We start from the raw sequence: 115,343 nt of genomic DNA on the forward strand, positions 1-115,343 counted from the left end.
ACGTCAAATTATATGGGTATTAACCACACAACCTTCCTCACAACTGAAAGTGCTTTACAACCCGAAGGCCTTCTTCACACACGCGGCATGGCTGCATCAGGCTTGCGCCCATTGTGCAATATTCCCCACTGCTGCCTCCCGTAGGAGTCTGGGCCGTGTCTCAGTCCCAGTGTGGCTGATCATCCTCTCAAACCAGCTAGGGATCGTCGCCATGGTAGGCCATTACCCCACCATCTAGCTAATCCCACTTGGGCACATCTGAAAGCGAAAGGTCCGAAGAGCCCCTCCTTTGGTCCGAAGACATTATGCGGTATTAGCAGTCGTTTCCAACTGTTGTCCCCCACTCTCAGGCAGTTTCCCAAGCATTACTCACCCGTCCGCCGCTCGTCATCTTCTAGCAAGCTAGAAATGTTACCGCTCGACTTGCATGTGTTAAGCCTGCCGCCAGCGTTCAATCTGAGCCATGATCAAACTCTTCAATCAAAAGTTCTTTCGCTCAAGTTAAAAACTGAAATAGTACTGTGTTTTACAGTGCAAGCATCCAGTTCACTTAAGCTTAATTTTTTCGCTTAATGCCCTGTGAGTGCTCACACAGATTGCTTGATAAATTGTTAAAGAGCGTTGCTTCTCATCCGAAGCGAGGTGCGCATTCTACGCCATCCTCTGTGACTGTCAACCGCTTTTTTAAAACATTTTAAAAACCGCTTTGAAAGTCGCTAACTCAGCCCTAGGCCTTGTCAGCCCTGACTTGCATCCTCATCGCCGCGAAGCGCTGTGTGCCGTGTCAGTGGAGGTGCATTATAGGGATGAGAATTTGGAAAGCAACAGTTATTTTGGATTTTTAATAACTTTCTGGAAGATTAATCCAAAATGGATTATAAAATAAGCAAAAAGGCGCAAAAAACAGCGCCTTTTTAAGTTTTAACCGAGTAAAACTACTTTTGCTCAGGCTCTTATTTGGTCTTTTCTGCTTCTGCGCTACTCGCCTGTTCCTTAGTTGCGCTGGTCTCCGCTTGTTTCGCTTCGGCTTCGTCTAATTCGCATTCCAAGTCGTCATCACCCACTACGTGCTCAATTTTCAACTTTTTAACCGTACGAATGGTATATACCGGTCCAGATATGGCATATACAGCAAACAAGGTAAATAGAATCACTGCTGGCTTAACCGCAATCACAATAAATACCAGCACCATCAACAGTACAACAAAAAATGGCACTCGCCCTTTCAAGTCAATACCTTTAAAGCTGTGGTACTTAAAGTTACTCACCATTAGCAGACCACTGATAATAGTAATGAAGCAGGCGACAAACTCGAGATTATTACCCGAAAACTCTAAATCTTGAGCAAACCATACCATACCCGCTATCACCGCTGCGGCGGCGGGACTGGCCAAACCTTGGAAAAAGCGCTTATCGGCAATCCCTACTTGGGTATTGAAGCGAGCCAAACGTAAAGCCGCCGCTACGGTATAAACGAAGGCAGCTAACCAACCTATCTTGCCAAGGTCATTCAAAGCCCAGTTATACACCACTAAGGCTGGCGCAATACCGAAGGACACCATATCGGCCATGGAGTCGTACTCGGCGCCAAAGGCACTTTCAGTATTGGTGAGCCGAGCCACCCGCCCATCAACACCATCGAAGATCATCGCAACAAAAATGGCAATGGCTGCAGCTTCAAACTGGCCGTTCATTGAAGCGACGATGGCGTAGAAACCGGAAAACAACCCAGCCGTAGTAAACAAATTAGGCAATAAAAAAATACCTTTTTGTCTCGCGCCCTCGCTAACTTTTTGTTCTGTCATTTAAATACTCTAAGAAACTACTTAAAAATGTGTTCTAAAAATAGCATAAGCCCCTTGCCCTGAATAGCGATTCGCAGACAAAAGCTCGGTGATGAACTATATCTTAAACAGGTCTTGGTTAACTTTGGGAGGGAACGCAGCTTGACCTTAATATGCAGCACAAATTAGGTACTAGCGATATGGATATAGAAAAACTAAGCGCAATTTTAGATTTAACAGCCCAACAATTGGACCAATTTAGTGAAATAGAACGGCAATATAATCATTTACTGGATGAGATGTTCGGCTTTGAAGGCGACCGTAAACAAATGTGGAAAGCAGTACGCAATCTGATGAAAGATAAAGAAGCTCAAATAAGCAAACTACTCAACACTAACCAGCAACAGCTATATTGCGAATTAAAACAGCACCAGCAACAGCAGCGTAAGCAAGCACATTAGCTTGCTTACGCTGGCCATTCGTTTATAGGAAAACCAACTGCTCTCCTTCTAAAGCGATGGTAATGGTTTTACCCGGCTCGATATCTCCGGCCAAAATAGCTTGGGCAAGAGGGTTTTCTAACTGCTGTTGAATAGCCCGCTTCAAGGGACGAGCCCCATAAACCGGATCGAAACCAGCCTGCCCCAATTTATCCAGTACCGCATCACTGAACTCAAGGTGATAACCTTTTTCTTCAAGCCGAGGCACAAGGCGCTGTACTTGAATCGCCGCAATTTGGCGAATCTGCTCGTGAGCCAAGGGATGGAATACCACCGTTTCATCGATACGGTTAATAAACTCGGGTCTAAATTGCTGGGTCAATACTCCCATTAAGGTCGCTTTAATTTGCTCATGAGTCATTTCACCGTGGTGCTCTTGGATTAAATCGGAACCCAAGTTCGATGTCATGATAATCACTGCATTACGAAAATCGACAGTGCGACCTTGGCCATCGGTCAAGCGCCCATCATCGAGCACTTGCAACAAAATGTTAAATACATCGGGGTGCGCTTTTTCTACCTCATCTAATAGGATCACCGAATAAGGTCTACGTCTCACCGCTTCAGTAAGGTAGCCCCCTTCTTCGTAACCCACGTAGCCGGGAGGCGCTCCCACTAAACGAGCCACCGAGTGTTTTTCCATGAATTCTGACATGTCGATCCGTACCATCGAATCTTCAGTATCAAACATAAATTCAGCCAACGCTTTACATAGCTCGGTTTTACCCACGCCAGTAGGGCCCAAGAATAAGAATGAGCCAATCGGTCTATTGGGATCAGATAAACCTGCACGGCTACGACGAATCGCATTAGACACCGCCAGCACCGCTTCGCTTTGACCTATTACTCGGTCATGTAATTGCTGCTCCATACGCAGCAGTTTATCACGCTCCCCCTCAAGCATGCGATTAACCGGAATACCGGTCCAACGCGATAGCACGTCGGCAATTTCCACTTCGCTCACTCGGTTACGCAATAAACTCATATCTTGCATTTCCGCCTGCGAAGCTAAGTCGAGCTGGCGTTCCAACTCGGGGATCCGCCCGTATTGCAGCTCAGACATACGATTCAAATCGCCGGCGCGGCGTGCTACATCCATATCTAGACGAGCTTGTTCTAAGTCTGCCTTAATATGCTGTGTACCGGATAAGGCGGCTTTTTCTGTTTTCCAGACTTCATCTAGCTCTTTAAACTTACTTTCTTTTTCTTGTAGCTCTTCGTCTAACAGCTCAAGCCGTTTTAGGCTGGCGCTGTCTTCCTCTTTTTGAAGTGCTTGGCGCTCTAACTTGAGCTGAATGATTTTTCGCTCAAGCTTATCTAGCGCCTCGGGTTTAGAGTCGATTTGCAAACGAATGCTAGAGGCTGCTTCATCAATCAAGTCAATGGCTTTATCGGGAAGCTGCCTATCGGAGATATAACGATGGGAAAGACTAGCTGCTGCTACAATGGCAGGGTCAGTGATCTCCACCGAATGGTGTAACTCATAGCGTTCTTTCAAGCCACGCAAAATCGCGATGGTATCTTCCACGCTGGGCTCTTCCACCAATACTTTTTGGAAACGACGTTCTAGGGCGGCATCTTTCTCAATAAACTGACGATATTCGTTTAAGGTAGTGGCGCCCACACAATGTAGCTCACCCCGAGCCAAGGCGGGTTTTAGCATATTGCCCGCATCCATGGCGCCATCGCCTTTACCCGCGCCCACCATGGTATGTAGCTCGTCGATAAACAGAATGACTTGGCCTTCTTCTTTAGCCAGTTCATTAAGTACCGCTTTTAAACGCTCTTCGAACTCACCGCGGTACTTCGCACCAGCTACCAAGGCCCCCATATCGAGAGATAGCACCCGTTTATTTTTTAAGCCTTCAGGCACCTCATGGTTAATGATTCGCTGGGCCAAACCTTCGGCAATAGCGGTTTTACCCACCCCAGGTTCACCAATCAGTACTGGGTTGTTTTTAGTACGGCGTTGTAATACCTGTACGGTACGGCGAATTTCATCATCACGGCCAATAACTGGGTCTAATTTACCTTGCTCGGCACGCTCGGTAAGGTCGATAGTGTATTTTTCTAAGGCTTGACGTTGGTCTTCAGCATTAGGGTCATCCACCTTTTGCCCACCACGCAACTTCTCAATGGACTGCTCTATGCTTTGTTTGTTAGCCCCTAGGCCACGCATAATATCGCCCAGCTTGCCTTTATCTTCGGTAGCTGCGAGGAAGAAAATTTCTGAAGAGATAAACTTATCTTTGCGTTTTTGTGCCAACTTGTCACAGAGGTTAAGCAATACTACCAGTTGATTGGAAAGCTGAACTTCACCACCTGTGCCTTCTACCCTAGGCAGTTGTTCTAAGGCTTGAGATAACTGAGAGCGCAGGGCGCTGCCTTCAATGCCGGCTTGCACTAATAAGGGACGTAAAGATACCGCATCTTGATTTAGCATGGCCGTCATTAAGTGCACCGGTTCAATAAACTGGTGATCACGACCCAAGGCTAAAGATTGGGCATCGGAAATAGCGAGTTGAAATTTGCTGGTAAATCTATCTAGGCGCATATCACACCTCCACATACTAATAAGCTACTAATGATTATGTGGGTTTAAGATTAGAAAATTTCAAGATAGCTAGCTTGAAAAAAATTACTTTTTGCTGGTGCTAGCAGCTATTTTTTATTGACTCAACCAAATAGCGGCGGCCATTCGGCCGGTTTGACCATCACGCCGATAAGAGAAGAAACGCTCCGGCTCACTGTAGGTACAAGAACCTTGCTGATAAATATTATTAATGCTCAAAGCATTCAGGCGTTGTTTAGCCAAACTGAAAATATCTGCGTAATATTTTCCCGGCGCGGCGCTGGGGCGAAAAGCCGACTCAGCTTCGCCACTTTTGGCAATAAACTGCTGACGAACTTCGGCACCCACTTCAAAGGCTTGTGGGCCAATCGCTGGCCCCATCCACACCATAATTTGCTGCGGTTCCACTGCCATTTGAGCCACCGTGTTTTCAATAACGCCGTTGAGCAAACCTCGCCAGCCGGCGTGAGCGGCCGCCACAACGCGTGCTTGTTTATCACAAAAAAGTAATGGCAGGCAATCGGCTGTCATAACGACACAAGCGGCGCCCGCACGTTTCGCTACACAGGCATCGGCTTCGAGTAAGTAACCACTAGCAGCATGTGCATCAACAACCTTAGTGCTATGGATCTGCTGTAACCAGCAGACTTGCGCAGGCATGCTTTGCTGGAAATCAGCTCGATTGGCGGCTACCGCTTGAGTTAAATCGCCCACATGATCACCTAGATTGTAGGAATCATAAGGGCTCTGGCTCGCACCAGCGAGACGATCGCTATAAATTGCGTTCACCCCAACCGGGCTTGGCCACTCAAGTTTTAGGATTGCCATGAGGCTTAACCCAAGTCAGGGTTGAGTTTATGATCGACTCGCAAGGCTTCAGCAATATCTAGCATATCTTGCGGTACAGCTGCATGCCATTCCATCTCTTCACCTGTAATCGGGTGAGCTAAGCGCAACATTACCGCATGTAGCGCCTGGCGTTGAAAACCACGCATAGCGGCAATCAATTCCTCACTCGCCCCCTTAGGTAAACGTAAACGCCCATAAGTTTGGTCGCCCAGCAAAGCATGGCCAATATGTGCCATATGCACCCGAATTTGGTGAGTTCGACCGGATTCTAAACGCAAGCGAATTCGCGTATGTTGGCGAAACTTTTCTGCGACTCGATAGTGAGTCACTGCGGGTTTACCAGTAGCCACTACCGCCATGTGGGTGCGCTTGGTAGGGTGTCTGCCAATCGGCTCATCCACCAAACCACCAGCGGTCATGGTGCCAGTCACAATCGCCTCATATTCACGGGTTATTTCGCGTTTCTGCAAGGCTTCTACCAAATGAGTTTGCGCTGGTAGGGTTTTTGCCACCACCATCAAACCGGAGGTGTCTTTATCTAGGCGATGCACGATACCCGCTCTTGGCACTTCAGAAATACTGGGGTAGCGATATAACAAAGCATTAAGCACAGTACCACTTGGGTTGCCCGCGCCAGGGTGAACCACCATGTTAATCGGCTTGTTGATCACTAAAATATCGTCATCTTCATACACGATGTCTAAATCAATATTTTCGGCTTGAGCTTCCACCACATCTTCTAACACGGTGTTTAGCACGATCTCTTCACCGCCAATGACCTTTTCCCTAGGCTTTACTTTTAACTCGCCATCTAAGCGAACACATTCTCCGAGGATCCATTCCTTAATACGAGAACGTGAATAATCCGGAAATAATGCCGCTAATGCCTGATCAAGGCGAGCTCCGGCTAACTCTTCATCGACGATTGCTCGCAGCTCTAATTGTTGACTCATCTTAGCTTTACCTCTAACAGGAAGGTCAAAACGGGCTATTGTAATCATTCTCAGCTTAAAGCATAGAAGAAATTGGTTTGTTAGAAGCGGCTCTCACTATATATATCACTCTACGATTGACGCTTTAGGTAGCATAGAGGATACTGTTTGCCCATTATTTAGGGTGTGTAGCGTAATCCTTTTGTTAAGCAAAAGATTGTTATCTTGCAAGCACCACCACGGACAAGACGATTTTTAGCCTATTATGCGCGTTTATAAGCAAACAATTACTGTAATACTACTCGCTCTGATGCTCGGAGCTTGCTCTTCCAATACTAAAGAAAAACCTGCCATTCCAGATAAACCAGCTTCAGAGTTATATGCAGAAGCGCAAACAGCAATTAACAACGGTGCTTTTGGTGAGGCGGCCGAGAATTTAGAGGCCTTAGACACCCGTTACCCTTTTGGCCCATACTCAAGCCAAGTACAACTAGATTTAATTTACGTTTATTACAAACGCAGTGATACAGCAATGGCCTTAGCCAGCGCTGACCGCTTCATTCGCAACAATCCAACCCATAGCGAGTTAGACTACGTTTATTACATGCGTGGGCTAATTAACATGGCGGCAGACTACAACATGTTCCAAAACCTAGTAGGTGTTGACCGTTATGACCGCGACCCAAGTTTTTCAAGCCAAGCCTTTAGTGACTTTAGAACCTTGATCAACCGCTACCCTCACAGCGAGTATGCTGCTGATGCACAAAAACGGATGATGTATCTAAAAGATAATCTAGCCCGCCACGAGTTAGCCGTTGCCCGCTACTACATCAAGCGTGAAGCTTATATTGGCGCAGTAAATCGTGCCCGCTACATTATTGAAAACTTCTCAGACACCCCTTCTGCTAGGGATGCGCTAGAAGTAATGGAACAAGGCTATAGCGCTTTAGGCCTAGAAGATAGAGCCGAACAAGCCGCAGCCATTCGCCGCTACAATTAAACCCTTCTCGGCATAGCCTCTCACTTCGAGGCTATGCTACTAAACAGCCTCGCACTACATACAACCTTTAAGCCTTAGTGACTTTAACTTGCTCAAAAAAAAAGAGCCTTTCGGCTCTTTAATCACAAGCAAATGGCCTATACACGACGGTACGGTAAGTAAATAGGCTCCCACATGTGTTCCGCAATCTCTTGCTCTATATCTTTACCGCTGAGACAACCCTGTGGGTCAGTTTCTTGAATTTGCTTCAAGATGGCCTTAGCCACAAAGCTAGAAACTTCTTTAAGCTCACGCATCCTTGGGAACACACAACCGCTATCTAAGTCCTCTTGCGATACATACTCTGCCAAAGCAAAAGAGGCAGTGGTAAACATATCCATAGTGATTTTACTCACACCGGCAACAATGGTCGCTAAACCCACCGCGGGGAAGATAAACACGTTGTTTCCTTGGCCGATCCTATATAACTGACCATTGTATTCCACGTCGTCAAAGGGACTACCAGTTGCCACAATCGCTTTACCATCACTCCACTTATACACATCGGCAGGCAAGGCTTCACAGTTATCTGTAGGATTCGATAATGGAAATACCATTGGCCGCTCGGTGTATTCAAGCATTTTCTGCACGTGGCTTTCTTTAAATGCGCCACCCACACCACTACAACCCAGTAGTACGGTAATGGGGGTATTGTCGATCAGTTCGCTTAAGCTTGCCTTGCCCGGTTCCGCCAAACTCCAACTTGCGGCCATCTCGACAGGTTTAGCATAACGTTTTTTGTACTCATCTAAATCAGGGCGGTTATCAAACACTACGCCGCGAGAATCAAGGATATAAATTTTATCCCGCGCTTCTTGGTGGTTTAAACCTTCTTTAAGCAAGCCTGCAAAAATTTGATCGGCAACCCCTACCCCACCCGCGCCTGCGCCATATACTGCATAAACTTGGTCTGCTAGCGTCTCGCCCTTGATTTTAGTGGCGCCAATAACCCCCGCCAATACCACCGAGCCTGTACCTTGAATATCATCATTAAATGATGGCAATTCATCTTCATATTTAGACAAATTGTCAAAGGCGTTAGACTTACTAAAATCTTCCCATTGCAATACCGCTTTAGGGAAGTGCAGCTTGGTTTGCTCAACAAATTTTTCAATAAAGTCTTGGTACTCTTGGCCACGCATCCGTTTCTTGGGCAGACCTAGGTACATTGGGTCATCAAGTAAGTCTTGATTGTCAGTACCCACATCTAAGGCTATTGGTAAACAGTGAGCAGGATGAATGCCCGCACCCAAGGTGTACAACGATAACTTACCAATGGGGATCCCCATACCACCAATACCTAAATCACCTAGACCCAAAATACCTTGGCTATCCGTCACCACGATAATCTTGATATCTTTACCGGCAAAGTGACGGGCCATCTCGCCCATTTGGTCAACATTTTCGGCGGTAATGTACAGACCACGGTCTTTCTGGTAGCGGTGACTAAATTCTTGACAGGCTTTACCTACAGTAGGGGTGTAGATGATCGGTGCCATCTCTTCAATATGCCGCGACACTAAGGCATAGAACAGGGTTTCGTTACGGTCCTGTAGTGCACGTAAGTACTGGTACTGCTCAATATCACTGCAAGCACTTAAAAAGCCTTTATAGACGCGCTTTAACTGGTCTTCGAAGGTTTGCGGTTTTGGGGGTAACAGGCCGGTTAAGTTAAAGGCTTCTCGCTCTTCGTAGCTAAAGGCGGTGCTCTTGTTAAGGGTTCTGTCGTTCAATAATGCCGTACCAGAAATAGAAACCGGGCGAAAATCATTACCCTCTTCATCTTTCCAGCGTAAATACTTACCAATGGCCATGGTGTCCTCCGAGACAAGGCGTAATACAATTTGCGAAAGTTAAATAATAAATGATCACGTGGACTCTGTACCCTATTTAGTGAAAAAACTGTGGAATTTAGAGACCTTAAAGTAGAACGTCCCAACAAAATGAAAAATTTTGATGGGACGCAATTACATTGATAATCCAGACCAAGACGGCAGCTATTCTGCCGCTAGGTTCTTAGCTAGTTTATCTAGCGATAAAACTATTCATGAGCAGTAGGTTCTACTTTAACCGCATCACTCCCGCCATTACGTTCGCGCTTACTGAATAGGCGTTCGACGATGACGAAGAAGATAGGAATAAAGAAAATACCCAAGAAAGTCGAGCTCATCATCCCACCGAGTACCCCGGTACCAATGGCATTCTGACTCCCCGAGCCAACACCATTACTGATAGCTAGCGGAACCACGCCTAAGCCAAAGGCCAGTGAAGTCATCAAAATCGGACGTAAACGAACCCGAACCGCATGCAGTGTTGCTTCCGCTAAGCCAGCACCTTGCTCGTAGAACTCTTTAGCAAACTCCACAATCAAAATCGCGTTCTTAGTGGCTAGTCCCACTGTGGTTAATAGACCTACTTGGAAGAATACGTCGTTGGGCAAGCCGCGACCATTCATCGCCAACAAGGCACCAATCACCCCAAGCGGAACCACCAATATCACCGAAAATGGCACCGACCAGCTCTCGTATAGCGCAGCAAGCACTAGGAATACCACCAAGATAGACAAGGCATATAAAGCAGGTGCTTGGTTACCCGATAGGCGCTCTTCATAAGAAAGACCGTTCCACTCTACGCCAAAGCCAGGGGGAGTTTGTCTACCAACGCCTCGATGTCATCCATCGCCTCACCAGTGCTGTAACCGGGAGCGGTACTACCTTGAATATTCACCGCCGAAAGACCATTAAAACGCTCTAAGCGAGGTGAGCCAAAAGCCCAAGTTCCGGTAGAGAACGCCGAGAAAGGTACCATTTCACCTTTATCGTTGCGCACGTACCAAGAATCTAAATCCTCTGGCTGCATGCGATATTCGGTATCACCTTGAACATAAACTTTTTTGACTCGACCTCGATCAATAAAGTCGTTCACGTAAGAGCCACCCCAAGCGGTACCTAACACACTATTTACCGCATCAATGCTAACCCCTAAAGCGCGCAACTTGGCATGATCAACATGGATTTGGTACATCGGTGCATCTTCTTGCCCGTTAGGCCGTACACCAACCAAATTCGGGTTTTGCGCGGCCAAACCTAACAGTTTATTCCGTGCTTCAATCAGCTTATCATGGCCTTGACCGTTTCTATCTTGCAGATAAAGGTCAAAACCGTTAGCAGTACCTAATTCAATTACCGCAGGTGGCACGAAGGCAAATACCAGGGCTTCTTTGAGTTGAGAGAACATGCCCATGGCTCGCCCCGCCACCGATTGCACATCTTGGCCTGCGCCTTGACGAACCGACCAATCCTTCATGCTAACGAAGGCTATCCCCATATTTTGGCCACTACCGGCAAAACTGAAGCCCGCGACTGAGAACACAGAGTTAACATTGTCCGCCTCTTCCTCAAGGAAAAAGTCGGTCACTTTGTCTAACACTTTAATGGTGCTCTCTTGGGTGGAGTTGGTAGGCAAAATAGCCTGAGTAAACAAAATACCTTGGTCTTCATCGGGTAAGAAGGCGGTAGGCATGCGCATGAAAATCCAAGCCACAGCAACTGCTAGCGCAATATAAAGCAGCATCACACGGCCAGCCCGCTTAATCATCGATGCCACCCCAGCTTCGTAACGCGAGGTCATTTTATCGAAGCTACGGTTAAACCAGCCAAAAAAGCCGGTATCAACGGCATGATGACCTTTGGCAATCGGTTTAAGCATGGTGGCACACAAGGCAGGAGTAAGAATAATCGCCACTAATACCGACAGGGCCATAGCCGACACGATGGTAATCGAGAATTGACGATAAATAACCCCAGTTGAACCCGACATAAAGGCCATCGGCACAAATACCGCGGACAGAGTCAGACCAATCCCCACCAAGGCACTGGTGATTTGGTCCATCGACTTCTTGGTCGCTTCAATTGGGCTTAAGCCCTCCTCTGACATCACCCGTTCAACGTTTTCCACCACCACAATGGCGTCATCAACCAACAAACCAATGGCCAGTACCATAGCGAACATGGTCAAGGTATTAATTGAAAATCCGGTAGCCGACAGAATGGCAAAAGTACCCAGTAATACCACCGGAACCGCAATCGTTGGAATCAAGGTGGCGCGGAAGTTTTGCAAGAACAGGTACATGATAACAAATACCAACACCACCGCTTCTAACAAGGTATGCACCACGCCTTCAATCGATTTTTCCACAAAGGGAGTAGTATCGTAGGGATAAACCACATCCAAACCTTGAGGAAAGAAAGGCTTTAACTCTTCAATTCTAGCTCGTACCAGCTCAGCTGTTTCAAGAGCATTAGCCCCTGTAGCTAGTTTAATCGCCAAACCTGAAGCAGGTTTGCCATTATAAAACGACTCAACCGCGTAGCTTTCAGAGCCCAACTCCACCCGTGCAACATCCCCAAGGAACACTTTAGCGCCAGAGGTATCGGCTTTAACAATAATTTGCCGAAACTCTTCCGCCGTTTGCAAGCGACTCTGCGCGGTCACCGTAGCGTTTAACTGCTGACCGGCCACCGACGGCGCGCCACCTAATTGCCCCGCAGATACTTGAGCATTCTGCTCTCGAATCGAAGCAATAATATCTTGGCTAGTTAGGTTATATTGAGTCAATTTAAGAGGGTCGAGCCAAATACGCATCGCATATTGGGCACCAAATAACTGAATTTCCCCTACCCCTGCTACCCGGCTAATCGGGTCTTGAACGTTTGAACCCACATAGTCAGAGATGTCGCTCTTCGCTAAAGAGCCATCTTGGGAGACGAAGCCTAATACCATCAAAAAGCCGGAGCTAGATTTAGCCACTTTTACGCCTTGGGCCTGTACCTCTTGCGGTAACAGAGGCATGGCTAATTGCAACTTATTTTGCACCTGAACCTGAGCAATGTCGGGGTCGGCCTCGGCGTTAAAGGTCAAGGTTAGCTGAGCATTACCAAAACTGTCACTGGTGGCGGAAATATAACGAAGATGGTCAATCCCGGTCATACGTTGCTCAATCACCTGAGTCACCGTATCTTCCATGGTTTTTGCCGAAGCACCAGGATACGAAGCACTAATCACAACAGTTGGCGGAGCAATACTAGGATATTGCGAGACCGGAAGTTTCAAAATAGAAAGCACCCCGGCCAACATAACGATAATCGCGATCACCCAAGCAAAAATAGGGCGATCGATAAAGAAACGAGCCATAACTTTACCCTACTTTACTGTTCATCTGATTTCATTTCACTGAGCGGCTTGGCCTCCACCGCAGCACCAGGACGGATCTTTTGTAAACCTTCTACGATTAGCTGGTCGCCCACAGCTAAGCCACTGGTGATACGCCACTGATGGTCAATCACTTCAGCAGTAGTCACCACTTTAGATTCCACTTTATTATCTTGCCCCACCACCATGGCAACAGCCTCGCCTTTGGTATTACGAGTAATGGCTTTCTGAGGAACCAAAATGGCTTTTGGATCGGTGCCAGCATTGAGTACTGCTCGCACATACATGCCGGGCAATAGAATGCCGTCAGGATTGGGGAACTCCGCGCGTAAGGTTACCGAACCGGTATTTTCGTCAACACTCACTTCAGAAAAACGCAACGAACCAGAATGAGGATAAACAGTACCATCTTCTAAGATCAAGTTTACGTCGGCATTGTCGGCCGCTTGCAAATCACCTTGCTTAAGTTTGGCTTTGAGACGCAATAGCTGGGCGCTGGATTGCGCAATATCCACGTTAATTGGGTCAAGTTGTTGGATGGTAGCTAAAGTCTGGCTTTGATTAGCAGTCACTAAGGCACCTGCGGTAACACTCGACTTACCTATACGTCCGGAAATCGGCGCCTGTACCTGAGTATATTCAAGATTGATTTTAGCCGTATTAATGGCGGCTTTAGCCACCGTAACATTGGCTAAAGCCACTTTATAAGCAGCGTCAGCTTCATCGAATTCCTGTTCACTAATAGCATTAGTTTTTAATAGTGCTTGATAACGGTCGGCCGTTGCTTTTGCCGAAACTAAACTGGCATTGGCGCGGGCAAGCTCGGCTTCAGCGCTGGCTAAAGCGGCTTTATAGGTAGACGAATCAATTTTATATAGAGATTGCCCTTGTTCCACCTCGGCACCTTCAACAAAGCTACGCTCGGTAATAATGCCCGATACTTGTGGGCGAACTTCTGCCTCAAGAAAGGCTTTGCTACGCCCAGGCAGTTCGACTTGAATCGCCTGTGCTTGCGCTTTAACTTCCATCACCCCACTTCGGTGCTGGTTGCAGCGGGTTGACCACTCGCTTGCTCTTCTCCGCAAGCCGTTATCCATAATGCTACACTTAACACTGAGGCAATCTTAACTATCTGCCGCATAAAAACTCCTAATCAGGCTATCATCCCAAATGCCCGCCAACATCAAACAATAATGATGAGGCTATCTGCTGGAAGCGAAATTTACATAAAAAGAATCAGCACTTATCTCATAACTCAGCCTCAGCAGCAAGGCCGAGTTAAAGCTCAGTTAAAAACCAAAAATAAATGCAAACAAGAAGTGTTCAATAAATTATGAAGAATAACAACCGCAGTAGCGATAACTTACGCTTCTTTACATTCAGCAATGTGTGCCATTTGCCAATGGCTATTTGCTTGTTAACCCCTCGCTACGCCGAGACGCTAATATCAATAATAATACTAGCGCTTAGCCACTACTTTCTATTATCTTCTACTCCCCAAACAACAAGCTGTACACCTAACCGAGAGAGAGAAGGCTCTTGCTACCCGCTATCGACAACATAACACTAAGCTCAAGCCATTTTGAAATAAAACGTAAGTTTCTAATAAAGCTGGGCAAGGCGCTGCATAAATACGGTACGCCAGCCTTTCGTTTAGAATCGCACTTACAAAAAGTGGCAGAGACATTAGATATTGAAGGGTATTTTCTAATTACTCCTACCACTATGACCTTTGTATTGCGCTCCCCCGATGATACCCAAGAATACAATTATGTGATGCGAATGAAGCCGGGTGAAATAGACTTAGGCATGTTGGCTCGCACCAACCAACTGGTTAAGCAACTTACCCAACAAGAGCTCAGTCTGCAACAAGCTACCGAACAACTAAACGTATTAATTGAAGAAAAGTCTCCCTATTCAACTTGGCTCACCCTATTAGCCTTTGCCATCACTGGTGGTGCCTTTGCCATGTTAATGTCAGCCAATTGGAGCAGCATTATCTGTGCTACCTTGCTGAGCGGCATCTCCTTTTATTTAGCCTATCGCGCAGAATATTCAAAAGGAATTAGCGAAGCCTTAGAACCAGTAGCCGCTTTACTGTGTTCTTTTTGCACCGTAGCGCTGGCTCAGTTCATTCCCAATATAAATATTCCCTTGGTGATCCTATCCGCCATTATTGTCTTTATTCCTGGCTTATCACTCACCCTGGGGCTAAGCGAATTGGCCGCGCGCGAGTTAATATCCGGTACTGCAAGAATCATGGATGGCATTATGGTGCTGTTCAAACTGTACTTTGGCGCAGTGTTAGGTATGGCTTTTGGTGCGCTAATCTGGGGTCATTTGAGTATTCAAAGCGGCTTGGTGAGTGACTGGTGGGTAAAATGGCTGGGAGTGATTTTACTCACCCTTGGGCTCAGCGTGATTTTCAAAGTAAGAGCCAAAGATATCCCTTGGGGTGTACTGTCTGGCGTGATTGCCTATGCCGCCGCCTACGTTGGCAGCTTTCACTTAGGCGAAGCTCTTGGCCCCTTTATTGGTGCATTTGTGGTGGGTGTCTATGCCAACTTATTTGCAAAATTCACTCAATCTCCGGCCTCGGTAGTACTGTTGCAAGGGATTGTATTGTTAGTACCTGGCAGTAAAGCTTATATCAGTTTGAATTTCTTGGTACTTGGCGAGTCAATGGTAAGCATTCCGAATATCGGCTCGCAAACCTTCTTGATTTTCATGTCGATTGTCGCGGGAATACTGTTTGCTAACGTGGCTGTGCCACAACGCAGCTCTTTATAGAAAAAAGCGCTTAAGCTCGCACAAACTTAAGCGCTAGGAAAATTATCGAGGATAAAACTGCTACAAACTAGACCAAATGGCAGAAAAACGGTTCCCCGATAGCACCCTAAAATTGGAACGGTTTATAAAAACACAAAGGAACAACAAACTTACTCGGCAACCTCGCTATTTTCGCTATCTTCAGGCATACCCGAAATTTCAAGGTTCATGAATTCTGTTTGGCTGAGTAATCCGTCTTTATCGGTATCTAACTCAGCCCACACTTCAGTAAGAATGGGCAGTTGCGCTGCTTCTTCTTGACTGACAAATGCATCTTGGTTGCTATCTAATTGCTCAAACACTTCACTATTAGCAGAAGCGAGACTGGCAACAAATAGTGCTAACATTGGAAAGCTATACTTCAACTTCATAACAAACTCCTTGATTTACTTCAGCATCATCGACCGTGTTATCACGGGCTTAACCACATATAGCAAGCACTGTTCCAACTTATAAATCACCTTAAATAACATACAGTTAAGTTAAAACAAAGTAATCAGAAAGCCATTTGCGTCGCTTATCGGCGACAGTCAAGGTAGCTTAAATACCCAAACGCCATAATCACCTGCTTTCACGCTGTCGCCATTTAACGTCACCCTCTAGACTCAAAAAATAAAGCTTTATATTTCAGCTCATTAGAACAAAAATGCTAGCTAGGCTTGGGAGTGCTAAACTGGCTAAACAGCGTTAAAGAAAGGACTTCTTATGTTTAAGCAAAATCTACTTAGCTTAGCTTTGCTAGTTAGCCACTCGGTATTCGCCACTAGCCAAGTTGCTGACCAATTTGCTCCTGAGCAAGCTTCCGGTCACCGAAACAAAGCTGAAGTTATTGCCCATAAATTCATGGTCTCCGCCGCCAACCCCTTGGCGGTAGAAGCTGGTTATGAAGTATTAAAAGCCGGCGGCAGCGCGGTTGATGCAATGATAACCGTCCAAACCGTACTCGGCTTGGTTGAACCGCAGTCTTCGGGAATTGGCGGCGGCGCTTTTGTGGTTTACTTCGATGCCCAAAGCCAACAAATTACCAGTTTCGATGGCCGTGAAATGGCCCCAGCCAAAGTCAAACCAGAACTCTTTCTCGACAACCAAGGGCAGCCTCTGCGCTTTTATGATGCGGTCGTCGGTGGCCGCTCCGTTGGCAGCCCCGGCGTGGTAGCCTTATTTGAACACTTACATCAACGATACGGCAAACAGGCTTGGCCAAGCTTATTTGAACCAGCAATAGAATTAGCCCAGCAAGGCTTTCATGTCAGCCCTCGGCTGGCTCAGTTAATTGCAGGAGACGAGCAACGCTTGGGCCGATTCCCGGCCACCCGTAATTACTTCTTTGATGAGCAAGGGCGAGCTCTACAAGCGGGTGATTTACTTAAAAATCCAGACTATGCCGATAGCTTAAAAATAATCGCCGAGCAAGGCGCCAAAGGCTTTTATCAAGGCCCCATTGCTAGCGCTATTGTCGATGCCGTGCAGTGGCAAAACGATAATCCAGGCCTGTTGACACTGGAAGATCTGGCGAATTACCAGGTAAAACAGCGTCCCGTTGTGTGTAGCCCCTATCTGCAATATTCGATATGCGGAATGGGGCCGCCAAGTTCCGGGGCGAGTACGCTAGGGCAAATTATGGGTATCGCAGCCCACTTTCCTCTGTCCAAATGGGGACCAAACAGTCCACATAGTTGGCGCGTTATTGGTGATGCGTCTAGGCTCGCTTTTGCCGACCGAGGTAGGTATTTAGCCGACAGCGATTATGTAGAGGTACCACTAAAGCAGCTGCTAGCACCGGATTACCTTAAAGCAAGAGCGAAACTATTAGACACTCAACGCGCCTTGGAAACAGTCAGTGCGGGAGAACTGACTCTGAGTGCTTATCGCAGCGATGATCAAAGCATTGAACTTCCCTCTACCAGCCACATTAGTATTGTAGACGCCCAAGGCAATGTATTATCGATGACCAGTAGCGTGGAAAATGCTTTTGGCTCACGGGTCTTTGTTAAAGGTTTTCTACTCAATAACCAGCTGACTGATTTTTCCTTTGTTCCTGAAAAAGACGGTCTAGCCGTGGCCAACCGAGTAGCAGCCGGAAAACGGCCTCGCTCGTCGATGTCTCCCACCATTGTGCTAGAAAACCAGCAACCGATTATTGCCATTGGCTCGCCCGGTGGTAGCAACATTATTGGTTACGTTGCGCAAGCGCTAATTAGCCACCTCAGCTGGAATATGAGCTTGCAGCAAGCCGTAGAACAGCCTCATTTAAATAATCGCTTCGGTACCTATGAACTGGAAGCCAATAGCAGCGCCATAGAAATGCAAGCGGCTTTAAAGGCCATGGGCTATCAGACCAAAGTAAAACAGATGACCTCGGGACTACAGGGCATTCGAATTTATCCAGATAAACTAGTAGGAGCTGCAGATCCACGCCGCGAGGGAATAGCGAAAGGTGATTAAGGGATATATCACCCAGCAGTAATAAATAAGGCCACTACTGTGGCCTTATTTAAACTCACTTGCTTAGATGATTCGATGCTCATCTAACATTGCCTGACGGGCTTTTTTCTTTTCTTCGAGCAGGGCCATTTTAGCTTTGCGCTTATCGCAAGGCTCAGGGCAATCACAGACCTTTTCAATGCCCAGTGAAGCAATCCCACCACAGCTACCGCTAATGGTTTTCTTTTGAAAAATGTAACCTACCGCCATCGCTGCAATAACTACGAGGAAAAACACAAAGCTGACAACAAAATAAGCCATTACAGACTCCTTAACTGTTTGTTATTGGGCAACGAAGGGTTCAAAAGCAGCACTAATATGCTCAACAAACTGCTCACCCTGCTTTTCAATAATATACACCGCTAGCTGCTGTTTTTCAGCAAAAGCCATAGCCGCTTCTACTCCCATCACGGTAAATGCGGTCGCGTAAGCATCGGCCATCATGCTGGTATCGGTAATCACCGTAACCGAGACAATGTGGTTGGCGATAGGCATGCCAGTGCTAGCATCAATAGTATGCGAATAACGAATACCATCTTGTTCAAAATAATTACGATAATCTCCGGAGGTAGCTATGCCTCTGTCCCCTGGAGTAATAATCTTTTGCACCGCGCGCTGTTGTGCTAAGGGTTTTTCCACCGCAATCCGCCAAGCGCTTGCGTTGTCATTATGCCCTTTTAAGCGCAGCTCTCCGCCAATGTCCACCATGTAGTTAGCAAAGCCCTGTTGTTCCAACAAAGCGGCTACTCGGTCCACTCCATGGCCCTTGGCTATCGCCGACAAATCAATATACAGCTCGGGAATATCCTTGCTTAGTTCATCACCTTGCAAATGCAAATTGTGATAACCCACCTTAGCCCGAGTTGCCTCTAACAGCTGCTGGTCTGGGCGCTTCTCAACCCGTCCATCAGGACCAAAGCCCCATAAGTTAACCAGTGGCCCTACGGTTATATCAAAAGCACCTTGGCTATCTTCAGAAAGCTGCAAGGCGGCTTCGATAACTTGCTTAAGGTGAGGTGATAGTTTAAACGCTTGAGCTTCTCGATATTGATTAAAACGCGACAGTTCAGAGTCGGGAATGTAAGTCGACATTTCCTGATTAACTTGCCGTAATAAGTGATCAATATCGGATTGAAGCGCTTCACCATCGGGTAACTTAGCCTGCGGCTCAACTAACTTAATTTGATAATAAGTGCCCATGGTTCGCCCTTCAATTTGCAGGGTATACAAATCGTTTTGCTCACTACAGCCACTAACAAAAAAGGCTAGCCCAAGCAGGGCTAGCCAATAATACTTCACTAAACTCACTGCTTAGCCACCAAAGTCATCGAGAAGAATGTTTTCGTCTTCCACACCTAAATCTTTAAGCATGTTAATTACAGCGGCATTCATCACCGGTGGACCACACATGTAGTACTCACAGTCTTCTGGAGCATCGTGATCTTTGAGATAGTTTTCATACAGTACGTTATGAATAAAGCCAGTTTTACCTTCCCAATCATCACCAGGCTGGGGATCAGAAAGCGCAACGTGCCATTCAAAGTTATCATTTTCGCGCGCTAGCATGTCAAAATCTTCTTCATAGAAGATCTCACGACGAGAGCGAGCACCGTACCAGAAGCTAATCTTACGCTTAGACTTCAAACGCTTAAGCTGATCAAAGATATGCGAGCGCATAGGTGCCATGCCCGCACCACCACCAATAAAGACCATCTCAGCATCAGTATCTTTAGCAAAGAATTCACCGAAGGGGCCAGAAATAGTAACCTTATCACCTGCTTTCAGGTTAAAGATGAACGAAGACATTTTACCGCAAGGTAGGCTCATGTTATTGGGTGGCGGCGTAGCGATACGCACGTTCAACATGATAATGCCTTCTTCTTCTGGGTAGTTCGCCATCGAATAAGCACGTACCGTTTCTTCGTCCACTTTAGACTCTAAATTAAAGAAGCCAAAATGTTCCCAGTCGCCACGGTATTGCTCTTCGATATCAAAATCAGCGTACTTAACATGATGGGCAGGCGCTTCAATTTGAATGTAACCACCAGCACGGAACGGAACCGATTCACCATCAGGGATTTGTAACTTAAGCTCTTTAATAAAGGTCGCTTTGTTATCGTTAGAGATAACCGTACATTCCCATTTTTTCACGCCAAAGATTTCTTCGGGTAAAGTAATCTTCATATCCTGCTTAACGTTAACTTGGCAGGCTAAGCGCAGACCTTCAGCGGCATCACGCTTACTAATATGGTCCAACTCAGTGGGAAGAATATCGCCGCCGCCTTCAAGTACGTGTACGTGGCACTGTCCACATGAACCGCCACCACCACAGGCAGAAGAAACAAAGATCCCAGAATTACCTAACACCCCAAGTAGCTTGCTACCGGCTTGAGTAGTAATCGCTTTATCGGGATCATCATTAATTAAAATTTGAATATCACCAGAACTGACCAGCTTAGACTTAGCAAACAAAATAACTGTTACTAAAGCCAAGACGATCAAGGTAAACATAGTTACGCCGAGAATAATTTCCATCGACTAATTTTCCTTGTAGTTATTGGCCGTCTTAAAGCTGAACGCCAGAGAACGACATAAACGCCATCGCCATTAGACCCACCGTGATAAAGGTAATCCCTAAACCACGCAAACCATCAGGCACATCAGAGTACTTCATCTTTTCACGAATACCAGCTAGAGCAACAATGGCCAACATCCAGCCAATACCACTACCTAAACCGTAAACTAAAGATTCGCCTAAGTTATATTCACGTTGCACCATAAACGATACACCACCAAAAATGGCACAGTTCACGGTAATCAACGGTAAGAAAATACCCAAGGCCTGATAAAGGGCTGGAAAGTATTTATCCAACACCATTTCAAGTATCTGAACTAGAGCGGCAATCACACCAATAAAGGTAATAAAGCCTAGAAAGCTTAAGTCAGCATCTGGTAGACCAGCCCACTCTAAGGCACCAGGCGCAAGCAGGTTAAAATAAATAATTTGGTTAACCGGAACCGAAATACCTAATACCACGGTAACGGCAACGCCCAAACCAAATGCGGTTTTCACTTTCTTAGAAACGGCCAGGAAAGTACACATCCCTAGCAAGAAAGCCAAAGCCATATTTTCAATGAAAATAGAGCGAACTAAGAGACTAATATAATGTTCCACTCGATTACTCCTTCGGCTCTACTTGTTCAGGGTAAATAGTACGTAATCCCCAAATCAATAAGCCAATGATGAAGAATGCAGACGCGGGTAATAACAACAGACCATTGGGTTGATACCAACCACCGTTGTTAATCAAAGGCATAATCTCGATACCAAACAAAGAACCCGAACCAAACAGCTCACGCACTGTGCCAACCGACATTAAAATTGCACCGTAACCCAAACCATTACCGATGCCGTCTAAGAAAGACTTCATCGGAGGCTCTTTCATGGCAAAGGCTTCTGCACGCCCCATTACGATACAGTTGGTAATAATCAAACCAACAAATACCGAGAGTTGTTTAGAGATATCGTAAACCACCGCCTTGAGGATTTGGTCCACCACAATTACCAACGAAGCAATAATCGCCATCTGCACGATAATCCGCACACTACTTGGAATGTGGTTACGAATCATCGAAATAAACAAGTTAGAGAATGCCGTTACCATCATCACGGCCAGCGTCATTACAAAGGCGTTTTCCAGTTTACTGGTCACTGCCAAAGCAGAACACACACCCAATACCTGCAGAGCAATTGGGTTATTACCTAATATCGGCCCGAACAGTACCTTTTTCGTTTCTTTAGCATCAGCCATTGTTTAAGCCTCCCTGTTGCAACTTGGCCAGGAACTTACCAAAGCCTTTATCGCTTAACCAAAATTTAAAAGTGTGATCGACACCGTTACTGGTTAAGGTTGCCCCCGATAAACCATCTACTTTATGTGGGGAACCTTCAGGCGCAGAACCTTTAATGATGTTAATAGCCACATCGCCATTTTCATCGTAGAGTTTTTTGCCTTCAAACTTCGCTTGCCAAAGTGGGTTTGCCACTTCGCCACCCAATCCGGGAGTTTCCCCTTGATCGTAGTAAACGATGGCATCAATAGTATTGCCATCAGGTTGTACCGCTAAAAACGCATACATAGTTGACCACAGACCGCGGCCATGCACGGGTAAAATCACTCGTTCTACTTCACCTTGGTCATTTTTTACCAAATACACACTAGCTAGGTTAGAACGGCGAACAATACCTGCAATATCTTCTTCACCCGATAAACGAATACTGGTATCAGGATCCTTTGCGGCTTTACGCTGTTCAAAGGTAGCCGGATTAACTTTGTCATCACTAACAAACTCACCGGTTTCAATGTCTACTACTTTTGGCTCTATCACCTCTGCGTAAACTTTCGCTACATCACGGCCGGCTAAATCCACACCCGACACCGCTAAAATATTCTTTTGTTTATCTTCAGCGGCGTTCTGTTGCTGCATGCCTCGCAAACCAACGGCAGCCAGCGATACAACAATCGAACACACTAAACTTACGCCAACAACAACCTTTATGGTTTTGGCTAAGGAATCATTACTGGCCATCGCGAGCAAGCCTCCGTTTGATATTGGCTTGAACTACAAAGTAGTCAAAAATCGGGGCAAATAAGTTAGCGAAAAGAATGGCTAACATCATGCCCTCTGGGAATGCAGGGTTTACCACGCGGATTAACACTACCATCACGCCAATAAGAGCGCCGTACCACCATTTACCTTTATCGGTAAACGAAGCTGATACAGGGTCAGTTGCCATGAAGAACATGCCTAAGGCAAAGCCCCCTAATACAAAGTGCCAATGTGGTGGTAATTGGAACATCATGTTGCTGTCAGAACCGATTAGGTTTAACAACAAACTGGTAGCTATCATGCCTAACATCACGCCTGCGACAATCCGCCAAGAAGCCACATTAGTAATAATCAAGAACAAACCACCTAGCGCCAATAGGAAGGCTGAGGTTTCACCGCTTGAACCTTGAATAAAGCCAAAGAAGGCATTCATCCAAGTGATACCTTGTGCAGCTAAGCCTTCAACACCTTGAGCCGCCACTACACTTAGTGGGGTTGCCCCAGAGAAGCCATCTACCGCAGTCCATACTGCATCACCAGAAATAGCGGTTGGGTACGCGAAGAACAAAAACGCACGTCCCGCTAAAGCCGGATTTAAGAAGTTTTTACCGGTTCCACCAAACACTTCTTTCGCCACCACCACACCAAAGGTGATACCTAGAGCCACTTGCCATAAAGGCATAGTAGCGGGCAGCGTTAGCGCGAATAGGATGGAAGTAGCAAAGAAGCCTTCGTTGACTTCATGGCCGCGAACCGAAGCAAATAACACTTCCCAAAAACCACCCACAACAAACGCGGTGAGGTAGATAGGCAGAAAGAACACTGCACCATAAAGCAAGGATGCGAACCATCCAGCGTCTGCCCCGAGAGGAACGCCCAATAGACTCAATAAGGCACCATGCCAGTCATCAGGTAAACTACCAGTGCCAGCCATAATCGCTTCATTAGCCTGAATACCGGTGTTGTACATGCCAAAAAACATCGCTGGCATTAGGGCTAGCCAAACGAAAATAATGATACGTTTTAAATCAATCGCATCACGAACATGGGTGTTCTTTTTAGTGACAAGGCCTGGGGTATAAAGAAATGTCGCTGTCGCCTCATATAAAGCAAACCACTTTTCGTGTTTACCACCAGGTAGAAATTGCGGTTCAATTTTTTCAATAAAATGCTTAAGACTCATGCTTAACCTTCCTTCTCAATCTTGGTCAAGCAATCACGCAGCACGCTACCGTACTCGTATTTGCCGGGACACACAAAGGTACATAGCGCCAAATCTTCTTCATCTAACTCTAAGCAACCCAATTGTTGGGCACTGTCAGTGTCATTGGCCAATAAATCACGAAGTAACAGAGTGGGTAAAATATCTAAAGGCATCACTCGCTCATATTGACCAATTGGTACCATGGCACGAGCACTACCACCAGTGGTCGTTGTGAATGAGAACAATTTGCTCTTGTTCAAGCCAGAGATGAATACCTTAGCTAGAGAGAATTTTTTACTGCCGGGAACAGCCCAGCCCATAAATTCTTTTTCGTAGCCTTCTTCCACCGCTGACACTTGCATGTGATAACGACCTAAATAGGCATGAGGACCAGTTGCATGAGTACCCATCAATACCGTACCCGAAATCACTCGGTGCTCTCCGTCAATCAATTCCCCTTCAATCAATTGATTGATGTCGGCACCCAATTCGGTACGTAATAGGCGCGGTTCTTTAACCACTGGGCCAGCCAGAGAAATAATCCGCTGATTGTAAAGTTTACCGGTGGCAAACAGATGACCGAAGGCAATCACGTCCTGATAAGAAATAGACCACAGCGTACGTTGAGCACTGGCCGGCTTAAGGGTATGAATATGAGTACCGGCTAGGCCTGCCGGATGAGGTCCAGCAAAAACATGCTCTTCAACACGGGCTGCATCCGACTTGGGCAAATCATTATTTGCTTTACAAACAAATACTTCACCACTGGTTAAACGCGACAAAACTCGCAAACCGGTCAGGTAAGCAGCTTGGTTTTGGTCGATAACCACTTTAGGATCGGCTGCTAATGGATTGGTGTCGATGGCAGTAACAAAGATAGCGGAGGGTTCTGAATCTATCGCAGGTACTTTGCTATAAGGACGCGTTCTAAACGCAACCCACTGACCAGAATTAACTAACCGGTCTACGATTTGGGCGCGCTCTGCTTTATCAATCTCAGCGTCGCTTAACTTACCAAAATCAATGCTTTCGCCATCTTGCTTTTCAATCACTACCGATTGCAAGACACGCTGGGCACCACGGTTAATTTCCTGAATAACACCGGCACAAGGTGCGGTAAACACAACGCCGAGATTCTTTTTGTCTTCGAACAACGCCTGACCTTGACTTACCACATCACCAACTCGAACTTTCATTGTAGGGCGCATGCCTACATAATCTTCGCCGAGTACTGCAACTTTGGTAACAATAGACGCGTCTACTATTTGTTGTTTGGGACTGCCCTTAATCGGCAAGTCCAATCCTTTATTTATTGTAATCATACTCTCTTACACATGTGTTGGGTCGGAAGACGAGCGATGATCTCTGTGTAACTTTTGCACTCAAAAATAATTAGTTCGACTAACAAGTCATAGACAATTAGCTAACAAGACACAGAAATCGCGATTATTCTAGCACCAAATAACCCCATTTCACCAAAGAAAAAGGCCAAAAATGTAGCCTACGCAGCCAAAGTGTTAGCAAAATGTTAATACTTAGACAAAACTACTTTTTAGCCCACCAAACCTTAACCAAGCCCGCTGGAAAACTTTTCTAAACAAAAAATCAACATAATCAGATTATTCTAATGCTGTTGGATGCAACTCCACCTGATTATACTTATTAACGCCAAATTGAAACCGTTGGTAACTACTGAGAACCCTTTCAAAGAAGGGATCCTGCTGAGCCAAATCTGAGATAACTTCCGCACTAAGTTGTTTAAGTTTGTCTAGCACAGGGGGAGGGAAAGCCAATACTTCCACTCCATGCTCATTGGCCAGTATATTCAATGCTTCTACATTGTAGACGACATACTCATTAAGCGTTTCTTGATTCACCACTTCAGTAGCATTTTCTACAATTCTTTGTAAATCAGCAGGTAACGCTCTAAATGCTTGCTCATTAACAATAAATTCTAAATTAGTACTGGGCTCATGCCAGCCTGGATAATAATAGTAGGAAGCCACTCGGTGAAAACCAAACACCAAATCATTATAGGGACCGACCCACTCCACCGCATCCAACTCTCCTGATTGTAAGGCGGTAAAAAGTTGTCCTGCGGACTGGGTACTGGTTTGTGCTCCTAATTTGGTCAATACATCGCCCCCCAAACCGGGAAAACGGATCTTTAGCTGCTTAAAACTATCGATAGAGGTGATTTTCTTATTAAACCAGCCGCCCATTTGAGCGTCGGTATTACCGCCCGGAAAAGGGATAACATGGTAGGGCGCATAAAGTTCTCTCCATAGCTCTAAACCCCCACCAAGATATAACCAGGCATTCAGCTCTTTAGCTCGCATACCAAAAGGGATGGCAGTAAAAAATACCGCCGCAGGCAACTGTTTTTGCCAGTAGTAGGAAGCACTGTGGCCCATTTCTACTTTGCCCTCAGACACCACCTTAAACACATCCATGGCCGAGTGTAACTCATCGGCGCCATACACCTTAATGGTTAAGCGTCCGCCACTCATGGCTTGCACTTCTTCTGCAAAACGCTCAGGGGTTGAACCTAAACCAGGTAAGTCTTTGGGCCATGAGGTTACCAAAGTCCAAGTAAACTCTGGCTTACTCGCGGCCGACTCGTTAAATATCGAGCCATAACAGGATGTTAGCAAACAAGCTAACAAGCTAACTTTTATATATAAGCGCATTAAACAATCCTTATTTGATGCGTATCTATGATTAAGTTTGCTTAGTGGCCTCCACGGCATTGTGGAGAGCTAGGAACAGCTTGCAACTGTGCCCACTGGCTGGGGGTGTAGGTGTGCATCGCCAAAGCATGAACATCGGTTTTCAGCTCATCGGCTAAGGCCTGATTGACCGCCCGGTGGCATTGCAACAAACGTTTCCCTTCAAACTCCTCACTCACTATAGTCACTTTAAAATGACTTTCTGAGCCCTCTGGCACATTATGCATATGGCTTTCATTTTCTACCGCTAAGTATTGTGGCGCAAAGGCCTGTTGTAACTTCTCTTTGATGATGGTTTCTACACGCATGCTAGAGTCCTGCATTGCTTTATTAACTTAAACTCATTGTATAACGAAACGTTAAATTAATCCTTGGACGTTTTACTTTCAGCATCTTAGGTAAACTGTGCTGCCATTGCTGCTGCGAAAGTTGATTCATTAGCAGCATATCGCCGTGTTCCAAAAGGTATTCCCTGCGCTCATTATTCAGCTTATGGCGGAATAAAAAACGTCGCGCTTCGCCCAAACTCAGCGATGCAATTACCGGGGCCGAGCCCAATTGCTTCTCATTGTCGCTGTGCCAGCCCATATAATCTGCGCCATCTCGATAGTAGTTGAGCAGAACGCTGTTAAACGGCTGTTGAACTCGCTGCTCTAAGGCTTGCTTTAACGCTAACAAATAGTCTGGCCAAGGGCTTGGCTCACGCCAGCGACCAGAGTAACGGTAAGCGCAGTCTTCATCACCTACCCACAATGACAAGCGAGGCTCTAAACAACGTTTACCAAATACTTGAATATGGTGTTGCTGCCATGGCAACTCGTTTTGTAAGCGCTGAAACAACCGTGTCGCCTCTCCGGCATTTAACCAAGCTCGATAAACTAACAATTGCTGGTTAATATCACTGTGTGTTGCCGGTTCCACTGCAGTCGATTCCTCGTCACTGTTGCTTTAGTTTAGGCCTCAACTTAGATACACTGCTGCCACTATTCAAGGCCTGCGTCAACAAACCCATAATGAGTCAACATTTGCAGCTAAACTCGCACTCACTAAACTTATCACGTTATCCTCAAGAGCATAGCCAAGATTTACGCGCTTGGAGCGCCGCCGATGAGTTATTGCTTGATTATGCCAATCAGCAAAACGCCATCGCGCATCACATTCTCATTATTAATGATGAGTTTGGTGCTTTGGCCTGTGGTGTGTTAGCCATGCCGCAATTTGCCCACAGCCAAATTACTTGGCTAAGTGACTCCTTTGTGGCACAGCAAGCGCTAAAACAAAACCTAGCAGCCAATCAACTCGACCCACAGCGGCTTAATATTGTATCAAGTACTTCTGAACTACCCGCGGCTGAGCTGATTTTGATGCGCTTAGCCAAAAGCCTAAATTACTTGGAATATCAGCTAATAAGCCTACAAAGTATATTAAACGAAAGTAGTAAATTTGCCTGTGGAGCGATGTTAAAAAGCTTACCCAAGTCGGTGTTTAGCTTATTTGAACAACATCTCGGTAATGTCACCACTTCGCTAGCAAAGAAAAAAGCCCGTTTATTGTTTGGCCATTACCAGCAAAAGCACAGCGCAATGCCCTACCCTAAGTGCTGGCAGATTGCCGAATACCAATGGCAACTCAAGGACCACGCCAACGTATTTTGCTTTGGCAAATTCGATATTGGTACGCGCTTCATGTTACAGCACCTTCCTGCCAAAGATGTCGAAACGGTGATCGACCTTGGCTGCGGCAACGGCCTGTTAGGCTTACGCGCTTTAGAGCTTTATCCCAATGCCCATGTTCAGTTTTGTGATGAGTCGGCCATGGCTCTAGCATCGGCGCAAAATAACGTCAGTTTAAATCATCCAGAACAGCTAGCTCGCTGCCGTTTTAGCCAAGACAACGGGCTGCAACATCAAGAGAGTGATAGCGCCGATCTGATCCTATGCAATCCACCTTTTCATCAGCAAAACACCATTTCCAGCCATATCGCCCAGCAAATGTTTCGTGACGCTAAGCGCTGCTTACGCTCGGGCGGCCAGCTATTGGTCGTGGCCAACCGCCACCTTGGCTACCACCCCTTATTAAAAAGCTTATTTGGGGGTTATAAGTTGCTGGCCAGCAATAGTAAATTTGTTATTCTGAGCAGTACTAAGCGTTAATCCGACAATATAGGTGATCCCATTGCAAAAGCCGTCTTTATTAACCGCCCTCACATTGGGGATGACTCTCCTACTTGGCGCCTGTAGTAGCCAACCTCAACAGGTTGAACTTACTCCTCAGGTAGAACTCAACACTGCGCAGCAGGTAAATAGTATCATCGCCATACGCTCGCAAGATCTACGCAGCAACCGTTTTTTAATCAGCATTCATCAACAAGACCAAGAACAGGCTGAGCTTATCGCCAGTGCCAATAACTTACGCCAAAGCATTGAACAACAGTTAAGCCAAGCTTGGCAGCAACAAGGTTTAGGCGTGGTTGCCGATGCTCCACAACGCATTACCATTGATATTCTTGAGCTAGCCAGCCGGGTAGACGAAAGCAGCGTTAAATACCAAGCCAGCAGTACCATACGCATTAGCGTTACTGTAGATACCCCAGTCAAACCTTAACTAAGCAATTTCGCTCAAAGCATAGCCATGAAGGGGCATTCTCAGTCAATGTGAATAAACAGGCGGAGGCCATGAGTCAACAACTGTCACAACTACTGAGTGAAATTGCCAGCGACCCTCAATTATTAGCAGTATTGGAGAATCAACAATGAATTTGAGTATCTTACGCAAAGGACTTATCACCGCCGCAGTGGCCTTGTTAAGCCTAAATGTGAGTGCAGAAACCGTCCGCTTTATTACCAACCAAGGTAATTTTGAAATGCAGCTCAAACCTGAAGCAGCGCCTAAAACGGTGGCTAACTTCCTACGTTACGTTGAGGATGGTAGCTACAAAGGAACCCTGTTTCATCGCACCATTCCCGGTTTTATGGCTCAAGGTGGTGGTTACTCCATCAATTACGAACAAGTCGCTACCTATAAACCAGTAGAAAACGAATCTAAAAATGGCCTAAGCAATACCCGCGGTAGCGTAGCCATGGCCAGAACCAACGATCCGCATAGCGCCACTCGCCAGTTTTTCATTAACGTTATCGACAACGGCTATCTCGATGGCAGCCCCAATAAATTTGGTTATACCGTATTTGCCGAAATCAGTGCCGGTATGGATGTGGTAGACAAAATCGTTAATAAACCCACTAAAAGCGGTCCGATTCCCGGCATGCGTAACGTGCCCATGGAAAAAGTCATTATCGAAGACGTAGTACTTGTAGACCAAGCACAACCTTAGCCTTTCACCCCGCCACCGAGCATAATATGAAAACAGCGCTAAATCCTTGGCTTGCACAACGCTCCCATGGAAAACGTCATCATCGAAGACGGGCTACTGCTGGAGCCGGCACAGCCTTAAGCCTTGGCCGATCATCGCCCCCATCATCGGGATCACTATGAAAACTGCGCTAAACTGGTCCCAAACACTACGCTCTTATCTTGATAAACGCTTACTTTGGGTATTTATGCTGGGTTGCGCCAGTGGTTTTCCGTGGGTGCTGATAGGCTCAAACATGTCGGGCTGGCTCACCGATGCAGGCTTATCTCGCTCGGCCATTGGCTTTTTTGGCTCGGTATTCACGGTTTACGCGATTAACTTTATGTGGGCGCCATTGGTGGATAGGGTTAAGCTGCCACTACTGCATACCTGGTTGGGGCAACGCCGCAGCTGGATATTTTTCTGCCAAAGCATCGTATTAATCTGCACCTTTGGCATCGCCCAGTTCGACCCGGCTAAAAGCCTGATGTTTACCTCACTGTTAGCCCTGTGCATTGCCACCGCCTCCTCTACTCAAGATATAGCTATCGATGCTTACCGTATCGACAGTTTCTCTACTAGTGATCCGCACCGCCTGCCGCAAGCGTCGGCTATGGCCGTCATTGGTTGGTGGACCGGCTACTCGCTCCCCGGCTATTTAGCCTTCATCAATGCCGATGAAATTGGCTGGAACGGGGTGTATTTAGGCATGTGTATCATCGTAGCGCTCTTAATGCTATTTACCGTATTAGTAAAAGAACCGCTGACTAACCGCGATGCCCTACAACAACAGGCTGAAGCGCGTCACGCCGCCTACCTCGGCACCAAATCCCCCATGGTGGCTTGGCTAACCGTGACCGTGGCAGAACCCTTTCTCGACTTCTTCCGGCGTAATGGCGTAAGAGTCGCCGTAACGCTGCTGTTATTCGTCTTTTTATTCAAAATTGGCGAAGCCTTTTTGGGCAGAATGTCGATCACCTTCTATCGCGAAGTCGGCTTTAGCAACGATCAAATTGGCTATTACTCTAAGCTGATTGGCTGGGGAGCCACCGTTGCCTTTACCTTAATCGGCAGTGCCTTCAATGTGCGCTTTGGTCTGGTTAAGGGCTTGATTTTGGGAGGCATCGCCATGTCTGCCAGTAACCTGATGTTTGCCTGGATAGCCTCAACCGGTCCTGATGAGCAGCTATTCTTAGCCACCATTATTGTGGATAATTTTACCAGCGCCTTCGCCACCGTGGCCTTTGTATCATTTTTAACCGTGCTCACCGGCCAAGCCTTTTCGGCCACCCAATATGCCTTATTAGCCAGTTTAGGTAACTTAGGCAGAACCACACTGGCATCATTCAGTGGCAGCCTGGCCGACTACCTAAACTCGTGGCCGCTGTTTTTCATACTCACTGCGGTCATGGTAACGCCTAGCTTACTAATGTTAGTCAGCTTGCGCGCTTACTTTGCTAAGATTCTAAAACACAATCAAGACAGCAAAGATAACACGCCGTAAGCGGGCTAAATAACAAAAGCCGAGGAACAAGGAACTCAACTAACAATGGCCTTTACTACAAAACTGGTTAATTATCCTACGGCGATTGCCGGTCTTGGCTTAGCAATTGCTAGCCTTGGCTTAGTTTGGTCTCAGCATGTCACTCACTCTACCGGGCTACAATACCTCGGGGCCCTGGTTGCGGCGGCACTGGTGTTACCGCTACTGTTAAAGTTTAGTTACCGCCCAAGCCTGTTAGTTAAAGAACTGCGACACCCTGTAGCGGGCGCCATGCTTCCGGTGGTTACCATGAGCATCATGGTAATGGCCAAATCGCTGGCAGTGGTGCAACTGGAGTGGGCGGTGGCTTTAGGCTTCGGTGCATTTATTCTGCAACTATTGTTACTGCTTAGTTTTGCTTACTACCGCAGTCAATACTTAGTGTTAGAGCACTTTATCCCTTGCTGGTTTATACCTCCCATAGGCTTGGCTTTATGGCTGGTGGTAAGTCCAATCGCACTGTCTACCCCGCTGATTAAAATTATCTTATATGGCAGTTTACTGGCCTATGCACTGCTGCTGCCCTTGGTCATTTATCGCCTTAAAGCGGCGCCTTTGGCCTTAGAGCAGCGCCCCTTTTTAGCCATTTTGGCCACCCCAGCCAGCTTGATTTTATTGGCCTACTTGGTGACTACACCAAAACTAAACCCGGCCTTCGTTTACAGTCTTGCCGCCCTAGCAATACTCATGACCCTAAGTGTTTATTTACTGTTGGCACTGTTATTACTCAAGCTACCTTTTAGCCCAACTTACGCAGCCTTTACCTTTCCATTGGTCGTCAGCAGTAGCGCCTTATTTCAATTAGGGCTATTTATGCAAAATCGCATCGAGGCTGGCAGTCTAGGGCAAAGCTTGGTAGAGAGCCTAGCCTATCTAGAATTGGCTGTAGCCAGTCTCATGGTGGTTTACGTAGCGGCTCGCTATCTGCGCCATTACTGGCCACAACGGCATTAAAAAAGGCCGAGAACTCGGCCTTTAAAAATAAATCATTTAATCTGCCCGCTGGGAGCCAATATTAATCGCGGAAGTTATTAAACTGGAAGGCTTGGTCATAGTCTCCACCACGCACCAAAGCCATTGCCGCCTGTAAGTCATCGCGTTTCTTACCGGTTACCCGTACTTGCTCGCCTTGGATAGAGGCCTGAACTTTCAATTTGGCATCTTTGATTTGCTTAATGATTTTCTTAGCGGTGGGCTGGTCAATACCATTTTTAAAGTTCACCACTTGCGAGTGGGTTTTACCGCTACGTGTTACCTCGGCTAAATCTATCGCTTTAGCGTCTACTGAACGTTTAACCAAGGTGCCACGAAGAATGTGCAACATTTGATTGAGTTGAAATTCGGCTTCCGCAGTCATCTTGATCGAGCCATCTTTATATTCAAAACTCGCTTCCACGCCACGAAAATCAAAGCGAGTTTCGAGTTCGCGCACCGCATTCTCACAAGCATGGCGAACTTCGTTAGTATCAATCTCAGAAACAATATCAAATGATGGCATCAGCCTTCTCCTAAAAACAGTAAATCAAATAATCTCGACATTATATGCGCTAAAGCGCAACAGCACTATCTTCAGCCTCAAACACAGCAACATGAGTAAGCCATAGTTTGATGACACAACCTCACCGGACGCGCTTGCCTACTATTGAACAAGCCAGCGATAGCGACTATGGTTGGGCACATGCCAAGCACTCGCTTGTGTCAATTATCACTAATCAATAAACGAAGGTTGTATGTATCACTGCGCAATTATTGGTGCCGGAGCCGTAGGGGGTTAATAGCGGCCAAGCTCAGCCAAAACCACAACAAGGTCTGTTTTGTGGACCGGCGCTTAAGCGAGTCTTCTCAGCTAGAACTTGAACTGGAGCAATGGCAAGGGGTAAAGCTACAGTTTAAGCTGCCCTATTTAAACCAGTTAGCACCTTGTCGTTGGCTGATCATTTGCGTCAAAGCCCACCAAGTCGCTCAAGCTATAGAGGGCTTAAGCATTGCTGCAGACTGCCAAGTATTGTTAATGGTTAATGGCATCGGCGCCGAACAAAGTCTGCTAAGCACCCTTAAACCCGAGCAACTGTTTTTGGCCAGTAATACTCATGGCGCACTGCTCATCGACAAGCAAGCTCATCAGCTGCGAGTAAAACATACTGGCTTAGGTAAAATTGACCTTGGCGGCTACCTCAACCAAGTGCTAAAACCCCAGTATTTAGCTTATCTAAACCAAGCCTTTGAACCAGTTTATTGGCACAATAATATCTATCCGGTGTTATGGCAAAAACTGGCGATTAATTGTTGTATTAACCCACTCACAGCGATTCACCGCTGTCGCAATGGCGAGTTATTAAAACCGCAGTATCAATCCGAAATTACCCACTTATGCGCAGAAATCAGTCACACGGCTGCGCTCGAGAGCATAGCACTCAGCGAGCAACAACTACAACAAAGCGTGCTGCAGGTTGCCAAACTCACCGCCAATAACTTTTCCTCGATGCAACAAGATCTCGCACAGCAACGCCGCAGCGAAATAGACTACATTAATGGGTACTTGGTGGAATGCGCCAAACGACATGGATTGGATACTCCATGCAACCTCGCGCTGCTACAACGCATCAAACAGATGGAGCAAGATTATGCATAAAATCATGGTGGCAATAGCCCCAGGAAGCGAAGAGATAGAAGCGGTAACAATTATTGATGTGCTGCGCCGAGCTGAGCTAGAGGTGGATGTGGTCAGCGTCTGCCCACAAGGCAAATTGCAAATCACCGCCTCTAGAGGAGTAAAATTGGTGGCAGATTGCCATTTAAACGATGTTGTAGCCAGTGACTACCAAATGTTGGTATTGCCCGGTGGTCTCCCCGGCAGCGAAGTTTTTCGCGATAACCAACAACTGGTTGAGTTACTGAAACAACGACTAGCAGGACAGTGGCTGGCTGCTATTTGCGCAGCGCCTGCCGTAGTATTGGCTACCCATCACATTTGTAGTGAAGCGCAAATGACTTGTCACCCCGCCTTCCAGCAACAGATTTCAGCCAAGCAACTAAGCCAACAGCGAGTGGTAGTGGATCTCAGCCAGCGCCTCATTACCAGCCAAGGGCCGGGAACCGCCTTAGAGTTTAGCTTGAGCTTAGTCGAACACTTACTCGACCAAGATACCGCCACCAGCGTCGCCGCGCCGATGGTATTAGCCGCTCAAAACCAACAGCGTTTACTACGGCACAAAAAAGCCCTACCGAAGTAGGGCTAGTTGGTTAGGCTAAAATTTAGACTTATTCCGACAGCGTAATTATCGGTAACTCATCCCATATTTTGGCTTCATCCGCTGCACCACCCGAGAAATTCCAAGGACCAGCATCGATAGCCAATGGACGGTAAGTGGCAGACAGACCATCAAGATCCCAAGTCGTTACGTAGAAACGAATGCCATCTAAACTCTCTGGGCGACCTAGAGTATCGCTAGCAAAGTCCATGTATATGGCGCGTTGCTGTTTATCAACACTCACCTGAGGAGCTGGAGTAACGGCTTCTCCCCACGTGGTGGCATTGGCTCCCTCACTATTATAGATAGAGTTTTGCCAGCCAAATATCACCGCATTAAGATTCCAAGTGCCACTAGGCATGCTGGCACTCAATTTCGGTAATACAGTTTCACCACTATCCGCATGCTCAGGGAGATCAATGAAAATAGTGAACCCAACATGATCGAAGCCGTTAGGTGGCAACCAAGTGTCAGTCAAATTGTTCATAGTCAGTTTTAGGCGAACGTTGCTGCCTACGGTGTAAACCTCAGCTTGTTCAATCGCCAATTGACTATTCACTTGGTCAAAACTGGGGTCCGAAGGAAGAGAATACACGCCATTTGGACCACCCGCGCCCTGCTGGGCATCGCCACTGTCGTCGATAACTAAGTCGGCAGTCTGCGACCAAGCCAAATTCGAGGTAAAGTGCACATCTGCCAAGCCAGCGGCTTGCTCAGGTGAATAGATGGCAAAACGATGTTGCTGCTCTCCAATGGCAAAATGACGAGTCGACAAGGTGACAGACCACTGACCACTGTCGTCGGCCTGAAACGCGGTAGCCTTGGCCAAATTACCATCTACCACTAATTGCAAGTGCTGATTTGGCTCCGCGCTGCCACTAATCAAGGTATCTTGAGTAATGGTTCGCTGATTCCAGTCATCGCTTAAAGTAATGCTTAATTCAGGAGTGTCTACTGGCGCCATGTTATTGGTTTTGAAATACACCACAGCAGCTTTAGCGGGTAAACTTAAACTCAACTCGCCGTTAGCATCACTCACCAATGCGCCTGGCGCTTGTGGCCAGTTAGCTTGAATTTGCTGCTCAAATACCGTGCCTTCTGGCTGTTGCAGATTTAAGTGGTTAAGCAACATCGGCACTGTGGCGGTATTCATCAGCACTAATACTTCTTGATCAGCATATTTGCGAACAAAACTAAATACACCAGCGCCGGCTTTATCACTGGCGATAACCTCTATATCACCACGGGTTAATACTGGATTATTACGTCGCAACTGCGCTAACTGCTGAATAAACTTATACATTTCACTATTTTGGTCAAATGCATCGGTTTGCTCACCATCTTCACGGTAACCTCCTTCAAACATCGCATCACGGCTCGCAACCATGGCTTGCTCAGTACCTTGGTAAATCACAGGGATCCCCGGAACGGTAAGCAGCGTCATCAACGCCTGTTTCAAATCGGCTGTGCTGGCTTGGGACAGAAAACGCGGCATGTCGTGATTGTCGATGAAGTTGGGTAACAGATAAGGGTTAGGAAATAACTCCATCATCTTTTCTAAGCGAAAGCGTAAATAATCGGTAGCTTGCCCGCCAGCAAATACCCGAGTCATGGTGGTTTGTAGTGGGAAGTTAAGCACCGACGCTAATTGCTGATTATCACCCTCTCCTAGATACGTCAGCATTTTCTGCTCACCTTCGGTATTGTAGGCAGTAGAACTTTCAAACACTTCACCAAAAGTTAAAAACTGCTCACGCCCGGTTTGCTCGGCCTGCGCCATAATACCGTCATCAGCATGTAAGAAGTCGTGCCAGAACGGATGGTCAACAAACTTCACTGTGTCAATACGAAAAGCATCTACCCCAACCTCACGGATCCACTTACGATAGCTCTGTTTCAAGTAAGCAATGACTTCTGGGTCAGTAGTATTTAAATCATCTAGATCGGATAATTGCCAGGTTTTTTCTTGTAGCGGGTCGTTGTGATCACTGATACTAGGTGTCCAGTGGTAACTGCCACTGCCATCTTCACGACAAGCATTTTGGTTTAAGGGGTAAGGCAGACTCTGACCAGGCGCTAGGGCGTTACTAATTAAACGAAAACCGGCACAAGGTAGGCTAGAATCGTATTCCCATGGCTGATCATAGGTAAAATAGTTACCCACATGGTTGGCAACAATATCTTGAATTAGATACATATTGCGGTCATGTATATCTCGCGCCAAGTTTCGATAACTTGTCATATCACCGAAGTGCTCATCCACTTGCTGTAGGTCTCTAGCCCAATAGCCATGGTAGCCGCCATAGTCCTGCTCATTATCCCACCACTGATTCGCCACTGGTGGCGTTATCCATACAGAACTAGCCCCAAGCTCTTGAATATAATCCAATTTATCACTAACACCGAGAAGGTCTCCACCACTGAATTTCTTCTCCGAAGTGGGGTCAAACTCTCCCTGCCCCTGGTCACTATTACTAACATCGCCGTCATTAAAACGGTCTATCATTAAGAAATAGATGATTTGATCCTGCCATTCCGGTGAGCTTACATGGCTACCGTTAACAACCGTAGTTTCATCATCCGAGTTACAGCCGCCCAAGGCTAACGCAACGGCAACAGCCAGCGCGCCCATAGGCTTTGCATAAAAGTGTTTGGTACTTTTCATATCGCCTTCCATAGTGTGCAATTAGGCTTGCAACAGTATGTGAAAGCCGAGGCCTTTTAAGTGTCATAATGCGCCAATTATCCTGCAAAGATGCGCCAGCCAACCTAAGCTGTGAGCAAGGCAACGTTTTTAATCCGGTTCGGCATGACAACAACGCCCTATTAAGCCAGTGGCGGCACAAATTGATAATATTGAGGGTAGTGCTGAGTCGCCAACTCTTGGCTCTGCGCATCATATAAGCGAAAGCTGCAACGTTTTGCTAATGTAGGAAAGGGGCTCGACAAACTCCACATAGAGTAATGAGAGTTGCTACTCACCTGTTGCAGGGCCAAGGGCTGTTGCAGCTCATCAACATAACAAAGGATTTGCGCAACCCCCTCTAAGCGACAGGCCAACTCAATAAACAGTTGGTAGGCAAAACCGATCTTAATCATATGCAGGGTAGGCACAATATAGCTAGGCGCCCCGAGCAATAGGCGCTGCGTCACTAAATAGTCTTGCTGCTGATTGTCATTTACGTAGATCTCGCCGTCTACTTCGTAGCGCAAGCGAAAGCGCAGAGGCTGTGCCACGGGTAAGTTCGCCGTGGACCAAAGCTCAGTGCCTTCGGCCAAAAAATCGTTAAAAAAGGCGGGGTAATGGCGCCAAATGCCATCATGATCTTTGCACTCAACACTCACTACTTTTTCAAAGGCGATATTATCTACTTCCAACCAAACTTGGCCTTCTTGAGTATGTAGCTCGCCCGGTTGGCCAATTGGCCCGCGGGCATAATGCAGGCGCACCGGCATTTGTTTTGATTGAACACGGTTCTGTTGGCACTGACGACGATAAGCACTGGGCTTAAAATTAAACCAACGACGAAACGAGCGATGAAAGTTAGCCGGGTCATCATAGCCCAAACGCAGCGCAATCTGTGCAACCGGCAAATTGGTGTCTGCCAATAGATTTAAGGCCAGCGTTTTCTTCTCATCTTCTACCAATTGGCTGAAATTCAGTTGTTTAGCATTCAGCCGCCGCTGGAGAGTACGCGTAGACAAGCCCAGTTGTTTAGCCACACCGGCAATATTTAAGGGCTGTTCAATACCCGCTTGAATGCTCCGCCTCAATTGGGTTTGCAGATCGGGACGCTCAATCGACTGATGCATGAGTAACACCAGGACCTTCTTGGCGAGATGATGTAATTCGCTCTGCTGCGCTAAGCTTAAACTGCGGGCCGCTTCAGCAAGCCACAAACTTTGCGCATTCAACAACTTAAGCTGACTGGCTTCACAGCGCTGCTGTAGCTGTTGGTATAATTGACCGAGTAAGTTCTCTGCCCACGATGGAGCACTATGTTGTTCACGGCAGCGTAAACTTAAACTCACGCCTTCCGCTTGCTCTTGCAGCTCTACATAAACACTTCGGTCGAGTAAAGACACACATTTTGCCCACCACACCAAACCTTCGTTAAGAACCGGCGCATGCTCAAACAACAAGGCTTGCAACTGCAATATTTCGCTAAGATGCCAATACTCTCCGGCAATGCGTAAATGCGAGTGGCCTAAACTTTTGGCTAAATGTTTACTCAGTATTAATGGCTCTACCATTGGCCTATCCATGACCGTGAATCAGCTTTCACCTTACACATAAATAATATTAATTCAAAAACTTACAAGAAAAATCGCTAACTAATATCGATTTTTTTCGAGAGCGCCACCAAACGCACAGAAGCAGCAGCCGCTCTGCGAGCATAGGTGTTGATGCGAGTGAACCGTTACCTGAAACTAGCGAAAGGACAGACTCAACTAACTAAAAACTTAACCTCTCGCCAACAGAGTTGAAATAAACATCCGCCTCTAGGAATTGCTGGCAGCCTTTAGTTTGAGCGATTACGGACAAACATAACAAAATCAAGCAGCGCGTTGCGCGTCTTCACGACGCGGCAAGCTCACTGACAAAGCGGTTGTTTGCCTGCCACACACACCTCCAGTGGCGTATAAATGATTGGCTGAACCGACTTACCCTGATTCAGGGCATGCAAGGTATAAATCGCCTGATAGCCCATGTCGTAAGGTCGCTGACCTACGTTGCCATGCGCTAATCCCGCTTCCAATAATTTTTTTTGCGAAGGTAAAGTATCGCCAAACAGCAGCACTAACTGCTGCTTATCGATGACATTCTGATAGTGCCCCACCTCATCGCTATATTTTAAAACTTCGCTTTGCGCTCCTGTACCTAAGTTAATCAAAACATCCAGTAACTCTGGCGCATACACATGTAAGCGCATCATTTTTTCCAGGTTAGATAAAGCCCGCTCGGCATCATCATCGGAATAAATCGGGCAGCGAGAATGTTCCTCCCAGCTACTGTTTTCCGAGTTTTGAGGGCCTAAAGCCGCATACAAACCAGCCAAGCGCTGCTGCATATTGCTGGCCGCGCGATGGCCCGACAATACACAAAAATCCCACCTTCAGGTTTAAAACGCTTCGCTAATAATCCCAGCTGAAAGCCGAATTGAAAATTATCACTACCGATGTAACTGGCCCGTAAGGCCGGATTTTGAGCCAATACCTTTGCCGAAAAATCCGAATCAAAGGTCACCACCGGAACAGATTGCTTGGCCGCTAATAACATGCTGCGGTTAACTAGCACACGAGAATTAATCACTGACACCGCAATACCATCTATGTGTTCATTAAGATGCTCGGCGATAATACGGTCTTGAAAGCGCGCATCAGCCTCATAGGAGCCCACATATAAACACTCTACGGCTAACTCCTTGGCAGCCGCGATGCAACCGCGCTCAACCTCGTCAAAATAAGGGGAATTCACACTCTTAGGCACCACTAAATAACGTGGTTTTGCCGATTCAGCAGAACCGCTAAGGCTAAATAGCCCAAGTAAACAGACAACAAGCAGTGACTTCATCAAACTCAACTTTTAGCTTAGATAATCTCAACTTAGGTCAAACAAGGAGATTAGCAAACACTAATAAATGCTTTTGAATAATGGGTCACGCTTTGGTTTACAGCAAAACTTGAAGCTGCAAGCACAGACACAAAATCTAAGGTGCTTCTGCATACAATTCAGCAAAACGCTGATAGCGCTGCCGATTTACGCCCATATCCGAATAACCTACTCGCGATTGCGAGCGGTAATGCAATACTTGATTTTGTTGGTCAAAATACAATTCCACGTCATCTCTAAAGCCCATTCTCGGGCTAAAAAACACCGCGTGAACATAGCGTTCATTACGCTCTATTATTTGGTTATTAGGCATGTGAGCGAAGGCGCGTAAGGCGGCTAACTGAGTCGCCTTTAAGTCGGCTTTAAAGTTTAAAGGCGCTACGCTTTTATCGCTATCTTGGGCCATAGTTGATACCCCATTGGGAGTGCTAGCTAAAGCCGCTAACCGCCCTTGATGAAGCCCCAGCTGACTCGGTGGAGTCAGATTTTGATAAACCATTACCGCCACCACTGCCAGTATGATTATTGCTACTACCGCTGCCAACATTTTCACTATCCTTCTCCCTATAAGCCAAAGCAAGTGATGCCAAGCCATAATGCTACTATACGCAAAACAGATAAAAAAAAGCCACTCGCCATAAGGGAATGGCCTTTAAATCTTTAGCTAAAAACGCTTAAGCTTGTGGGCGCATCGCTGGGAACAAGATCACGTCACGAATAGTATGGCTATCAGTAAATAACATCACTAGGCGATCAATACCAATGCCCTGACCAGCAGTAGGCGCTAAACCGTGCTCTAAGGCGGTGATGTAGTCAGCGTCGTAGAACATGGCTTCATCATCGCCAGCATCTTTTTGCGATACCTGATCTTTAAAACGTTGGTCTTGGTCATGCGCATCATTCAACTCAGAGAAACCATTAGCAATTTCTCGCCCACCCACAAAGAATTCAAAACGGTCAGTGATGAAGGGGTCTTTGTCATTACGACGAGCCAGTGGCGACACCTCTGCTGGGTACTCGGTAATAAAGGTCGGTTGAATCAAACGGTGCTCGACCGTTGCTTCGAAGATCTCGGTAATCACCTTACCTAAGCCCCAGCTAGCTTGCACTTCAATGCCTAGGTCTTTAGCTACTTCGCTCGCCTTCTCAAGGGTGGCTAGTTGGTCCTCGGTCACTTCAGGGTTGTAATCCAATACCGACTGCTTCATAGAAATACGTTTATAAGCGCTACCAAAGTCAAATTGCTCTTCACCGTAGGTAACGATTGAGCTACCCAACACTTGCTCAGTCACGCTGCGCAGCATTTCCTCAGTCAAATCCATAAGATCTTCAAAGGTCGCGTAAGCCATGTAGAATTCCATCATAGTGAATTCTGGATTGTGGCGAGGAGATAAACCCTCGTTACGGAAGTTACGGTTAATTTCAAATACACGCTCAAAACCACCCACAACCAAACGTTTCAAGTAAAGCTCTGGGGCAATCCGCAAAAACATTTCTTGGTCTAGAGCATTATGGTGAGTAATGAACGGACGCGCCGACGCGCCACCGGGAATCACCTGCATCATTGGCGTTTCCACTTCCATAAAGTCACGTTGAGTCATGAACTGACGAATAGCGTTAATGATCTTCGAACGAATAATAAAGGTGTTACGAGATTCTTCGTTCATGATCAAATCAACGTAACGCTGACGGTAACGTTGTTCTTGGTCGGTTAAACCATGGAATTTTTCAGGCAAAGGGCGTAGCGCTTTAGTTAGTAAGCTGTACTCGTCCATATTCACGTAAAGGTCGCCTTTACCTGATTTATGTAAAGCGCCTTTCACACCAATAATATCGCCAATATCCAAGCCACCAATTTCTTTTAGCTCTTTTTGAACGGTCTTCGATGCATAAGCCTGAATGCGACCAGAGACATCTTGAATCACCAAGAAGGGGCCACGTTTAGCCATGATACGGCCAGCAATGCTCACTACATTTGCCGCAGCTTCCAGCTCTTCTTTGCTCTCTTCACCAAACTTTTGTTGTAAATCGTTTGCTAGGTGCTCACGTTTAAAATCGTTGGGGTGGCCGTTGGCCGAGCAAGTTTCGCGGATCTTATCTAACTTAGCGCGACGCTCTGCAATCAGTTTATTTTCTTCTTGTGCTGCTTGTTCCAGACTTTGTTCTGTTTGTTCCGACATGTGAAAACCTTGCTCGTTACAGCCCTGACTTAAGGCTAGCTTCAATAAATTTATCTAAATCACCATCTAGTACTGCTTGAGTATTACGATTCTCAACGCCAGTACGTAGGTCTTTAATACGTGAATCATCAAGTACGTAAGAACGGATTTGACTACCCCAGCCAATATCCGATTTGTTGTCTTCCGCAGCTTGTTTTTCCGCATTTTGCTTTTGCAATTCTAGCTCAAACAATTTGGCTTTAAGCTGCTTCATTGCTTGATCTTTATTCTTGTGTTGCGAACGATCGTTTTGGCACTGCACCACCGTATTGGTGGGTAAGTGGGTGATCCGTACCGCCGACTCGGTGCGGTTTACGTGTTGCCCACCCGCTCCAGAGGCACGGTAAACATCGATACGTAAATCACTCGGGTCAATATCAACTTCGATACTGTCATCAATTTCAGGGTAGATAAACGCCGAAGCAAATGAAGTATGGCGACGCCCACCGGAGTCAAAAGGCGACTTACGTACCAAACGATGCACCCCGGTTTCGGTGCGCAACCAACCATAGGCGTATTCACCCGTCACCTTAATGGTTGCCCCTTTAATGCCTGCCACCTCACCTTCGGAGAGCTCCACAATTTCAGCTTTAAACTGATGGGCTTCACACCAACGCAAGTACATGCGTAGCATCATATTGGCCCAATCTTGCGCTTCGGTGCCACCAGAGCCAGATTGAATATCAATATAACAATCGCTGTCATCCATCTCGCCAGAAAACATCCGGCGAAACTCGAGTTTCTCTAATTGTTTTACCAATTCTTCGGCTTCGGCTTGGGCCTCATCAAAGGTTTCTTGGTCATTCTCTTCTACCGCTAACTCAATTAAACCGGCAACATCGTCGGTTCCCTGAGTTAACTGATCGATGGTATTCACCACCTGTTCTAAGGCTGAGCGCTCTTTACCTAAGGCTTGCGCTCGCGCCGGATCATTCCAAATTTCAGGTTGTTCTAATTCGCGACTCACTTCTTCTAACTGCTCTGCTTTAGCAGCGTAGTCAAAGATACCCCCGGAGCACTTCTGTGCGCTCTTTTATATCTGCTAAAGTGTTATTCACCGAATTAATTTCAAACATCTTGCAATGACCTGCCTCGAAGTACCAAAAACGCGCAATTTTAACCAATAAAGACAGGAATAAACATAGTTAGGCGTAATGAAAATGCCAAATAAGTGGTTTTTCTTCATTCAAGCAGCCTCCACCCCGTCACTCAGCCAAGCAGTAAGCCCAAGTTTACAAAATCCCAACTTGGCGAAAGACTGTTTTGAGGGCTAAAACTTGCGTAACTATTCGACTCAGGATAATTTGCAATTCTGCGCCTCTTAAGCATCTAGCAGTTAATTAGGAGAAAGTATTGCGCGAAGCACATGGTACTGTCACATTTTCGGTTAACGGTAAAATCATGGAACTAGAGGGCACCGGCCCTTGGAACCTAGAACAAATGCAACAAAGCGGCGCCGCTGCCGCGCCCATTCTTAATCAACTTCTTGATTCCCCTTGGGCGGTATTGGCCACTTTTCATGGCGAAGCCTTTTATACCGAGGATGCTGCCGAGCAACTGGTAGGATGGATAAAAAAAGAAAAACTGCGTGGCCGTGTGGCTACCGCTTTAATTCTTACCCATGCCAGTGTCCCAGACATGGCCAAATGGCATCTCAGCCAAATCTATCTACAAGCAGGCGAAAGCCTAAAAATATTTGACAATAGGTGTGAAGCTTTAGCCTGGCTAAAACAGCAGCTAGAAGCAGCCCAAAGCGGCTAAGCTGAAGTCTGAGACACAAAAAAGCCAGTCTGCGACTGGCTAATTAATTTATGGCTTAATGCTGTTAGCCTCGACGGCTATCATTGGCCTGCTGTAACAAACCTCGGCTCTCTTTTAAAAACTCTTCGGAGTAATCACCAAACCACTCACTCACCCGTTCAAAAGCCTTAATAAAACCGGCTTTGTCTTCGTTTTCTAGCAATTTAAGCAGCTCACCAAAATTATGGTGGTAGCGTTTAATCATCGCCTTACTCTGTTCCGACGCCATAATAATATCGGCATACAGATGAGGAGACTGAGCGAACAAACGTCCTACCATGGCTAGCTCAAGGCGATAAATCGGCGAGCTTAAGTCCAGCAGCAATTCCAGATCGGCCTCTTCTTGAGCCAAGTGAACCCCATAAGCGAAAGAGGTAAAGTGGCGCAAAGATTGAATGAGCGTCATGGCTTTGTCGTGGCTTTCGGCCTCAACCTGATGTAAACGCGCTCCCCAAATAGCCATTTGTTGCAATAACCATTGGTATTGTTCGCTACCACGGCCATCGGCATACACAATGACTTGCTTAGCAAGGCTTGGTACATCCGGACCAAACATCGGGTGTAGCCCCACAACAGGGCCTTTATGCACCGCCAACATCTTAGCTAAAGGCGCAGCCTTAATACTGGTAATATCGGCAAGAATGCAATTCTCTGGCAAACAATCTAAACGCGCGATAATTTGTTCGGTGAGGTTAATCGGCACCGACACCAAGACCAAGCCAGCAGAGGCAAATAGCTCTGGAGCTTGTTGCCAATCCTCTTTGCCAATAACATCTACCTGATACCCCGATAAACGAAACATTTGCACAAACAAACGACCCAGTTGACCGCGGCCACCGATCACCACAATGTTGCCCAGTTCAGGCTTAATGGTTTTAAAGCCGCTGTCTTTTTCGCTGGTATACGACTCGCGCATAACCCGACGTAACACGTCTTCAATTAAGGCTGGAGGCACACCTTTGCTTTCAGCTTCCGCCCGGCGTTTAGCCAGCATTGCCGCTTCACGCTCTGGGGCATAAATTGGTAGACCATGTTGATTCTTAACTTCACCAACCTTATGTACCAACTGAATTCGTTGCTGCAATAAATCGAGAAGCTGTTGATCAACTTCATCGATTTGGTCGCGCAAATGATTAAGGGCTTGAACCATGTTTCTTCCGTATAAATTAAGCTAAACGCGCAGCTAAGCAATCACCAAGATCATTGTACATTTTGTCTAGCAATGTCGCGGTAGTATCCCAATCGATACAAGCATCGGTAACCGATACACCGTATTTCAAATCAGACTTAGGCGCTTCGCTAGGTTGATTACCGGCTGCCAAATTACTTTCTAACATTAAACCAATAATCGACTTGTTGCCTTCTTCAATTTGGTTGATCACGTTGTCGGCAACTAGCGGCTGTAGCTCATGGTTCTTACTAGAGTTAGCGTGGCTACAATCCACCACCAACTTAGGCTCTAAACCGGCTTTTTTCATGGCTTGCTCAGCCAAGGCCACGTTCACAGAATCGTAGTTAGGTTGTTTACCACCACGTAGGATCACATGGCCATCGGCATTACCTTGAGTTTGTAATAGTGCCACTTGACCTAGTTGGTTAATCCCCATGAAACGGTGCGAGGAGGCCGCCGACTGCATCGCATTAATTGCGGTGCCAAGGTTACCGTCTGTACCATTTTTAAAGCCCACAGGCATAGACAAGCCACTGGCCATTTCACGGTGAGTTTGTGATTCGGTAGTACGCGCGCCAATGGCAGCCCAAGAAAATAGCTCAGACAAGTATTGTGGGCTAATTGGGTCTAGCGCTTCGGTAGCAACAGGTAGACCTAACTCGGCAATCCAAGTCAGTAGTTCACGGGCGTTATGCAAACCGGTCTCAACATCAAAAGAGTTATCCATGTGAGGGTCGTTGATAAAACCTTTCCAGCCCACGGTAGTACGCGGCTTTTCAAAGTAAACTCGCATCACGATAAATAAGCGATCGCTATATTGATCATGTAGTTTTTTAAGTCGCGTTGCATATTCTTTAGCTTGGTCTAAATCATGAATAGAACAAGGACCGGTGATCACCAACAAACGTGGGTCACGATGATGACAAATATCAGCAATGGTTTTGCGAGATTGCAGAACAAAGTCTAAGGCTTCTTTAGAAACGGGTAGCTTTTGACGTAATTGCTCGGGGGTGATTAATACTTGTTCTGAAGTGATATGAATATCATTAATGGGATCGTTTTGCATTTGCTCTTTATACTCCGGCGGTGACACTCACCACACTTTTCCTTTCCCTGAGTGGGATTAATTATTATAGAAACCGACCACAATACCAGTGATAGCGGCTTTTGCAAGCAGTCAAGCGTTACCAGCATGTTAACAGCCTTGAGGCCACTTTTGTTTAGTCCTATTAGTTGCCAGAAACAGTATGCTAATATGCTGCCATCTAGCGTGAATACCAGATATCCTTTCGCCAACTTGCGAGGCTTTAATAGCTGATGATTTTGAGTGATTTTTCCCTGTTATTGTCTTTAGCTCAACAAATGAGTGTTTTTCTGGTGATTGCCTACCTATTAAGCAAAACTCCAGCCTTTCTACCTCTCAGTAATTTGTCGCCGCGCTTACCCAATACCTTCATCTTATATTGTTTATTTTCGGGCTTTTGTATTTTAGGTACTTACTTTGGTTTAGCCATTGATGATGCGATTGCCAATACCCGAGCGGTAGGTGCGGTATTAGGCGGTTTATTGGGTGGGCCAGTGGTAGGCATTCTGGTCGGCTTTACCGGCGGTATTCATCGCTATTTCATGGGCGGCTTTACCGATTTAGCCTGCGCCATTTCAACCACCCTTGAAGGCTTGGTTGGGGGGCTATTTCACCTGTGGATCCGCCGTCGCAGCAGCCATAATGAGCATCTATTTTCTCCTTCTATTGCGTTTGTGGCCACCCTGCTGGCCGAAGCCTTGCAAATGCTGCTAATTTTGCTCATCGCGAAACCCTTCGAGCAGGCCCTGCACCTAGTGGAAGTGATCGCCCTGCCGATGCTGACAGCTAACTCGGTTGGCGCGGCGCTGTTTATGATGATGATCCGCGATAGACGCCACCTCTACGACAAATTTACCAGCCATTCATCGGCAAAGGCCTTAAATTTGGCCCAGCGCATGGTAGGCACCTTTCATGACGGCTTTAAGCAGGCCGATGCCATCCGTATTGCTAACATCATTCGCGAAGAAACTGGCGTATCGGCGGTAGCCATCACCGATACTCAGCAAGTATTGGCCTTTACCGGCTTGGGCGAAGATCACCACAAAGCCAACCGCCCCATCGCATCTAAACAAACCCATCAAGCCATTAACGAAAACAAAATCGTCTTCGCCGATGGTGTAGAAGAACCCTACCGCTGCAGTTCCAGTGACAAATGCCCCTTAGGTTCATCCTTGGTAGTGCCGATTCGAGGTGGCGAGAATGAGGTAATCGGTACAGTTAAACTGTACGAATCTAAACGTCGCTTATTTCTTCATATAAACCGCGCCCTAGGCGAAGGCATCGCTAAAGTCATCGCCGAACAGGTGAGAGAAAGCCAGGTTCAGCATCAGCAGCAGCTGCTTACCGAGGCAGAGCTGAAGCTAGCCAGAGCCCAAATTAACCCCCACTTTTTATTTAATGCACTAAATACCATTAGTGCCGTGGTCAAGCGCGACGCCAACGCAGCGCGGCAGCTAATCGCCGATTTAGCGCTGTTTTTACGGGTCAACCTCAAGCGTAATCAACAAACCACCCGCCTTAGTGCTGAGTTGGAGCATGTAAATGCTTACTTACATATTGAGCAGGTGCGCTTTGCCGACCGCTTAGTGATTAAACAAGATATTGCCGAAGATTTTTTACAACTAGAATTACCCACCTTCACTCTGCAGCCGCTGGTTGAAAACGCCATTAAACACGGCACCGCACACTTACTAGAGACCGGGGAAATCACCATATATAGCCGAGTACATAATGGTATTAAACAGTTAGTGGTGGAAGACAACGCCGGTCTATATGAGCACCCCGACCAAGCCACCCACGAAGGCTTGGGCATGCACATTGTCGATACCCGCCTGCGTAATGCCTTTGGTAGCCACTACGGCCTAAGTGTAGAATGCCAATTAAACCAATATACACGGGTAATTATTTCACTGCCGAGGGAGCCTAAGCCATGAGAGCCGTCATCGTCGACGATGAACCGCTAGCCCGCGAAGAACTGTTTGAAATGCTTCAGGCCTACCCCGAACTTGAAGTGGTGGCCCAGTTTGGCAATGCCATAGAGTGTTTAAAAAACCTCAAGCAGCTACAGCCAGACATTCTCTTTTTAGACATAGAAATGCCGCAAGTGAGCGGCTTAGAACTGGCCAACATGCTAGATAGCGAGAATGCGCCAGCGATTGTCTTTGTTACCGCTTACGACCAGTTCGCCTTAGATGCCTTTGAGCAAAACGCCGTAGACTACCTGCTAAAGCCGATTAACCAACAACGCCTGAACAAGTCTATTCAACGCCTACAAGAACGCCTTGCTCGTAACGACGGCGGCCAAGAACAAGCACAGCATAGCTACCAAAATATGCTAAAGGGCCAGGAACTTAAACTGATCCCTTGTTACTTTCAACAGCGGGTTAAACTGGTTCGCCTCGAAGACATCGAGTATGCCTCCAGTGATGTCAGCGGCGTGCATGTCACCACCAAAAACGGTACCTACCATACTCAGCTCACGCTAAAGGTATTGGAAGAAAAATCCTCCCTGCTGCGCTGCCATCGGCAACACCTAGTGAATGTAGAAGCCATTTCCGAAATAGCCATGGAAGACAACGGTGGAGCTCAATTATTTACCCGCAGTGGTCAGCAACTGCCGGTAAGCCGCCGTTATTTTAAAAGTATTAAACAGCACTTTGGCTTATAACTCATCACCACTTAGCTTTTTAGCCCGCCGCTAAAAAGCTATTTCGACCACTCAGCAACACATAGCGCCGCTTAGTGAAACAGCGGCGGCGCTAAGAAACCCTTTTCACTACACTGTGCTCGATTACAACTAAGTATTGAGAGGACAACATGCTTTGGTTTCTAGTTTCAGTTGCTGCACTACTCGGCGGCTACTTCATCTACGGGGCTTTCGTAGAAAAGGTCTTTGGCATTAAAGAAAAACGACAAACGCCTGCTTACACCAAGCAAGATGGTGTTGACTACGTGCCGATGTCGAAGAAAAAAGTGTACTTAATCCAACTACTCAACATTGCTGGTGTGGGCCCAATCTTTGGCCCAATCATGGGCGCTTTATACGGCCCAGCCGCGATGTTATGGATTGTTGTAGGCTGTATATTTGCTGGCGCTACTCACGACTACTTCTCAGGTATGTTGTCGGTACGCAATGGCGGCGCTTCGGTTCCTGCATTATCAGGCCGCTACCTCGGTAAAAGTGCTCGCCACTTTATGAACCTCTTCGCCATTGTATTGCTGCTACTAGTGGGCGTGGTATTTGTGTCGGCTCCTGCGGGAATGTTAACCAACCTTATCAACGACCAAGCCGGTGTAAGCCTTGGCCTAGGTACCATGGTCAGCGTTATTTTCATTTACTACATCATTGCTACCATTGTGCCCATCGACAAAATCATTGGTCGCTTCTACCCCTTGTTTGGCGCGCTGTTAATCTTTATGTCGGTAGGTCTAATTACCGCTGTAGCATTTTCTAGCGAGCACCAAGTGATGGGCAGCTTTGAAGTCAGCCAAATGTTCAGCAACATGAACCCTAATAACTTACCGTTATGGCCTGCGCTATTTATTACCATTGCCTGTGGTGCTATCTCTGGTTTCCATGCTACTCAGTCACCGCTGATGGCGCGCTGCGTAGAAAACGAGAAAAACGGTCGCTTCGTATTCTATGGCGCAATGATCGGTGAAGGGGTTATCGCCCTTATCTGGTGTGCTATCGCTCTGTCATTCTTCGATTCTGTTGAAGGTTTACAAGCCGCTGTATCAAGTGGTGGGCCAGGTAAAGTGGTTTATGATGCTTCATTCGGTTTATTAGGTGTATTTGGTGGAATCTTAGCTTTCCTTGGCGTAGTGATTCTGCCTATTACCTCTGGCGATACGGCCTTCCGTTCAAGCCGCTTAATCTTGGCTGAATACTTCAACCTATCGCAAAAACCGATTAAGAACCGCTTACTCATCGCCCTTCCTATCTTCGTGATTGGCGGTATTCTTACTCAGGTAGACTTCGGTATTATTTGGCGCTACTTCGGTTTCGCCAACCAAACTACCGCAGTAATGATGTTATGGACAGCCACTGCCTACTTGTTGCGTCACAATAAATTCCACTGGATCACTACGGTACCAGCGATGTTTATGACCACGGTTGTGACTACCTTCATCCTTAACTCAAGCACTTTAGGTTTTGGCCTACCGATGACCATCTCAACCGTTGCGGGTGTGGTATTCACTCTAGTGATTACCGGCCTACTAATTGCCAAACTCAAAGGCATTGGTGAAGACGACTTAGATGAAGTGGACGCTCCTAGCCTAAAATCGGCTAACGAAGCCTAAACACTTCAGAGCAAAACTAAAAAAGCCGCTACTGCGGCTTTTTTTATGGCTAAGATTTCGCTCCCAAAGAAGGAAAAGGCTGTAACCAAGGCTGCAACAAACTGGCGATTTTTTCCTGTATTTGATACTCAGTAAACTCGCCGTCTAAGTTATCTAAACCTACATAGCTCAACAGCTGCTGCTGCCAAGTAAATTGCAAGGCAAAGGCGTGTAAATAACCGCGCTGGGCCGCATCACCACCATAACGGCTATCACCAAGAATGGGGGCGCCCAGGCTTTTCAGTGCTACACGTAGCTGGTGGGTTCGCCCGGTATGCGGTTTTAACAAGAACAAGCGTCGCCTAGGCATTAAGGAATAGCTAAAAAACTGCGTCACCGCCGGATTACTTAAGGTATGTCCCAACTTCCAACTGCCATTGCGGGCTTTTAGCATGTCGCCTTTGATTAAGCCCTGTTTTTTCTTAGGTTTATGGCTGGCAATCGCTAAATAATACTTATTAATTAAGCCTTGGCTAAATAAATCCTGAAAGCTGGCTGCCGCGGCTTTGTTTTTCGCCAATATCAACAGGCCGGAGGTTAACTTATCCAATCGATGTACTGGCCATAAGTCCTGTTCAAACTGCTGACGCGCCAATTCAACCACGCCAAGCTGCCCAGACTCAGTATGAAAATTAAGCCCTGAAGGCTTGTTCACAATAATAAAATCGTCGTGTTCTGCCACTAAACGAAGCGCTTGCATGGGCTAATTCCTAATAAAATACCCGAGCATTATCACTAAGCCGCTTGGGAAAACAAGCTGTGCTGGCTTATTGGGTAAGAATACTCAGGCTCACCTCAGCTTTACCGCTTTGCTGTGGCAAGGCCTTACGCTCAACAAAAGCGCGTTCTAAGGCCAAGCCGTGTTGTTCGGTTAAGGCATCTTTCACCGCAATCGCGCGCTGCTCGGCCAGCGCTTCGAGCTCGCCGTCAGTGATCTCTATTTGCTCCACCAGCAATTGATACCACAGACTATATAGTTCCAGATTGACATTTTCTGGACTCAACTGTTGTTGCTCCCGCAGTTTGGCAGAGATCTGCTTGCGCTGCTCTTGGCGAAGACTTTCTTCCAAGCGTTGCTGAGATAATAACTCTAGGGCTCGGCGCAGCGCCGGTTCTTCAAGCACCTTACTTAAGTTAATCTGCTCGATGGGCAGCTCTAGTTTGGCTTGCTGATTTAACTCTTCGGCTAGGTGTTGACGTTTTAATACCGGCACATCCAGCACTGGGTCGACCGAGCCAATAATTGCCATTTTTAATTGTGGCCGCTTAGCTAAACCCTCAACTAAACTTGCTAGCTTACTATTTTGTTGCTCTTGTAACTGACTGCTACCGGCATCAAATACCAGCTGATTTAGCATTTCATCGCTACCAATTAAAGAACCCAATAAGGAAAAAGGCGAAGTGATGATCTTTTTAATCGCATTACCTAGGGCCTTAAATACTAGCCCCGCCACATTGAAGTCGGGGTCATTCACATCGCCGCTAACTTCCAAACCTAAATCGATGACTCCTTTATCATCCTCTAGCAAGGCTATCGCCAATTCCACCGGCAAAGAGGTCGCTTTGTCGCTATTGGTGCGTTGCCCTAACTGTAACTGCTCTATATACACTTGGTTAGAACCCTGCAATTGGCCTTGCTGTAATTTATAAGCCAAGGCCAAAGACATCTGTCCACGCTCAATGACGTAGCCGGCATAGGTCCCCGAATAGGCACTTAAGCGAGTCAGCTCCAAATGGCTAAAGTCCAAGGCGGCATCAAATTTTGGCTGACTTGCCAACGGAGCCACCTGTCCAGCAAAGCTCACTGGTGCATAGCCGTCTACCTCACCACTAAGGCTCACATCCGCCAGTTGTTCGGGATTTTCAGTGAGCGCCCCTAAATGGCCTTCCACCTGTTCGATTCGAGCGGAAAAGTTAGGGCTTAATGAACGGTCGGCAAAATCTACCAAACCTTGGCTAACTTGGGTATTAGCGAGGGTGATTTGCCAAGGCGTAGCGCTTGAAGCGGCTTCAGATGAGCCTTGGCTAGGTTCTGCTGAGCCAGAGGATTTAACGATGCCGGAGAGATTAGTTGAGAAATCATCGGCAATCTCAATCAAAAAATAGGGTTGATTGAAGTTCATCTCCCCCAAGGCCAGCGTTTGCTTGGCGCTATCCAAATCAATGTCACTCAGAGTGAAGCTAGACCATTTTAATAAATCTGACTGGCTACGTTGATCTTTTAGATCTAGGTTATCTATGCGCAGCGGCCCCTGTAATTTCAGCGCAGGCTGCTCTAACCAACTTAATTGTAATTTAAGCTCGCTAGTTAAAGCCGCCGAGTCTAAGGCCAGCTCAGTAAATTGGGCTAGATAGGGCTGATAGAAAGCCAATTGCCATTGTTTTACTTGCAAGGCTAAATCGGCCTGTTGCTGGGCAATATCAAGCTGTCCTTGTAGATCTAGTACCCCGCCTTGCTCGGCTTCAAGTTGCAGCTCAAGTGCAATTGGCGTGGCTAAGTTTGAACTGAGCTCACGAAGGCTAAGTTGTGGCGCCAACACTTGGTGCTCAAGAGCTTGGCCGGAAAAAGACTCGGTAAAATTCACTCGTGTATCACGAGCATCTAACTCGGCAATATTAACCAGCCAAGTCGGCTCTTTGGGCGACTCTGAAGCCTCTGCGACTGCCGCCTCGGTCTCTGCCGAAGGGGCGAGCCCCAAGTCTTGCAAAAAGTCTAACTCACCCTGCTGATTAATGGCTGCATTAAATTGCAAATCTTGGCTATCTAGCTTGGCAATGGAAAGCACCTGCTGGTTGAGGTTAAAACTAATACCACTGGCGATAAGCGACTGATTACTCAGCCATGATGATTGTGGCGTTGCGCTTTGAACCAAGTTCAGCTGTTCCACTTGCAGCTCGCCATCATGGCTCGCTATGTTAAAAGGCTCGGCTAAAGAGACTTCCAGTTGGCTATTAAAAGACAAGCGCCCTTGCTGCAAATTTAATTTAACAAAGGGCCGGTACCACTTTTCAAGCTGACTTAACGGCAACTGGCTTAAACCCACCTCACCGCTTAACCGCTGCGTAGGCCCATCAAACAACAGCTCTGCTTGCAGCGGACTTTCTTCATAGACACGCGCTTGCAGGGAAAGTGGAGTCTGCTGCTGCATGTCACTATTAAAGGGCCCTACTTTGACTTGCTCTAAAACGAGCTGATGGGTTTTCTGGCTACCCAGCCAGGATTCTCCTAGCTCCAAGGCCAGCTGATTTAGCTCAATACTATGACTAGACACTCGCCAAGCACTTTGGATGCTTTGCTCCTCGGCGGTGGTTTGAGCCTCTAATGGCATGGCCGAAGTAGCAGTAGTTGGCGCGGCTGTGGGCTCTGGCTCTGGCTCTGGCTCTGGCTCTGGCTCTGGCTCTGGCTCTGGCTCTGGCTCTGCAGCGAAAGACGCCAGATCAAGCCACGACAACCAATCTAGCTGAGAGTCTGCCGAAAAGTTTGCTACCAAGTGTGCATCATTCAGTGCGATGTCTCCCAGCTCAACTTGGCCTTGGCGCAAATCAAATGCCATGTTTTGCAAACTCAAAACCTCAAAACTGGCCCTGGGTTGAGCAAAGGCTTCAAGCTCAAAACTATCGATAGCCAAGCGCCCGTTTTGGGTGCTCAGGTTAAAAGCATTCTGATAGTCAATTAGGTAATCCGTGCTAATCGATACGGTCCCTTGAGTGATTCTCATATCGGTATAAGGGCGCAGAAAATCAAACAGATTAAGCAAGTGCAAATCGCTGAGGCTAAGCTGGCCAGAGATCTGCGAGGCAGGCAGATCCAGCAAACCGCGCCAAGCAAGTTGCCCACCATCTCCTACTTGCGCATTAATTTGGTAGGCATTGGCATCATTACCGGTTTTTTGGGTATAGAAATCGCTAAAAGCTAAGTCAAAACGCGAAATAGAAAGGTCAATCGGCTGCTCGGGTTGGTAGTCGCTAAGGCTGAGCTCTGCTTGACGAAGGACAAAATTATCGACCCGCAATCTAGGCACGCTAGCCGCGCTTTCTTCATCGCGAGCTTCTGGCTCTGCTTCTGATGGGGGGAATAAACTAGCAATGTTTAAGGAGCCATCTTTTAGTCGGCTTAGATGAAAGAACAAGCCATCTAATTCGAAGCTTTCAAAGTTCCAGCTCCAGTAAAATAACGAGCTAAGGCTGAAGTCGACGTATAAACGCTCAAAACTGAGTAGTGCTTGAGGGGCTTCTGGCTCCAATTCCGCGATGGCAAACTGCCTTAGAGTTAGCGATAACTTAAGTGGATGGAAACTCACTTGTTGCACACTTACCGGGTGACCACTCAGTTCGCTTAATTGTTTTTCCAGTTGCTGCTTTAGCAGCCAAGGTAGCAAGGTCAGTGAAACCACGAGGTACAAAACAAATACGCAGGCCAAATAGGTCGTTACTCGTTGCCAGCGTTTGCTAGCTTGCCAAGCGCTAAGCCTTTTTCTCATCCAACTGGCAGCCTTCATGGTGCTCCCGTTTTACCTAAACTGTTATTAACTTCGACTACTCAAAAGCAAACGAATTCCCAAACTCACCAATACCACGCCCATGGTTCGGTCAAACCAATGGCCTACTTGCATAAATTTACTCCGCACGCGTGCAGTACTAAACAGCCAAGACACCATGCAAAACCACAGCATCGTTGCTAGCACCATGTACAAACCATAAGCCAATTGCACCGGCCATGGCGTACTGGTTTGTATCACTACGGTAAATAGCGATAAGAAGAACAAGGTGGCCTTGGGATTTAAACCATTGGTCATGAATCCACTGATGAAAGCGCGGCGATCGCTTAATTTAAGCTCTGGCGAAACAGCGAGCTCTGGCATTTGTCTCTGCTTAGCTCGCAAGCCCTGAATACCAATCCAAATAAGATACGCAGCGCCCATCCATTTGATTATATTAAACAACCAGATGGATTGAGAAATAATAAGACCAATGCCTAATACTGAATAACAAACATGAACCAAAATACCGCAGCCAACGCCAATTGAAGTGAAAATGGCTGAACGACGCCCTAGGGAAATACTATTTTTAAGCACTACCGCCAAATCGGGACCAGGCGATGCCACCGCCAACAAATGCACCACCACCACGGTTAAAAATTCACTCCAGAACACAAGCCATCCTTATCTATGTTGAAACTCTAAGCCTAGCATTAATAACAAACTGAATAGGCAAACTCAACGGCCACTATTCATCATCACTTAAATATAGCAAAAAACACCTGAGACCCAGAGAGTTTTCAAAGCACTAAGCCAATAAAAACAACACGTTAAAAACTCCAACTGTAGATATAAAACTCAATTAAAAGAGCTTATTTGGGTGATAAACATCAGAAAATGAACAGGACAAAGGCGAACGAGCATTGGCTGGCTCTACACTATATTCCCAATAGCGTGCTCTGGTAAATCGAGCCGCAAACAACACTCGAGATAAACTGGATGCAAAAAGATTTAACCCGAAGCTCCGCGAATAGGCTTGCCCCATAAACAGCATCAACTTCGGCTAACTCAGTGCGAGGACAGCTAGACTATTTGCGCTCAATAGCGCCAAAGCGCGAGGTTGTAACGTAGAGCCTTGACTATGCGTTCTGCGGCAAATAATCGTTAATGTCTACCTCATCTATCTGCTCTGGTTTGAGATAGGCCTTGGCGTAATCCAAGTAAATGCCCGAGTTTAAAAACAAGGCGAAGATATCCGCATCAATATGCTGGTCATCACACATAAAACGCATAATTTTTAGTGATTGGCTCAAACTCTTACCCTCTTTATAGGGGCGGTCTACCGCGGTGAGCGCTTCAAAAATATCGGCAATCGCCATCATTCTTGCGGTGATTGGCATCTGTTCTTTAGTGAGCTGCTTCGGATAACCACTGCCATCCATTTTCTCATGGTGACCACCAGCAATTTGCGGCACGCCTTTTAAGTGATCAGGGAAAGGCAACTTATCGAGCATAATTATAGTTTGTACAATGTGGTCGTTAATTTTGTAACGCTCTTCTTCGGTTAAGGTGCCGCGAGCAATACTCAAGTTATACAGCTCACCGCGATTATACTTAAACTCAGGCACATTCAGCTTAAAGCCCCAAGGGTTATCATCGCTGATCTTCTCATCTTCGCGCCGATGAATAATGTGCTCAGGTTTATCGGCCAGTAGGAACTCGGTGACCGGTAAACTACGCGGTGGCTCATTGCGGCGATCCAACTCCATATGTGACAGCCCTAAACGATCATCTAGAGTACGCTGCCAAGTGCGCTGCCCAATTTGTTGCAAGCGTTGAATGTCTTGTGGCTCCATAAACTCGCCGCCTATATTCGCTTTGGCGACAAAGGCAAACTCCTCGTCTAACTGCTGCAGGGTTTGCTCTAGCTGTTGCTGCAACTGTTGCTGCTGTTCGGCACTCACCCCCTTGGCAATTTGCTGCCAATAATCTAACTGGGCATCACGCTTAAGCACTTCAAAGCGAGTTCTAATTTCATGAATACGGTCATAAATCGTCTCAAGCTTAGTGGCCTTATCAACCACGTATTCAGGGGTGGTTACCTTGCCGCAATCATGTAACCAACTAGCAATATATAATTCTTCCCACTGCGCCTCACTCATTGAGAAGTCGGCAAATACCCCCTGTTGTTGCTCAACTGCCGCCGAGGCTAACATCTTAGTCAGCTCGGGCACCCGTTGGCAGTGGCCACCGGTATAGGGTGACTTAGCATCAATCGCTCCCGCCGTTAAACGAATAAAGGCTTCCAGTAAGTTCTTCTGCGTTTCGATTAAATGTCGGTTCTCAATGGCCACAGTCACAAGGCTACTCAAGGCGTCAATAAATGACAGAACCCGAGGCATAACCTTACGCTGCTGAAAACTAAACGCCGCGCTCATGCCTACTAACTTTTGTTCTTGGTTAATCAGTGGCGCAACGACCATCGCCAGAGTTTGTTCTTGATATTCAAACTGTACAAATTTGGTGGTGGGGCTGGTTGTGCCGTCCAGCAAGTGCTGCACTAGCGGCTGTGACAAAGTATCACTATAAGAAAAAGCCGTAGGCAACAGGAAGTCTTTAGCTGGTTTCGTTTGCAGTACAAACTGTTGGTCTTGCTTCAACCAAATCGCGCCATACTCCATACCCACAATGGTTTGCATCTCCTGAACACTTTTCTTCAATAAGCGTTCAAAGTTATCTTCTTCACCCAACATAGTTGAAACATCAGCAAACTGTTTAATGGTCTTTTTGAGCTGTTCGGTGATACGGCTTAATTGGTGAACTTCTAAAACGACTGAATGCACCTGCTTAGTGGCGTCGAAATCAAAAGCCATTATCGCTTCGTTCTGCTTCATTAACTCTTGCAAAGGCGTTGCCACTAAACGTGCCACATACCAAGCGACAGGAATCGACAACAGGATAATTAACAAGCTATACAAGATGGATTGATCGCGGGCAAAGCGCGCGTCGGTTAATACTTCATCCTCGGGTGAAACCAAACCCAAGTGCAGCCCTTCGATGGGTGCGGCTTCCCCGAGTCGGTATTTAGCTTAATTTCTACCAGCTGGCCAATCCAATCTTCATGTTCGCCTTCGATGGTAAAGTTGACTTGGTGATTTTGCGAATATTCGGCCAAACGAGAGATCACCCCAAAGTCCTGACTATCTAACCGCGGTAAAATGACCTGCTCATTATCAAATTTAATGTGCTCAGCTATCCAATCTGGGCGTTGATGAGCCAGCACTGAAAAGTCCTTATTAAACAATACCAGCAAAGAAGATGGGCTAATCAAGTTCTTGTGCAAACTACTGGAAACACTGGCCAGCGTAATATCGGCACCAACCACCATGTTAGCCTGAGTATTTGCTCGCGCAAACGTCACGCCGACTTGCTTAGTGGTATAAAACACGTAAGGAGCCGTAGCCACCACCATGGTGGGTTGCTGCATCGCCAATTTAAACCAGGGTCGTTGGCGAGGGTCAAGGCGATAATCGCGTTGAGTATCATCGATAATCGGCTGCAACTGCTGATCAAAAAAGAGCTGCTGAGATAGCCCATTAATTACTTGGCTGACCAACAGAACCGCCCCCTCGGGCGCTTGCACTAGCGCTTTTTTTTCTGCTGAATCGAGGGCTCTAACTAAGTAAAAATCACCATTCTGATAACCCATGTAAATGGCCGACAAGCCGCGCTGCTGACGCAAAGTGGCATATAGCATCGGCAGCCAACTTTGTTGATCTTGCTGCAACTGCTTAATCGTTAAGTTCATCGCAGCTAAACTACTCACAAAGTGCTGAGCGGGGAAAATCACACTCTCTAGTTCTGCTACCGTGGCTCGCCCCACTTGGTCCAGCGCTCGCGCTTGGTTTTGTGCCACCATATCGCTGATATGTAAGTAATTGATGGTGCCAATCACCAAACCGCTAGAAAATAGCATGATGATCATTACCACTACCAAGTGGAGTTGAAATGAAAATCGTCGCGAATTCCGCTTTGTATCTGAGGATTTGGAGGTCATTAGCTATCCTAGCCCTATTAACGTCACCTATTGAGCAATAATTCAACTATTGCAAGCTAAACCGATATACGCAAGATAAAATGCCTATTTTTTATGTTGTTATGTATCTAGGGCGGTACATTTACTTGACCTCAAACAACGCCTTATTGCTTAAAAAAAACCTAAACTGGTATTTCTGTGCAATAAAAAACCATCAGCAAACAGCACAATCAGTGGATCCTTAATGTTAGTGCGGCCATTTAGCGTTATAATCTCAATCAATTTACTAGTTAAGAGAGTTACAACTTGCAGTTTTCTGAATTTGGCCTAGATCCCCGCTTAAATAAAACCATTCAACACTTGGGCTTTAGCGAAGCCACCGAGATCCAAGCGAGAGCCATTCCCGCCGCCATGGCAGGAAAAGATCTATTGGCCTCTTCAAAAACCGGCTCAGGCAAAACCCTTGCCTACTTATTACCCGCCATGCAACGCATGCTCAAAACTCGCGCCTTATCAAAACGAGACGCTCGCTGCTTAATTCTGACGCCAACCCGAGAGCTAGCGAAACAAGTTTTTGCCCAGCTACGTTTATTGATAGCCAATACTCAAACTCGCGCCTGTTTAATCACCGGCGGGGAAAACTTTAATGACCAGAGTAAATTGCTGCGCAAAGAGCCACAGATAATCGTGGCCACACCAGGGCGCTTAGCCGACCACTTAAGTAAGCGTCATCTATTCCTCGATGGTTTAGAACTGCTAATTCTCGACGAAGCAGACCGCATGCTAGATCTCGGTTTCGCCGAACAATTAAATTCAGTTGATCAAGCCGCCAGCCACCGCAAGCGCCAAACCTTGATGTTTTCGGCCACGCTGGATGATGCAGCAATTAATAGCTTCGCACTAAAACTATTAAATGAACCCGAGCGTATTGCGGTTGGTTTTAGCTTTACTCAGCACCAAGATATTCAGCAACAGTTTTTACTTAGTGATCATTTAGACCATAAACAACAACAGCTTAGCGAAATTCTTAAGCAAGACTCGCTTAAACAGGCGATTGTGTTTACCGCGACTCGAGCCGATACCGAGCGCCTAGCCCAACTGTTTAGTGAGCAAGGGCTACGCTGCTCTGCATTAAGCGCCGATTTAAGCCAAGGCGCGCGTAATAAAATCATGGACGAGTTTAGCCGAGGCCAACAAAAGGTATTATTTACCACCGATTTAGCCTCTCGTGGTTTAGACATCGTGCAGGTGTCGCACGTAATTAACTTTGATATGCCGAAACATGTGGAAGAATATGTCCACCGTATTGGCCGCACCGGCCGCGCAGGTAACCAAGGCCAAGCCTATTCTTTAGTGGGCCCCAAAGACTGGTTCAGTTTTAAAAACCTCGAAGCCCTATTAGAACAGAAAATTCAGTTTATTAGCCTCGATGGCCTAGAAGCTAAATTTAAAGGTCTGGCAAATAAGAAACACAAACCTAGCCTTGGTAAGCAAGCACCAAAACGTAAAGCCAAAACCGCCAGCAAGCACCAACAGAAGCCAGCGGTGAAAACCAATAAGACCTTCGTGGTGGGTAAAGATATGGGTGATGCTCCCATTAAACGCCAGAAGAAAGTTGATAATCTTAGTGACTTAGACAATAGCGAAGACTAGCAATCGGCAATTAGCAGCCAATCACTGGCTGCTAATACTGGCTTTTTCATGAGTGTCTTCGTAGACTGGCGCCACTACAAATGAAAAAGATTCTTATTTAGATTATGCAGGCAGCTTCTCACTCTTCCAGTTTTACTTGGGCAACCATTCGCCAACAAGTATTTCAATACAAAAAACCCTTGGTCTACGCTCACCTGATTGCAATATTGGCGACACTAGTTAGCGTCCCCATTCCCTTACTTATGCCGCTATTGGTTGATGAAGTCTTACTCAAGCAACCAGGCCAAGCAGTTGCGCTAATGCAATCGCTACTTCCCCAACAGTGGCACAGCGCTAGCGCTTATATTATTTGCATTTTGCTGGTAGTGATTAGCCTACGCCTCATGTCTCTGGTGATTAGTGTGCTGCAGGCACGACAATTCACCTTCATTGGCAAACAAATTAGTTTTTTGATCCGCGAGCGCCTAGTCAATCACCTGCCCAAGGTGGAACTGCGCGAATATGAAACTCAGGGCTCTGGTGGGATCAGCGCTCGCTGTGTGACCGATGTAGAAACGCTCGATAAATTTATTAGCGAAAGTCTGTCTAAATTTCTAGTGGCCGTGCTTACCATTATTGGTACTGCGGCGATTTTATTATGGATAGACTGGCAACTGGGTTTAATCATTTTGCTACTCAACCCTGCGGTAATTTACTTCTCCCGCTCTTTTGGGCGTCATGTAAAAGACTTAAAAAAACGAGAAAACGCCGCCTTTGAGGCCTTTCAATTAGCACTGATTGAAACCCTAGATAGCATTCAGCAATTGCGCGCCAGCCAGCGTGAAGGCCACTATTTTTCACGGGTGGTGAATGCCGCCACTGAATTAAAAGATCATGCGATTGCCTCGCATTGGAAAACCGACGCAGTTAATCGCCTTAGTTTCACGATTTTTCTCGTTGGCTTTGAGATTTTCCGCGCCATAGCCATGTTAATGGTGGTATTTTCCGATCTCACTGTAGGCCAAATATTTGCGGTGTTTGGTTACCTCTGGTTCATGATGGGACCAGTGCAAGAAATTCTCAATATTCAATATAGCTACTTTAGTGCCAATGCCGCCTTGGCTAGACTTAATCAACTATTTGAACTGAAACAAGAGCCCAACTACCCTTGTGAAATCAACCCCTTTGCCGAACAGCGCCAATTTGATATCGACTTCAAAAATGTAGATTTTAGCTATACGGCCGAGTCTCCAGTACTCCAAGACATTAGCCTTAAGTTACCCGCAGGTAAGAAGGTCGCGCTGGTGTCGGTGAGCGGTGGCGGTAAGTCCACCTTGGTTAACTTATTATTAGGACTCTACCAACAAGACCGTGGCGATATTCTCTTCGATGGCGTGCCCATAGAGAAAGTCGGCTATGCCTGCATTCGCAGTAATATTGCCACTGTTCTACAGCAACCTATTTTATTTAATACCAGCGTTCGAGAAAACTTAAGCATGGGTAAACAACACAGTGAAGCCGCACTGTGGCAGGCCCTCGCCATTGCTGAATTAGCCGATACGGTAAAACGATTACCCGAGCAACTCGACACCCTAGTCGGGCGCAGTGGAGTCAAACTCTCTGGCGGCCAAAAACAACGTTTAGCGATTGCCCGAATGGTCTTAAGCGACCCGCAGGTGGTGATCCTAGATGAAGCGACCTCGGCCTTAGACACCGAAACCGAAGCAAAACTACATCGTAACCTTAAGGCCTTCTTGCAACAGCGCACTACCTTAATCATTGCTCATAGACTTAGTGCGATTAAGCAAGCCGATCTAATCTATGTATTAGACGACGGGAAAATTAGCCAAGCTGGCGAACACCAGCAACTGCTTGCGCAAACCGGCTTATATCAAACGCTTTATCAACATCAAGATTAAGCCCTTAACGCAGCATTCACCCTACTCAGGTAACTTTCTGCCGCTTCAGCTTGTTGCAAGTAAGCTTTTAAGGCTTGCTCCGCAGCTTGCTCCCCTGGGTGACGTTGCTGGCAAAGCACTAACAATTGCTGCTGACGGCGTTCCAGTTTTAGTTCGTGTTTCAATAACAATTGATATTGGGTATCACTAAGTAAAGGTTTAATGGTTTTTCGGTGGCGGCGAAACTGCGTCATTTTTTGTTCACTATGGTGAATTTGCCCCAACAACTGATCTAGGTTTACCGTCCAACGTTGTAGCTGGCAAAAGCTCAACCAAAGCAAGAGGTTTATATTACGCTGTTGCTTGTCTTGTAAACTCAAACACAAGCTTTGCAATTCGGGGTTAGCGTAAACATGCTGGGAAAACCGCCAGAAACGTTCAACAGTGTTTTGAAAGTTGGGGACTAAACAAGACTTCGAAATAACGGCATACTCCATCTCACCAGCAAAACAGGACTATTACGCGGGCTAAGCAAGCCACTGTCAATATATCTGAACACCCAGCCTAACAAAGTCCTTGTGTAACGGATATTTCAGTCAGATTTTTTATTTTACTTAGCTGTAAACAAAAAAAAACGCTATCAATATAGATAGCGTTTTAGCTGAAATGTTAGGCGTATAATTAAACCGCGGTAACATTCTCAGCTTGTGGGCCTTTTTGACCTTGAACTACTTCAAACGTTACTGCTTGACCTTCAAGCAAAGTACGGCGTCCATTGCCATTAATGGCACGAAAGTGAACAAATACGTCCGGACCTTTCTCTTGTGCAATAAAACCAAAACCTTTTTCGTCGTTGAACCATTTAACGGTTCCAGATAATACCTGACCTGACATTATCGTCCTCTCATATTCCATGTGCATATTTAACGTAGTATTAGCTAGGCAAGCCAGCGACAAAAAGTTAAACCCACCTAAAATATTAGAACAGCGAAAAACTTTGGACTATCAACAAGCATTGCTACAGCAACTTACATTCTCTACTAAATACTCAATAAATCCAGAGCAAAGTCATTAAATAATGTTAAATTTTAATTAAAGCTTTGAATAAAGGTATTTAGAATTAACAAGCTAGCAAAGTGATGAACAAAAAACAACCAGTCTGCGACTAAAGTTATGGCTGCTTTGTATCGATAAGTGGCCAAAGCAGTTTTTCTAAACCCGCCACCTGTATCTCTAAAGCCAAGGCCATTAACTGGCCCAATTCGCCTTTAGGAAAACCCTGCTTATTGGCAAACCAAAGCAAATATTCTTCCGGCAAACGGATAATCTCTCTGCCTGCATACTTACCAAAAGGCATTTTATGACGAGCCACTTTTAGTAACATTGCTTTATCAAAAAGCGCTTCGCTAGGGGAAGGCTGCTCACTCATTGTTCAAATAGCTCCTTGGGCGATCCAAATTCGCTCACATTATGCTAGCCTGCCATTTTGTACAATAAAAACAACCAAGGAAATGAAATGTTAAAGAGCAACGAGTACTTTGACGGCAAGGTAAAATCCATCGGCTTTGCAGGGAAAGAAAAGCCTTCTTCTGTTGGCGTAATGGCAGAAGGTGAATATGAATTTGGCACAGCCGAGCCTGAGTTAATGGTGGTTATCGCCGGCGAACTGATTGTAAAATTACCCGGCGAAACTGAATGGGTCAGCTACCAAGATGGGCAGCAGTTTAATGTTCCGGGCAACGCCAAGTTCCAACTTAAAGTGCCCACCGAAACCGCTTATTTATGTGTTTACGGCTAATCTGAAATGTTGAATAACGATCCAGACAAATTGTTAAAAAAACGCCCTCAGTTAATTCATTCAGAAAATATGAAGGTGCGTTCGCATGTACAGCGAGAACAAGATGACTGGGTCGTACATACGCTAATGCTGAGCGACTATGATGTACCCTTTGTTTACAAGCGTAAGCAACGCTATCAAAACCTTAGCGGTGCCCGAGTCAATTTAAGTTACTACCCAAGCCGACAAATTACTGCTGGCTTAGCGTTCGAAATCATGAAAGTGGTACGCCTGCGCCGCAGCTAGTTAAACTCCACTCTTCTTAATCGGCAAGGTCTTCCATATTCGCTTTCGCCTGCTCAAATAAACTCAGGGCCAATTTACGCTGCTTGGCATGGTCTACGATGGGCTTGGGGTAAGCCAAATACTGGCCACTTTTTTCAGCCCAGCTATGCGGCTGATGCACCTTTTTCCCAGCAATCTCACTTAACTGGGGTAACCAGTAACGAACAAACTCTCCCTTAGGATCGAAGCGCTCCCCCTGCGTAGTCGGGTTAAAAATTCGAAAATAGGGTTGAGCATCGGTACCCGTTGAGGCCGCCCACTGCCAACCACCGTTATTCGATGCAAAATCACCATCAATTAGGTGTTGCATAAACCAACGCTCTCCGTGGCGCCAATCAATCAACAAGTCTTTACTGAGAAAGCTGGCAACTATCATGCGTAAGCGATTATGCATCCAGCCTGTTGCTGCCAGTTGGCGCATTGCCGCATCCACTATCGGATAACCAGTTTGTCCCTGTTGCCATGCCTTTAAGAGCTGCTCATCATGCTGCCAATTAACTCGCTCAGTCCAGTCTAGAAATGCTCGGCCTTTACAAAGCTGCGGATACGCCGCGATGAGGTGGCGATAAAACTCCCGCCAAACAATCTCACTTAACCAAACAAAAGCGCCCCCTTGCTGGCTTTCCAGCGCTTGTGGGTGGTCATGATAGAGCCTGGCCAAGCATTGGCGGGGCGATATTATGCCTAAAGCCAGATAAGGCGAAAGCTTACTGGTGCCGGGCTCTGCCGGAAAATCACGTAACTGCTGGTAGGACTCGGCCTTAACCGCACTAAAATCACGTAAACACTGAATAATCTCACTTTCATCGCACAGCCAAGCACTGCTGTTACTGGTGGCATAATCGAGTTTGATTGGCTCAGGCTTAGCCAAGAGCTTGCTAAAACTGTCCGGCAGTAATGAAGATAATACCGCTGCTGGCGCGGCCAATGGGCTAAAACAGGCTTCATCTAATTGGCTTAACCAAGCCTTGCGAAAGGGAGTGAACACCTTAAATACTTGTTGGCTCTTAGTGAGCACCGAGCCCGGTGGCAATATGCAATCGCCATGGTAACTAACTACCTCAACGCCCTGCTGGCTCAAGCTCTGCTGCACGGCTTGGTCACGGCCTTGTTCATTTAACTCATATTGCTGCTGAAAATGCACAGCGCCAATTTGATACTGCTGAACTAACTGTAATAAGCACTGTGGAACGCTAGTGAAGTCGGAACAATGCACGGCCAACAAAGGAATATTCAACTCTGCCAACTGTTGCTGTAACGCCACTAAGCGCCGCTCGATTAAATCTGCCTGAATCGGCGCAAGCTCATGGGCTTGCCACTGCTGCGGACAGGCCAGATATACCGCAAGTACCGCTTGGTTGCTGGCCACCGCATGACTTAAAGCTTGATTGTCTCTGACCCTAAGGTCATTTCTAAACCAGACTAATTGATGTTGCATCACCACCCCTAAAATAATTGCTTGCTAGCATTACGTGTAGCCCATAGGCTTCGATCAGCCGCCATTAAAGATAAACCGACTAAAGCTGATAGAGTTCTAGAGGCAAACCATCGGGATCGTTGAAAAAAGTGAAGCGCTTCTCGGTATAGGGATCAACTCGTAAGGCCTCCACCGCAATATTGTGGCTACGTAACTCAGCCACCGCCTGTTCGATGTCATCCACCGCAAAAGCTAAATGCCGCAAGCCTTGAGCTTCCGGGTAACTGGGACGAGGCGGAGCCTCGGCAAAGGCAAACAGTTCGATTTGCCCTCCTCCTGGAAGCGCTAAATCCAGTTTATAGCTATTTCGCTGCGGCTGATAATTCTCGGCAATGGGCTTTAATCCTAAGATCTGGGTATAGAAATGTTTCGAGCGAGCATAATCAGAACAAATAATCGCGACATGATGAAAACCTTTAAGCATGATTTTTCCTTGTTATTGACTGTCGGTGTCGATTGTCGATTTCCAGAAAAAAGCGCTAAAACCGGTAATCACCATGCCCGCCATTAATAATGCCAGCACCACATTACTCGGCGATAGATGAAAACTCCCGCCAGTCATCGCCGCTAACATCAATAACATCAAGCCTAATAGAGCTAGCAACGCCGAAATTTTACTAAGTATTCGTGCCATAGGCTTTAGCCCAGTAAAGCGTAATGACAGCAGCACCCACAAACCAATACCAATAAACAACAATGGCCAAGCGCTCCAGCCAAAAAAAATAGATGCTGCAAGCACTCGCAGCAATACTGTTACTGGCAAACAAACACTTGCTAATTAACTCTATCATTACCATTCACCTCCTGCCCAACACCGTTGCGACGAGTTTAATCTTCTAATAAAAAATACCAAGCCTCGTCCTTACGCCACAGCAGTTAAAAATAAAATTTTTATTTAGTAATTTTATTTTTAACAGATAACAAAACTACAAAAATGATAACCAACCATAGAATATACACTCTGGTCGGAGTTGTAGCGGAGCTATCTCTTGCCTAATATGCGCCCGATATTAGAACAATTAATCCATTTTTATAACTCGCTCCATAACAAATCAGCTTAGAGACCAACATTACATGAAAAAACGCATATTCAGTCTAACTGCCCTTAGCGCCACCTTGCTCAGCGGCCACAGCCTAGCCGCTGGCTTTCAGGTAAATAGCCAGTCTGCCACTGGTATTGGTCGCGCCTTTTCAGGGGATGCGGTGATAGCCGACAATGCTTCGGTATTGGCGCGTAACCCAGCAGCTATGGCGATGTTTGAGCAAAAAGCGTTGTCACTAGGTCTCGTTTATACCGATGTTGATGTCACCATTAAAGATGTCAATTATGGCCCCGTTGAGTATGGCAGCGTCGGCGATGCTGCTGGCGATAAAGTCATTCCTAATATTTATTACATTCACCCGATCAATAATGACTTTGCCGTTGGTGTAGGCGCCTTCAGTAACTTTGGTACTGGTACAGACATTAGCGAGCTTAACAACAGCGGCGCGCCAGTCACGCCGGTGGACTTGTTTGGTAATACCGAAGTCATCACCTCAACCTTTAATATGAGTATGTCTTACCGCATCAACCAGCAGTTCAGCATTGGTGCCGGGGTCGACCTTATATATGGTCAAGGCACACTCAGGCGCCAAGGCGAAATTGTTGGCGGCTCTGGCGTTCAAAGTAAATTGGTTGACGTTGATGCCGATGGCTGGGCACTGGGCGGCATTATTGGCGCCACTTACGAGATTAACGATAACAACCGTTTAGGTATGAGTTACCGAGTCAGCCCTAGTTTTAAAGCGGCTGGCAAAGTGGAGTATCAAGGCCAGTCTTATGATGACATCCATATTCCACTACCAAATATTTTCCAAATTGCTGGTTATCACGAGCTCAACCACAAATGGGCGGTACATTACACCGCTCAGCACACCAGCTGGAGCGACTTCGACCATATTACCGTGACAGGTTCGTTACCGGAACAAACGGTAAAAAGCTACCAATGGAAAAACTCATGGTTATTTAGCGTGGGAGCGACCTACCAGCTAAACCCAAACTGGGCACTACGCGCCGGTTACATGCACGATAAAGGTGTGGTGGACGAAGTCAGTTCCTTATCAATACCTGATTCTGACCGTAACTGGTATACCGTTGGTGCGAGTTACTACATCAACAAACACTCGAGCATAGATTTTGGTCTTGGCTTTGTCCGCGGCGAAGATGTGGAAGTACGTGAAAGCAGTGCCATTCCTGTGATTGGTGAAGTGGTTGGCCATACTCGCTCCGACGCTATCTACTACTCGATGCAGTACAGCTACTTGTTCTAAAGGCTAGGCTCGTGGCTACACGCCACGAGCCTTACTTTCCCAGCGTTAACTCCTTCAGCCCCTACGCTTAAGTAAAACAGGCTCGATATTGCCTTGGCGTAAGCGCAATACGCTTCTTGAAATTTCGTTGAAAATGACTCTGGTCAGCAAAGCCGAGTTGATTAGCGGTATCGACAATGCTACGGCCCTCTCGCAATAAGCCTTTTGCTCGATTAATGCGCTGGTTAAGCTGAAAAGCGTGGGGCGATAAACCATAAACTTGCTTAAAGCTTCTCACCAAGTGATAACGACTCAGCCCAGCTATTGCTGCCAACTCACTTAAGCTAAGATTGTGCTGCAATTGATCTTGTATACACTCTCTGACTCGCTGCAATTGGGGTTTGGCCACACTGCTGACATCGCTGCGAAAACGCTGTTGGCTGGCAAACTGTTGCTCAAAAAACGCCAACAACAGGCTCTCTTGTTCCAGCGGATTTTGCTCAAGTTGAATCTTTAAAAACAGCTGATTTAGCAGGGCATAAGTTTGTTTGTCGCTAACTAGCTGACGCTCAAAAGCCAAGTAATCGCTGGCTGGACAAGCCAACATTTCTTGCTGCACTTGGCCCACCCAGGCGCTTTCTACAAACAGCATTCGGTAAGACCACTGCCCTTGTTTAGGGTTGCAGGAGTGAACATCACCAGGGTTAATGGTGACGCTTAGTCCTTGACCAATAGAGTGTTGCTGAGTCTGGTTTTTATACACGGCTTGGCCAGCATCGATCACCCCAAAAGAAAATTCGTCATGGGCATGGCTATGATAACAAGCCGCCGAATGCTGAACCTGCCGTAGCTCCATAAAAGGAAGTTGTTCAAAGCGTTTAAACAGGTGTTTTGCATTGTTGCTCATAGTTAACCCCATGCTTTAAGCCAAAGCCAAATCCAACTAAATAAACAGCGATAGTACCGAACCGGCTAACAGGGCCGCCATAGAGCAATTAAACACCCGCAGCCGCCAAGCCGAACCCAAGTAACGGGAAATCAGCGAGCCAATAGCGGCCCATGTGCCGACTCCCACTAAACAAACCATAAGAGAGATCAGAGAAAATACCAACAAATAAAATTCCGCTTGCTGCTGCGGCGCAACAAACAAACTCACTCCAGACATAGCCACTAACCACGCTTTGGGGTTTAAACCCTGAGCCAATACCCCCTGCCAAAAACTAGGAGGCTTAGCCAAATTTTGTTGCCCCGGCAAACTCACGGGAGCCGAAGCAATTTTTAGCGCCATGTATAAAAGAAATGCCGCTCCCAAATATTGCAATAGATGGGTCAAGGCGGGTAATACATCTAAGGTCAGATTAAGCGCTAAGCCTGCTGTAAATACCACCAAGCAATAACAAAGACTGGCTCCCACCACATGGGGCAGCGCTTGACGAAAACCAAAGTTGGCGGCAGCACTGCTAGCAATAATATTCACCGGGCCCGGTGAAATAGCGCTAATTAAAGCAAAGATCAACATCGATAGAATTACACTCAAAAGCCATTCCCCAATACATTTAAAGTCATCACTATAGGTGGCTTTACGCTGAGTTTATTGAACAAAATTGCGCTGCGTCATGGTAAGTCTGCGGCAAGATGCCCTGCGCGCACAAAACAGTGCGTAAGCTAGCAGTTCTCAACCCTAAGGCTTGCGCAAATGCAGCCGAATTTCTAATGTGGAGACAACAAAAACAAAAAAGGATGGTCCGATGAAATTTACTCCTGCCACTATCGCCGAACTTAACTTACTACTGCAATTTGACCTGAGCAGTTTACAAACTGGGATTAAAGTTCACCACGATGCCGCTCCCGAGTTAGTTACGGCGGCACAAAGTTTATTTGATAAAGGATTAAGTACCCAAACCGATGGCGGTTACCTCACCGACTTAGGCATAGAAGTGGCCGAACATGCACAAAAATTATTAGCCGTATTATCCACCAAGCCAGAACACGTTTCAGCTTAAAGTGACTTAATTGCAAACCAAGAGCCAAGCTCTTGGTTTTTTATCTCACATCGGCCAGCACAGTTTAATTAGCCCCCTCTCATCATCGCGATAATGCTAAGTCGCTCATCTTTTACTGATAATCCCCTAAGCCACACATAGTAATCTGTCATTAAATCCGTATTATGCAACTATTAACTCTTTGGTAAGTAAAGGATAACTACCATGCCCATTTCACTGATCATTATCTTGCTATTAGTGGTTGCACTTATTTTTTATATCGTTGGCATATTTAACCGCCTAGTTAACCTGCGTAATCGCTATCAAAATGGCTTCGCCCAAATAGAAGTGCAATTGAAACGCCGCTATGACTTGATCCCTAATTTAGTTGAAACCGCCAAAGCCTACATGAGCCATGAGCGGGAAACCCTAGAAGCGGTAATTAGCGCCCGTAATGATGCCAGCGCCCTACTCAAAGCAGCCGCCAGTGACCCCAGTGGCAATGCCCTAACGCAATTAGCTAGTGCCGAAGGGATACTGCAAGGTGCCATGAGCAAGCTCAATATCGTGATGGAAAATTACCCTGACTTAAAAGCCAACCAAAATATGGCACAACTGAGCGAAGAGCTCACCAGCACCGAGAACCGAGTAGCTTTTGCGCGACAAGCGTTCAACGATGCGGTGACCGACTACAATAGCTACCGACAGTCCTTTCCACCGGTGTTTTTTGCCGCACAATTTGGTCATAAGAGAAACGCCGAATTATTAGAATTCGCCGATAGTGAACAGATCCAAAGTGCGCCTAAAGTCTCTTTCTAAACCGCCTAAACGATGAACTTTTTTCAACAACAGGAATTGGCACGGCGCAACAGCAAGTACTTACTGTTGCTGTTTATTGTGGCGGTACTCCTCATCATAGGGCTGAGTAACCTACTGATTGCCGCCACCCTGTGGTTTTTTAATCAACAAGCCCCCTTAAGCTTGCAGCAGCTTTTTTCTACCTCGCAAGTTCTAGTGGTAAGCCTACTGATGAGTGGGGTGATCGGCTGCGCCATCGCTTATAAATGGTATCAATTACGCGACGGCGGGCGACGCTTGGCCGAGTCCTTGGGCGGACAAGTACTCATGCCCAATACCGAGCAAGCCGAACAACGGCAAATTTTAAACGTGGTGGAAGAAATGGCCATCGCCTCGGGTATGCCGGTACCGCCGGTCTACCTACTCAAAGATGAACTTGGCATTAACGCCTTTGCCGCTGGCCATACTCCGGCCGATGCTGTGATAGGCATTACTCAAGGCGCACTAGAACAGCTCAACCGTGACCAACTACAAGGCGTGGTGGCTCATGAGTTCAGCCACATATTAAACGGCGATATGCGCCTCAACATGCAGCTAATTGCATTGCTCAGCGGCATTGTATTTATTTCCAACATCGGCGAGTTCGTATTGTATAGCCAGCGCCATCGTGCTTATTCGCGCTCTAGTCGGCGCAATAACGATGGCCGAGTCGCCGCACTTGGCTTAGGCCTGTTAGTACTAGGTTGGTTGGGGGTGTTTTTTGCCAACATGATTAAAGCGGCAATTAGCCGCCAGCGCGAATACCTGGCCGACGCCTCTGCAGTGCAATTTACTCGTAACCCCAAAGGCATTGCCGATGCACTAAAAATTATCGCCGGCTATGAGGCTGGTTCGGGTTTACGCTCGCCGCTCAGCCAAGAAGCCAGCCATATGTTTATCGGTAATGCTCGGCGCTTAGGCAGCTTCTTTGCCAGTCATCCGCCGCTTGATGAACGCATCAAACGTTTGCTACCTAGCTGGAATGGCCAAGTGACCAAGCGGCAAATCAAGCATCGCGCCCAGCCCATCTATGCGCGAGCCTACCGAGCTAGCGAACCTAGCCCCGAACGACAACAATCGACCTTTTTGGCCGCTGCCGCCGCAGGAGCGGCGCTTGCCACTGACAGCTCATCAAACACCGCGTCATTTTCACTGTCAAATAATGCCAGCACAGTGGCCCAAGAACTGGCCCAATTACCGCAGGGCCTATTAAATCTGGCCCACGAACCCAGCGGAGCAATGAACCTGGTCTATGCACTGTTGTTAAGTGAGCAGGCCGAATTACGCCAGCAACAATTAGCTGTTATCGAAGCCCCAGCCCAGCAAACAGTGGAGTTGAGTGAGATTAAGCAAGCATGGCAGTGGCTAGCTACGCTGGATCGGTCTTACCGCCTGCCCTTATTGGAGATGGCGTTTCCCGCCTTAAAACAGCTATCCAAACCGCAATACCAAAACCTGATGGCGAATTTGCGCAAGCTGATTAAAGCCGATCAACAGGTAGACCGTTACGAATGGTGTCTTTATCACTTAGTCAAACATTACTTGGCTGCGCAGTTTGAAAGCCTCGCCCGCAGTAAAGCGCTATACAGCAGCATTCCCGCGATTGCTCAGCACTTCAACATTGTGCTGTCGAGCCTCGCCTATGCTGGGCATGATGATGATACTAAGATCCAACGCGCCTATGGCATTGGCATTAACAGTATCGGCTTGTATACCCTGCGCCAATTACCTAAAGAGCAGTGCCAAGTTGAACATTTTGGCCCGGCAGTGAAACAGCTGGCCAATGCCCATCCGCCAATTAAACAGCGAGTATTACGAGCGCTGGCCGCCTGCGTCAGTCTAGATAAACAGCTCACGGTCGCAGAATATGAGATGATCCGTTGTATCGCCGCGGTGATGGATTGCCCCAGCCCACAGCTAAAAATGGAAATAGCACCAGACCATTAAAGCTTAATCGGCTAGTGCTATGAATGGCGGGTTGTTAAAGCGCCCGCTTAGCCGCTTTTTCTCGCAGGCTCTGGCGCGCTTTTTCACTGATGAAGGCCATTTTTAATCCATTACTTTGCAATTGAGCAATCTGCTCGTCGGCAAAACCTAATACTTCGCGAGCGAGGCGGTACTCATCAGGCAAGTCGATGGCCGATACACCTGGGTCGTCGGTATTTAAGCTGGCACGAATACCATGGGCTAAAAATTGCTTCAGCGGATGCTGACTAAGATCGGGCGTGGTATTGGTTTGAAAGTTAGAAGACAAACACGACTCTACACCAATCTTATGTTTAGCCACATAGTCCATCAATTTAGGGTCGTCGGCAATCTTCACCCCATGACCAATTCGAGTAGCACCCAACTCACGAATCGCCTGCCAAACACTCTCTGCCCCCGCAGCCTCACCGGCATGCACCGTAATGGCAAACCCCGCGTCACGAGCCCGGGCAAAATGTTCTACAAATAAGTCGCCGGGTTTGCCCAGCTCATCGCCAGCTAAGTCCATCGCCACAATTTGGTCGCGAAAAGCAATACAGGCGGCCAACTCTTCACTACAACGCTGTTGACCAAAAGAGCGGCTCATAATGCCGATCAGATTTACCTGCACATCATACTTTGCCATGCCACGACGCACTCCTTCAATCACCGCCTCAACCACCCCTTCGGGTTTCAACTGATGACTCATCGCCATATAACCGGGGCTAAAACGTAGCTCTGCGTAATCGATGCTGGCACGCTGCAAATCAGCCACGTTTTCCTCGGCCACGCGAACGCAGGCGTCGTAGTCACCTAAGACTTTTACTCCCCAATCCAACTTAGAAAGAAAAGCCACCAAATTAGGCTCTTGCTTGGTGATTTGCACATGCGGGATCAAACCTGCTAAGTCTGTTGCAGGCAAAGCTACATTAAACTTCCTGCCCAGTTCCAAAATGGTTTCGGCGCGAATATTACCATCGAGATGACGATGTAAATCGGTTACTGGGAATTGTCTTAACATAGCGACTCCTGCTTATTCTTGTCTTTATTTTGAGCGCTCAAGTGTAGTGAGCAAGCGCCCATGTTCCAAATCAGAAAACCCCAAATAAAGCCGACTTTTCCAATAACTTAAGGGCCAAAATATAATCTTAGCCAAATATGTTGGTATTTTTAAAATACTGCTCCTCAGCAGCCCATTAAAGTTGGCCTAGGCATACAGCAATATAGTGACTTAACTAGACTTTTCTTGGCTTGCTCCAAGGCTTGACAGCGTACGGAGCGAAGGCAGCACTATTTCGAAGGGTGATATTGAGCTTGTTGATAGCCATCTACCGCCTGCTTAAGCGCGGCAGCCCGTTGGGGGCTTGGCGCTCCACCCGCTGCACAAAAGCAGCTAAGGTTTCACCGGCTTCGCGCCTTAAGCGATAACGAGCTAATAGCCAGAGTTGCCAACGCAGCGCCAATACCGGTTTAGCAGGCAAACGCCAACGCCACGGTTTGGCAAATATGGTGGCGGTAACGACTATGCCCAAAAACAACATGCTGGCCGTTAACATTAACATGGAACTGCCCGGCAACCATGCCATTAAGCTGGCAAATAACCGCAACTGGCGTTGTTGGTCAAAGTTAAGCACCCATTTGGCCCACCAATAATCCGCTTGAGCGAACCAATAGCGTAAGCGACTCATGCCTTCGGTATACCAAAAACGTTTTCCCCAACCATTTAAGTTTCGCCATTGTTCGGCGGTAGATTGGCTTTGTTGCAGGCTATTTTCCACTCGGTCTGGCGCTATCCATGCGGTGGGGTCAAGGCGCTGCCATGTTTGGCCGTTCCAAAACTCTAACCAAGCATGGGCATCGTAGTTACGCACCGCCAGTAGTTGCTCGCTTTGCTCCCATTCTCCACCTAGGTAACCGGCCACCATGCGCGCGGGAATCCCCTGCAAACGCGCCATGACCACTACGCTTTGCGCGTAGTGCACACAAAAGCCGCGCTGCTGCTCAAACAAAAAACTTGCTATGCCGCGAAGCCCCGGATAAGCCGGTGGATTGAGGGTGTAACTGAAAGGCCGCGCCATAAACCATTGCTCTAGCTGGGCTAAATAACGCTGAGCATAATCACTAGCAGAGCGATCTAAACCCTGCTGTAAACCCTCGGCTAACTCCACAATGGCCGCGGGCAGCTGCGCCGGTAATTGCTTGGCCAGAGTTAATTGCGCAGCATTGCTCGTCTCACTTGATGGCGCAGGCAAATAGTCGAACTGAAACAGCTGACGGGTAAAGTTGTCTTGGCGGCGTTGCCAGCTTTTATCAGCAAAATACTGGCCACTCCCAGCAGTTAAGCTACTCGGGTTTAAGCTGGCCAGCCATGACCCATCGGCGGGTTCTAGGAGTAATTGATATTGGTTGAGTGGCTCAGCTGATGCAGGGCTAAAGCGTTGAGGCTGCTGCGCCAACTCACTGCGCCGCCAGCGCTCTCCATCAAACTGATCTAATACCATCGCTCGCCAATACAACTGCTGGTTGGCCATGGGCTTAGCAAACTCGGCTCGAAATACCAGCTTATCGGAGCGGATCAACTGACTAATGTCACCGGGTCTAATTTCTTCAGATAAGCCGGTTTGGGCACTGCTGGGGTTGGGCATTTGCCACAGTGGCGGCAAGCGCGGAGCCAATACAAATAAGGCCAGTGCTAGCGGTGCTAATCCCAACAGCCACAGCGCCAGTTGCTTAACCCAAGCGCGGCTCAATTGAATATCTAAACTGAGTAACAATAACAAGTGGATAAAGGCAACGAGCAAGGCTAATAAGGCCGCCAGCGGCTGGCTAGAAAACACCAAAGACAGCGCCACCAAAAACAAACCGGTGAGCACAAACACTTCAATGTCTCGGCGCACATGTAACTCGATGTATTTAAGGCTATAACCCAACATGACTAAGGCCACCAGCTTATCAAATAGACCAAGGCCTCGACTTAACCACAGCGTCACTAAAAATAGCGCCAGCAGTAATAGTTTGACCCAGCGCGGCTTAGGCAAGCTGGCTAAGCCCTTCACCACCCTAATTCGCCAGCTCCCAGCCAATAGCCCAACCAGCACTAAGAGCCAAGGCACGTGGCCCAATAGCAAGAGCGCGGTGGCCAAATAGCACAGCAACGACAGCCGAATATGGGAAAGCTTGAGCACGGTCATAGGCGTTTCGGCGCTCCTGCTAGCATACGTAAAGCCTGTTGCTGATGCCGCTCGCCTTGCCCCATGGCCAGTTGCTCGCCATTCACTCTAAGGCTGAAGCTATGCTGTTGTTTGGCCAGTTGGCGAACCCAAAATGCCAATACCGCTAGACGCTGCTCGTAATCCAAACCCGCCGATAAGCTGTCGCTTAAATGCAGCCCTTGGGCGGGATTACCAGTAAAGGTTTTAATTTGCAGGCCGCGCCCCGCCGCGTACTGCTTCCAAGCCAACAGACTTTTGCGTTCACCGCTACGATAAGCTTTTAAACCGGAAAACTCATGCTGTTGCAAACTGTCGCTATGGCTATGCTCAATGTCATGCTGCTCAGTTTGCGCCTTAGCCGGACAAGCATGACCGGCTAGCGGCTGAGGATAAGCAATTAAATCACAGCAAAAATCGGCCACCGTCCAGCAGCGAAACAAACCAAAGGGAAATACGCTATACAGCGTGACCCGAGGTAGGCGCTGATAGCCACGCTGTTTTACCTCTAAATCTAAGGCGAGCTGGCCATCGAGAACTTGGCTGGCCTGCTGCAGTGGCCACTGTTTGATTTTTGCTTGTAAGGCCTGAACCGGCTTGCCGCGAGATTTTTTCATCGATAATAACAAGCGTAGCGGTTGGCCAAGCTGGCCCTCGGGACCATGCACCAAATTAACCACTAAGCCAGAGAGATTTTGATGGCAAAGCAACAGGCACATCAACCACAGCACTAACATCCACAAGGCTAAGGCCAGCACTAAGTTATTTTGGTAGTTACTGCCCATCACTAGCATCACCAGCAGCGTCAGCAAGAACCACCAACCAAAACCTGTGGGCAAAATAAATAGCTGCTTGCGGCTAAGCTGCAAGCTTTTCGCCGCTGGAATGCGCCGCACCAACCAAGCTTGAGAGCGCAAGCCCTGCCATTGTTTTAAACGGGATAAGCCAGCTTTAATCATGCTTAAGCTAAATCTTGGTAAGGGTCTACATCAGCCAAAATTTGCTTGGCGTAGGCCTCACCACTATCGCCACGACCTAAGCGGTGGGCACTGACCGCTACAAACACTGCTTGCAAATCTTCCGGTGATACATGCCCTTTATGATGTAAAAAGGCCCAAGCCTTGGCACAAGACAACAAACTTAAACTACAGCGTGGCGATAAGGGGTTTAGCCCTTCCAACTCGCGACTACGATGAATCAAGCGCAGTAAATAAGCCAATAAGGCGTCACTGCAATGTAAGAGCTGCACCTGCTGCTGCAAGGCTAGTACATCTTGCATATCAAGGCTGGACTGCGGCGCGCTCTCGGTACTGCCACGCTTCAACATTGCCATTTCAGAATCTAAGTCAGGAAAACCAATGCTAAGGCGCATCGCAAAGCGGTCTAGCTGTGACTCGGGCAAATCAAAAGTGCCCAGCTGCTCACGCGGATTTTGCGTGGCAATCACAAAGAAGGGCGCGGCTAAGGGATAACGCTGGCCGTCGGTGCTCACCTGTTGTTCTTCCATGGCTTCTAACAAGGCACTTTGAGTGCGCGGGCTAGCACGATTAAGTTCATCGGCCAGCACCAAATGATTAAAAATAGGCCCAGGGTGAAAACGAAATTGTTGGCTGTCTTGTTCAAATACCGATACGCCAATGATGTCGGCGGGCAACAAATCGCTAGTAAACTGGATCCGCTGAAAACTCATGCCAAACCCCGCCGCTAGCCATTTAGCCAAACTGGTTTTGCCTGCACCGGGCAAGTCTTCAATCAACAAATGACCACCGGCCAACAAGCAACTCAAGGCTAAACGTACCGCTTGAGTTTTTCCAAGTAGCTGTTGTTCAAGCTGTTGGCATACCGCCTGTAAGCGAGGATCTATTTGATTCATATAAATAAAAAAGCCCAAGGAAAAGAAACTAGCTTACAAAGCTTTCAGGCAAATTTATAGCGTTGTAAGCGTGCGTTAGATTGCAGTTATGACTTAAGCTTAGCAGCTTGGAGGGCTAGCGTGCTGGCTGGCACAAGACAGGAAGAAGCGGAAATTTAACTCAAAGCGAGGCGCTATGCCTCGCTTCAAGCGACTCATTTGCAAGGCTTAGCTTGGGCTCATCTCGGGTTCACGTTTGAAATAACGCACAATGCCCACCACTGAAGCCCCGATCCAAAATAGCTCAATAATGAAACTGGCTAAATTAAAATTGATGCACAGGCTAATCAATAACAGGATGGCCCCGCTAAGGTTCATTAGGTTATAGGTGAGTTTTTTGGGATTTAAGCGCTCCAACTGTAATAGGAAGAACGCTCCTACGACTAGAGCGGTACCACTAAGACCAACAAGATCTACCAGAATACTTTGCATAGCTTTCTCATTAACAAGCAAAAAAGGTCGTCCAAAGTGCTGGCCCAATCCATGGGGTGGACGCTCTCAGCTGTAAAACAGGATTCCATGAGACAGCTTGTTAGCGGCATTTATAAATGCGGGCGTAATTTACCAGAAACAAGACGCTGATGCATGTAGATTGTTTATTCAAATAAAGCCAGCAACTAACCTAGGCACTAGCAGAGACTCAAATACCGGGAAGCTCTAAGTCAGGATGCTCTTCAATGCACTGGCATAAGCCTTGGCTGAGTATCTTTAGGCGCTCAAGTAAGCAAGCTTGGCCCTGCCCCACCTCGCTCAGCAAAGCTTCTATATTGCGACGAAGCTGTTGCGGACGACGCTGGCAATGGCTCTCGGCGTAATTCAACATGCGTTTTTCTCCGGGATGAGGCAGCTGATTAAGCGCAAACAATACATCGAAATAACTGGCCAAATACTCACTGCAGCGATGATTTAAACTAACTCGATCTTGGCGTTGTAAGGCCTTAGCTAACTGATGGCTATAGGCGGGAATTTGTTCTAATAACAAGGGCAGATTTTTGTCGATAATGGCCTGCTGCAGGGCTTGAGGATAAGCCAGCTTATAGCGCTGCTGCAGTTGCCCGGCTAAGCCATTAGCATCATAAAGAATTTTTGAATCCAGCAAGTTCGCCCAAATACAGGTGCTATAACCCACCGAGGCCTGATGGTGCAGCAACAACTGCTGTAAGTGTTGGTTGAGAAACTCAAAGTCCCGATAGATCAGTTCAACTTCTATGCCGTCATGTAATATCGCATCGTCTTCGGTTTCCCAAAACTGATTATTGAGTTCTATATATCGGCAATATTTATCGAGGATCTGTTGTCGACTTGCTAAGCTCAGCGGCGCATTTAAGTAAACATACAGGTCATAATCGGAATCATCATCAGCCAGACCAGTGGCTCGCGACCCGGCTAACAATAAAGCGTCAACTTGTGACAGGCTGGATAATTCATCTACTAAAGCTAAAAAATGGGCCGACTCATTCATCATAGGGCTTCCTTAAATTACAGCCCTCAGTTTATGTGAAACGCCTTAACAAACCAGCAGCAAAGCGAAAAAATGCTCACTAAAACATGAATTTATTGTTTATCCTGCTTTTCTTCGTCCTTCAAAAAACGGATCTCACTAAAGCCAAGCCGTAAAAACTCATTTTGCCGATACTCTTTTAAAGTAGCCTTGTCTCGCGTAGACATCGCTAATTGCTTTTCCATGGCCAAAAACGAACTAATATCAACACCTTCAGCAGCAGCCACCGCCTCGTGAATGTCATGAAATTTATCAAAGGAGAAGTTAATCACCTTCGTTTGCTTCTTAAATTTATAGCTAACCTGACGAGCCATGAAACACCTCTATATTCAATATCAGCCGCGAATAATATAGTAAAGTTGCTTAACTTACCGTTATTTATTGAAAACAAGCGCGCTTATCTCAGCCTATACAGACAGGCCCATTCTGCGTTCTAAGTTTTGAACTCATTTTGCCGATAATTACCCTCGGTATTTCTGAGGGTAATCGGCTTAATAACCGTGTATATTCCCTGCTTCATATTTTTAGCATTTGCTAAATTTTAATCGGCGTCAAAGGGCGTCCGCAAGGATCGCGTGCTAGTTAGCATCCGCCAACTATACATTCAGCAAGGAGCTCAGATTGCTCTTTAAGCTGTTTATTTAGCTTGTTTGTATAGTTTGAGGATAAATATCCATGTTTTTTAGTCGCCCTAAGATATTGGCAATCGCTCTCTCCTTGCCCTTCTGCTCGCCTGTGAGCCTGCAGCCACGGTGTCTAACGCAGCCCCTGCCAGTCTAGTTAACACCACCAGCGTACAAACAATTCACTATGCACCCTCTCAACAATTTGTCGGTCGCATTGAAGCTTATAACGACGTGGATATTCGCGCTCAAGTGAGCGGTTACTTAATCGCTCGCCACTTTGAAGATGGGCAAATGGTAGAACAAGGGCAGCTGCTCTACGAAATCGATGCTACCCGTTACCAAGCAGCGGTTGCTCAAGCCAAAGCTGAGCTTGCCAAAGCTAAATCGGCCCTCGCCAACGCCAACCTAAATTGGCAACGTGGCAAGAGTTTGCTGCCGCAAAAAAATATCAGCCAAGCGGAATTTGATCGCCTCACCGCCGAAAAACTCTCTAGCGAAGCGCAACTAGAAGCCGCCGAAGCGCTGCTCAGCGCCAGCTTAGTTGACCTAAAACACACCCAAGTACTAGCGCCTTTTACCGGCCGCATCGGCCAAAGTGAAGTAAGTCAAGGTGATTTAATCTCTAGCAATAGTGGCCGACTCACTAACTTAGTGAGCCTAGATCCGATCCGCGCCAGCTTTAGCATTTCTGAGCGCGAGCGCCTTAGCATGGGGCTAGACCAAGTCACTCAGCATTCTAGCCAGCAAGCCGCCCAGGTAGAGCTACAAATTAGTGACCAGCGTAGCTATAACCAAGCGGGTCAATTGGACTTTATTGATAACCGGATTGACCGCCAAACCGGCACCATTGCACTGAGCGCTCGCTTCGCTAATCCGCAGCAACAACTGCTACCTGGCCAATACGTAGAAATTAAACTTAGTAGCCACCAGCAAGTGGCCGCTCAGGTGATTCCAAGACGCGCCGTACAAAGTGACCTTGAGGGTGAATACGTAATGATTGTGAACGCGCAAGGCAAGGCAGAGCGTAGAAATGTAAGCTTGGGTCCGGTAATCGAACAAGGCGTGGTGATTAATCAAGGTTTAAGCGGCGATGAACAGGTGATAAGTGCCGGTTTACAGCGGGTACGTCACGGCTCAGCGGTGCAAATCGTTGAACCTCAAGCTTAAGTAGGAATAGTCGAATGCTAAGTCGCTTTTTTATTCAACGCCCCAAGTTTGCCTTGGTGATATCTATTCTGTTATCGCTTGCCGGTGCAATTGCCCTAAGCGTATTACCAGTAGCTGAATACCCCCAGATTAGCCCGCCATCGGTGAGTGTATCGGCCAACTACACCGGTGCCAGCGCCGAAACCGTTGAAGAAGCGGTAGCCGAGGTGATTGAAAGTTCGGTGAATGGCGTGGAAGACATGCTGTACATGAACTCCAAAAGTGCCAACGATGGCTCGTATAGCCTCACCGTTACCTTCGACATTGGTACCGACCCAGACATGGCACAAATCAACGTGCAAAACCGGGTCACCCAAATCGAATCCAAGCTACCGCCAGAGGTTCGCCAAGTGGGTGTAACGGTGCGCAAACGCTCGCCCGACCTACTGATGGTATTGAACTTCTACTCTCCAGACGGGCACTATGACGATACTTTCTTAAATAACTACGTCACCCTTAACATCGAAGACCAATTGGCGCGGGTGCAAGGGATCAGCGATGTGCGGGTGATTAGTTCTTCGGAATACTCGATGCGCGTCTGGCTAGATCCACTAAAACTGGCCAACCTCGGCCTTACCGCTAGCGATGTTCGTAACAGCTTGGCCGAGCAAAACGTGCAAGTGGCGGTGGGCTCCATTGGCGCGCCACCTTACGAAAATAACAACGAAGTACAGTTTAGCCTGCTCACCAAAGGGCGTTTAGAAAGCGTCGCCGACTTTGAAAACATTCTGTTGGTGGCCAACGCCGATGGTTCTAGCACCTACTTGAAAGACGTAGCGCGGGTAGAATTAGGTAAACGTGGTTATGCCGCCTTTGGTGAATACCGCGAGCAACCTTCGGTATCGGTGATCTTGTCCTTACAAACCGGCGCAAACGCCCTAGAAAGTGGCGAAGGCGTGAAACAACTGCTGGTAAGTTTGAAGCAAAACATGCCAGAAAAAATGGACTACGACATCGCCTACGATACCACCTTGTTTGTTGCCGAATCGGTAAAAGGCGTGGTGAAAACCCTGATTGAAGCGGTGCTGTTGGTGATTCTAGTTACCTACTTATTCTTAGGTAACTGGCGCTCTACCCTAATCCCTGTGGTGGCGATTCCGGTCTCGTTGATCGGCACCTTTGCGATCATGTTAGCCACCGGCTTTACCATTAATACCATCACCTTATTTGGCTTAATTTTGGCCATCGGCATTGTGGTGGACGACGCCATTTTGGTGATTGAAAACGTCGACAGTAAACTCTCGGCCCATCCAGAACTCAGCCCTCGCCAAGCCACCTTAAAGGCAATGCGCGAGGTAACAGGCCCGATTGTTTCCTCCACCTTGGTATTGTTGGCGGTATTCTTGCCGGTAGCGATGTTACCCGGCATTACCGGGGTAATGTACCGTCAATTCGCAATTACTATCTGTATTTCGGTGGTCATCTCATCGATTAACGCCCTAACCCTATCGCCCGCCATTTGTTCGCTAGTGCTTAAACGCGGCAAACAAAAACAGGCCCGTTGGTTCCAGCTATTTAACCGTGGCTTAGTCGCCATTACCCAACGTTATGGTCAAGCCGCCGCGGTACTGGTGCGGCGCAGTGCCATGTTAATCGTGTTCTTCGTGGTGGCGATTGCCGCCGTAGCATGGATGAACCACAACACCTCTAAGGCTTTTGTTCCACAAGAAGACAAGGGGTATTACTGGTCAACGTACAGCTACCCGACTCGGCTTCATTAAGCCGCACCGCAGACATCTCTAAACGGGTATACCAGATTATTAGCCAAGAGCCGGGGGTTGATGCCGCCACCGTTGCCAATGGTTATGGCTTACTCACCGGCGCCATTCAATCTAACGCGGCTACCATGTTTGTTAAACTGAAACACTGGGATGAGCGTAACGCGCTAGATGGGGACCACTCTGCCGCAGCGATTAGTCAACGGATTAACCAGCAGGCTTACCGCCAAATTCAAGATGCCGTGATCTTCGCCTTTGGCCCCCCTGCGGTTCCGGGTATGGGCACCGCCTCGGGCTTTGAGTTTGTATTGCAAGACGGCTTAGGCCGCTCACGCAGCGAATTGGCTAAAACCATGCAAGAGCTCACCATTAAAGCCAATGCCGCGCCAGAAATTGGCAGTGCCTTTAGCACCTTCCGCGCCGATGTTCCGCATTATTATGTCGACATTGACCGCAATAAGGCTAAACAATTGGGCATTCCTCTGGGGATTTATTCACCACCCTGCAAGCCAACCTCGGCTCCTTGTATGTGAATGACTTTACCCTTTACGGGAAAAGCTTCCGAGTCACCATGCAGGCTGAAGATGAATACCGCAGCCGCCTTGATAACTTAGGCCAATTTCATGTACGCAGTGCCAGCGGCGATATGGTGCCACTGAGTACCCTAGTGAGCATAGAACAGCAGTTTGCCCCCGATGTAGCGTGGCGCTACAACCTATATCGCAGCGCGATTTTACAAGGGCAGCCCGCACCGGGCTACTCCTCTGGTGATGCAATTGCCGCGATGGAGCGCATCGCCGCCGAAGAGCTGAGCAACGGCTATCAGTTTGAGTGGACAGGTATGGCCTACCAAGAAATTCAAGCTGGCAACCTAGCAGTATTTGCCTTTGGCCTAGCCTTGCTATTTATTTACCTGTTTATGGTGGCTCAATACGAAAGTTGGACCATTCCTCTGGCAATTATTCTAGTGGTGCCAGTGGCTACCTTGGGCTCTTACCTCGCCTTAGCGGCGGCGGGTTTACCAATGAACTTGTATGCTCAGATAGGTCTGGTGCTACTGATTGCGCTGGCAGCGAAAAACGCTATTTTGATCGTCGAGTTTGCCCGAATGCAGCGCGAAGAGCATGAAATGCCCATCGACCAAGCGGCTGTCAGCGGGGGAACGCTGCGCTTTAGAGCGGTGAACATGACCTCATGGTCATTCATTTTTGGCATGATCCCACTGATTTTAGCCAGTGGCGCAGGCCATATCAGCCAAAACTCACTGGGGATTTCACTGGTGGGCGGCCTACTCTGTGTACTATTAGTGGGCACCTTCCTAATCCCCGGCTTCTATGCCTTAATTCAGCGCCGTAGAGAAATTCACCACGGTGGCTCAACCAAGCTGCAAAACATAGAAGAAGACTAAACCTTAATTAACCCAGCTCACCAAGCTAGCGCTTGGTGAGCTAAAGATATGCTGCATGTACAATATTTATCACCTAAAACACAAGCATGGTTAAAGCCAGCAATAGCGACTTTGCTGTGACTCCAACAGTAATTAAACCAATGCTTGCCAAAACACACCGTCAAAGTCAGCCGTTTATCCCTAAAATGACTTAATCACTAGTATTTGATGATGATTAAGCTCAACGAATTAAAAATTTGGGCTAGGGTTTATCTTGCCAATCGGCTAATCTTGCGGGCAAAAATAAATAAGCCCAGCACGGCTCAGCTTCGTGGCTAACAGCAGCGTTCAAACAATAAACAACCGTCGCTGGCGAGGAAAAATAATGAATTCAACAGACCAACCTTGGTTAAAAAGTTATCCTGAGGATGTACCCGCTGAAATCAGCACCGAACAGTTTGAAAACCTACTCGAATTGTTTGAACACAGTTGCCAAAGAGCCCCCAAGAAGTGGCCTTTGTTAATATGGGTCACAACCTCACCTACCAGCAGCTCGATCAAAAATCCCTAGCCTTTGCCGCCTATTTGCAGCACCTAGGTATGCAAAAGGGTGAGCGCATCGCGCTAATGATGCCTAACTTATTGCAATACCCCATCGCCCTGTATGGCGCACTACGTGCCGGCCTTGTGGTGGTGAACGTAAACCCCTTATATACCCCAGAGAATTAAAACACCAGCTGTGTGACTCTGAAGCCACAGCGGTAGTCGCCGTAACCAACTTCGGTAATAGTTTGCAGCAAGTGATTAAGCAGACTCAGGTAAAACACATTATTCTTACTAGCATTGGCGACCAACTAGCCGCGCATAGGCGCACCTTGGTTAACTTTGTGGTGAAGTATGTAAAAAAAATGGTGCCCAAATACAATCTACCCGGTGCCATTTCAATGCGACGCGCCCTCACCGAAGGCAAAAACATGGCTTACCAAAAGCCCAGCATTTCCGGCGATGATATTGCCTACCTGCAATACACTGGCGGCACTACCGGGCGAGCCAAAGGCGCCATGCTCAGCCACTACAATGTACTGACCAACGTAATTCAAGTGTATTACCACTTTGGCCCACGCACCCTGCAAGATAAAGAACACGCGGTAACACCGCTGCCGCTGTACCATATTTTTGCCAATACCGTGAGCATGATGTTCATCTTGTACATTGGTGGCAAAAACCTATTGATTACCAACCCACGTGATCTCGACAGTTTTGTTAACGACCTGAAGAAGTACCCGTTTACCATGATCTTCGGTTTAAACACCCTATTTAACGGTTTGCTGAAACATGAAGGCTTTAGACAGTTAGACTTTTCCAGAGCGCGTTTCACCATTGCCGGCGGCATGGCGACCCAAAAACACATTGCCGAACAATGGCAAGAGCTTACCAAAATGCCCGTTATTGAAGGCTACGGTTTAACCGAATGTTCGCCAGTAGTGGCCGCTGGAACGCACCTACAACAAGCCTTTATTGCTTCTATTGGTGTGCCGATGCCCAGCACCCAAATCCGCATTGTTGATGAACAAGGCCAAGAGCTAAATGTAGGTGAAGTGGGTGAGCTAGAGATAAAAGGCCCGCAGGTGATGCAAGGCTATTGGAAGCAGCCCGAAGAAACCGCCAATGTACTCAGCAAAGACGGCTGGATAAAATCTGGCGACATTGGCCGCATGGACGAAAACGGCTACTTCTTTGTTGAAGACCGTAAAAAAGACATGATTTTGGTTTCTGGCTTCAATGTATTTCCTAACGAAATCGAAGAAGTCGCCACCCTACACCGCCACATTGTTGAAGCCGCAGCAGTAGGCGTACCCGATGATGTTACCGGCGAGCGGGTAAGACTATTTGTGGTATGTGACGCCAGAGTGCCCAGAGATGAAATTAAAAAGCATTGCCGTAAACACTTAACCGCTTACAAAATGCCCAGAGAAATCGTCTACCGCGAAGAATTACCCAAGAGTAATGTGGGCAAAATCCTCCGCCGAGAATTGCGCTAAACCCACATAAACAAGGACCTAGCCAGTGACTAGGTCCAATCCGATATATCAATCCAAATACATTCGTTTTACCGCATACCAGCAAACCTAAACGCGCTCCCCCCTACACTAGGAACAACTCATTTTTGGACAGAAACGTTTTAGAATATTTGAACTAATAATATTGCTTCGGATTATTGTGAGTATGGGAAAGTGCTAATTAGGAACATTACAGGGCATTCTTAAAAAGAAAGAGCTTATGTGTCCAACCATCGGGGTCCACTTCTAACATCATCTTTTTGCTCACTTAGCATCAGAATAACTGAGGTACCTCTAGAGCTCGCCATTATCAATTTTTTTAGCAACCAGCTTGAGCTCTTCTAGTAAACCATTGTCAAATAACATTTCATCAGTAAAACAAAACTCTTGCTGCTTTTTAATTGTAACGCTTCCATATCTATTACGACTTGCGTTTGCTAATCCATAACCGGGCGTACCAAACCAGCGACTAGCTACAAGTTTTTCACCAGCGATTTCCTTAGCGTACGTGAACTCGCCTTTCCTTAAACCACCTTCAGCCTCTGTTTTCATGAACTTCTGCTCAATAGCATTGATAAACCAAGATAAACCTGACTTAGGTATTTCTATAAATGAGCCTCCAACCCACTTTTCTGGCTTACCATTCACAGGTGGAAAATAACCTTTAGTTGCCCAAATTAGATACCCATCATCTAGTAGCAAATAGTAGTAATCTGTATTTTTGTTATTAAATGTAGGTTGCGAATAATGCAAAACTACTCGTTTATCCGTATCAAGCTTATTTGGGTCGGTGTTATTAAATATTCTCATAAGTTAATCCGCTTAATTGCACCTAGGTCTTCCAACTTACCTAGCTGTTGTGGATTCCTATCATAAGTAAAGACTTCGACAGGGCCATAAGCTACTTTCCCAACAACATTGGTATCACGAGTCATGCCATTGCCGGTGAAGATTTCCCATGCGCTAATTTTGGTAGCTATATCATGCCGCTCGCTTAATAAACCAATCGTTTCAGCATCATAACCAAGCGCTTCAGCATACTCCCGCCTCTTTATTGGATTATTCATGTCTATTCCTGCTTCCCACGCTTTGTTAGCGAAGTCTTCATATTTAGGCGCAAAATCCTCGTTCATTACTCTTTTGGCTATACTTGGGTCAATCCCCATATCAGGGTTATTAGCAATTATTTTATTTATGTTATCGAAAGTGGGAATAATAGATACGACATCCCCAGCATCAGCCAATTGTTGATTATCGATAAGCAACATCGTGTAATTTTTATTTGGGTCATATCTAGTACCAAAAGCATTCAGTATGAGTTTCGCATCGCTATCCGCATGCTCGACTTGGCTCATGGGGGCGGTCCATGTCACTGCGCGGCCATTCTTAACCTGACCAATTGTGCCAGAGTCCTTTGAGTGCCCAGTCTCAATAATACGCACTAACACATTCTCGTTAAGCCCGTTTTCTACAATATTAAGCTTATCTTCAAGGGTATAGGGTGTTTTTGGCAGTGGAGAATTAGAGGCTCTGGCTTCGGCAATAGCATCTTTAGCTTTGCTTAAGCGCTTTTCTGCTTCATCGATAGTTTGTACTGGGCTAATACGCTTTGGCTTATGATTAGCAGGCTTTTGTTTTGCCGCATCAGTAGACACTTGTGCCCCTGCAGGCTTAGCAATTTGTTGTTCAACTTTTCCGCCAGTACGGCCGGATTGAGTTTTAAATCTGGCTTTTTGTTTTAGTTGCTTAGCAAGCTTTTTAAATAGGCCACCAAGTTTATCTAAATGGCGCACCTTGTTAGCGGCTACAGCGGCGGTACCTGCACCTCCAGTAAGGGCGACGAGAACTGCGCCTAGCACAATATCAAATATGGCAGCGCCGCCCATTTCGGTAAGCTCGGTATGATGCTGTGCGTCGGCAAAGTCTTTTACAAATTGCAGTAAGGCCGTTTGAGTTTCGTCGTCATCACTAATAAAGCTGGCAATTTCGTAGGCTTCGGTGAGGTTTTCTTTGGTAATAGAGGCGGGGTCAAACCCTAATGCTTTTACATAAGCTTGGTGTTGCTGAGCCGTCCAATTGTTGGCAAAGCTGGTCGCCCAACTATCATTGTCTTCAACATTATAAGCATCCCAACCAGCGTTAAGGGCTCGCTTAAGTTGCCCTTGCATAGAGCCAAGCTCTATAAGGTTATAGGTAAATTCAGCGGTATCACTAAGCGCACCACCAATCCCAGTTAACAGAGAGCCAATACTCGATACCCCCTTTTCAAGCGCATTTAGCTCACCATATTCGGCGGCTATTTTGGCGCCCTCTGCTCGCTCGGCGGTAATAATGCTACTGAGTACGGCAGTTATCTCGGCTCGAGTAGCTGCAATGGCGGCGTCATTGGGTTGCTCGCCAAACTCAACATCAACGTTATTGGGTTTAAGGTTAGGTAGATGCGCTAAACCATCAGCATCGAGCATGCCTTTTAATACTGTGCCGTCAGCTAAGGTTGCCTTGTAAGGCAAGTTGGCCGCAGGTGAGCCATCTGGTAATGCGCAATACAAGTCTAAAGCTTCGCGAATGTCTTCAGTTGATTGTCCACCTTGGCCCAAGGGCTTTTGAGCTGGCTTAGCGCGAGTAACAACACTCTCTGGCAAAGCTGCTACAGGCATGCCGCCTTCCATATTCGAAGGCGGTGGTGGAGCAAAGTTTGCACCTTTAAGCACCTTAACCTCACCGCTCACAATGCCATTACTCAGCCAAGCAATTTTCTGCTGCTCGCTTTTGTGGCCGGCCATGTAATCGCCAGATACCTGAAAGTAGAGTTTGTTTAAGTCAAACTGATAACCCCACATAGGGCTATGGTTTTGCAGTAAGGATTGCGCCCAATATGTATCGATATGGTGATGAATCAATTCGCCAGAATTAGGCACATAGCTTACATGCCTAGGTAAGAACATATAAGACTGGCCAAAGGCATCCACTAACAGAGTTTGGTTAAACTTAGCTTGCTCGAAAGGGTTAGCGTTTGGGTGCATTATAGCCTCCCAAACACGCCATCGATTTCACTGCCTTAAACATGCGGTTCCTTGCTCGCTTATCTGGACAAAATTGACTTAAGAATCAATAAGGTCGTGATGTTATCAGGCTAATAACAAGGGAGTCAATATAAATATTAAAATACTCATTAAGCTTAGCGCTAGAGATGAGGTTAATTTGCTGAAAATACAAAGTTTAGTTTGAGTTATTTTAGGTTTGAAACTCCTAATGGGGCAAAAACTTTTCACTCTCGATAGTCAAGACTGCGCTTTTATATCCCATCATCTTCGCCGAGTAGCGTAAATGAACAAGGGATTAAGTTGAAGTCTGTTTGAGCGTAGCGAGTTACTTCAACGCCCTTGGGAATGCGCAACGCAGGATCTAAGAAGATGCAGGGCAGCCTTTCTTTTGCTTGTAAGCTTTAGCAGTCAAAGCTTATGACGTCGCCATAGCGAAAGCTTTTATCCCGTTACTAACACAGAATAGGGCAAAAACCTTCCCCCACTCTCGATACTCAAGGTTGCGCCTTTTCATCCCTTCATTATCGCCGAGCAACGCCGTTGACAAGCGATGAAGCCGAGCACTGTTTGAGCGCAGCGAGTTGCGCAGGCGCGCTTGGAAACAAGTCGCGCAGGATAAAGATAATGCAGGGCGAGCTTTCTTTTTGCTTCGTTTTTCTTTGCTCGTCAAAGAAAAATGACGTCGCCGTAGGCGAAAGCTTTTATCCCGTTACTAACACAGAATAGGGCAAAACCTTTCCCACCCTCGATACTCAAGACTGCGCTTTTTCATCCCTTCATTATCGCCGAGCAACGCCGTTGACAAGCGATGAAGCCGAGCACTGTTTGAGCGCAGCGAGTTGCGCAGGCGCGCTTGGAAACAAGTCGCGCAGGATAAAGATAATGCAGGGCAGCCTTTCTTTTGCTTCGTTTTCTTTGGCTGGTGCAAAGAAAATGACGTTGCCGTAGGCGAAAGCTTTTAATGTCCCGAAGATGCAAAGCTCATTAAATAAGCTGAATGCTTTTTTACCCCCTTAATCTTCGCCGAGTAGCGCAAGTGAACAAGGGATTAAGTTGAAGTCTGTTTGAGCGCAGTGTTTACTTCAACGCCCTTGTGAATGGGGTGAAAGCTTGGCTTTAAACAAAGCATCGCTTTGTAAGCTTGAACACAGGATCTAAGAAGATGCAGGGCAGCCTTTCTTTTGCTTTTAAGCTTTAGCAGTCAAAGCTTATGACGTCGCCGTCAAGGCGAAATCATCACTAACAACTATCAACAAAAATAAACGATGATAACGAGACTGACAGCCCCAAAAACAAACAACCACACCTTGACCCCAAAGCACTTTATAGCAGATACAAAAAAAGGACCTAGCCAGTGGCTAGGTCCAAACTCAATATAAGTTATAAGGTTTATTTAACTCAGCGCTTACCACCAAGATTCGAACATTGCACCTAGAGCAAGGGTATCTTGTCTTGCTTCAATTAATTCGTTGCTGCGTACTTCGTTATCAACTTGACCAGCAGTCACGTAAAAACGCAACATTGGGCGAGCGTTAGCAAACGCGTCAATCACCATGTTTTGAGAAACAGTTACTTTCCACGCGGTGTTTTTACCACCTTGCTGGTAATCTACCATAGAGTAACCCGCTTCAATCCAAGTTGAGTGAGTATTGTTCCAAGCGTACATTGGGCGAACAATGGCACTGTAGTTTGAACGTGCGTCAGCTGAGTCTTTTGCATCGTAATCGTGGTAACCACCTAAGTAACCTAGGCTGAAGGCTTCAGATACATTTACCTGACCTTCTAAGCTCAAGTACAAAGTGGTTAAATCATCAACTTTGTTGTAAACACTGGCATCAGCGTTATCGGCGTAACGAGCCACCACTTGGTTATGACCTTTGCTCCAAGATTGGTCTAGTACTGCGGCAATTTGGTAAGCATTAATCTTGTCTTCGTTAACTTTTACGCCGTTGTCATCGTATTGGTCACTTTCAAAACCATAGTTGAATAGGAAGCTCAAAGATAAGTTATCAGCTAAGCTAATATCATGAAGTTTAGAGGTAAAGGCGTAGTTGCCGTTGTCTCCTGGCCCGTCAACTTGACCAACAATAGAGAAATCTAACTTAGCAGCTGAACCTAATTCTAAGTTGTAAACACCACCACCTTGACCATCGTGGGTCATCCAGAAGTAGTCATTAAGATTTTGTTGCGGACGTTGGTGGAAGTCTCGACCCGCCCAAAAATAGGCATTAGGTTGTGAAGCAAAAATATTAGTACCGCCAGCGTAGAATTTTTTAAGCGCTACATCACCGTACTCATCTGGTGCTTTCCACCAGTTTTCTAACATTAATACCACATCCCAAATCGCACCACTGTCGCTTTGGAAGGCTTTAGCAAACTGAAATTCACCGCCGTTTTCTTCGTTACCTAAACGACCAGCAGCTTGTCCTGCTAGCTGCCCTTCAGCACGCACGTATTTGTTATAATCATCTGAGTAGTGCAAACCATAACGAGCATAACCAGAGAAAATAATACCTTCCTCTACTTTAAATTCAGGATCAAGAACCACTGGTTGATGTTCTTCCATTTGCTCAATTTGTGCGGCATTTGCTTGCTCTTCTGCAGCAGCAACAAGAGGAGAACAAACCAAGGCCGTTGCAATGGCAGATGTAAGCACTTTCATTTTCATAGAAAAAACTCCAAAGGAATAATATTTTTTATAATTTTACTTTAGCGATATAAACACCCTCGCTTTCGATTTGAAATATAACTCCAAAAAATCGGTATTTATGAGATAAAAATCACGCAAACAAAGCTTTACAGCGGCAAAGATCACAATTTTGAATCAAAGCCAAGAAATAGAGTTTAACACCATAAAAACAATATGAAAAAGCACAAAAACAAACATAAACTAAAATTAATAGTATCTAAAACTAAATAAATCCTATAAAAATGCTTATTAAGATAATTAAAGCAGTCACTTTAAAGACAAGATAAACCAGAAATCCACGCATAACCTTACAATAAAACACCAAAAACAAAAAAGAATAAAAAACCAAAAATAAACCATTTATAAAAATAAAAGAAAATACAGCAAAAGCTTTGCTGTATTTTTTGAATGGCACAAAACCACACCTAGTTCACTTCTTACTAGGGCTAACATTGCGAGGGAAAAATTAGCCTAGTAGAGTGCCATTTAGACGCAATTAACAGCAGGCTAAAACATGCCCTACCAACATATAATCGAGCCCGCGGATGGGGAAAAAATTGTCATAAACGCCAAGCAGGAGTTAGTTGTTCCCGACAAACCCATCATTACCTATATAGAAGGTGACGGCGTAGGCGTAGACATTACGCCAGTCATGCTGAAAGTGGTTGATGCCGCGGTACAGCAGGCCTATGGCGAGCAACGACAAATAAAATGGATGGAGGTGTTTAATGGAGAAAAAGCCGCCAACATGTACGATGGGGATTGGTTTCCGCAAGAGACACTGGCGGCGATCCGAGAACATCATGTCGCGATTAAAGGGCCGCTTACAACCCCTATTGGTGGTGGCTTTCGCTCGCTTAATATCTCGCTACGTCAAGAGATGGACTTATTCGTTAATATTCGCCCGATTCGTTGGTTTAAAGGCGTGCCTTCGCCGCTTAAACACCCTGAATTAACTGACATGATCGTATTTCGTGAGAACTCAGAAGACATCTATAGCGGAGTAGAATGGAAAGCAGGCAGCCCCGGAGCTGAACGAGTGATCGACTTCCTACAGCAAGAAATGGGGGTGAATAAATTACGCTTTAGCGAAAACTGCGGTATTGGCATCAAACATATCTCGGAGCAGGGCTCAAAGCGGCTGATTCGCCACGCCATCCAATATGCCCTAGAGCACCATCGGGACTCGGTTACCCTTGTGCATAAAGGTAACATCATGAAATTCACCGAGGGAGCCTTTAAAAATTGGGGCTATGAACTGGCCGAGCAGGAATTTGGCGCGCAAGTTCACAGCAATGGTTACTGGCTAGAAATCCCCCGCCCAAACCAAGCGCCCTTAATCATTAAAGACATCATCGCCGACAGCATGTTTCAGCAGGTCACCCTGCATCCGGAACTCTACGATGTCATCGCCACCATGAATCAAAATGGTGATTTACTAGCCGACGCACTGGCCGCCCATGTTGGCGGTATTGGCATTGCCCCAGGCGCAAATATGAGCAGTGAAGTAGCGTTTTTTGAACCCACCCACGGCACCGTGCCGCGCCTAGCGGGTCAAGATAAGGTCAACCCCTGCTCGATTATTCTCTGCGCCCAGATGATGCTAAAACACATCGGCTGGCAGGAAGCCGCAGAGTTAATTAGCCAAGGTTTAGATGGTGCGATTAGCGCTCGTAAGGTGACTTATGATTTTGCGCGAATGATAGAGGGAGCCAGCGAAATAAGCTGTTCGGCTTTTGGTGATGAGATTATTAAACACTTTAGTTAATGCTAACAAAGCTAGCCAAGTGGGTACTTGGCTAGCTTTGCTGATGCTTAGGCTTGATTTAACAGCCCTTCTGTAGCGACATACTCGGCGCGCTTACGCGCCTGGGCAATGCAACTCACGTTGTCTACTGGTGGGTTCACTTCAATATGGCGGCTGTTATAGCCAAGCAAGTGGTGCGCCCGTTTAAACACCGCCTCAAATAACTGGGCTTCTTCCACGGTGCGAGTACTTAAAGATAAAATCATTTGCTGCTGTTCGGCCAGTAACGTGGTGATTAGCGCATCCAAGATACAACTAGGCGTGGCACAAGCATGTTCATCAAGTACTGCCTTACTATTGCCCGCGCTAATATTAATCCGCATTGGTTGGCGTAAGCTCAATTCAGCTTGTTGCAAATGCTGCTGGCTGCCAATCTCCTGACTTTGCTGATTTAAACGACGGTAAGTAGCGCCAAATTCATCTAGCAAAGTAGTTAAAGTATCAAAAAACACCCTTGCACTTAGCTGGCTCGCCACAAGCAGTTGTTGCTCAATAAACTTCAGCATATTTGCTTCAACATATAGTCGTTCTTTGTGTTGGTAACCTTGTTCGCTCTCTAATTTTGTATTCATAGCCAACTTCCTTATTTCACCTAGTATCGTTATTGCAGTGCTTTGTTATGCAAGCCTCACTGTTAACTTAGCGCTCCAGTAAAATAAAATGAAATTATACTTTTCAATACAAACTATAGATTCCATGAATAGTAGTCTTAAACCCTAGGAAATGACTGCCATTGCCAAGCTTTATCTGTCTAGCACACTGGCGGCAAATTCACTTAACGAGCGACGCAACCACTGATGCGCCTTAGAGTGCTGTAATAAGGGGCTCCAGATCATTTTGCTTTCTATGGGCACAATCTGAAACGGTACCCGTACAATCCGTAAGTCAGGGTTGTGCCGATACAACATGGCATGACGCCGAGGCAAAGTAGCAATTAATTGCGGTTGCGCCACCAACAAGCCGGCCAAAGAAAAGTGTCGGCTATAAACACGTATATTGCGCGTTTGCTCTAGCTGCGCCAGCGCCTCATCAACCCATGACAGTTTATGTTCGTGGGCTCGGTTAGCCAAAGAGCTCTCCGGCCCCCAACCGGCTCGACTCACCGATACATGTTCGCCCGCCAAGTAAGCCTCTAAGCTCTGACTCGTGGCATAGGGATGGTCTTGATGTAGCAAGCAGCAGAAATTGTCTCGCCATAAACTTAATTGATGAAAATTCTTAGGCAGGCTATTAAAACGATTAATCGCTAAATCAATATGGCCTTTTTCCATGTCGCTAAGGCGAATATCCCCCGGCCCATACAGGTCAAAAGTAATATTGGGGGCGCTGGGCAAGACTTGTTGAATAAACGGGGCCAGTAAACATGCTTCAATATAGTCGTTACACATAATCCGAAAACTAAGCTGACTTTTGGCTGGAGAAAAGTCCTTATCGGGTTGGGTAATTTTTTCCGCCATACTCAACAAGCTGACGATTTCCGGCTTTAGCTTATTGGCCTTCTCGGTGGGGGTCATGCCTTCGGCGGTGCGCACCAGTAAAGGGTCATCAAATAATTCGCGTAAACGTTTTAGCGCATTGCTCATGGTGGGTTGGGTTAACGACAGCTTCAGCGCGGCGCGAGACACGTTACGCTCTTCGAGCAATACATTTAAGTAAACCAGCAGGTTAAGGTCGACCTTTCTTATATTCATAGAATCTATGCACTTAGATTTTGCCATTCACCGTTTTATATAAGCCGTTAGTGAGACCGCAGTAAAGCTTGCAGGCAAAAAAGCGTGATAACTCACGGTTAATCGGTGAGTAAAGTGCTAACAATAGAGCTAAATGGCAGGCTCAACGTTGCCTATAAGAACCGGCTCACTTGCACGAATAAGGTTCGAACGGCTTGATAAAATCAGCCGCTAAGACCAATAATTCAGAAGACAAACGCTTAGCTAAATGCCATTGATAATAAAGAAAAAGCTCAATTAAAATGCTTTGCGAAGCTAGCACCAAAGGGAACGCTTATTAGTAACAACGAATTAAATGTAAGTATTCAAAGAGATGCGGCAAGGCTACTGTACGACAATGCCTTACCGGGAATACTCATAACTATGATAACTTCTACCTTTCTGGTATTCAGCTTCAGCGTTCCAGCAGCAGAACAATTTAAATACATTTGGTGGGTGCTGATGATGAGCCTACTGTGCGTAAGGCTGATCGACTGGAAAATTTGGACCCGCCCCAATAAAGACCCTCACTTCGATGGCAAAAAAGCCGTATATCGTTTCGTGTTTGGCGCCAACCTTACCGCCATTATGTGGTCGATTTACGTCGTCACGGTCATTGTTAACAGCAATACCAGCGACATTAACTTAAGTGCTCATCTGATTATTGTATCAGCCATGGCCGGTGGCTCTGCCACCGTGTTAGCCGGACATAAACCCACGGCTATCTTTTTTTCTTTTGTGTTATTGGTTCCCGCCTCGCTTGCTCTGATCGCTTCGGGTATCCAGGAACAACGTATGTTGGGGATTCTAGGACTATTATTTGGAGTGGTGATGGTGGCCATTTCCAAAAAAACCGCAGTATTTACCGCCCAAGCGATGTTGCTAAAAAACCAAAATGCGGTACTAGTTCATGAAATGGAAGAGCAAGTTGAACAGCGCACTCAAACCATTTACCAACTGTCTAACCTCGACCCTCTCACCGGCTTATTCAACCGCACCGCCTTTCTTAAACACTTAAAGTTAACCCTAAGAGTGGCGCAACAACAGCAGCAACCTTTAGCAGTATTGTTTATCGATCTTGATGGCTTTAAAAAAATTAATGATGCGATTGGTCACGACATTGGCGACCAAGTTCTCACTCAAACCGCGCAACGCTTAAAGCACCTACCCTTAAACAGCAAGCTGCTCTGTCGCTGGGGCGGTGATGAATTTGTTATGGCCGTAGAAAACTGCGATGAATTAGCGGCTAAGCTATTGGGCGAAGAGCTCATCGATGTTCTTTCAGCGGCCTATACCTTTGAAAATAACCGTTTCACCGTGGGTGCAACAGTAGGCGTGGCACTCTGTCCGCAACACTCGCGCGACGGACATAGCTTAATTCGCTTGGCCGATACCGCCATGTACGCCCAGAAGAAACGAGCCCCCTCTTACGTTGGAGTATTTTCTAAAACCTTAGAAAAGCGCATTCACCGCGAATTAACTCTTAAAGATGGTTTAAGTGAAGCCATTGAGCTAAACCAGTTTCACTTGCTCTATCAACCCATTGTGCGGGCCAGTGACTGCCATGTGGTATCTTTTGAGGCGCTACTCCGCTGGACGCTTAACCAAGAGAATATTCCCCCCGATGAATTTATCGCCATTGCCGAGCAATATGGGCAAATCCGCCATATTGGTGCTTGGGTACTAGAGCAAGCGTGTAAAACCGCCAGCCTCTGGCCTAAACACATTGCAGTCTGTGTCAATGTTTCGGTGGTGCAACTACAAGATGACGACTTTGTAGCCTTGGTGGTTAGGCTGCTAGAGCGTTACCAACTCAGCGCCGAACGGCTGCATATTGAAATGACCGAGTCGGTTTTCACCAGTGATATCAGCTTCTTGAGTGAACAGATACAAGCCTTACAAGACTTAGGAGTGAAAGTCTCCATTGATGATTTTGGTACTGGTTATTCGTCTTTATCCAGCATGCAAGATTTAGCCGTAGATACGGTGAAAATTGACCGTTCCTTTGTCAATAACATCGACAGTAATGGCCATGCCATTATCACCGCGGTGATGCAAATTGCCAAAGCCTTAGACTATTCAGTAGTGGCCGAGGGCATTGAAACACAGCAGCAATTAGAAAGCCTACGCCAGTTAAACGTAGACTACCTACAAGGTTATTACTTTGCCAAGCCCTTAACTGAGCAAGCGGTCCAACAGCTGCTTAGCTCCAGCGCAGCTCCCAAATTAATCAGGGGCAGCTAGTTAAATTACTTTCTCAAAGTGCTTGATTAGTGGCTTATTATTGGCGGGGCGCTACAGGGAGTAACGACCACTGCCACCGACTTAGATGTGGGTGTATCACTAAAATCCCCCTTACTGGCCAAAGGTACCAGCGGGTTTGCTTCGGGGAAGTAAGCGGCCGCATTGCCCAGCGGAATATCATAGGCGATCAGCCTAAACGCCAGCACTTTACGCTGTTGCTGATCCGGCCAAAGCGCTTCAATATCCACCCAATCACCGTCTTTCATGCCTAAATCGGCAATATCTTGGGCATTTAATAACAGTATCTTGCGCTCGTTATAGATGCCTCGGTAGCGATCTTCAAAACCGTAAATGGTGGTATTGTATTGATCGTGAGAACGCAGAGTTTGCAAAATAAAAATACGGTTATCGCTAAGCTCTCTTATTGACGCCGGTACCACATCTTCAGGCAAGGCATGACTAATAAACTGCGCTTTAGCGCTGGCGGTATTCCACAAACGCTTGCGAGCGCTGTTGCCTAAGTAAAAACCGCCGGGCTGCTGCAAGCGCTGATTAAAGTGCTCGAAGCCCGGAATGGTGCGCTCAATGTCATCACGAATACGATCGTAGTTATCGATGTAGGCCAACCAGTCGACTGGCGAAGCGCCCAATACCGCATTGGCCATGCCAGCAATAATAGCCGGTTCAGAACGCATATTATGGCGGCTTTCATCCACCAAGCCCTGTGACGCATGCACCATTGAGAAGGAGTCCTCCACGGTGACCTTTTGCGGGCCGCTAGCCTGCATGTCCACATCGGTACGCCCCAAACAAGGCAGAATCAATGAATATTTCCCTGGATTAACATGAGTGCGGTTGAGCTTGGTAGCAATACTTACGGTAAGTTCGCAATTGGCTAAGGCCTGCTCTATCAACTGAGTGTCGGGAGCTGCCGCCAGTATGTTTCCGCCCAAACCAATAAACACTTTACTGCTACCATTGAGCATTGCTTCTAAGGCTTGAACTACGTTATGCCCATGTTTTCTTGGTGGGGTAAAACCAAACACTTGCTCAATACTGGCTAATAACTCGGCACTGGGTTTTTCATTAATACCCATGGTGCGATCACCCTGAACATTGGAATGGCCGCGCACCGGACAAAGCCCGGCCCCTTCTTTGCCTATTTGGCCAAATAACAACTGCAAGTTAGTGATTTCGTTAATCGTTGCGACCGAGTGCTTATGTTGGGTAATGCCCATTGCCCACGCAATAATCACTCGCTCAGACTGTTGGTAAATATCGGCTACCGCTTCTAGCTGAACCTTAGTTAGTCCCGATTGCTGTTCGATAAAATCCCAATGAGTCTGTTCTACTTCAATTAAATAGCTAGATAGGCCTTCGGTATGTTGCTCGATAAAGGCTTGGTCAAATACCGACTCGCCATGCAATAAAGCCTGATGATGGCGATCCAGCAAGATCTTCACCACCCCTCTCACCGCGGCCATGTCACCGCCTAGCTTGGGCGTATAATAATGACTAGTAGTAGGGCTTGCGCCTCCACTTAGCATCTCGCGGGGCTTTTGCGGATTGGCAAAACGCTCTAAACCACGCTCTCTTAAATTATTAAAGGCCACCACTTTAGCGCCCCGTTGAGTCGCATGGGCGAGTGTTTCCAGCATTCTAGGATGATTCGTTCCGGGGTTTTGACCAAACAAAAAGATCGCGTCGGCCAACTCAAAGTCTTCAATGGTCACCGTACCTTTACCCACACCGATGCTGGCGTTTAAGGCATGACCACTGGCCTCATGACACATGTTGGAGCAATCAGGGAAGTTATTGCTACCGTAGCGACGAACAAATAACTGATAAAGAAAAGCCGCCTCATTACTGGCCCGCCCCGAGGTATAAAACTCAGCTTGGTCGGGGCTCTCTAGTTGGTGCAGGTGTTTGGCAATCAATTGAAAGGCCTCATCCCAAGAAATAGCCTGATAGTGATCGCTACCCGGCTGGTACACCACCGGCTCAGCGAGACGCCCTTGGAACTCTAAATAGTAATCACTTTGCTTGGCCAGCCAAGCCACCGAATGCGCAGCAAAAAACTGGCTATCCACCCGCTTTGCCGAAGCTTCCCAGTTCACCGCTTTGGCGCCATTCTCACAAAAACGAAAGGTGGCTTTATTACCCTTCTCACCCCAAGCGCAACCGGGGCAGTCAAAGCCGTGGTCTTGGTTGGTCTTTAATAAGTTTCTAATGTTTTTAGCGACGTTTTCGCTTTTTACAATATGTTTTGCGGTACTGGCTAAGGCTCCCCAACCACCAGCGGCGCCCTTATAGGGTTTATGACTCATACTGCTTACCACCATCTACGATCCGCCACGGGGCGTGATACACATTAAAACGCTGGGATTTAACAAAACCCAACAAGGTAATATTAAACTGCTGCGCCACTTTCAAAGCGAGGCTCGACGGCGCCCCTACAGCCAATACCACTGGAATATTTGCCTTTACGGCCTTTTGCATTAACTCAAAACTGACTCGTCCGCTTAATACTAAAACCGAGCGTGGCGCGACTTGCTGCTCCAGCAAAACTTGGCCAATCACCTTATCTACCGCATTGTGTCGACCTATATCTTCCGCCACCGCCAACCATTGACCGTTGGCGAATAAGCCTGCGCCATGCACTGAGCCTGTTTGCTGAAACACCTTTTGTTGCTCTTGTAACAGCGCGGGTAACTGGTATATCACTTGGGCATCTAGCCATGCTTGAGTATTATCGATATGGCCTTGCTGCTGCAGCGCTAAGGCCTTGACTGAACTAGCACCACATAAACCACAGCTTGAATAACTAGCAAAATGGCGAGTCACCGCTGACCACTGAAAATTTAGCTGAGGACTAAGTTCTATATCAATTTGATTGTAGTCAAACTGTTGCTCGGAGTGACTAGCAGGGTGATAACTTAACTGCTGCAGGTCACTCAAACTATGAATAATGCCCTGACTAAATAGAAAACCAAGCACTAAGGCTAAATCTTGGCCGGGGGTACGCATAGTGAGGCTAAGTTCGGCTTGCTGTTGAGCTTGACGAGTATGACAGAACCAGTTCAGCCATAGCTGTAAAGGCTCTTCTATGGCAATGCTGTCAAGTTGACTGGGAAGGGCTTGTTCAATTTGATGGGAATAACGCCGCAAGGCCACTTGCCGATGAGCAGCAGCATCTAGCGAGTCTAGCTCTAATTGAAAGACTCTTCTTTTACAAACCGGTTTAGGCTCTAGCATACAACCCCTAGTCAGGCGCTAAACAAACAACTTTCAGCCTAATCAAAAGCCGCCCACAACACCAGCATTTTACCCCAGCTTAACTAACGACTGTGAGGTCTATATCGCTTCACTGACACCTGCGATTAAGGCGCGATTGGCATAAGAGTGCAAGGCAATGTCACGCACCTCAACAGAGATCATCTCAACCTGCGGCAGCAGCGCACATACCGCGCTGGCAATATCCCTAGCTAGGGCCTGTTTTTGAAACTCACTGCGCCCACTCAGAATGTGCACATTGATGTGCACATAAGGGGCTCTTTTACCACCAACACGATAGTGGTTGGCTAACACTAAACGCGCTTTCACATCTCCGGCGCTAAACAAGCCCGACGCCTCGGCGGCATCATGCACGGCTTCAACCAATACATCAAAATTCACGATCCTTGCCAAATCGGCTGGACACTCAATCACGCAATGAGGCATCACTTTTCCTTAAGGTTTACCGTAAGCTATCCATTCAGCGTATTATTCTTAACCAAAAATATGACAGTTAAAAATAATTCCACGCATTTTATTTATTGCTTCAATCAACAATCTTTACAGTAAGCTAACTTTACTACTCGGCATTAGCTGCATCGGCAAACCAAGCTTTTATCTCTACCATCACTGCGGCATGATCGCTAGCTTGGCTATCTATAGCGTAATCAGCATGGGTTAAATGCCGGTCGAAGCAACGATAAGCGATAACTTCGGCCACTTGTTGCTGGTAATCATTTGCAAACTCACCAGACAGTAAAATGTAATCGAGTACACTGCCTTCGCCGCCCCAGTAGTGGCTGGCTGGGCGTGCACTTTGTTGAGGGCTGAGCAAATAGCCATCGTGTAGGCGCCAAGCTTGTTCTATAGGATCTTGGCTTGGTTGTGGTGGGTCAAAAATATGCGAAAGCGCACCTTTCGACAAATCGTCGTTAAAATCACCCATTACCATTACAGCCTCTAACTTGTGCTTACGGCAAAGCAGTATGTCTTCCATTAAGCTGCTGACTTCTTGAGTGCGTAACTTATCCGCCTGCCAACGCCCAAGGTACTGTTCAATATCTCCCGGAGGTTGAGTGGCCGCCTCATCTAAAATGGGCCGTTTCGATTTTAAATGCAGTACATACACCTTGACCCAACCCAACTGAGGCAGTTTAACTCTTGCCACTAAGGGTTGGCGGCTAAATTTTTCAGCGCTGGCAGCCTGATACAGCGACACTTGGCGCAGCGGGAAACGACTGGCTAAAGCTAAACCAGGTTTACGATAAACATAACTGCCAGCATCTAGTTGGCTAGTGGTAGCCAGAAAATAAGGATAACCCAAGGCCTTACACTGCTCCGCTAGGGCATCGGCACTAAATACCTCCTGAAAGGCCATCACATCGGCGTCGGCTTGCTTAATTAGCCGACTAAGCCAGGCTTGCTTTTGCTGCCACTGAGAAGCTTCGAGAATATTATCAAACTCGTAAGCCGCATAGGGAGGAGCTAAATAATTCAGTAAGTTTAAACTGAGAAACTTAATCACAATGACTCGGTTAGCTAATGGACTAAGCCACTTTGCTTTATTCTGTCGGTTGTCGCAAGCATAAAGCCTGTAGCGATTAGATTAGCCTCTCAGACTTTAGCTGAAAGCATGGCCATCAAAGACCCGTTATTTTAGGATAAAGCCTTAGTCTTATAGAACATTAGTGGGCCAATAACACTCCATGTTAAAAGCGATTACAGCCGTATTTGTCATTAAAGTTGATGGCATCAAAGTCACCGTTAAAAAAGGCCAAGTGCCTGATTACTTTATTCGAGAGATCAAGCTAATCCAGCGCAGTGCTCAGGCCATTCAGGGAAAAATTTATGGCATGCGCCGCGGCCAGCAAATTAATTTAGAATGCTCCAGCTCGATCCCCGAGAACATTTTGCAGCGGCTACGCAATGTGTGGAAACCCAACCCAAGCCCTAAAAATGACGGGGGCTTAAAGCGCCGTTAAGTTGGTTACCAGTCACGCGCAAAACTTAAGGAGCTGCTATATTATTTAGCTGGTAAAAGTCCTGAATGGTTTTGTCCATTTGCCCAGACTCCACCATGCCTGCTAGTCGCTGTTCTAACTGATAGCGCTGCTCATACAAAGGCGAATGACGCGAAATGCCAATATACACGTCACTATCGTAGGCCGTTTGATAGGGAGCGATTTTAAACTGTCCTTGCCAACGAGGATGGTTTTGCGCGAGGTGGCGCCCTACCTCACGAACCAAACAAACATCCAAGCGTTTTCGCACCAACATACTTAAACATTCGCTATTGTCGTTGAGCTTAACTTTGTTAATTTGAGGATCCTCGTCAAAACGACGAAAATGCTTAGCTCCATTTTTCACCCCAATCACAAAGGCATAGAGATCGCGGTAGTGCTCTAGCGGCAGCAATTCCTGCTTGCGTAATACAAAGTAGTAACGCGCCGAAACGATATAAGGCGGTTGAAGAAAGTAAATATCGCGCTCTCGCGAGGCAGTTTTAATCAGACCAGCGGAAATATCTACTTCGCCCAACTTTAAACTTCTTAAACGGCGGGCAAAAGGCAGGTAGGAATCGATGTGGTAAACCTTAGCTTGCTCCACAAACCGCTGCATTACGTGATTACTCAGTAGGGTAGCTTTAGTTGAGTAGGCCACTCGCCATGTCGACGAAGTGTTAGCCAAGGCACTGGTGGCAACGCTGGATAAGGCCAATAGATACAGCGCTAGCCTTAAGACCGTCATTAGCGAAAAATCCTTTTATCGTTATTAAGTCTTTGAAAAATAGCTTCAAACTAGATTTAACATTAGTAGCAAAATTTATCGCAGAAATAAACCCATACCCTAAACAGCCCTAATGACACATTGCCAGTATTAAGCATAATAAGCGTTGCTAAAACGCCGCCAATAGGTAACTATCTAGCTCCACAACTAAGGGGAGTAACATGGGTAAGTCAAACCATAGTCTTTTAGACTTCAGCCAAGCCGTTATTGAAAGTGGTCAGTTATGGGTGCTCAGCGTCGACGACGAGTTTGTGGTTGTCGATTCCATCGAGTTTGATAATACAGATGTGATGCCGGTTTTTTCGAGCCAAAGTAAAGCCCAAGCTCTGTGTGTTGAAGATTGGAGCAACTATCAAGCGGTAGCCATTGAATTAGAAACCTTCTTCGACGAGTGGCTGCCCGGCCTTGACCAAGACCAAGTGATGTTAGCACTAGATTTAGATGAGAACCTCGTTGGAGAGGAACTCGAGCCCTTTAAACTGGCCAAGCAACTGGCCAAAGACGAGTTATAAACAACCTTTCCGACATAAAAAATGCCACGCAAAAGCGTGGCATTTTTTTTAAATTAGATCCGCAAAGCAGTCTTAGTTGAACAGTCTTAACTGTCTAATAGCTAGTATAATCAGCAATATAGTCGTCTAACTGCCTCTTTTCATGGTACTCATCTATTCTTCTACGAGTACGCGCCATGTTTTTCACTTTTTTGTGTTGCTTAACATGGTGGGCCTTGTCTTCTTCATCCCACTCATCAATATCGTCAAACCGTGAGAATTTCATCTTCTTTAACCTTATTTAGCTAAAAATAATAAAGCTTATTACTGACCCCAGCGTTAGCTAAAAGAATGCTTGGGTGCCTTATCAATTTGCAGCAAAAAAAAGCCTTGGTCAATATTTTTTATCACCCAGAAAAACCAACAACAAACACTTAAAAAACAATAACTTAAATGAAAAACAAAGCTAAACCGCTTAAGCAAAACTTTCTAATCGTCACGACAAATAATGTTTGTTTTATCTCGGCTTTTTTTGCTGCCATTATCGCGCGGTTTCCAGCTTACCCTATTGTTCTCTTCGATACTTTGAGTCAGACATGCTTACACTTTCAGAGCGCTCAGCACTACACGGGATTTTCAGTCCGCTACTTGGATTGGCTTTATTTTCAGTGGCTTCTGGCTACTTAATGAGCCTGATCCCACTGGCCTTGGTGTCGTTTTCTTTGTCAGAAGCACTTAGCCCATGGCTGGCTAGTGCTTACTTTGGTGGCTTATTATTAGGAGCTTTAAAGGCACAACGCCTGATCAGCCGTTGCCTGCACCGTGTTAGCTTCATTATTTGCTTGGTCACCTTACTCGCTAGCGTACTACTCATGTACTTTTTCCCCCATGCCGCTGCATGGCTAGTACTAAGAGCCATTGCTGGCGCAGCCACCGCTGGCATATTTGTTGTGGTAGAGTCTTGGCTATTGCTGGTAGATAACGACAAACAACGCACTACGCGTTTGGCCTTATATATGATAACGCTATATGCGGGCAATGCCCTTGGCCAATTATTGATTAGCGCTTTTGGTGTGAGTGGCTTGATTCCTTTTATGCTGGTGAGTGGCTTGTTGGCGCTAGCATTAATCGCCCCCCTATTTACCGCCAACGCAAGTGTCCCCGCTGCGCAACATCAATCGCTGTCCTTGTCTGATATCGCTCGCTTAAGCAAAACAGGTTTAATTGCCTGTTTGGTTTCAGGCTTAGTATTAGGTCCGATTTACGGCTTACTGCCTAGCTATATTAGCCAGTTTACTAACTGGAAGGGCGACCTTGGCCTACTTATGGCCGGCGTAATACTCGGTGGAGTGTTAGTTCAGCCCTTATGTGGGCGGCTTTCTGCCAACTACAATAAAACCCTATTACAAGCCGTGATTGCCTTTATTGGCGTGGCCGCCGCACTGAGCATGCTACTCGCTGAAACCAGCTTCAGTCTTGCAGTAAGCCTGTTTGTATTAGGCGGGGCGGCGTTTTCTCTTTACCCCATCGCAATCAGCCAAGCCTGCTTAAACCAAAGCACCGACAAGATTGTCGCCATCACCGAAATGATGTTGATTATCTATAGCCTAGGTTCTATTGCTGGCCCCTTGGTTGCTGAGTTAGCCAGCGATTCACTGGCCGATCTGCCTTACTACTTCGGTGCCATTCTTGGCAGTAGTACCGTTTATATGTTGCTAATGCTGGCTAAAGGCGCGGGACGCCGCCATATTCCCCAACCTTAGATGTTTAGGCTTACTCCCAGCGGGCGTGTTGCTCATCCATTGCAAAAGCCACCAGCTCCCCTGGCTGGTGAGCTGCCACACCGCATGCGGCGAACCGTCGGCGTTAAGCTCTAACAAGCCTATCCCTGCGGCATTAAGTAAACGCTCGCCACTAGCCGCATTCTCAGGTCGATGAGGTATCACCCGCATACCGCGACGTTTAGTAAACCAATTCAGTGGCGATTTAGGCGAATACAGCCAGCGATTCAGTTTGTCTAGATGATGTAGCAGCGAATCGGGAAACTGATTTTTAATCCCACTGCTGGTAATTTGCCATATCTCCGGCCCTTGCTGGCGCCGGCGTAACTGGATTTGGTAGACAAAGGAATAATGCACATCACCCGAGAGGATCACAAAATGCTGTGGCGTTTTGCCATGACGAAACATATTTAACAAGCTATTGGCCGCACCGGGATGAGCCATCCAGTTTTCTGCATCCACTAACAGGGGTTTACCCAGCCAAGTAAAGATACGTTGAATCACTTCAATCAGCTTTACCCCAAACATCGGTGCGGGGGAAACCAATATGGCGGAATCTAGACCTATCATTTGCTGTTGCAACTCGCATAGCGCCTCCCAGTCCATTAAACCCGATGGTGCATCAAGATTGCGCTCAGAACGCCAACGGTGAGTGCGAGTATCTAGTACCAATAATGCCGGCTGGGTATCCCAACAATAATGCCACTGCGAATGAGACAGTAGCTGTTCAATTAGCTGCTGATGCGCCTCCCCACCCGGCTCCGCTAAACTCTGCTGCAAGCCTTCTAGCAACTCGGCTGGAAAATTATCTGGCGCATTCCCCCACCCCTGACAAAGAAAGTAGCCCGCCATGGCATTACCAATGATCCGCTTGGAAAAGGGGTGACCATAAGCGGCTAACTCCCAAGCCGCGCTGAGATTCCAGTCATCGGTAACATCATGATCATCAAACATCATGGCACAGGGTAAGTGGGCCATTAAACGTTGCACCTTGGCTAGGCCCTGAATAAAGCGCTCTAATATTTCCCGCTGTTGTAAATATTCATCTAATTCATCTAAGGCTAACTCTTCAGGTGGACTCATAGCTAAGTCTTGCCAGCCACTAGGAGACCACACCAACAAATACATGGCTAACATTTCGGCTAAAGAAATGAGGTGGTTATTGGCATGGTCAGAGGTAAAAATAGGCTTTCTCACCCCACTAAACAGGGCCTTTTTCGCAGCCTGCTCGGCCCCCTTTTTAGGTAATAGTGTCTGCCTAGACAAATAGTAACCCTGTTGATGCAGCGCCTCACTGGAGTCAAGTTGGCTGGCTGCAAAGCTTTCATTGGCTAAACCCAAGCGCTCAATGAGGCGGTGTATCGCCACCAGCATCGGCGTTGCCACATCGTCAGCATAAATTTGATCGCCACTCATCATCAACAAACTTGGCCATTGCTCCAGTTCTACATTGGCTAACCAAGCATCGGCCGCGGCTAAACCATCGTCGCTGGGGTGATGGGGTTTACGGCAAGAGCCATGCAACATGCGCTTAACCTTGCTAGTAATAATAAAGCCGGGTAAATCACGTGATGGGTAAGTTAAATCAGGGGCCCAGTGCTGCCAGCCTAGCGACTGGCCTTGCCCTCGCGGAGTAAGTTGCAGGTCATAACTAATCCAAGTATCGCTGGGTAGCGGAGTCTCAAGCTGAATGTCGATCAGATAGTAATAAAGATGCTCTCCTGCCACGATGCTTTGACACTGCTTGCTTAGAGAGCCAGAGTCAAACTGCAGCCTTTGCTCTGGAGACTCAAATACAAGACTCAGCTCCACCGCTTCTGAGCAAGCCAACCAGATAACCACCCTCTGGGGGCTAATATGACGAAGAATGGGGCCGGCTAATACCAGAGCTAAATTTGATGACTGCATAAACAAAAGTATATAAGGCGCCTAGAAAAACACTATGTTATTACTTAAATTTAACAACTATAACAATTTGAGCAAGCGATAAATGCTTACTCGTTCAAGGAGTATTTATGTCGGCCTACATCATCGGTCAAGTCAAAGTAAAAAACCGCGCCTTATGGGAACAATATGTCGCAGGAGTGGCCTTATCTCTGCAAGCCTTTGAGGCCAAAGTGTTAGTGCGCGGTCAGTTTCAACAAGCATTAGCAGGAAAGGCCGATATTAGTGACAGTGTGGTGATTGAGTTCAGCAATAGCGAACAGTTAAACCGCTGGTTTCACAGCAATGACTACCAGCAATTGATTACGCTGCGCGACCAAGCCGCCAGCGTAAGCATTAACAGTTACGTCACAGAGCGACTTATCAAGTAGAATAACTACATCTCAAAGCCTCTGCCTGGTATAAACAACCCACAAACAGCTGCAAAAAACATCTCGAAAGATCAACAGACCCTAGCTCTAAGCAAACATATCCGATAAGGAGGCAATGTCATCGGATTTTTTAGCTAACTCAGTACTACTGCTTTGCAGCTCGTTAGCGTGTTGCCGAGTTTCCTGACTCAACTGGCTAATCCTCGCGACATTTTCTGAAATGTTAGAGCTCACCACCGATTGCTGTTCGGCGGCCACCGAAATTGTAGTGGAGACATCTAATAACTCATTCATCATCGCAGAAATTTCCTCCACCAACTCAGTACTGCGGTTCGCCGTATCAAAACAACTTTCAGCCTGCTCGCGGCTCGATTTCATTCTATCGGCCCATGATGCCAAGCTTTGCTGCATCTTTTGTACTGACTGCTCAATTAAGCGGGTCGCTTGGTGGGTACGATTAGACAAGGCTCTCACTTCATCGGCTACCACTGAAAACCCTCGGCCTTGTTCTCCCGCTCGGGCCGCTTCAATCGCAGCGTTTAAAGCCAATAGATTGGTTTGATCGGCAATGCCTTGAATTTCTCCCATCACCTTAGCGATACCATCAGCATCTTCGGTTAACTCGTGAGCTAGACTTTCCGCCTGTTGAACGTCGGAAGACAAAGCCTGTACCTGCTGCTTAGTTTCTTCCATATTATCTTGCGTTTGCCGACAATGCGATTGCGTTGCCCCCACTTTCTCGGTGGCCTGTACCGTCGAACTACTAATTTCTGAAGCCGTCATCGACATCTGGTGAATCGCGGCGGATAGCTGCTCTAGCTCAACGGTTTCAACATCAACCGCTTTACTAGTGGTAATAGAAATAGACGCCAATTCGTTAGACAACACCTGTAAGCGCTTAGTGGAATCGGCGGTTCGGCCTAATATAGTTTTAATTCTGGCCTCTAACAAGCCAATATGAAAACGCGCCACATCAAAAGGTTCAGCCCCCTCATAAATGTAGCGACTGGGGCTATCGAATGACTTTCGCATCTTGCTAAGGTTAACTGGCGTACTAATCAGCTCATTGTAATTAAGCGCAAACAAGCCAACAAAAAACAGCGACGCATAAAGAATTTCAAAACCCTCGAGGTGGGTCACCGCGCCCCACAAACCGGCCAACAATAATACTGCAGATAGGCCACTGCGCACCCGTCTGGCCCGCCACGCTGGGTCAATCGGCTTGCCTCGATTTAGCTTGCTGTAAATTAATTCAGCACGCTGTTTATGCTCGGCCTTTGGTGCCACCCTCACCGATTGATAACCAATATGCCGCCCTTCTTGATAAAGCGGTGTAACATAAGCATCAACCCAGTAATAACGGCCGTCTTTACAACGATTTTTTACCATACCTCGCCAAGCTTCACCGGCTTTGAGCTTAGCCCATAAGTCGGCAAAGGCGGCTTTGGGCATCTCTGGATGGCGAACAATATTGTGATGTTGGCCTAACAACTCTTCCAATGAATAGCCGGCGATCCTACAGAACTCATCATTGGCGTAGGTAATATCCCCTTGTAAATCGGTAGTTGAAACTAACTGAGCATTTTGGTCGTACAATACTTCTTCATCTAATATTACTGGCATATCCATTTACCTTATTATTATCGATAATTTAAATAATAGTTTTTAACCAGCAAAATGTAGAAAAAAATAAACTAATGTTGACATATTGTTACCCTGCGCAAAGTTCTCAGCCCGCCAGCCACCAATACGCTGCCCACAAGCGCGGTACTAAGCACAACTAGTTGGTCTAAACCATTCCTTCTCCTAGAGTTCAACGCACACGACACAAACAACCAAAATCAGAGTTTTATACTAAAAACCAAAGCTATTACTTACATTTAAGAAAGATAATTTATGTAATAATATGACAAAAAACATGAAATCCTTTTCAATCACAAAACCGTAATAAAGATTTGATAGGCTACTCAGTTTTATCACTTTCTTGTCTATTTTTTCCCCAGAGCTTGTATGGTCGCTCAGTAAATAACCACAAGAGTTATTTTGGCTAACAGCTAATAACTAGACCAACAACTAGTACAACTAACATTCGATAAGGAAAAACAATGAACAAGGTAGTGTTACTTGGTTTGTTGACGGCCTCATTGTCTGCTCAGGCAGAATGGGAATTCCGTGGCACACCAAATGGTTGGCAAACCACCGCAATGGAGCAAGTCTCCAGCACCCAATTCGAAACCTGCCAAACCTTCGGCAGCAACGACCCTCGCTTCAAAATTGACCGCTGGGGTAATTGGCAAGAAGCTTACCCAAACTCTGATTACCGTGTATCTAGCGGCAGCTATCTAATCACCTTCTACAGCGACAGCAAATATATTGAGCTTAGCTCGGTGGCCAGTTGTGACAGCAATCAAGCCCCAACAGCGGTAATCTCTCCTAGCGGCGCGCAAACGGTAGAAGCGGGAAGTAGTATCACCTTCTCAGCGTCCGGCTCAAGTGACGCCGATGGCAGCATCGCTAGCTATAGCTGGAGCACTGGAGAAACCAGTGAGACCATCACGGTTAGTTTCGAGACTAGCCAAACTATCACGCTACAAGTCACCGATAACGAAGGCGCCAGCAGCGACATCGCTAGCGTAGACATCACCGTGGCTGGTGAGGAAGCAGCAGTATGGTGTTTCCGCGGTACGCCAAATGGCTGGGGCCAAACCCCACTACGTCTAGATTCAGGCTCTGGTTTGTATACCCTTACCCAAGCCTTTGCTGGCGAAGAAAGCCCAGCTCGCTTTAAGGTAGCGGCTTGTGCAGAAGATGGCAGCTGGGGCGAAAACTACCCAAGCCAAGACTTCCAAGTTAACGACAACACCAACTACAGCATTAGCTTCAACGCTTCCTCTAAAGAAATTACTGCTGAAGAAGTGGTGATTCCACTTAAACCTGAGCTTGCCGTTAGCCCTGGCAGCAGTGACTTTAGCGGCGACAGCATCGATGTAACGCTAAGCTACAACGGCGAAAACGTCACTACCGCCGAATACACCCTAAGCACAGCCGCTAGCACCGAGGGTGTTGCGTTTAACAATGGCGATGTAATCAGTATCGGTAGTGAACTCGCCATTGGTGAATTTGTAGAGCTACAGGTTTATGTAGAGAACGCTCAAGGTTCGGTTACTCAAACCTTCACTTACAACAAAATCGAAGTACCAGAAACGGGCTTCACCGTTTGGTTGAAAGCGCCAAGTGACTGGAATCCATCTATTCACCACTGGGATGCGCTACCTGCTGGCTCTGAAGACGACACCGCATGGCCGGGCGATAGCATGAGCCCACTTGGCGAAGACTGGTACGAGTTTGTCTTTGCAAACAGCGACTCAAGCAGCATCATCTTCAGCAACCAGGGCGGCAGCCAAACTGAAGACTTATTCCGTGATAAAGATGGCTGTTACACCATTAGTAGCCAAAGCTGGGAAGATAGCTGTGACCTTCCATCTAACGATGCCAGTGTTAGTATCAACCCAAGCATTACTACCTTCTGGACCGATCAAGTTAGCATAACTCTAAATGCAGCTGGTGATGATGTGACGGGCGGTAGCTACACTCTTGATGGTAGCGACCCGGTTAATGGCACCGCCTTTAGCGACGGAGACAGCATCACAGTGGGTAGCAATCTTGCCGTGGGCGAATCACTACAAGTGTGCCTCTACGCAGAAAATGCCACCAGCAATGCTAGCCAATGTTTCAGCCTAAGCAAAGTAGAGCAACCCGCAGCCTCTAACTTTACCTGGGACAACGCCAGCGTTTACTTTGTAATTACCGACCGCTTCAACGACGGTAACCCAAGTAATAACAACTCTTATGGCCGCCCTAGTGTTGATGCAACAGGCAAAAACATTGGTACCTTCCACGGTGGTGACATCGCTGGTTTAAGCCAAAAACTAGACGAAGGTTACTTCAGTGATTTAGGTATTAATGCCATTTGGATCACCGCGCCTTACGAACAAGCCCACGGCTTTGTTGGCGGCGGCAGCGATGGTGACTTTGCTCATTACGCCTACCACGGTTACTACGTGCAAGACTACACCAACCTTGATGCCAACATGGGTACCCCTGCTGAATTCAAGGCCTTTGTAGACAAAGCACATAGCCAAGGCATTCGCGTAGTGATGGACGTGGTAATGAACCACGCTGGTTACAATACCCTAAAAGACATGGAGGAGTTTAACTACGGCTCTGCTTCCACCTCTTCTAGCTGGACGCCAAGCAACGGCGGCAACTGGTTTGGTTACCATGACTTCATCAACTATAACGGCGACGAAAACCTATGGTTGAACTGGTGGGGTAAAGACTGGATCCGTGTGGGTCTACCCGGCTATGACGCCTGTGGTGGTGATGACCTAACCAAGTGTTTAGCTTACCTACCCGACTTTAAAACCGAGTCTACTCAAGCGGTGGGCGTTCCTACCTTCCTAGCCAATAAAGCCACCTTTGGACAAGGTTACTTAAGTGACTACCAAGCGAACGGCAATAAACGCGTTCGTGATTGGATCACTGAATGGCTAGTGCAATATGTTCGTGACTACGGCATCGACGGCTTCCGTGTAGATACCGCCAAACACGTCACTTACGACAACTGGGCTTACCTCAACCAACAAGCTACTGCTGCGCTTAACGAGTGGCGGCAAAATAACCCAGAACTTCCCGGTGCCGACTGGACTGACGAATTCTGGTCAACGGCTGAAGTTTGGGGCCATGGTGTAGGTCAATCAGACATTCACACAACTGCCAACTTTGATTCGGTAATTAACTTCAGCTTCAAGGGATTGATCGATGGTATGGTCAACGACACCAATACCATGATGAATCAATTCGCCAGTTATGCCAATCAAGTCAATAGCTCTAGTGATTGGAATGTGCTCAGCTACATTTCTAGCCACGATACTGGTTCGGTGTTCTACAACGGCGACGACACTCGTCAAAAACGTGCTGGTACAGCCTTGTTACTACTACCGGGTGGTGTACAAGTGTTCTACGGTGATGAACTAGGCCGAGTGAATGGCGATGGCGGCTCTGATGCTGACCAAGGCAGCCGTTCAAGCATCGACTGGAACAAAGCTGGTAACAGCGTTCACCAACACTGGCAAAAAGTGGGTCAATTCCGCCACGACAACCCAGCTGTAGGTGCTGGTCAGCATTTCACACTCACTGGCCAGTCTAGTGGCCAAGCCTTTGCCCGTACTTGGACTAACCCAATCTCTGGCGAAGTGAACAAGGTAGTGGTAGTGCTTGATGGCACAGGTACCGTTAACGTGAACGTAGACAGTTACTTCGACGACGGCAGCAGCGTACGCAACGCCTATGATGGTTCAATCGCCATTGTTAGCAACGGCAGCGTAAGCTTTGACGCTGGCAGCGAGGGATTAATCCTAATAGAAGCGCTATAAGCATTAGCCTTTACTTCCATAGTTTGCCGCTCATTATATGAGCGGCCTTTTTTTGTCTGAAATATACCCTTTGCGCTAAGCCAGCTAGCGAGATTTGACAGCCACAGCCCCACCCTCTACATTTGCTGTTCAGGCTGAGCCGTAATCATTACGACTCAGTTTATATTGCGACAATCAACAGAGGACATCTCATGCCAAGAGCAAGCGCACGCCACATTCTAGTAGACAGCGAACAACAATGTTTAGAGCTTAAACAACAGATTGAACAAGGCGCTGCATTTACCGACATCGCTAAGCAATATTCTAACTGCCCT

Annotated in this window: 89 protein-coding genes, 1 rRNA gene and 6 pseudogenes (2 of these 96 cut by a window edge); 34 read left to right on the plus strand and 62 right to left on the minus strand. The window is 46.8% G+C overall.

Translation table 11 applies throughout. The features are described from left to right. Together AR383_RS07100 and pssA are read right to left on the minus strand one after the other, a co-directional pair. Window positions 1-483, minus strand: a 16S ribosomal RNA gene (locus tag AR383_RS07100); it reaches 1,058 nt to the left of the window's first position. Between the two features lie 470 nt (window positions 484-953). Beyond that, the gene (gene pssA, locus AR383_RS07105) at window positions 954-1,805 is read right to left on the minus strand and encodes a CDP-diacylglycerol--serine O-phosphatidyltransferase (protein ID WP_055732504.1); all 852 of its coding nucleotides are present in this window, start codon (window positions 1,803-1,805) and stop codon (window positions 954-956) included. A 152-nt stretch (window positions 1,806-1,957) separates the two neighbouring features. Here pssA and AR383_RS07110 point away from each other — a divergent pair, with 152 nt between their 5' ends. Beyond that, the gene (locus AR383_RS07110) at window positions 1,958-2,245 is read left to right on the plus strand and encodes a hypothetical protein (RefSeq protein WP_055732505.1); all 288 of its coding nucleotides are present in this window, start codon (window positions 1,958-1,960) and stop codon (window positions 2,243-2,245) included. A gap of 22 nt (window positions 2,246-2,267) precedes the next feature. Here AR383_RS07110 and clpB read toward each other — a convergent pair whose 3' ends face one another. The 3 genes from clpB to rluD form a co-directional block, all read right to left on the minus strand. After that, a complete protein-coding gene (gene clpB, locus AR383_RS07115; RefSeq protein ID WP_055732506.1) occupies window positions 2,268-4,838 on the minus strand; it encodes an ATP-dependent chaperone ClpB in 2,571 nt (856 codons plus the stop codon). A 114-nt stretch (window positions 4,839-4,952) separates the two neighbouring features. Next, window positions 4,953-5,684 carry a peptidoglycan editing factor PgeF gene (pgeF, locus tag AR383_RS07120; protein WP_055732507.1) on the minus strand — a complete coding sequence of 244 codons (732 nt, stop codon included), beginning with the start codon at window positions 5,682-5,684 and terminating at the stop codon, window positions 4,953-4,955. A gap of 5 nt (window positions 5,685-5,689) precedes the next feature. Next, complete coding sequence (gene rluD / locus AR383_RS07125; protein ID WP_055732508.1) at window positions 5,690-6,658, minus strand: 23S rRNA pseudouridine(1911/1915/1917) synthase RluD; 969 nt, start codon at window positions 6,656-6,658, stop codon at window positions 5,690-5,692. Window positions 6,659-6,902: 244 nt separating this feature from the next. On the opposite strand from rluD, the gene AR383_RS07130 reads away from it, so the two are divergent. Then, window positions 6,903-7,637 (plus strand): outer membrane protein assembly factor BamD, encoded by a 735-nt coding sequence (locus AR383_RS07130; RefSeq protein WP_055732509.1) that lies wholly within the window; start codon window positions 6,903-6,905, stop codon window positions 7,635-7,637. 137 nt (window positions 7,638-7,774) lie between these two features. Here the strand turns inward: AR383_RS07130 and AR383_RS07135 are convergent, their stop codons facing one another. The 3 genes and pseudogenes from AR383_RS07135 to AR383_RS07145 all read right to left on the minus strand — a co-directional run bounded on the left by AR383_RS07135 (window position 7,775) and on the right by AR383_RS07145 (window position 14,028). Next, entirely contained in the window at window positions 7,775-9,490 is a 1,716-nt protein-coding gene (locus AR383_RS07135; RefSeq protein WP_055732510.1) for an NAD-dependent malic enzyme, read from the minus strand. A 227-nt stretch (window positions 9,491-9,717) separates the two neighbouring features. Next, window positions 9,718-12,869 (minus strand): annotated as a pseudogene (locus tag AR383_RS07140) (efflux RND transporter permease subunit). A 14-nt stretch (window positions 12,870-12,883) separates the two neighbouring features. After that, a pseudogene (locus tag AR383_RS07145) lies at window positions 12,884-14,028 on the minus strand (efflux RND transporter periplasmic adaptor subunit). A gap of 398 nt (window positions 14,029-14,426) precedes the next feature. On the opposite strand from AR383_RS07145, the gene AR383_RS07150 reads away from it, so the two are divergent. Next, window positions 14,427-15,677: a threonine/serine exporter family protein gene (locus tag AR383_RS07150; RefSeq protein ID WP_229711178.1), complete on the plus strand. Its 1,251-nt coding sequence runs from the start codon at window positions 14,427-14,429 to the stop codon at window positions 15,675-15,677. Window positions 15,678-15,826: 149 nt separating this feature from the next. Here AR383_RS07150 and AR383_RS07155 read toward each other — a convergent pair whose 3' ends face one another. Beyond that, window positions 15,827-16,087 carry an EF-hand domain-containing protein gene (locus tag AR383_RS07155; RefSeq protein ID WP_055732511.1) on the minus strand — a complete coding sequence of 87 codons (261 nt, stop codon included), beginning with the start codon at window positions 16,085-16,087 and terminating at the stop codon, window positions 15,827-15,829. A gap of 334 nt (window positions 16,088-16,421) precedes the next feature. Between AR383_RS07155 and ggt the strand changes: the two genes are divergently transcribed. After that, complete coding sequence (gene ggt, locus AR383_RS07160; protein ID WP_055732512.1) at window positions 16,422-18,161, plus strand: gamma-glutamyltransferase; 1,740 nt, start codon at window positions 16,422-16,424, stop codon at window positions 18,159-18,161. A gap of 63 nt (window positions 18,162-18,224) precedes the next feature. Here the strand turns inward: ggt and nqrM are convergent, their stop codons facing one another. The 11 genes from nqrM to AR383_RS07215 form a co-directional block, all read right to left on the minus strand. Next, complete coding sequence (nqrM, locus tag AR383_RS07165) at window positions 18,225-18,461, minus strand: (Na+)-NQR maturation NqrM (protein WP_055732513.1); 237 nt, start codon at window positions 18,459-18,461, stop codon at window positions 18,225-18,227. A 21-nt stretch (window positions 18,462-18,482) separates the two neighbouring features. After that, a complete protein-coding gene (locus tag AR383_RS07170; protein WP_229711176.1) occupies window positions 18,483-19,499 on the minus strand; it encodes an FAD:protein FMN transferase in 1,017 nt (338 codons plus the stop codon). A gap of 12 nt (window positions 19,500-19,511) precedes the next feature. Then, window positions 19,512-20,735 (minus strand): NADH:ubiquinone reductase (Na(+)-transporting) subunit F, encoded by a 1,224-nt coding sequence (nqrF, locus tag AR383_RS07175; protein ID WP_055732514.1) that lies wholly within the window; start codon window positions 20,733-20,735, stop codon window positions 19,512-19,514. A gap of 31 nt (window positions 20,736-20,766) precedes the next feature. Further along, entirely contained in the window at window positions 20,767-21,375 is a 609-nt protein-coding gene (gene nqrE / locus AR383_RS07180) for an NADH:ubiquinone reductase (Na(+)-transporting) subunit E (RefSeq protein WP_055732515.1), read from the minus strand. Between the two features lie 4 nt (window positions 21,376-21,379). Next, window positions 21,380-22,012, minus strand: a complete 633-nt coding sequence (locus AR383_RS07185) for an NADH:ubiquinone reductase (Na(+)-transporting) subunit D (RefSeq protein WP_055732516.1) — start codon at window positions 22,010-22,012, stop codon at window positions 21,380-21,382. Further along, window positions 22,005-22,790: a Na(+)-translocating NADH-quinone reductase subunit C gene (locus tag AR383_RS07190; protein ID WP_055732517.1), complete on the minus strand. Its 786-nt coding sequence runs from the start codon at window positions 22,788-22,790 to the stop codon at window positions 22,005-22,007. The genes AR383_RS07185 and AR383_RS07190 overlap by 8 nt, the downstream gene beginning before the upstream one ends. Further along, window positions 22,780-23,994, minus strand: a complete 1,215-nt coding sequence (locus AR383_RS07195; RefSeq protein WP_055732518.1) for an NADH:ubiquinone reductase (Na(+)-transporting) subunit B — start codon at window positions 23,992-23,994, stop codon at window positions 22,780-22,782. The genes AR383_RS07190 and AR383_RS07195 overlap by 11 nt, the downstream gene beginning before the upstream one ends. A gap of 2 nt (window positions 23,995-23,996) precedes the next feature. Continuing rightward, complete coding sequence (locus AR383_RS07200; protein WP_055732519.1) at window positions 23,997-25,337, minus strand: Na(+)-translocating NADH-quinone reductase subunit A; 1,341 nt, start codon at window positions 25,335-25,337, stop codon at window positions 23,997-23,999. Between the two features lie 297 nt (window positions 25,338-25,634). Continuing rightward, complete coding sequence (locus tag AR383_RS07205) at window positions 25,635-26,705, minus strand: TRAP transporter substrate-binding protein (protein ID WP_055732520.1); 1,071 nt, start codon at window positions 26,703-26,705, stop codon at window positions 25,635-25,637. Window positions 26,706-26,746: 41 nt separating this feature from the next. Continuing rightward, window positions 26,747-27,052 carry a BolA family protein gene (locus AR383_RS07210; RefSeq protein WP_055732521.1) on the minus strand — a complete coding sequence of 102 codons (306 nt, stop codon included), beginning with the start codon at window positions 27,050-27,052 and terminating at the stop codon, window positions 26,747-26,749. 22 nt (window positions 27,053-27,074) lie between these two features. After that, window positions 27,075-27,665 carry an alpha-ketoglutarate-dependent dioxygenase AlkB family protein gene (locus AR383_RS07215; protein ID WP_055732522.1) on the minus strand — a complete coding sequence of 197 codons (591 nt, stop codon included), beginning with the start codon at window positions 27,663-27,665 and terminating at the stop codon, window positions 27,075-27,077. 92 nt (window positions 27,666-27,757) lie between these two features. Between AR383_RS07215 and AR383_RS07220 the strand changes: the two genes are divergently transcribed. The 5 genes and pseudogenes from AR383_RS07220 to AR383_RS07240 all read left to right on the plus strand — a co-directional run bounded on the left by AR383_RS07220 (window position 27,758) and on the right by AR383_RS07240 (window position 32,590). Continuing rightward, the gene (locus tag AR383_RS07220) at window positions 27,758-28,897 is read left to right on the plus strand and encodes a methyltransferase (RefSeq protein ID WP_055732523.1); all 1,140 of its coding nucleotides are present in this window, start codon (window positions 27,758-27,760) and stop codon (window positions 28,895-28,897) included. 61 nt (window positions 28,898-28,958) lie between these two features. Continuing rightward, window positions 28,959-29,500: pseudogene (locus AR383_RS07225) on the plus strand (YajG family lipoprotein). Next, window positions 29,497-30,075, plus strand: coding sequence for a peptidylprolyl isomerase (locus tag AR383_RS07230; RefSeq protein WP_055732525.1), 579 nt, complete (start codon window positions 29,497-29,499; stop codon window positions 30,073-30,075). Before AR383_RS07225 ends, AR383_RS07230 begins: the two are co-directional and overlap by 4 nt. A gap of 157 nt (window positions 30,076-30,232) precedes the next feature. Beyond that, window positions 30,233-31,597 carry an AmpG family muropeptide MFS transporter gene (locus AR383_RS07235; RefSeq protein WP_055732526.1) on the plus strand — a complete coding sequence of 455 codons (1,365 nt, stop codon included), beginning with the start codon at window positions 30,233-30,235 and terminating at the stop codon, window positions 31,595-31,597. Window positions 31,598-31,642: 45 nt separating this feature from the next. Then, window positions 31,643-32,590 carry an SLAC1 family transporter gene (locus AR383_RS07240; protein ID WP_055732527.1) on the plus strand — a complete coding sequence of 316 codons (948 nt, stop codon included), beginning with the start codon at window positions 31,643-31,645 and terminating at the stop codon, window positions 32,588-32,590. Window positions 32,591-32,651: 61 nt separating this feature from the next. Here the strand turns inward: AR383_RS07240 and AR383_RS07245 are convergent, their stop codons facing one another. Then, window positions 32,652-33,134, minus strand: a complete 483-nt coding sequence (locus tag AR383_RS07245) for a YajQ family cyclic di-GMP-binding protein (protein ID WP_055732528.1) — start codon at window positions 33,132-33,134, stop codon at window positions 32,652-32,654. Window positions 33,135-33,314: 180 nt separating this feature from the next. Between AR383_RS07245 and AR383_RS07250 the strand changes: the two genes are divergently transcribed. Both AR383_RS07250 and AR383_RS07255 read left to right on the plus strand, forming a co-directional pair. Beyond that, complete coding sequence (locus AR383_RS07250) at window positions 33,315-34,268, plus strand: ketopantoate reductase family protein (RefSeq protein WP_198150215.1); 954 nt, start codon at window positions 33,315-33,317, stop codon at window positions 34,266-34,268. Continuing rightward, complete coding sequence (locus AR383_RS07255; protein ID WP_055732530.1) at window positions 34,261-34,869, plus strand: DJ-1 family glyoxalase III; 609 nt, start codon at window positions 34,261-34,263, stop codon at window positions 34,867-34,869. The genes AR383_RS07250 and AR383_RS07255 overlap by 8 nt, the downstream gene beginning before the upstream one ends. A 28-nt stretch (window positions 34,870-34,897) precedes the next feature. Here the strand turns inward: AR383_RS07255 and AR383_RS07260 are convergent, their stop codons facing one another. From AR383_RS07260 to prfB, 6 genes and pseudogenes are all read right to left on the minus strand, one after another. Continuing rightward, window positions 34,898-37,552 (minus strand): alpha-amylase family glycosyl hydrolase, encoded by a 2,655-nt coding sequence (locus AR383_RS07260; protein ID WP_055732531.1) that lies wholly within the window; start codon window positions 37,550-37,552, stop codon window positions 34,898-34,900. A 161-nt stretch (window positions 37,553-37,713) separates the two neighbouring features. Beyond that, window positions 37,714-39,141 carry a helix-turn-helix transcriptional regulator gene (locus AR383_RS07265; RefSeq protein ID WP_055732532.1) on the minus strand — a complete coding sequence of 476 codons (1,428 nt, stop codon included), beginning with the start codon at window positions 39,139-39,141 and terminating at the stop codon, window positions 37,714-37,716. Window positions 39,142-39,482: 341 nt separating this feature from the next. Next, a pseudogene (locus AR383_RS22640) lies at window positions 39,483-40,462 on the minus strand (substrate-binding domain-containing protein). Window positions 40,463-40,598: 136 nt separating this feature from the next. Beyond that, window positions 40,599-41,048: a DUF1499 domain-containing protein gene (locus AR383_RS07280; RefSeq protein WP_055732535.1), complete on the minus strand. Its 450-nt coding sequence runs from the start codon at window positions 41,046-41,048 to the stop codon at window positions 40,599-40,601. A gap of 127 nt (window positions 41,049-41,175) precedes the next feature. Further along, a complete protein-coding gene (gene lysS, locus AR383_RS07285; protein ID WP_373869471.1) occupies window positions 41,176-42,657 on the minus strand; it encodes a lysine--tRNA ligase in 1,482 nt (493 codons plus the stop codon). Between the two features lie 40 nt (window positions 42,658-42,697). Then, a protein-coding gene (gene prfB / locus AR383_RS07290; protein WP_157051664.1) for a peptide chain release factor 2 occupies window positions 42,698-43,796 on the minus strand; the annotation gives its coding sequence in 2 pieces (ribosomal slippage) (window positions 42,698-43,720 and window positions 43,722-43,796; 1,098 coding nt in all). A gap of 277 nt (window positions 43,797-44,073) precedes the next feature. Between prfB and AR383_RS07295 the strand changes: the two genes are divergently transcribed. Beyond that, window positions 44,074-44,481 carry a hypothetical protein gene (locus AR383_RS07295; RefSeq protein ID WP_055732537.1) on the plus strand — a complete coding sequence of 136 codons (408 nt, stop codon included), beginning with the start codon at window positions 44,074-44,076 and terminating at the stop codon, window positions 44,479-44,481. Window positions 44,482-44,545: 64 nt separating this feature from the next. On the opposite strand, the gene tyrA is transcribed toward AR383_RS07295, so the two are convergent. Continuing rightward, on the minus strand, window positions 44,546-45,670 hold the full coding sequence (gene tyrA, locus AR383_RS07300) for a bifunctional chorismate mutase/prephenate dehydrogenase (protein ID WP_055732538.1): 1,125 nt from the start codon (window positions 45,668-45,670) through the stop codon (window positions 44,546-44,548). Between the two features lie 16 nt (window positions 45,671-45,686). After that, complete coding sequence (locus AR383_RS07305; RefSeq protein WP_055734979.1) at window positions 45,687-46,757, minus strand: 3-deoxy-7-phosphoheptulonate synthase; 1,071 nt, start codon at window positions 46,755-46,757, stop codon at window positions 45,687-45,689. A gap of 251 nt (window positions 46,758-47,008) precedes the next feature. On the opposite strand from AR383_RS07305, the gene AR383_RS07310 reads away from it, so the two are divergent. The 3 genes from AR383_RS07310 (at window position 47,009) to AR383_RS07320 (ending at window position 51,080) form a co-directional block, all read left to right on the plus strand. Beyond that, entirely contained in the window at window positions 47,009-48,709 is a 1,701-nt protein-coding gene (locus tag AR383_RS07310; protein WP_055732539.1) for a sensor histidine kinase, read from the plus strand. Then, complete coding sequence (gene btsR / locus AR383_RS07315) at window positions 48,706-49,443, plus strand: two-component system response regulator BtsR (RefSeq protein ID WP_055732540.1); 738 nt, start codon at window positions 48,706-48,708, stop codon at window positions 49,441-49,443. Before AR383_RS07310 ends, btsR begins: the two co-directional genes overlap by 4 nt. A gap of 149 nt (window positions 49,444-49,592) precedes the next feature. Next, entirely contained in the window at window positions 49,593-51,080 is a 1,488-nt protein-coding gene (locus AR383_RS07320; protein WP_055732541.1) for a carbon starvation CstA family protein, read from the plus strand. 49 nt (window positions 51,081-51,129) lie between these two features. Here the strand turns inward: AR383_RS07320 and AR383_RS07325 are convergent, their stop codons facing one another. From AR383_RS07325 to AR383_RS07345, 5 genes are all read right to left on the minus strand, one after another. Next, on the minus strand, window positions 51,130-51,819 hold the full coding sequence (locus AR383_RS07325; protein ID WP_055732542.1) for a TIGR01621 family pseudouridine synthase: 690 nt from the start codon (window positions 51,817-51,819) through the stop codon (window positions 51,130-51,132). A gap of 67 nt (window positions 51,820-51,886) precedes the next feature. Further along, window positions 51,887-55,618: a DUF748 domain-containing protein gene (locus tag AR383_RS07330; RefSeq protein ID WP_055732543.1), complete on the minus strand. Its 3,732-nt coding sequence runs from the start codon at window positions 55,616-55,618 to the stop codon at window positions 51,887-51,889. A 27-nt stretch (window positions 55,619-55,645) separates the two neighbouring features. Next, the gene (locus AR383_RS07335) at window positions 55,646-56,272 is read right to left on the minus strand and encodes a LysE family translocator (RefSeq protein ID WP_055732544.1); all 627 of its coding nucleotides are present in this window, start codon (window positions 56,270-56,272) and stop codon (window positions 55,646-55,648) included. 464 nt (window positions 56,273-56,736) lie between these two features. Beyond that, window positions 56,737-58,641 (minus strand): HD domain-containing phosphohydrolase, encoded by a 1,905-nt coding sequence (locus AR383_RS07340; protein WP_055732545.1) that lies wholly within the window; start codon window positions 58,639-58,641, stop codon window positions 56,737-56,739. Continuing rightward, window positions 58,608-59,582, minus strand: coding sequence for a cache domain-containing protein (locus AR383_RS07345; protein WP_055732546.1), 975 nt, complete (start codon window positions 59,580-59,582; stop codon window positions 58,608-58,610). Before AR383_RS07345 ends, AR383_RS07340 begins: the two co-directional genes overlap by 34 nt. 357 nt (window positions 59,583-59,939) lie before the next feature. Between AR383_RS07345 and AR383_RS07350 the strand changes: the two genes are divergently transcribed. Both AR383_RS07350 and AR383_RS07355 read left to right on the plus strand, forming a co-directional pair. Next, on the plus strand, window positions 59,940-61,286 hold the full coding sequence (locus AR383_RS07350; RefSeq protein ID WP_055732547.1) for a DEAD/DEAH box helicase: 1,347 nt from the start codon (window positions 59,940-59,942) through the stop codon (window positions 61,284-61,286). 104 nt (window positions 61,287-61,390) lie between these two features. Further along, window positions 61,391-63,184 (plus strand): ABC transporter ATP-binding protein, encoded by a 1,794-nt coding sequence (locus tag AR383_RS07355; RefSeq protein WP_055732548.1) that lies wholly within the window; start codon window positions 61,391-61,393, stop codon window positions 63,182-63,184. Here the strand turns inward: AR383_RS07355 and AR383_RS07360 are convergent. From AR383_RS07360 to AR383_RS07370, 3 genes are all read right to left on the minus strand, one after another. After that, window positions 63,181-63,660: a DUF2390 domain-containing protein gene (locus AR383_RS07360; protein WP_055732549.1), complete on the minus strand. Its 480-nt coding sequence runs from the start codon at window positions 63,658-63,660 to the stop codon at window positions 63,181-63,183. The genes AR383_RS07355 and AR383_RS07360 overlap by 4 nt on opposite strands. A gap of 184 nt (window positions 63,661-63,844) precedes the next feature. Further along, entirely contained in the window at window positions 63,845-64,057 is a 213-nt protein-coding gene (locus AR383_RS07365) for a cold-shock protein (protein ID WP_055732550.1), read from the minus strand. Window positions 64,058-64,334: 277 nt separating this feature from the next. Continuing rightward, window positions 64,335-64,592, minus strand: coding sequence for a DUF3820 family protein (locus tag AR383_RS07370; protein WP_055732551.1), 258 nt, complete (start codon window positions 64,590-64,592; stop codon window positions 64,335-64,337). Window positions 64,593-64,679: 87 nt separating this feature from the next. Here AR383_RS07370 and ppnP point away from each other — a divergent pair, with 87 nt between their 5' ends. Next, window positions 64,680-64,961: a pyrimidine/purine nucleoside phosphorylase gene (gene ppnP / locus AR383_RS07375; RefSeq protein WP_055732552.1), complete on the plus strand. Its 282-nt coding sequence runs from the start codon at window positions 64,680-64,682 to the stop codon at window positions 64,959-64,961. A 6-nt stretch (window positions 64,962-64,967) separates the two neighbouring features. Further along, window positions 64,968-65,246 carry a hypothetical protein gene (locus AR383_RS07380; RefSeq protein ID WP_198150216.1) on the plus strand — a complete coding sequence of 93 codons (279 nt, stop codon included), beginning with the start codon at window positions 64,968-64,970 and terminating at the stop codon, window positions 65,244-65,246. 16 nt (window positions 65,247-65,262) lie between these two features. On the opposite strand, the gene phrB is transcribed toward AR383_RS07380, so the two are convergent. The 3 genes from phrB to AR383_RS07395 all read right to left on the minus strand — a co-directional run bounded on the left by phrB (window position 65,263) and on the right by AR383_RS07395 (window position 67,525). Then, entirely contained in the window at window positions 65,263-66,723 is a 1,461-nt protein-coding gene (phrB, locus tag AR383_RS07385; RefSeq protein WP_055732553.1) for a deoxyribodipyrimidine photo-lyase, read from the minus strand. Window positions 66,724-66,802: 79 nt separating this feature from the next. Then, window positions 66,803-67,186, minus strand: a complete 384-nt coding sequence (gene gloA2 / locus AR383_RS07390; RefSeq protein WP_055732554.1) for an SMU1112c/YaeR family gloxylase I-like metalloprotein — start codon at window positions 67,184-67,186, stop codon at window positions 66,803-66,805. 12 nt (window positions 67,187-67,198) lie between these two features. Next, window positions 67,199-67,525 carry a hypothetical protein gene (locus tag AR383_RS07395; protein WP_055732555.1) on the minus strand — a complete coding sequence of 109 codons (327 nt, stop codon included), beginning with the start codon at window positions 67,523-67,525 and terminating at the stop codon, window positions 67,199-67,201. A gap of 311 nt (window positions 67,526-67,836) precedes the next feature. Between AR383_RS07395 and AR383_RS07400 the strand changes: the two genes are divergently transcribed. After that, window positions 67,837-69,072 (plus strand): OmpP1/FadL family transporter, encoded by a 1,236-nt coding sequence (locus tag AR383_RS07400; RefSeq protein WP_055732556.1) that lies wholly within the window; start codon window positions 67,837-67,839, stop codon window positions 69,070-69,072. 67 nt (window positions 69,073-69,139) lie between these two features. Here AR383_RS07400 and AR383_RS07405 read toward each other — a convergent pair whose 3' ends face one another. Together AR383_RS07405 and AR383_RS07410 are read right to left on the minus strand one after the other, a co-directional pair. Further along, entirely contained in the window at window positions 69,140-69,958 is an 819-nt protein-coding gene (locus AR383_RS07405; protein WP_055732557.1) for a helix-turn-helix domain-containing protein, read from the minus strand. Between the two features lie 36 nt (window positions 69,959-69,994). Then, window positions 69,995-70,588: a LysE family translocator gene (locus tag AR383_RS07410; protein ID WP_229711174.1), complete on the minus strand. Its 594-nt coding sequence runs from the start codon at window positions 70,586-70,588 to the stop codon at window positions 69,995-69,997. Between the two features lie 211 nt (window positions 70,589-70,799). Here AR383_RS07410 and AR383_RS07415 point away from each other — a divergent pair, with 211 nt between their 5' ends. The 3 genes from AR383_RS07415 to AR383_RS07425 all read left to right on the plus strand — a co-directional run bounded on the left by AR383_RS07415 (window position 70,800) and on the right by AR383_RS07425 (window position 73,817). Beyond that, window positions 70,800-71,054, plus strand: coding sequence for a TIGR02647 family protein (locus tag AR383_RS07415; protein WP_055732559.1), 255 nt, complete (start codon window positions 70,800-70,802; stop codon window positions 71,052-71,054). Window positions 71,055-71,258: 204 nt separating this feature from the next. Beyond that, the gene (locus AR383_RS07420; RefSeq protein ID WP_188407411.1) at window positions 71,259-71,852 is read left to right on the plus strand and encodes a LemA family protein; all 594 of its coding nucleotides are present in this window, start codon (window positions 71,259-71,261) and stop codon (window positions 71,850-71,852) included. A 12-nt stretch (window positions 71,853-71,864) separates the two neighbouring features. Then, the gene (locus tag AR383_RS07425) at window positions 71,865-73,817 is read left to right on the plus strand and encodes a M48 family metallopeptidase (protein ID WP_055732560.1); all 1,953 of its coding nucleotides are present in this window, start codon (window positions 71,865-71,867) and stop codon (window positions 73,815-73,817) included. Between the two features lie 34 nt (window positions 73,818-73,851). Here AR383_RS07425 and add read toward each other — a convergent pair whose 3' ends face one another. The 7 genes from add to AR383_RS07460 all read right to left on the minus strand — a co-directional run bounded on the left by add (window position 73,852) and on the right by AR383_RS07460 (window position 80,771). Beyond that, a complete protein-coding gene (add, locus tag AR383_RS07430) occupies window positions 73,852-74,856 on the minus strand; it encodes an adenosine deaminase (RefSeq protein WP_055732561.1) in 1,005 nt (334 codons plus the stop codon). A 307-nt stretch (window positions 74,857-75,163) separates the two neighbouring features. Continuing rightward, window positions 75,164-77,026, minus strand: a complete 1,863-nt coding sequence (locus tag AR383_RS07435) for a transglutaminase TgpA family protein (RefSeq protein ID WP_055732562.1) — start codon at window positions 77,024-77,026, stop codon at window positions 75,164-75,166. Beyond that, entirely contained in the window at window positions 77,023-78,003 is a 981-nt protein-coding gene (locus tag AR383_RS07440) for a DUF58 domain-containing protein (RefSeq protein WP_055732563.1), read from the minus strand. The genes AR383_RS07435 and AR383_RS07440 overlap by 4 nt, the downstream gene beginning before the upstream one ends. Window positions 78,004-78,005: 2 nt before the next feature. Then, the gene (locus AR383_RS07445; protein WP_055734982.1) at window positions 78,006-78,917 is read right to left on the minus strand and encodes an AAA family ATPase; all 912 of its coding nucleotides are present in this window, start codon (window positions 78,915-78,917) and stop codon (window positions 78,006-78,008) included. Between the two features lie 207 nt (window positions 78,918-79,124). Further along, entirely contained in the window at window positions 79,125-79,388 is a 264-nt protein-coding gene (locus AR383_RS07450) for a CBU_0592 family membrane protein (protein ID WP_055732564.1), read from the minus strand. Window positions 79,389-79,596: 208 nt separating this feature from the next. Beyond that, on the minus strand, window positions 79,597-80,421 hold the full coding sequence (locus tag AR383_RS07455; RefSeq protein ID WP_229711172.1) for a nucleotidyltransferase domain-containing protein: 825 nt from the start codon (window positions 80,419-80,421) through the stop codon (window positions 79,597-79,599). Between the two features lie 89 nt (window positions 80,422-80,510). Beyond that, window positions 80,511-80,771, minus strand: coding sequence for a DUF2960 domain-containing protein (locus AR383_RS07460; RefSeq protein WP_055732565.1), 261 nt, complete (start codon window positions 80,769-80,771; stop codon window positions 80,511-80,513). Window positions 80,772-81,209: 438 nt separating this feature from the next. Between AR383_RS07460 and AR383_RS07465 the strand changes: the two genes are divergently transcribed. From AR383_RS07465 to AR383_RS07475, 3 genes and pseudogenes are all read left to right on the plus strand, one after another. Beyond that, window positions 81,210-82,250: an efflux RND transporter periplasmic adaptor subunit gene (locus AR383_RS07465; RefSeq protein WP_232304787.1), complete on the plus strand. Its 1,041-nt coding sequence runs from the start codon at window positions 81,210-81,212 to the stop codon at window positions 82,248-82,250. Window positions 82,251-82,264: 14 nt separating this feature from the next. Beyond that, a pseudogene (locus AR383_RS07470) lies at window positions 82,265-85,415 on the plus strand (efflux RND transporter permease subunit). A gap of 364 nt (window positions 85,416-85,779) precedes the next feature. Then, window positions 85,780-87,436: pseudogene (locus AR383_RS07475) on the plus strand (AMP-binding protein). Between the two features lie 312 nt (window positions 87,437-87,748). Here AR383_RS07475 and AR383_RS07480 read toward each other — a convergent pair. The 3 genes from AR383_RS07480 to AR383_RS07490 all read right to left on the minus strand — a co-directional run bounded on the left by AR383_RS07480 (window position 87,749) and on the right by AR383_RS07490 (window position 93,166). Continuing rightward, window positions 87,749-88,264: a hypothetical protein gene (locus AR383_RS07480; protein WP_055732567.1), complete on the minus strand. Its 516-nt coding sequence runs from the start codon at window positions 88,262-88,264 to the stop codon at window positions 87,749-87,751. After that, window positions 88,261-90,477, minus strand: a complete 2,217-nt coding sequence (locus AR383_RS07485; protein ID WP_055732568.1) for a hypothetical protein — start codon at window positions 90,475-90,477, stop codon at window positions 88,261-88,263. Before AR383_RS07485 ends, AR383_RS07480 begins: the two co-directional genes overlap by 4 nt. A 1,426-nt stretch (window positions 90,478-91,903) precedes the next feature. Beyond that, window positions 91,904-93,166 (minus strand): carbohydrate porin, encoded by a 1,263-nt coding sequence (locus AR383_RS07490; RefSeq protein ID WP_198150217.1) that lies wholly within the window; start codon window positions 93,164-93,166, stop codon window positions 91,904-91,906. A 535-nt stretch (window positions 93,167-93,701) separates the two neighbouring features. Between AR383_RS07490 and icd the strand changes: the two genes are divergently transcribed. Further along, window positions 93,702-94,955, plus strand: coding sequence for an NADP-dependent isocitrate dehydrogenase (gene icd / locus AR383_RS07500; RefSeq protein ID WP_055732570.1), 1,254 nt, complete (start codon window positions 93,702-93,704; stop codon window positions 94,953-94,955). A 47-nt stretch (window positions 94,956-95,002) separates the two neighbouring features. On the opposite strand, the gene AR383_RS07505 is transcribed toward icd, so the two are convergent. Both AR383_RS07505 and AR383_RS07510 read right to left on the minus strand, forming a co-directional pair. Beyond that, window positions 95,003-95,566 (minus strand): hypothetical protein, encoded by a 564-nt coding sequence (locus AR383_RS07505; RefSeq protein ID WP_055732571.1) that lies wholly within the window; start codon window positions 95,564-95,566, stop codon window positions 95,003-95,005. 171 nt (window positions 95,567-95,737) lie between these two features. Beyond that, the gene (locus AR383_RS07510) at window positions 95,738-96,685 is read right to left on the minus strand and encodes a LysR family transcriptional regulator (protein WP_055732572.1); all 948 of its coding nucleotides are present in this window, start codon (window positions 96,683-96,685) and stop codon (window positions 95,738-95,740) included. Between the two features lie 402 nt (window positions 96,686-97,087). Here AR383_RS07510 and AR383_RS07515 point away from each other — a divergent pair, with 402 nt between their 5' ends. Then, window positions 97,088-98,947, plus strand: a complete 1,860-nt coding sequence (locus tag AR383_RS07515) for a putative bifunctional diguanylate cyclase/phosphodiesterase (RefSeq protein WP_083481534.1) — start codon at window positions 97,088-97,090, stop codon at window positions 98,945-98,947. Window positions 98,948-98,973: 26 nt separating this feature from the next. Here the strand turns inward: AR383_RS07515 and AR383_RS07520 are convergent, their stop codons facing one another. The 4 genes from AR383_RS07520 to AR383_RS07535 all read right to left on the minus strand — a co-directional run bounded on the left by AR383_RS07520 (window position 98,974) and on the right by AR383_RS07535 (window position 103,745). Further along, window positions 98,974-101,274 carry an FdhF/YdeP family oxidoreductase gene (locus tag AR383_RS07520; RefSeq protein ID WP_055734985.1) on the minus strand — a complete coding sequence of 767 codons (2,301 nt, stop codon included), beginning with the start codon at window positions 101,272-101,274 and terminating at the stop codon, window positions 98,974-98,976. Then, window positions 101,264-102,202: a formate dehydrogenase accessory sulfurtransferase FdhD gene (gene fdhD, locus AR383_RS07525; protein ID WP_055732574.1), complete on the minus strand. Its 939-nt coding sequence runs from the start codon at window positions 102,200-102,202 to the stop codon at window positions 101,264-101,266. The genes AR383_RS07520 and fdhD overlap by 11 nt, the downstream gene beginning before the upstream one ends. 99 nt (window positions 102,203-102,301) lie before the next feature. Beyond that, the gene (locus AR383_RS07530; RefSeq protein WP_055732575.1) at window positions 102,302-102,667 is read right to left on the minus strand and encodes a 5-carboxymethyl-2-hydroxymuconate Delta-isomerase; all 366 of its coding nucleotides are present in this window, start codon (window positions 102,665-102,667) and stop codon (window positions 102,302-102,304) included. Between the two features lie 133 nt (window positions 102,668-102,800). Beyond that, window positions 102,801-103,745, minus strand: a complete 945-nt coding sequence (locus AR383_RS07535; RefSeq protein WP_055732576.1) for an endonuclease/exonuclease/phosphatase family protein — start codon at window positions 103,743-103,745, stop codon at window positions 102,801-102,803. 181 nt (window positions 103,746-103,926) lie between these two features. On the opposite strand from AR383_RS07535, the gene AR383_RS07540 reads away from it, so the two are divergent. After that, window positions 103,927-104,202 (plus strand): DUF3634 family protein, encoded by a 276-nt coding sequence (locus tag AR383_RS07540; RefSeq protein ID WP_055732577.1) that lies wholly within the window; start codon window positions 103,927-103,929, stop codon window positions 104,200-104,202. A 25-nt stretch (window positions 104,203-104,227) separates the two neighbouring features. Here AR383_RS07540 and AR383_RS07545 read toward each other — a convergent pair whose 3' ends face one another. After that, complete coding sequence (locus AR383_RS07545; protein ID WP_055732578.1) at window positions 104,228-104,968, minus strand: substrate-binding periplasmic protein; 741 nt, start codon at window positions 104,966-104,968, stop codon at window positions 104,228-104,230. Between the two features lie 200 nt (window positions 104,969-105,168). Here AR383_RS07545 and AR383_RS07550 point away from each other — a divergent pair, with 200 nt between their 5' ends. Then, complete coding sequence (locus AR383_RS07550) at window positions 105,169-105,519, plus strand: DUF2750 domain-containing protein (protein ID WP_055732579.1); 351 nt, start codon at window positions 105,169-105,171, stop codon at window positions 105,517-105,519. Window positions 105,520-105,613: 94 nt separating this feature from the next. Here AR383_RS07550 and AR383_RS21715 read toward each other — a convergent pair whose 3' ends face one another. Then, window positions 105,614-105,784, minus strand: coding sequence for a PA3496 family putative envelope integrity protein (locus tag AR383_RS21715; protein WP_188407405.1), 171 nt, complete (start codon window positions 105,782-105,784; stop codon window positions 105,614-105,616). A 310-nt stretch (window positions 105,785-106,094) separates the two neighbouring features. Here AR383_RS21715 and AR383_RS07555 point away from each other — a divergent pair, with 310 nt between their 5' ends. Further along, complete coding sequence (locus tag AR383_RS07555; protein ID WP_055732580.1) at window positions 106,095-107,261, plus strand: MFS transporter; 1,167 nt, start codon at window positions 106,095-106,097, stop codon at window positions 107,259-107,261. Here AR383_RS07555 and AR383_RS07560 read toward each other — a convergent pair. Further along, complete coding sequence (locus tag AR383_RS07560) at window positions 107,214-109,187, minus strand: alkaline phosphatase D family protein (protein WP_157051665.1); 1,974 nt, start codon at window positions 109,185-109,187, stop codon at window positions 107,214-107,216. The two genes, AR383_RS07555 and AR383_RS07560, sit on opposite strands and share 48 nt — an antisense overlap. A gap of 107 nt (window positions 109,188-109,294) precedes the next feature. Here AR383_RS07560 and AR383_RS07565 point away from each other — a divergent pair, with 107 nt between their 5' ends. Beyond that, window positions 109,295-109,594 (plus strand): DUF1330 domain-containing protein, encoded by a 300-nt coding sequence (locus tag AR383_RS07565; protein WP_055732581.1) that lies wholly within the window; start codon window positions 109,295-109,297, stop codon window positions 109,592-109,594. Between the two features lie 87 nt (window positions 109,595-109,681). On the opposite strand, the gene AR383_RS07570 is transcribed toward AR383_RS07565, so the two are convergent. Then, window positions 109,682-111,217 carry a methyl-accepting chemotaxis protein gene (locus AR383_RS07570; RefSeq protein ID WP_055732582.1) on the minus strand — a complete coding sequence of 512 codons (1,536 nt, stop codon included), beginning with the start codon at window positions 111,215-111,217 and terminating at the stop codon, window positions 109,682-109,684. 482 nt (window positions 111,218-111,699) lie between these two features. Between AR383_RS07570 and AR383_RS07575 the strand changes: the two genes are divergently transcribed. After that, window positions 111,700-115,029 carry an alpha-amylase family glycosyl hydrolase gene (locus AR383_RS07575; protein ID WP_055732583.1) on the plus strand — a complete coding sequence of 1,110 codons (3,330 nt, stop codon included), beginning with the start codon at window positions 111,700-111,702 and terminating at the stop codon, window positions 115,027-115,029. A 191-nt stretch (window positions 115,030-115,220) separates the two neighbouring features. Continuing rightward, window positions 115,221-115,343, plus strand: the 5' portion of a protein-coding gene (locus AR383_RS07580) for a peptidylprolyl isomerase (RefSeq protein WP_055732584.1). 156 nt of this gene lie beyond the right edge of the window; only the first 123 of its 279 coding nucleotides appear in the window; it begins with the start codon at window positions 115,221-115,223; its stop codon lies beyond the right edge, outside the window.

This window comes from Agarivorans gilvus, from assembly GCF_001420915.1.
GTDB classification, from domain to species: Bacteria; Pseudomonadota; Gammaproteobacteria; order Enterobacterales; family Celerinatantimonadaceae; genus Agarivorans; species Agarivorans gilvus.

Coding starts and splice junctions, on each gene's coding strand:
- ggt (WP_055732512.1), top strand. CDS start 16,422: ATGTTTAAGCAAAATCTACTTAGCTTAGCTTTGCTAGTTAGCCACTCG.
- AR383_RS07245 (WP_055732528.1), bottom strand. CDS start 33,134: ATGCCATCATTTGATATTGTTTCTGAGATTGATACTAACGAAGTTCGC.
- AR383_RS07480 (WP_055732567.1), bottom strand. CDS start 88,264: ATGAGAATATTTAATAACACCGACCCAAATAAGCTTGATACGGATAAA.
- nqrF (WP_055732514.1), bottom strand. CDS start 20,735: ATGGAAATTATTCTCGGCGTAACTATGTTTACCTTGATCGTCTTGGCT.
- nqrM (WP_055732513.1), bottom strand. CDS start 18,461: ATGGCTTATTTTGTTGTCAGCTTTGTGTTTTTCCTCGTAGTTATTGCA.
- AR383_RS07255 (WP_055732530.1), top strand. CDS start 34,261: ATGCATAAAATCATGGTGGCAATAGCCCCAGGAAGCGAAGAGATAGAA.
- AR383_RS07565 (WP_055732581.1), top strand. CDS start 109,295: ATGTCGGCCTACATCATCGGTCAAGTCAAAGTAAAAAACCGCGCCTTA.
- AR383_RS07400 (WP_055732556.1), top strand. CDS start 67,837: ATGAAAAAACGCATATTCAGTCTAACTGCCCTTAGCGCCACCTTGCTC.
- AR383_RS07330 (WP_055732543.1), bottom strand. CDS start 55,618: ATGAAGGCTGCCAGTTGGATGAGAAAAAGGCTTAGCGCTTGGCAAGCT.
- AR383_RS07345 (WP_055732546.1), bottom strand. CDS start 59,582: ATGATCATCATGCTATTTTCTAGCGGTTTGGTGATTGGCACCATCAAT.
- btsR (WP_055732540.1), top strand. CDS start 48,706: ATGAGAGCCGTCATCGTCGACGATGAACCGCTAGCCCGCGAAGAACTG.
- AR383_RS07425 (WP_055732560.1), top strand. CDS start 71,865: ATGAACTTTTTTCAACAACAGGAATTGGCACGGCGCAACAGCAAGTAC.
- AR383_RS07420 (WP_188407411.1), top strand. CDS start 71,259: ATGCCCATTTCACTGATCATTATCTTGCTATTAGTGGTTGCACTTATT.
- AR383_RS07310 (WP_055732539.1), top strand. CDS start 47,009: ATGATTTTGAGTGATTTTTCCCTGTTATTGTCTTTAGCTCAACAAATG.
- AR383_RS07520 (WP_055734985.1), bottom strand. CDS start 101,274: ATGAGTCATAAACCCTATAAGGGCGCCGCTGGTGGTTGGGGAGCCTTA.
- AR383_RS07505 (WP_055732571.1), bottom strand. CDS start 95,566: ATGAATACAAAATTAGAGAGCGAACAAGGTTACCAACACAAAGAACGA.
- AR383_RS07130 (WP_055732509.1), top strand. CDS start 6,903: ATGCGCGTTTATAAGCAAACAATTACTGTAATACTACTCGCTCTGATG.
- AR383_RS07325 (WP_055732542.1), bottom strand. CDS start 51,819: ATGCAAGCGCTTCGTTTAGTGGCAGAACACGACGATTTTATTATTGTG.
- AR383_RS07510 (WP_055732572.1), bottom strand. CDS start 96,685: ATGAATATAAGAAAGGTCGACCTTAACCTGCTGGTTTACTTAAATGTA.
- AR383_RS07260 (WP_055732531.1), bottom strand. CDS start 37,552: ATGAAAAGTACCAAACACTTTTATGCAAAGCCTATGGGCGCGCTGGCT.
- AR383_RS07320 (WP_055732541.1), top strand. CDS start 49,593: ATGCTTTGGTTTCTAGTTTCAGTTGCTGCACTACTCGGCGGCTACTTC.
- AR383_RS07405 (WP_055732557.1), bottom strand. CDS start 69,958: ATGAGCAACAATGCAAAACACCTGTTTAAACGCTTTGAACAACTTCCT.
- AR383_RS07360 (WP_055732549.1), bottom strand. CDS start 63,660: ATGGAGTATGCCGTTATTTCGAAGTCTTGTTTAGTCCCCAACTTTCAA.
- AR383_RS07185 (WP_055732516.1), bottom strand. CDS start 22,012: ATGGCTGATGCTAAAGAAACGAAAAAGGTACTGTTCGGGCCGATATTA.
- AR383_RS07365 (WP_055732550.1), bottom strand. CDS start 64,057: ATGTCAGGTCAGGTATTATCTGGAACCGTTAAATGGTTCAACGACGAA.
- AR383_RS07210 (WP_055732521.1), bottom strand. CDS start 27,052: ATGCGTGTAGAAACCATCATCAAAGAGAAGTTACAACAGGCCTTTGCG.
- AR383_RS07200 (WP_055732519.1), bottom strand. CDS start 25,337: ATGATTACAATAAATAAAGGATTGGACTTGCCGATTAAGGGCAGTCCC.
- phrB (WP_055732553.1), bottom strand. CDS start 66,723: ATGCAACATCAATTAGTCTGGTTTAGAAATGACCTTAGGGTCAGAGAC.
- AR383_RS07445 (WP_055734982.1), bottom strand. CDS start 78,917: ATGAATCAAATAGATCCTCGCTTACAGGCGGTATGCCAACAGCTTGAA.
- AR383_RS07440 (WP_055732563.1), bottom strand. CDS start 78,003: ATGATTAAAGCTGGCTTATCCCGTTTAAAACAATGGCAGGGCTTGCGC.
- AR383_RS07355 (WP_055732548.1), top strand. CDS start 61,391: ATGCAGGCAGCTTCTCACTCTTCCAGTTTTACTTGGGCAACCATTCGC.
- AR383_RS07555 (WP_055732580.1), top strand. CDS start 106,095: ATGCTTACACTTTCAGAGCGCTCAGCACTACACGGGATTTTCAGTCCG.
- pssA (WP_055732504.1), bottom strand. CDS start 1,805: ATGACAGAACAAAAAGTTAGCGAGGGCGCGAGACAAAAAGGTATTTTT.
- AR383_RS07230 (WP_055732525.1), top strand. CDS start 29,497: ATGAATTTGAGTATCTTACGCAAAGGACTTATCACCGCCGCAGTGGCC.
- AR383_RS07135 (WP_055732510.1), bottom strand. CDS start 9,490: ATGGCCATTGGTAAGTATTTACGCTGGAAAGATGAAGAGGGTAATGAT.
- AR383_RS07250 (WP_198150215.1), top strand. CDS start 33,315: ATGCCAAGCACTCGCTTGTGTCAATTATCACTAATCAATAAACGAAGG.
- AR383_RS07190 (WP_055732517.1), bottom strand. CDS start 22,790: ATGGCCAGTAATGATTCCTTAGCCAAAACCATAAAGGTTGTTGTTGGC.
- AR383_RS07450 (WP_055732564.1), bottom strand. CDS start 79,388: ATGCAAAGTATTCTGGTAGATCTTGTTGGTCTTAGTGGTACCGCTCTA.
- AR383_RS07265 (WP_055732532.1), bottom strand. CDS start 39,141: ATGGTAGAGCCATTAATACTGAGTAAACATTTAGCCAAAAGTTTAGGC.
- AR383_RS07545 (WP_055732578.1), bottom strand. CDS start 104,968: ATGACGGTCTTAAGGCTAGCGCTGTATCTATTGGCCTTATCCAGCGTT.
- clpB (WP_055732506.1), bottom strand. CDS start 4,838: ATGCGCCTAGATAGATTTACCAGCAAATTTCAACTCGCTATTTCCGAT.
- AR383_RS07280 (WP_055732535.1), bottom strand. CDS start 41,048: ATGTTGGCAGCGGTAGTAGCAATAATCATACTGGCAGTGGTGGCGGTA.
- AR383_RS07575 (WP_055732583.1), top strand. CDS start 111,700: ATGAACAAGGTAGTGTTACTTGGTTTGTTGACGGCCTCATTGTCTGCT.
- AR383_RS07515 (WP_083481534.1), top strand. CDS start 97,088: ATGATAACTTCTACCTTTCTGGTATTCAGCTTCAGCGTTCCAGCAGCA.
- AR383_RS07460 (WP_055732565.1), bottom strand. CDS start 80,771: ATGGCTCGTCAGGTTAGCTATAAATTTAAGAAGCAAACGAAGGTGATT.
- AR383_RS07490 (WP_198150217.1), bottom strand. CDS start 93,166: ATGAAAATGAAAGTGCTTACATCTGCCATTGCAACGGCCTTGGTTTGT.
- gloA2 (WP_055732554.1), bottom strand. CDS start 67,186: ATGCTTAAAGGTTTTCATCATGTCGCGATTATTTGTTCTGATTATGCT.
- AR383_RS07550 (WP_055732579.1), top strand. CDS start 105,169: ATGGGTAAGTCAAACCATAGTCTTTTAGACTTCAGCCAAGCCGTTATT.
- AR383_RS07195 (WP_055732518.1), bottom strand. CDS start 23,994: ATGAGTCTTAAGCATTTTATTGAAAAAATTGAACCGCAATTTCTACCT.
- AR383_RS07570 (WP_055732582.1), bottom strand. CDS start 111,217: ATGCCAGTAATATTAGATGAAGAAGTATTGTACGACCAAAATGCTCAG.
- AR383_RS07435 (WP_055732562.1), bottom strand. CDS start 77,026: ATGACCGTGCTCAAGCTTTCCCATATTCGGCTGTCGTTGCTGTGCTAT.
- AR383_RS07485 (WP_055732568.1), bottom strand. CDS start 90,477: ATGCACCCAAACGCTAACCCTTTCGAGCAAGCTAAGTTTAACCAAACT.
- AR383_RS07155 (WP_055732511.1), bottom strand. CDS start 16,087: ATGAAGTTGAAGTATAGCTTTCCAATGTTAGCACTATTTGTTGCCAGT.
- AR383_RS07380 (WP_198150216.1), top strand. CDS start 64,968: ATGTTGAATAACGATCCAGACAAATTGTTAAAAAAACGCCCTCAGTTA.
- AR383_RS07205 (WP_055732520.1), bottom strand. CDS start 26,705: ATGCGCTTATATATAAAAGTTAGCTTGTTAGCTTGTTTGCTAACATCC.
- tyrA (WP_055732538.1), bottom strand. CDS start 45,670: ATGGTTCAAGCCCTTAATCATTTGCGCGACCAAATCGATGAAGTTGAT.
- ppnP (WP_055732552.1), top strand. CDS start 64,680: ATGTTAAAGAGCAACGAGTACTTTGACGGCAAGGTAAAATCCATCGGC.
- fdhD (WP_055732574.1), bottom strand. CDS start 102,202: ATGCTAGAGCCTAAACCGGTTTGTAAAAGAAGAGTCTTTCAATTAGAG.
- AR383_RS07540 (WP_055732577.1), top strand. CDS start 103,927: ATGTTAAAAGCGATTACAGCCGTATTTGTCATTAAAGTTGATGGCATC.
- AR383_RS07235 (WP_055732526.1), top strand. CDS start 30,233: ATGAAAACTGCGCTAAACTGGTCCCAAACACTACGCTCTTATCTTGAT.
- AR383_RS07455 (WP_229711172.1), bottom strand. CDS start 80,421: ATGATGAATGAGTCGGCCCATTTTTTAGCTTTAGTAGATGAATTATCC.
- AR383_RS07240 (WP_055732527.1), top strand. CDS start 31,643: ATGGCCTTTACTACAAAACTGGTTAATTATCCTACGGCGATTGCCGGT.
- AR383_RS21715 (WP_188407405.1), bottom strand. CDS start 105,784: ATGAAATTCTCACGGTTTGACGATATTGATGAGTGGGATGAAGAAGAC.
- add (WP_055732561.1), bottom strand. CDS start 74,856: ATGTTAAGACAATTCCCAGTAACCGATTTACATCGTCATCTCGATGGT.
- AR383_RS07415 (WP_055732559.1), top strand. CDS start 70,800: ATGAAATTTACTCCTGCCACTATCGCCGAACTTAACTTACTACTGCAA.
- AR383_RS07560 (WP_157051665.1), bottom strand. CDS start 109,187: ATGCAGTCATCAAATTTAGCTCTGGTATTAGCCGGCCCCATTCTTCGT.
- icd (WP_055732570.1), top strand. CDS start 93,702: ATGCCCTACCAACATATAATCGAGCCCGCGGATGGGGAAAAAATTGTC.
- AR383_RS07220 (WP_055732523.1), top strand. CDS start 27,758: ATGAGTCAACATTTGCAGCTAAACTCGCACTCACTAAACTTATCACGT.
- AR383_RS07110 (WP_055732505.1), top strand. CDS start 1,958: ATGCAGCACAAATTAGGTACTAGCGATATGGATATAGAAAAACTAAGC.
- AR383_RS07530 (WP_055732575.1), bottom strand. CDS start 102,667: ATGCCTCATTGCGTGATTGAGTGTCCAGCCGATTTGGCAAGGATCGTG.
- pgeF (WP_055732507.1), bottom strand. CDS start 5,684: ATGGCAATCCTAAAACTTGAGTGGCCAAGCCCGGTTGGGGTGAACGCA.
- AR383_RS07305 (WP_055734979.1), bottom strand. CDS start 46,757: ATGCAAAACGATCCCATTAATGATATTCATATCACTTCAGAACAAGTA.
- rluD (WP_055732508.1), bottom strand. CDS start 6,658: ATGAGTCAACAATTAGAGCTGCGAGCAATCGTCGATGAAGAGTTAGCC.
- AR383_RS07370 (WP_055732551.1), bottom strand. CDS start 64,592: ATGAGTGAGCAGCCTTCCCCTAGCGAAGCGCTTTTTGATAAAGCAATG.